We start from the raw sequence: 115,343 nt of genomic DNA, 5'->3' as shown, positions 1-115,343 counted from the left end.
CTGGAATTTGAGTTCTATTTCTGCCATCGGGTTATTCCTCCGCGATGTTGGGTTTACAGATTAATATAGCCCAAAGATTAGCAAGGTTGTGATGTGCTTCTGCAACAAAAAAAGCACACTACAGAAGGTGTGCTTAAGCTATTTCTTGTGAAATTTATTTCAATATAATTATTTTAAAAATTTACGGCTCACCAGGAACTGTTCGGTCGCTTCAAGCAGTTTCTGGGCATAAACCTCCTGTTTGGCAGTCAACCATCCCAGAACAAACCAGTCACTCGCTTCCAGCTCAGTTTGCTGTATATAGACCGCCGAAGATGCCAAGGTTTGATATTCATCGGCTGCCAGTTGTGCATCATTCAGTGCTTTGCTGTATTTTTGCAAATTTTTGACATCATAGATTGTGGTTAAAATCGGAAAGCTGAATTTAAGCTCCTGAATCCGGGTGGCCAATTGATCTAGACTATCAAAATCCGTGATGTTCGTCTGGTTCATTTGTTCTTGTAGGGCTTTATATTGCTGTTGCAAGGTGGTTTGTGCCGCAGTTTTTAAGTCCGGTGAGGCATGCTCATTTTCACTTAAACTGAACATCAGCAATTCCAGATAATGATGCACATTCTGGGTGGACTTGACCAGATTGGCGAGTTTCTCCTGAGCATACAGAATATCTTTAGCCAGGTTTTCTGTGGTAGTGGGATTTTGCAGGAAGCCCGCCAGGCTATTTTGCATATGCTGTAAATGTTGCAGGTGCTCAAATTGCTGCTTAAAAGCCGCCAGCTGATGCGCCCATTTGTCGGAAAGCTGTGGATGCCAGTCTTTGAACAGCAGCAGGGTCAGATGCAGCTGATCCAGTGCCAGTTGTGCCTGATCAATATGTTCCTGCTCTGCAATCTGATCCGCGATTGCCGCAATATTTGGTAATAAATGCTGCATCTGCTGTGCAATCAGACTGCACATGGTTTTACTGGCACTGTCTTTTTTACTGATCTGGAATTCTTTGCTGAGAGTCGCAGGACTAACCCGCTGTGAAGCGGCCAATAAATTACCTATTTCGGCCTTGCTGCGGACATCGAGCCAGAGCTGGTATTTCTTGACCCATTCAAAACTAAAAGCCAGCAGATGCTGAATGGAACCATTCTTTAGCTCGAACTCGACTTCATGTACCTGTTGCTCGGCATGCTGTGTGCGAATCTGTCCAATATCCAGACTAACTTCAACCTGCGTGTCTTCATATTCAATCACCCTTAAAGTACGGGAAATGTCAGTTTCGAACTGGAGTTGTAGCTGGTCAAACTGATTGCCGAGCGCATTGCTGAGAATTGCCCAAGCTTCGGGATATTCATTGTAAATATCTAGATTCAATTCTGGAGGTGTAGCGAGTTCTCCTAAGTTATGATTATGTTCAAAACGCTCGATATGGCTTTTGCCGGCCGCTTTCAGCGTTTGCACCCAACATGTGCCTTCCAGACGTTGACGCAGTGCTACTCCGTGCCGGGCAAGTTGGCGGTCGGCAGTATCATAATATTTCGCTTGAAGCTGGATCTGTTGAGACTTTTTCGGATCAAGTGCCTTAAGCAGCGCAGTACGTCGTGCCGCAGGAATCTGGAACTTGAGTTCAACTTCAACCATGAGAATCATCCTATCTGTTCAGTATAAGCAAGCACTGAATCTTCACTTGAATAAGGTTATGAAAAGGCGGACAGCAGACGTACTTATAGTTTTGATGTGCGCGTAGCAGATTGTAACCAAAATCAAAATACATGTAAGACTTGACCTGAATATAAAAATTTTGAACAGAAGTTTTAAGATTCATTTTTATTGGTTCGTATGGGCCTCAAATGATAGTGATCAGGGTGTCCCGAGGACATTCGAAAAGCAGAGAAGTACAGATTTAAAAAACTGTTATTTGGCTAAAATATACGCTAAGGTAAAACAAAAACGTCAGGATGATGAGCAATGAATGTACAAGTACAACCAGAAAAAAATAATGTGGTCGCGGTTCAGCCACAGATGCCGATTAAAAATTATCATGAATTTTATCGCTTCTATTTGACCGAGCATCGACATATTGTCAGCCGCCGTCTGCATGTAGCAGGCAGTAGCATTGGACTATACTGTTTTGCCAAAGCCATTCGCCAAGGCAAGCCTAGATATTTTGCCTATGGGCTGCTGTCTGGTTATGCCTGTGCCTGGGTTGGTCATTTTATTTTTGAGCGCAATAAACCGGCCAGTTTTAAACAACCGCTATATAGTTTTATCTCGGACTGGAGGATGTTTGCAGATGTTCTACGTGGCAATATCAGTCTGCTTGACCAAAAACACGATAAGATTTCCAGTTGAGCGAAAAATACGTTCATCGGAATGTGTGCGTTTAAAGCATGAAATTTCGATAAAAGACTTGCAAGTCTAGATTTATTATTCTAATAATTGTGTTATTGCTGATCCAGCTTTTTGATCAAACGTTATATTTTAATGAATACATCAGTTTTCCAAGCCTGGAGCGACCTTCTCCAGGCTTTTTTTATATTTCTTTAATAATAATTAAATTTCAAATATTTAATTCAAATTTTGACTAAGTGGTTGTAGACGAAAACGTGCGGATTTGAACCGAAAGTAAAAGAACCCATCTGGCTTTGAAACATCTCTTCTTTATAAAAGAATACTTAAAAATCCAAGAGAGCGAATGTGAGCAACACAAATAATTATTTTTTATTTCTAAGCTTATTTAAGTTACTTTCTGCCGATCGGGCTACCTCTCAAGATATAGGGACATTTGAAATTTAACGGATCAAGTGTTCTAAATACCTGCAAATTTGTAGCTGTTCAGGCTCGAAAATAGCAGGACTGCGGAAATCAAACCCAGTTATGCCTATAATAGAGCCATCCTAGCAAGTGGCGAGCAAGATGCGCGGTTTATATTTAATTACCAATGATGATCCCTTAGAGCTTTTGTTGGCAAAGTTAGAAGGTGCCATGGCCAATGGTGGTGTTGCGGTCTTGCAATATCGTCGTAAAAAAGTGGCGAAAGAAGATCAAATTTACGAAATCGAGTATATGAAAGCCATGTGTGCTGAATATGGTGTACCTTTCGTGATTAATGATGATCTTGAAATGGCGGTTAAATACGGCGTGGGTGTGCATTTGGGCCAGGATGATGGTTCTATTGTCGATGCTGTAGCACGTTTGCCTAAAGGCGTGTTGATTGGCCGTAGTTGTAATAACTCACTTGAGCTGGCTGAACAGGCCATTGCTGATGGTGCAAATTATGTGGCATTCGGCGCAATCTATGCTACTGACAGTAAGCCAGAAGCCGGTAATATTGGTCTGGAAACCTTAAAACTGGCCAAAGAGAAATTAAATGTACCTTTATGTGCCATCGGCGGTTTAACGGTTGAAAATTCTAAAGAAGTCATTGAGTCAGGTGCGGATTATTGCGCGGTGATTAGTGATATATTGGGACTACCTATGAATGCCATTCCTGAACGTTTAGATGAATGGTCTGCGCTTTTTCAAGCTACAGCATAAAATTTTTTGATTGATTTAATTTTGAGTCGAGTGCCTTCATGAGCTTATCTCCAAAGCAAGAACAACTGTTCAAACAAGCCAATAAACACATCCCGGGTGGCGTCAATTCACCTGTACGTGCATTTAATGGAGTCGGTGGTACACCGGTCTTTATCGAAAAAGCCCAAGGTGCATATCTCTATGATGTAGATGGTAAGCGTTATGTGGACTATGTAGGTTCATGGGGGCCGATGATTTTGGGCCATGCGCATCCGGCGATTATTAAAGCGGTTCAGGATGCTGCAGTAGACGGTTTGAGTTTTGGTGCGCCCACAGTTCATGAAACCACACTGGCAGACATTATCTGCGAGATCATGCCATCGATTGAGCTGGTTCGTATGACCAACTCAGGTACAGAAGCGACCATGACCGCGATCCGTCTGGCACGTGGCTATACTGGCCGTGACAAGATTGTAAAATTTGAAGGCTGTTATCACGGTCACTCCGATTCATTATTGGTAAAAGCCGGTTCAGGCTTGTTGACCAGTGGAGAAGGGGAAGCGACGTCTGCAGGTGTTCCAGCGGATTTTGCCAAACACACCTTAACCCTTCCATATAATGACATCGCCACTTTAAAAGAATGCTTTGCCAAGTTTGGCTCTGAAATTGCCGGCGTGATTGTTGAGCCTGTGGCGGGCAACATGAACCTGGTGAAACCGATTGACGGTTTCCTGCAAGCGATTCGGGATGTCTGTGATGAGCATGGTTCAGTGTTTATTATTGATGAAGTGATGACAGGTTTTCGTGTTGGGCTGGGTGGCGCACAGGCTCATTATGGCGTGACTCCGGATTTAACCACACTGGGTAAAATTATTGGTGCAGGTCTGCCAGTGGGCGCTTTCGGTGGCAAGCGTGAAGTGATGGAATGTATTGCACCACTGGGTAAAGTATACCAAGCAGGTACGTTGTCGGGTAATCCGCTGGCGATGCGTGCCGGGATTGAGATGTTTAAACATCTGCGTGAACCAGGTTTCTACGAGAAACTGTCTGCTCAACTTGAGAAGCTGCTGGTTGGTTTGCAAGCTGCTGCGGATGAGGCAGGCATTCCATTCAAGACACAACAGGTTGGTGGCATGTTTGGTCTGTACTTTACCGACCAGGAAGACATCACCAGCTTTGATTCGATGTTGAAATGTGATGTCGATGCTTTCCGTAAATTCTTCCATGGTATGCTCGATCGTGGTGTAAACCTTGCGCCATCTGCTTTTGAAGCCGGCTTTATGTCAGCAGCACATTCTGATGAAGATATCGCTTACACCATTCAAGCTGCCAAAGAAACTTTTACTGAGATGAAAGGATAATTCGACCTCTCCCTGACCCTCTTCTTAAAGGAGAGGGAATATAAGCCCGAGTGATCGGGCTTATTTCATTCTTTGGATTAGACATCATAAGATTTGAAATTGATAAATTAAAGGATTAGATAGATCCATGAAAACCAAACATTATTTGACTTTAAGTGATGCGGAATTTTTATTAGATGCAGCGCACCAATATGCGATGCAGAATAGCTTTAATGTCAGCATTACTGTAGTGGATGAAACCGGTAATTTGCTGGTGATGAAGCGCATGGATGGCGCAGCACCAATGACTGCAAATCTGGCGATTGAAAAAGCCAGATGCTCTGCCATGAGTCGCTGTCCATCCAAGCTATTTGAAGATATTATCAAAGGCGGACAGATGGGTTTTCTGACCATGGAGACTTTCTCGGGGATGCTAGAAGGCGGTGAGCCAATTCTGTACCAAGGGCAGTTGGTGGGTGCGATGGGCGTGTCAGGTGTAAAGTCGTTTCAGGATGCAGAAATTGCGCAGGTAGCGATTGAGAGGTTTTTGGCGAAGTTTGCCTAATTTTTAATAAACCTTTACCAGTTAAACGAAATAAATTAATTTTGATTGGTATATAGATAAGAATGGAATGCAAAAAATTATTAAAAAACCTAAGTCGGTAGGCTTGGGCTTTTTAATATAAATTAAGAGATTGATTTGAATCGGATAAAATATAGAGTTTTGTATTTCTTGTATGATGTTTTTTAGAAAATTTTAAAATAGATTATTAAATAATCATTTAATTCCAGTCAGGATAAAAGTATTCAAATAAAGAACCTTTTATTATTTTACCAATCCTTAGTCACTTCTTCCGGATAACCTCGTTTAAAATGATGTCTCCATGGATAAGCTGTCGATCCATCTTCTAGTTTTATACGTGATGTTGAACCCAGATTCTTCGCTGGACTGCCAACATAAATTGAATCTTTTTCAGTGATACCTTTTACACAACTGTGAGCACCTATTAAGCAACCTTCAGATATTATGGCGCCTGGTAAAATAACACTCATCGTGCATATAGAGACAAAGTCTTCAACAGTTACTCCCATCTGTATCTCACTTGGTGGGTAGGGATCATTTGTTAAAACCACGTAGGGGAAGATCCAGACAAAATTTCCAATTTTACTATGTTGTCCAATATGCACATTGCTATGAAAACGGACATAATCACCGATTTCACAATGTCCCTGTAAATCACACAAAGTTCCTATTTGCAGGTTCTTACCAGCTAAAACTTTTTCTCTGACAGTTACTCTGTGACCTGTTATGAGTCCATCACCAAATTCAGACCCTTCATAAAATATACTATGGGATCTAATGTGTGAATTTTTACCTAAGACTAATTTTTGACCTTCTGATAAGTGATTATTCACTCCTAACTCACAAAAGGCACCGATAAAAGAATCATCACCAATTTCAACATTGTCATAAATTATAGTATTGGCACCTATCGTAATGTTCTTACCCAAAATAGCTTTCTCTGAAATAATGGCTGTTGGATGTATTGAATTATTCATAATTAATAAAATCTCAACTAATAAGCAGCACATATGAAAAAACTAAATTTGCGAATTGAGTAATTAACAAAAATGATCGCTATAATTCTTATATTTCATACCCAATATTTTCTAGTTTTTGACTTCCTTTAACATAGTAGGTATTTAAGGGTAAATAATCATCTACTTTTACATATCTACAAAACTCTATTTTCATTTAATAGAAAAAAATTTTATGCGAAATTAATTTAAAAAAAGGGAATACTAATAACCATGAGATTATTACCACACAGTCTATGCTTTCTGCCTGTGTGCTTGCCAAAAATGCCATCAAAACCAGCCGGTTATTCGAGTAAGCGACTTATCGGCTTAAGCAGTATGCGGGTTAGGGTAGATTGTTTAACTTAAATAACTCACCTGTAATAAAAATCAGGAGAGTGCACTTCAGAATTTCTAGAAACTATTTTGGCTTTAACTTTATTGTTGGTAAATTTAAACCGTAATACAATGAAAATAAACGGATTAAAGTGCAGGTAATTATAGCAATCCAAATACTATAAGCAGATGAAATAACACCACTTGAACCTAAAACTTCAATTGCAGCACCTATCATTGCAGCACTTGCATAGATTTCTTTCGTAAATATAATCGGTGTACGTCTGCATAAAATATCCCGCAGGCATCCTCCACCCACCGCACTTATGCAGCCCATGATAATCGAAAGTTGTACGCTACCGGTATGAGCATAAGTCTTATTTGCCCCAGAGGCTGCAAAAAATCCCAATCCCAAGGCATCAAATAATAAAGACGCTTTATCTAAAGAATAAACTATATTTTGAAATAAGATACTGAGTAGGAATGCCAGAAATATTGCAATAAAATATTCTTCATTAATGAGACCTGAGGGAGGGGTGGCAGAAAGGCATAAATCTCGAAGAACGCCACCACCAATTGCAGTAATAGCAGTTAAAGAGAATATCCCAAAAATATCATATTTTTTTTGTATACCTAGCATTGCTCCACTTAAGGCAAAAACAAAAGTTCCAGCTAAATCAATATAGTGAAGTAAAATATCCATAGGCTTTAAGATTTACTATATGTCGGTAATTGACGGTTTTTTTATGTGGCTAGCGTTTTTAGAATATTTTTGATCTTATAGTGTTAATCAGAAATTTATTAATTTATATAATTTAGGCTAGCATACAGCAATGTTGTACGAAGCTAAATAGAAGTTCTCTCATGCTATACCCAATGCCCAAAAAAATCCAACTTGCGCCATCTCAAGCCAAATGGCAGCTATCATCGACACAATCGGTGCTGGTACTGGTGGGACTACAAAATATAAGGATGATGTCAGGCATAGAGAGTAGCGATCTTATGGCCAACCTGATCCAGACCAGCAATAAAGCCAAAGCACTGGACATTCCTGTTGTTGATTTCTATGGCGATGATCTGATACAGGGCATGCAGCAACTCGGCGCATATGCCTCAACTCATTCGCAGCTGATTTTTGCCGGGCAAGTGACACCGATGCTGAAACAGATATTACCGCATCTGCAAAGCGTGACTGAGCAAATATGTATTATCGATGATGCCATTTTGATGTCCAGTCAGGAGCAGCATATCCAGTGGATCGAGAATATCTCGGCACAAGGCTTGCATCATATGAACAGCTATAGCCTGACGCGATTATGGAACTTGAGTGCGCCGTCAGAATATGTATTGTCCAGCAAAGGCATCATGCTAGCAGTGGCTGAACAGTTGGATATGGATGCATTGGATATTGATCCCTATGTCGACCTCAGACAGTATGGGCTGGATTCGGTTGCAGTGGTCAGTCTGGTTGGTGTATGGCGTGCCAATGGTGCAAATATCCGTTATGAAGATGTAATGCAGTATCCATCTTTGCATGCGTTGGTAGGCTTCATTCTACAATCCTCCGCTTGATGGACTGTGATTGAGCATTTTTATGCGCTAAATCGGAAATTTCATCACCATTTACACAAATGCGCATTGTAATTATTGGCTAAGCTTTCTATCATTGCCGCCTTGTTTTTCGCGATCAGCCTGGGATTGAACTTTGAGTAATTTTCTAACCGAACATCTGATATATCGTGATGACGATTTCATGGTCATCCACAAACCTGCAGGTTTACTCACAGTTCCCGGTAAAACAGAAGATTTACAAGATTGCCTGATCAATCGTCTGATCAAACTAGAACCTAAAACTTTACTGATCCATCGGCTAGACCGCGACACTTCCGGCATTTTAATCTTCGGTCTGAGCAAGTGGGGACAAAAAACCATTTCCCGCCAGTTTCAGGAACGCCAGACCGATAAAACCTATCAGGCAGTCGTGGCAGGTACATTAGCAGGCGAAGGAACTGTTGAGGTGCCCGTGGTGTATGATCCAAGCCGTCCGCCTTTACATATCGCAGATCCCGCACATCATAAACCGGCCATCACACATTGGCAGGCAGTTGAACATTTTGAAATTCAGGGGCAACCCGTGACCCGGGTGAAACTGACGCCAGTTACCGGTCGTTCGCATCAGTTACGTGTGCATATGCAATATCTCGGACATCCGATTATTGGCGATACTTTATATGCATCACCTGAACATCAACAGCTTAGCTCACGTCTATGTTTACATGCTGAACGTTTGAGTTTTTATCATCCTCAAACAGAGCAGCTGGTCGAATTTTATTGTCCGGCGCCATTCTAGGAAATACTTATTTATTCGACGTGAATTATGCTCACTTTTTAGTGAGCTTTATGTCAAAATACATTGCTTGAAGGTGTGGAATTTTGCTCCAATGACGTTCCGTGATTGAGCCTAATATTCATAATCTTGTACTTAAGATAAAGGTGGAAAAATTGCAGCAATTTGCTATTGGTCAACGTTGGTTATCAGATACTGAAACAGAACTCGGTTTAGGCGTTCTTATTGATGTTGATGAGCGGTCGGTCAGCATTTTATTCCCAAAAAGCGATGAAACCCGCGTCTATGCACGCAGCAATGCCCCCTTATCTCGTATCATATTTAATGTGAATGATGAATTACAGGATCAGGAAGGTGTTACCTGGACTGTTGAATCAGTAGAAGACCGTAACGGCGTGGTGCGTTATCAGGTAGTACGCACTCTTGAAGATGGCACAGAAGAACGTAAGGCACTGAATGAAACCCGTCTTGGTGCGACTATCCAGCTGTCTAGGCCTTTAGATCGTTTATTGGCCAGTCAGATTGATTATAAAGAATGGTATGACCTGCGTATTGAAGCGCTGCTGATGCAGGCCAATATGCAAAGCAGTCCACTGCGTGGTTTGGTCGGTTCGCGTGTCGGCCTGATTCCGCACCAACTCTATATTGCCCATGAAGTCGGTCAGCGTTTTGCACCCCGTGTATTGCTGGCCGATGAAGTCGGCTTGGGTAAAACCATTGAGGCAGGTCTGATTATCCACCAGCAGCTTAAAACAGGCCGGTCTGAACGTATCCTGATCTTGGTGCCAGATTCACTGCAGTACCAGTGGATGATTGAGATGCGCCGTCGTTTCAATCTTGAATTCTCGCTGTTTGATTTGACCCGTACTGCTTCGATCAAAGAACATGATCCTGATCTGAATCCATTCCTGACCGAACAAAAGATTATTGCTTCTGTCGATTTGATGGTTGACCATGAAGATCTTCGTGAGCAGGCACTTGAAGCCGGTTTTGATTTGCTGGTAGTTGATGAAGCGCATCATTTGATGTGGAGTGAAGAAGAGGGTGGCAACGACCGTTATGATCTGGTTGAAGAGCTGGCTGAACATACGCCGGGTGTATTGTTATTGACAGCGACACCTGAACAGCTTGGTGTGGAAAGTCACTTTGCGCGCCTGCGTTTGCTCGATCCGCAACGTTTTAACTCGCTGGATCGTTTCCTAGATGAAGAAGCGCAATATCAGCATACGGCTAAAATTGCAGAAGTGTTAATGTCAGACATGCCGCTAGAAGCTGAGCATTTCGCTGCGATTGAGACCTTATTAGGACATCCGATTGAGGATCTTCCCGAGCAGCGTTTCCGTGCGATTCATGAGCTTTTAGACCGTCATGGAACAGGCCGTATTCTGTTCCGTAATACGCGTGAAGCAATTCAAGGCTTCCCGGGACGTGACTGTCAGCCCGCACCATTGCCGGCACCAGAACACTGGTCAAAAGACGGAAAACTACGTGAGCAAATGTGGCCTGAAGAAGCCCAGCTGGATGGCTCGTGGATGGAAACTGATCCACGCGTGATGTGGTTGATGGAAAAGCTGCGTACAGACCTGAAACACAAGAAAGTATTACTGATTGCCCGAAGCGGTCCAGTGGTTGAAGCGCTGGAAAATGTGTTGCGTTTACATGCAGGTATTCGTACTGCGATGTTCCATGAAGGCATGAGTCTGCTGGAACGTGACCAAGCGGCGGCTTATTTCGCTGAAGATTCGTATGGCGCACAGATTCTCCTGTGTTCGGAAATTGGTTCAGAAGGGCGTAACTTCCAGTTTGCTTCTGATCTGATTCTGTTTGACTTGCCCGCGAATCCGGATGTGCTGGAACAGCGTATTGGTCGTCTGGACCGTATTGGCCAGGAAAACCGTATCCAGATTCATGTGCCTTATCTGGTGGGTACCGCGCAAGAGCGTATGTTCCGCTGGTATAATGAAGCCTTGAATATTTTCAGCAATATTTCACCAACTGCGCAAACTCTGCAAGAAAACTTTATTGTTGCCTTGAAAGACTGTCTGCTTGCTGACAAAGGTCAGGAATTTGAAGACCTGCTGGAAGAAGTCAGCGTGCAACGTGAGGCTTTGGAAGCGGAATTGCAGCAAGGCCGTGACCGTTTACTGGAGTACAATTCATGCCGTCCGGTGGTGGCACAGGAAATTGTCAACGCGCTTGAAGATTATGATGATAATACCACTTTGCCAATGTTCATGAAGCGCTTCATGGCATCGACCAATATCGACTTTGATGAACAAAGCAATGGGACCGTGATCATCAAGCCAACCGATCAGATGCAGGTTCAAGGTTTGACTCTGGACGAGGAGGGCATGACAGCCACCTTCTATCGTGATCAGGCACAAATCCGTGAAGATGCGCAATATCTGACACTGGAACATCCATTCACTGAAAGCGTGATGGAAATGATCAATACTCAGGGCTTTGGTAGTACCAATGTTGCAGTGCTAAAATCTGCGGCGTTGCCACAAGGTTCGGTATTGCTAGAAGTCTGGTTCAAGGTCGATGTGGTTGCACCGAAAGCATTGAACTTGCCATCTAGCCTGCCGCAACAGTTAATCCGTGTCTTACTCAGTGAAAAAGGTCAGGATCTCTCCCAGAAGATTGCACCAGAAATCCTGAAGCCTTATCTACATCATTTGGATGGCAATAGCTGCCGTCAGGTGGTGAAAGCACGTCGTGATGTGATTGAAGCACGTTATCAGCAGGCACTTGAACTGGCACGCAGTGCTTTGCCGGGCTTCAAGCAGCAAGCCAAAGAAGTGTATGGCAATAAATGGCAATATGAAATTGATCGCCTGACCTATCTGAAACAGTTCAACCCAAGTATCCGTGAAGATGAAATTGCACGTTTACAGAAATTGCAGAAAGAAGGTTTAAGCTTACTGGATGGTCTATCTGTAACGCCTGAAGCCATTCAGGTGATGGTTGTGGTTAAGCCTTAAGCTTTAAATCATTAAAAAATGCAGCTTTCGGGCTGCTTTTTTTATGGGCAAAATCCAGTTTTATTATTCTTTGTCGGAGAATGCTGGCCTGTTATTTTTCTCCTGTTTAAAATTGGCCCACTAAATAAGAACTAAAAAGCATGTCAAAAGCACTGATTACACTGGGCACAAAGACCAGTCATGGCGGCATGGTGACTGAATGTGAACCCTCTTTTTTGATTCATGGTGTTGCCGTACATTTAAATGGCATGAAGCATTATTGTCCCAAATGTCTAACTACCGTTAGCGCGATCGCTAGTGAATTGTCTGTTACTGTTCAAGGACGAGCCGTTGTCATTGCAGGAGATAAGGCCAGTTGCGGGGCGATTTTTCTACCCATGCAGCATTTGACTGTATCGCAGAAATAAGTCTGTTATTTTTCTAGAGATAGCGAGAAGTGACTTTGAGGTCATGCGTTGAGCATTTTTGTACTGCCAAATTAATACGCAGCGCATTAAGCTTGGCCTACGATTTCAGGATGAATACGCACTGCGTTTAAAAAATAATGAAGCAAGCCCTACATTTTACTCATGCCAATGGTATCCCTGCGGCAACTTACAAGAAGTTTCTGGATTATTTTCAGCAAGACTATGAAGTCAAAGCGATTCCATTTATCGGCATGAATCCGCAATATCCGATTACGCGAGACTGGCGTTATCTGGTCGATGAAGTCATTGCAGATATCGAGCAGCAGTTTTCTCAGCAACAGGTGATTGGTCTAGGGCATTCCTTTGGTGGTCTGGTAACCCTGATGGCAGCGTATCGACGTCCAGAACTGTTTTCCAAACTGGTCATCATGGATCCACCGTTTGTGATTGGAAAAAACAGCGCCATATTTGAACTGATTAAAAAGCTGAATCTGAAAAGTATCGATCGTTATACACCCGCAGGAATTACACTAAAACGCAAGGATCATTGGCCATCGAAACAGGTCGCGATTGAAGCTTTGCGATCTAACCGTCTGTTTAAAAATTTCGATGAGCAGTGTTTTGCTGATTATATCGAGAGCGGTATTCAGCCAGAATCTGAACGCGGTGGGGTGACGTTAACCATTCCCAAACAGGTAGAAGCTGAAATTTTCCGGACTGTACCCGCATGGTGGTGGAGAACGCCACGCCGAGCGCCTGAAGTGCCGATGCATCTGATTACTGCCGAGCAGAGCCAGTTTTATCAGCAGGGTTTGCCACAAGGGATGCACAAGATTTACCAGATTGATTATTCAGTGGTCGAAGGTGGACATATGTTCCCGCTTGAGCATCCAGAAGCTACTGCAAAGGTAGTCAAAGCCCAACTTGCACTTTTATGATCGGCACAAAAAAAGAGACATTGATTACGTCTCTTTTATATCCTTTTACGCCATGAAGAATTAACGTAACTGAGAGTCTTCCAGATAGCGTGCACCTTCAAGAATCATCCGAATCATGATCATAGTCTGTTCGGCAATTTCTTTGCGGTCTTCAGCGGGTATATCAATCACATTGGCACCCATGTTGAACACCAGCTGTGTAATCGCTTTGGCGGCAATGTCAGCATGTAGCAGCTTTTTATTATTCAGACGTTCCAGACGGATCAGGTCATCTTGCAGTTCTTGCTGGAAATAATTCAATTGACGCTCTACCGCCTGTTTATAAGACTTGGAGCCGGTATAACCTTCACGCAATAACAGGCTTAGATTGCCTTCATCGGCATCGAGCTGGGCAATAAAAATTTCTACAGAACTACGGATGATGCTGTTCTGGCGGGAAGCTTGCAGCCGTGCCTCATTCAAAATCTGACGCAATACAATCCCCGCACGATCTATCAGCTCAATGGCCAGTTCATCAATATCTTTAAAATGACGATAGAAACTGTTTGGGGCAATACCGGCTTCACGTGCTACTTCACGTAAACTTAAAGAAGCGATGCTTTTTTGTGGTCCAATCAGATTCAAGGCAGCCTGAAACAGCTCTTCCTTGGTAATGGTAGCCTTGCGACCGACACTCCGTACGATAATCGGCTCATCAATGCTTTTCGATTGTAGTAAAGATGCATCACTGCTTATTTTCATTGAAGGCTCGTTCATCGATAGGTTCATGCATGACATTTTATTATAACCGAGCTAGTCAAGCTTGTGAAATGATTAGAAACAATACGATTGTATATACAAATATATATACATGTGTATAATAATTAAAAACCCAAGGTGATGTCACAAACAATGCATGTACTGCAAAAACTTAAAATGCCATTGAATGCACTGTCTGATAGTGTAATCGATCAGCATGCAATTAATTTCTGGATTCAGAAACTCAATCCTGTGTGGTCGTTGAATCAGCCATTAGGCAAGATCGTGCATATAGAAAATGCAGCACAGGATATGCTGAGTCTGAAAATTCAGGTGAATCGCTTATTTAAGTTTGGTGAAGCAGGGCAGCATCATCCGGTCTATGTGGTGGTAAACGGCATCCGTTATGAACGTAGCTATAGTTTGACCCGTGTAGATGCGCAACATGTTTTATTGACCGTGAAAAAAGTCAATGCCGGTAAAGTCAGTACCTGGTTGGCAGAACAGGCACAAGTGGGTGATGTGATCGAATTTGGTCAGCCTTATGGTGACATGACCTTGCCTGCGCAGACCAGTCCATTGATCTTACTTGCTGCAGGGAGTGGTATTACTCCAATGCTCAGTATGCTGGAAAGCTTGAGCAAAAAAGGTGAACTATCTGCACCGGTCACTCTCTGGTACTGGGTTAAAAAAGATCAAGATGCCGCATTTAAAGTACGGTTTGAAGAACTTGCTCAGAAACATGCAAATTTCTCATTTCATGTGTATGCCACTCAAGAACAGCCAGCTGCTGCGCGTCTGGATGAAACCTATCTGACCGATCTGCAAAATCTGGAAAATAGCATTGTATATTGCTGTGGTCCTTCAGGTTTTGTATCTAAAGCAGAACAGCTTTTTACTCAGGCAAAACAGTTTAAAGGTGAAGCCTTCAGCATGAGTTTGGCGGATCTATCGGATACCGGCTTTATTAATATTACCCTGACCCAGTCGAAAAAAACGGTCAGCATTCCAAAAGGCCAGTCCATTCTGGTGAGCCTGGAACAGCAAAATATTAAACCGACCCATGGTTGTCGTATGGGCATTTGTAATAAATGTGCCTGCAATAAAGTAGAGGGTTCGACCAAGAATCTGGTCAACGGTTCGCAAAATACCGAGCCCGGCAACCTGCTCAAAATTTGTATTAACTCAGCGCAGACTGACCTTGTCATCGACTTATAAGCGAGTTTTATCCTATGAATATGCCAGTAAAATTACAGTATTTTAAAAATCCTAAAAACCGTGAATTAACCCAGTTTGAACTTGATGAACTTGCACGTGAACTCGATGCGATTAAGCAAGAAGTGCTAGATGACCTGGGTGAAAAAGACGCCAAATATATTCGCCGTGTCTATTCAACTATTCGTTATTCGTCGATTGCCGGTCGCGCCTTGTTATTTGCAGGCTGGTTCCCGCCAGCATGGCTATTGGGTACAGGTCTCTTGGGCTTTGCCAAAATTATGGAAAATATGGAACTGGGTCATAATGTCATGCATGGTCAGTATGACTGGATGAATGATCCTAAACTCAATGGTCAGACCTATGAATGGGATATCGTAGGGACTTCAGACAACTGGCGTCAAACCCATAACTTTAAGCATCATACCTATACCAATATTAAGGGTATGGATGATGATATCGGTTATGGCCTATTACGCCTGTTCCCCGAACAGCGCTGGAAACCGGGCTATTTATTGCAACCGATTTATGCAGTGCCATTCTGTTTATTGTTCCAGTGGGGCGTTGCAATTCAGAATCTTGAATTGGGTAAATACTTCAAAGGCCGTAAAAGCAAAGAGCAGACCAAAGAAGAATGGCGTCCAATGCAGAATAAAATCGGTAAGCAGTTGTTTAAAGATTATGTATTCTTCCCACTCATCGCGGGTCCTGCGGCTTTACCGGTTTTAACCGGCAATATGGTGGCCAATGGTCTGCGTAATATCTGGACCTTTAGTATTATTTTCTGTGGCCACTTTACCAAAGATGTAGAAGTATTCCCGAAATCAGTACTGCAAAATGAAAGTCGTGGTCATTGGTATATGCGCCAGATTCGTGGTTCATCCAACCTGACCGGTTCTGAGGCTTTCCATATTTTAACCGGCCATTTAAGTCATCAGATTGAACATCATCTGTATCCTGATGTGCCTGCACGTCGCTATCGCCAAATGGCACCGAAAGTTCAGGCTGTTTGTGAAAAATATGGTTTGAACTATAACAATGCCAGCTTGGTAAAACAGTACGGCAGTGTGATCAAACGTATTGTGAAATATGCATTTCCGTTTAAGAAATAATTTTTCTTAAAGCTAAAAAACCACTTCAAATGAAGTGGTTTTTTATTTAGGAGGTGAATACTTCAGGAAGTCAAAGTCCTAATTGCAAAGCTATTTAAGATGATTTCAAGGCATAAAGTAAAAAGTTAATATGCCATTTATAGCGTTGTCTAAAGGCGTTTAGTTGGTTAACCCTATAGAATGGAAAGACTAATATGGCATCGAATGAGCTGAAATATTAATTTTTGGAAGCTGTTGATCTTGACCCTCAAAATAGCTTTGCTGCGCCAGACTGAGCATTTCTATATCTTCCTTGCTATTCCCATAAGCATAAATTTCAGCATAATTATCCAGATTATATTTTTCTAGAATTCTAATTTTCTTTTGTGTATTACTACAGTCAGGAGTTTGATAAAACCCTGTCAATTTCCCGGCTTTGATTTCAACTTCGCTACAGATTAAATCGATATTTAAATAACTGCACACCGGTTTAAGATACAAATCTAATGAGGCGGATACCAGCACGACTTCATGTCCTAATTGTTGATGCTGTTTAAGTTGCTTTAATAATTTCGGATTTAACTTGAATATTAGTTGTTGCGCATAATCCTGAGCTAATTGCAGAATTTCCCCTGCATCACTGTTTTTAAACATGCTGGCATACAATTTGGGTCGCATGCGATGTGCCGGATAGAAATTTAAATAATAGGCCTGAATCCATGGCAAAATTTGCATGCCGCGTTTCACAATATGCCGTTTTCTTAAGGCATGGAAAATGAACCCGGTAAAGCTATCATGCAGATACAGGGTTCCATCAAAATCAAATAAGGCTAGAGTTTTAGATTCTTGATTTTGCGCATGCATGTTTGATATCGACCATCGACGCGGGTAGCAAACCAGTTAGTATTATAATCACGACTTAATTTTGGTCCGGAAATGACCACTTCCGGCATAATGGCATAGATTGGATCTTTACCCGTCTTTTCCTGATAGAGCTTGCTAACGCCACGATAAGTCATGGTAGCTTCAAAATCTTTCTCTTTTTCCTTTTTTAAATCGGCACGGATTTGACGTTCAGTAATAATAAAATTATTTTTGGCAAAAACACTGATCAGCTCGCGCTCGGACTGGCTCTTTTGTGAGCGGATTGCTCCATCTTTAGTATATAGCAATAAATCGCCATCCAGATCGAGTTCGGCTTCAGTTAAATCATTTAACATGCTCTGAAAAGCTGCATTTCGACTGGAATACATACCGGAATTATAGTCCGCAAAACGGTAAATCGGCTTGTCATAATCTGCCGGATACATCATCAGGCGATGAATCCCATAATACAATCCCCCATATTGACTATAGAGATCGGTACGCAGTTCTGCAATATTGCCACCTTGACGTTTATGCTCTTTGGCATAGCTGATATGCACTTGCATTGAACCCAAGGTGGTAATCGGATTCATTTTCTCAGCAATATTCTGCCCGACCAGTTTGGCAGCACCAGTGAGTGCGCTGACATGATAATGCTTCGACATATAGTCAAATATTTCACGATATAGCTCATCCAGTTCCCGTTCAGTTTTGACCCGGCGCATCTGACTCAGGAAATTGTCTTCAGGGCTTGGATGATTTTTAAGAACTTCCTGAAAATATCCAGCAACTGTTCCACCAATTGCCTCACCAAGTTTGTCTTTGAATTTTTCATCAAGACGGCCTTGAACTTCTTTAACCGCTTTTTCACCCAAACCCGGAACAGTAGGATCTGCAACAAAGTTAGATTCCTGATCAACTACTGCCACAATGGTGCAGACATTTTCCTTGGTCTGAGGAATGCCAAGCTGTTCAGTAATATCGTAAATATCTTGTGCCCAAGATTCACGTTGATTGACACGGCTTGGAATAGCTTTACGAATATGTTCAACTTCAAGTGTTGGTTCATCATCTTTTGACCACCATGAACCGTTGCCACAGCCAGCAAGACTTAAAGAAAGTGCGAGCACAGACAATGACTTAAGAGAAAAACAAGAGGTAAAAGTTTTATTCATGGTGCGGTAAATTAACTGAAAAGATGAGTGAATAAGACAGATGCAGTATACTATGCTCACCAAAAAAGTGATGAATTTATATGTATATTGGTCCCTATCAACTGTCAAACAATTTAATTGTCGCTCCCATGGCAGGTGGGATAGATTAATCATAAATACATTATAAAAATTATTATTTATCAGTATTTTATTAAATAACCGCATGGTGCAAGGTGCAAAATAGGTGCAACCATGCGGCAATTAATCAATAATTTAGCAATCAATGGTTCATTGCTACCCAGTCTTTCTTAGACTCTTTTTGTATTGCTTCAAGCCAGAATGCTACATCACTTAGATGAACATAAAAAGGTGAGTTACGTCCATCGGACTTGAATGCAGGAAATGGAAGAGTGCATTTATTTGCGCGCTTATTTGCCTGTTCAATTGTAAGATGAGGCAAGTAATCAGGCAAGAGCTCTTCAAGTTTGATTACAGGTTTACGGTACTTCATGAGTAACATAAAACTGATATCAACTGGATCATCAATTTTCATAGCTGCTCCCATTATGAAATCTCCTTCAAACTTTGTTTTACCGATTCAGGTAACCCAAAAAAATCATTTAGAGTTTTATCAAATTCACCGCTTTCAATGAATTGATCCATCAGGTTTACTTGCTTATCGATATTGCTATCTTCACAAGGCTCACATGGTTTTTGAATATCAATCATTGTTTTCTCCTTGAGCCTTCAAGTATTCAAATTTTGCATCTGCCCAGTTCTTTGCATCATATGGGCTTAAACCTTTTTTCTTGCACCAGTCAGCGCACCAGAGCCACTGCACATCATCAAATGGGGTTGGCTCAACTATTTGATCAGTACTATCCATCACGCCACCTTCACATCTAAATAATCAGGGTTATCCAGGTGTTCTTCATATTCATCGAATAGCACCTGACATGCCGCATTACCTGTTAAATCTTTCTTTAAGAGCACGTAACTCAGTGTCTTGCGTGTGCCTTTGCCGCTAAATGTCGAGCTGCCATCCGCAAGTTCATTTTTGGTATAACCCAATTTCTCTAGCCACAGCTTGAAACCAACTTCATGCTTCTTTTTAATTCTGAAGATCATCTGTACCCCCAGGTGTTCGCAAAATTTCGAAGGCAATCATCAATACCGAATAGGTTGATATTGCGGTAAGTTCTAACCCGACCCTTGTACTGCACAAGCAGCACGCGGGTCATAGAAGAGTAGGAATAACTCATGAAGCCTCCCCAGTTTCAGCAGCTTGAATCAAGGCATCTTTGCGCTGTGCATACAGGCTAAGTAGTTCCTGATGATCAGATGGAAGTAATTTAGCAGCAGGTATCGCTGGTGCTAGTCGTTCTAAAGTTTCAACGGAATCCATGTCATAGATACGGTTGATCAGAACTTGCTTCTTCTTTTTGTAGAACAGATCGATAGAGGCACTACCATGCTCAGCACTTTCTACTGATGCTTGTTTGCGTGCGGCATTTTCAATTTGATCAATCAAACTTGGTTGCACGACTTCAATAAATTCATCTGCGATTGGTTCAGGTTCAACCTTAGGCGTGTATTGCTCAGGATCCAGCTCAAGCAATTTATCTTCGGTAAGCTTGCATAAGTGCTGTTGATCTTTTTGATCTAAGTGTCCATTGGCCAGAAATACGTGACGGAATGAAAGAACGTCATCCTCCTTAGTAAACTGATCAATTTGTGCAGTGAACTTTTTAACAAGCTTTACCCGGTCGGTTTCAACTGAATCCGCTTCAATTTCTGTAACTGGAGTTTCAGTATTAATAGTGGCTTCTTGCTCTATGGCCTCAATAGGCTGAATCACCTCTGGCTCAGGCTGTTTTTCAATATCTGGTACAGCATCACCTGGGCCAGCTGGTATGCCAGGCTGCTCAGTATCTTCCTTGGCTTTTCGACTACGACGTTTCTTTTCAGGCTTTTCCTCACCGCCAAGTCGTACAACCAGGCAATCACCACTTAATTCACGGCCTAAAACCTTAGATATTGCTTGTAATTGAAGCTTTGCATTTTCAGCATCATATTGTACAAATCCATTATTGATGGATTCTATGAGTGCTGTACAGGTCATCTTGCCGAACTCAACAACATAGATAGATGAACCATATGTGTTGATGACATAGATATCTTGACCTTCACGAATATCATCAAGAGTTAAAGGCTTGGTAAACGTAATACCAGCCAGCTCCATGGTTTCAACCTTGATGCAGAACTCATAGCCTGACATAGCGAAAATCGTGGCAGGGAACTGAGACAGGTCATCAAAATCCATTAACTCACCAGCAGCGCGGCACATGATATTTCGGCCAGCCATCATTGCCTCAAAAGCTTCTTTGCTATTTAAAATTTTCATGCTGTCATTGCTCCCTTCGCTACTTGTTCTATTTCATTTTTTACGGCTTCAAATTTAAAAGCTTCTATTTGGTTGAGAGCATCAAGCCCTAAATGTTCACACACTGTTTTTGTATCAAGGCCACAGGTATCGATAAAGTCCTGTAGATCTGCAAGCTGCTCATCAGAGATGCCGTTGAACTCTGGTGGATCTACCCAGGCATTACGTTGTTTATCGAACGTGCACTTCATTTCTAGAGCACGACGAACCAGTTCAGAACGCATATTCTTGTAATACATGTGAGTGTCTTCAAGAGACTGAGTGAGTTGATTTAGATCACTCGCATATTGGGCCTCACCACAGCTTTGTACCCAGTTTTCTAGATCTTCTTGAGCCTTGATTGCGGCCAATTGATCTGGTGTCAGGGTATTAATATGGTCCTTCGCCTGTTTGATAAGGTCTGCCAGAAACGTAGGATTGGTCTTTAGATCCGGCACCCATACTTCGCCAGTGTCACCACCTAGACCACCTGCATTTTTAGCGTGATGGGTAGGGCAAGGCTTAAAGCTAATTACTCGAGCATTCTTACCTTCACCAGTAGTGACTGTGGTCAAATAGCCCATGATGTCAGCAATGCGATATAGCTCATTACGGTTTTTACCACCCAGATCAGGGCGATAAATTACCTGGTCACCGCTTTGATCTTCAGAAGCATGGGCAATAAACACCACATCTTTTCCTGAAGCGATCAGCGTATTCACGTACTGCTTAAAGATGTTGTTGGCCAAGCCCTGGGCTTTAAGCTTTAACGATCCATCTTTTTGTTTGTTGGTCGCATTCAGCATTAAATGTGTTTTGATGCTTTCAAGCATTGCACCGACGGTATCAATCACAATGGTGTTATATGGTTCAAGATCAGCCATTGTGAGGTTTGCAACGTCAGACCACTGGTGAGCCTGAACTACAGCACCGCGACGAAGTTCACCAGTACGGTGGGAACCTTTGTCAAAGTCGAATGAAATAGCTTTATCACCAGTAAAGCCGATAGATGTTTTACCTAAGCCAGGATCGGCATACAGGTAAACAATAATTGCCTGGACTAGCAGCGCTTGATTCGCTGGAATAATATTAATCGCCATCTCAACGTGCTCCTGCAGTACGGTTATTACGTTTAAAGTTTTTATAGTCTTCAGATGCAAAGAAGCCCGTACTTTCTAAAGCTTGATGACGCTTGTTCTTTCGCATAGCAACACGCGCATTTTCCAGTCCATCTAAAATCCATTTCGGAGTAAGGGATTTATCCATCTTCCTCAATGAGCCGTCCGGCTGAATGGAATAGATAGTTGTGTTGCAGAAATAGTCAGCAATAGTTCCTGAGCTTTTGACACGTAGGGCAAAATAGCTCGCCCGGGTTTTACCCACTCGATAGATTTCAAGTCCTTCAAAGGTCTTGATGTATTCAGAGAAATAACGATGAGTTGAGCCAAATTCTATCGGCATTGGAATGACAGGTAGTTCATCTGCTTTGAATTGCAGGAAGCCGGTATAAAGGTCCACAAAATTAATTTGAGTTCGATCATTTAAAGGAGACCAGTCATCAGAGCCACATTCACACCAGTAGACCGATTGGCCATTCAGGAGTGCTTCAAAGATTTGATCAGCAGAATTTAAGATCATGACTGCACCTCCACCAAACGATGCTTCATGATGTAACCAGCGATCATTGAATTGATTTCGCGATGATCCTGGTGATCAGTGAAGTCTTTATATGGATTACCATTGGCATCAAATACATTGATTTCACCGAGCTCCATTACTTCGACTGCAGTGAACTCTGAACCAGGTACGCCGTAGCTATCTGGATAAGCCTGAACTTCAAATGAAGAGATATTTAAACGAAATCCATCCAGATTAAGAATTGCTTCACCACGACTTTGGTCATGCATTTTTAGTGAAACAATGCCGTATTCAGACTGCATGTTTTGCGCTGGAGCAGGTTGTCGAACATTTAAATCCGTATGAAAAGCGACCGCTAAAGCGCTTACAGTTAAGGCAGCGGTAAACAGAGTTACCTTGAAGCTATTGTGTGGAGTTAATTTTGTGTTCATAATTACTTTACTCACGAGGTTAGGTTGTGGGTCACGCCTCAGGTAGTTACCGCTACGTTGGGGCTTTTTGTTGTTTCGATGAATAGATTATTCATTAGTGAATAGTTATAGTCAATAGTGAATAATTAAAAAGTGAATAATATTTTCTTATTTTATTTTTATTTCATGTTTTAATAGACAAAAGAAAACCCACACAAGGTGGGTTATTTGGAGTTTATTGAGATGACTAGAGAAGAATTTCGAGCGAATCTATATCAAACATATGTATCCTCTAGTGTGTGTGACCCAGTCCTAATACAAGAATATATCCGCATTGCTGAATCCTTTGTCTTTGACGGCAAGCAACACACGGCTATTCAACAAGCTGAATTAATTGAAAAATTAAAAGTTTAAATTTGATCGTTGGGTGATACCACCTTCAAGCACTCTTCATAAACCTCTTTCCAGTACGCGATATCACCTGCTTGGTTATTCTGTTTATAGTAAGCAGGGTTTTTAAGGTCGATACGTGTTTGTATAATTTTATTAGCCATCTCAATAGCTAAGCGTTTTTCTTCAATTGAAGGCATATTTTTCTCCGATATTTATGGTTTAAGATCAATGTTGGCACAAAGTCTTAAGCTCATAATATCAGGGAAAATTTGAATATATTAAAAAGAAAACCCACCGCTGGGTGGGTTGTCCTGCAACAATAATCTTATTTTTTGTATTCAGTAATACTGATGGGTTTGTCTTTCATAAACTCTACAATACCTTCACCAGCTTTGAAGTGAATTGAAACGCCGTCATCATTGGCCAAACGCATACCACTTCCTGAAATAGCTCGTTTAAGGTGATAAACCTTGCCAGAATTATCTGTCATTTCTGCGGTTTCAAAATTATCTGAAGATTTCAATTCGACTGTAAGATCCATTGGACCAGTAAAATTAATTACCTGAGTTTCAGTTGCAGTATTGCTCACAACTTTTTCTTGCACTACTTCGTTTTTTTGATTTGAAGTACAGCCAGTAATCGCTAATCCTAACAATGCTGCGCCTAACAGATATTTCATTGAGACTTACCTTTCTATTTATGAATCATAGGTATCATTATACTAATTGTTATAATGTAACATTTAAAGACAAGGTTACACTTACCTTACATAAAGAAAAACCCGCGGATAGCGGGTTAGTGATGCTTTACTTTGTTATTACAGACCCGGTCATGAGAGGTCTTAAGTCCAATATAAAGATTTAATATTTCAGAAGTAAGAAAGCTTTAGCACTGAATAGCATCTTTCTCTTTGTAGTGATCCAAAACCAAATCCATATCAGCCAAAAGCACAGCTTCAGAGTATTCACCGGGTGATAGCTTCAACAAGTTAGGCATATAGTTTTTTTCATACTCGCGCGGGTAGTCTCTGCATAAGATCTTTACCCGCACATCTTGAGTGGTGAACTCTGAATCTAACTTTTCCAGATATTTGCTAAGAATATTGTCTGAGTTCTCAAAAGCTGTTGTAGTTGTGATTGGATCTATATCTTCAGCTGGTTGTTTTTGGCAGCCGGTAAAAGCTAAAGACAAGAGTAAGGCGGTAAGTGTGATGTATCTCATAGTTATAGGTTTATTGTTATTGGAGTTTGAATTATAAGCAAGTTCAGGGAAAAGAAAACCCACCGCTGGGGGGTGGGCAATGTGTTTTAAACTATAATCTTTAAGTGTTGACTGGCTTATTTTTAATTAAACACATTTCCATCAGTATCGGAAAGTAAAAAAGAGGCCATTTGGTATTCTGAACTCAGTAAAAGTGAGTTATCAATTGTAATCTCCTCAAAATCATCTTTAATAGCCTCAGTGAAAGAGTTTTGAACAGCAGCTAAAATAAGTTGGCAATCATCAGGACACTCTTTGATAAGCAACTTCAGCATTATTTCATAATTTAAATCATCTAAGTCTTGTTGTCTGAGTGAGTCGACTACAAATGGCGGCGTTGAAAGTTCAGCATGCGTATTGATAGCTTTCAATATAGTTAGTCGTTTTGCGAGCATAACCTTGATTTGATTTGCACCACCACTATGGAATTCAAGAATATCATTTAAATTATTCTTAGGAAGCATTTTTACTTCTAATTTTTTACATATCTTATTAAAATATATTACTAATTTATCCTCTATTTTTTCTAAATTGTTTTTTTGGATATTTTTGTTTGTTTTGTTTAATGATGTAATCTGTTTTTTGTTATTTTTAATATCTGATTCAAAATTTAAAATTCGGTTCTCAATAGTAGGCGTGAGTGTTTTATTCAATATTTTTTGGTTTAATATCTCTGATATAGGATTTTTCTCTATAGAAGTCTGAAAAGTATTATATGTGTTTTCAATTTCATAAGAAATTTTAATTAATTTATTTAATATATTTTGCTTTTCATTCTTTAAATTCTTAAGCTGTTCTTTTAGTTTGTCCGAATCACTAATAATAGAAAATCGATTAACTAAGTTGTTAAGATGCTCTACGCCACAAGTAGGACAATAGATGGTGGTGTCCTTTAGATTTTCAACAGAGAAAATGTAATCATTCTCAAGTTCACCAATTGCAACCATTATTATATTAATTTCGTTATCTATTGATGCAGATTTTGAAGAGTAAGAAATATACTTACTTCTCATTTCGCGTAGACTATTCTCAGCCCGTATATACTCTGAAGAAGAACTCTGAATTTCAGCGAATGGGTCTTTAACATCTAATTCGAATTTTTCAATATAATCAATTACATGTCTGCTGTTTTTTATATCATCACTTATTGATAAGTTCTTTAGTTCATATGAATTAATTTCTGATTTATTTTCATAGTAATCTGCATTCTGTAGGCTACATAGATACTTTGTAAGCTCGCGCTTATTATTTTTATTAAATTGACCTAATGACTTAAATGACTGCCAAATTTCGTTCCAGCCATACATTTGTTCAATATAGGTTGCTGAAAAGTAGAAGGCTGGAGGAACTCTAGATAACTTTTTAGCATTTGTACCTTTTAAAAGAATATTGAAATTTAAAATTTTATTTAATTGTTCTAAATAATCACCAGTTATTACTTCATACTTATTCCAAATATTATTTGTATAGTTAAATAAATAAATTGAATCCTTATCTCTTTTTACTTTATAGTTAGTATCATTAACTGAAAACTCGATTAAAGTAGAAATTTCTAGTTTAACCCAATCCTCTTCAAACATTACATCACAGCCCAATCCCCAGAAAAGGCAGTTCAACAAAGTAGACTTACCGATAGTATTCTTTTTAGAAGTGATTAGTGTTCTTGGATATATTTTTAAAACTCGTCCTGATTTTTCCAAATGAGATACTATTGTTATTCTCTGAAATTGAAAAGAATTGTTTGTGTCTTTCATTTCTAAGATTCCTAATTAAAATTTTAAAATTTGATTCAAGATTTTTTTGTGAGTTTTTCATAGATTTCTCTTAATACCTCATAAGTGGATACGACTTTCATTTGGTTAAACCCCTTTAAAGATAAATTTGAATTAATAAGTAAGTCGAAATGATCAATTTTTTCTAAATACTTCGATGAATCATAAATATTATCAGGTAGAACAATTTTTTTCCTTAAATTTTGAATTTGGTTGAAGAGATCTGCAGATCTATTGGTGATTAGATGAAGATAATATTCATTAATTAAGTTTATTTTTATTGGAGTAAAAATATCATCATCATACTTATTGAGAAATTTTTCGATGAATTTTTTCAAGTCAGTCTCTATACTAAGATTAATATTTTTCGCTAAAATACAAGTAACCTCATCACTTCTTAATCCACGTTTTTGTACGCAATCATCCCAATTATCATAGGGTAATAAAAAATCATGTTTAATTCTTAAATCATCCCACAGAGCTGTATATATACTAGTAATTTTTGAGCTAACAGAACCATATTTCTTTTCAATAAATTCAGAAATTTTTCCCTTAGTTGTACTTTCTGAATTTTCGAATGGTAAATTTGCTTTCTCAAAACAAAGTATATCTTTATAGCCTATATCAATCTCATTTAACTCTATTTTAAGGTGATCAAATATTTTTGTAATTTCATCTTCTTTGAGATCTTTTAAAAATTTTGCAGCACCCATTACATTAATCTTTTCATCAAAGTTAATATTACTAGTTGATAGCAGGCATAATTTTTTTACATGTTTTTTAAAACTTTTATTCTCAACACCTAAAATCATTTTACCTAAAACAGAATTAGATTTTGATGAAGCATCATATTTACAGATATTTTCTAAAGTGAAGTTGGTTTGAGTGGTTTTAATTTGATAAAATTCAAACTCAATATTATCTGTTATTTGACATGAATTTGCCGATATTACATCCTCATGATATTCCATAAAGATAACAAATTCTTGATTTTTAATAACTTTGTCTAAGATGTATGTAATTGCCCAGTTTGTTTGGTAGTTGAATCTCAACTGAGTATCTAGGCCAATATTTTCTCTTTCTTTTTCATTAAGCGTATTATCTGGTTTCACATTCAAAAATCCTGTTTACATCCCAATATAATCCAACCACTAATCCAAGCCGCATATAGCGGCTTTTTTATTTACCCAGCCAACAAAAATTGATTTAGGGTTTATAGCGCAGAATACTTTTCTAAAAACTCATCTATCCACCCCTGAACCACTTCAAGATTAGTTATGTCAGTCAGCTTTAGATTCGTCTCTTCTGCTTCGTTAAAGCCCTCAATAATAGCTTCAAAGATATTTGCCTCACTAATGACCTCACGTGCTATTTCAGCAGCGTCATAGCTTTGCTTGGCCTTCTTAAGCGAAGCTATTTGCTTATCAACCCCTTCACCAATTTTACCTAATGCCAATTTAAATTCTTGACGATTAATTGTTAGCGCAGTTTTGGATTTATTAAGTGTTGCGATCATTGTGGTTTCCTTCTTTTTTTGGGGCTACTATATTCAACATCTTGATAAAACCTAAGCCGCATATAGCGGCTTTTATTTTTAAGGTTTAACTAAAGCAGATTCCAGGCGACCAATAAAATCAATTTCATTAAGCTGCTCATTAGTAATAAATTCATCTGGATAGCGAATCTTGTCAGGATTATCACTTGCAAGCCTTACTGTTGTGCCGCCTGCATAGCTTATAAAAATCCTTTTCATTCTTAGCTCGTAGTTATGCTTAAAAACATACACTGACCCACTTTTAAGCATGCTGGGATCTTTATCAGCCACATCAATAAAAAGAGGGCTGTCCGGCGCTACAGTTGGCCACATGCTGTATTCATCGGAATAAATCACACATAGATTCTCCGGCTTGGCTTGAATACCCAGAATTTTTAGCAGCGATGGGTCAATATTTAAATATTCACTTGGGTCTTCTAAAAAATTTTCTATCCCGCTTCCACAAGAAGCTTTTACATCCCTGTACACCGGTATTCTCACATTAAATTTTTTTTCTTCAGTACTTCTAAATTCGATTGGAGAAATATAAATATCTCCTTTTTTTTCAGAAGCCTCAACCTGAACTTCTGGCTTCTGCTCTATTAGCTCCAAATTAGCATCTGTAAGTACAGCAACAGATATACCTGCCCAAGTAGAAATAGCATCAAGAACCTCTCTTCTGGGTTCTTTTGTAAGACCGCTCGCAACTCTAAATAAAGTAGCCTGCGGAATCTGGATCTCTTTGGAGAGCCTGTTTGGATTAGTTTTGTGTTTCTCAAACAGGTACTCAATATTCTTTTTTAAGAATGGGTACATCTGAAAGTCCTCGTAATATATTTACATTTTATTCAAAAAAGAATAATTAAACCGAAATAATTCACTTATGCATTGACAACTATTCATAAGTGAATAAGAATAAAATTAAAGTGAATTAGAGGTAGAGAAGTATGAACCTTAAAGAAAAGATCTTATTTCTACGCAGTCAAGGTCTTAGTCAGTCTGAAATTAGCAACCGTACAGGTATAGCTCAAAGCTCTGTATCAAAAATCGAAAATGACGAGCAGCTTGATGTGTCTTACAGCAAGGGTGCCGCTCTGGATCGTTTAGTAAGTGAAAGAACTCAACAAAACCAAATACTGGCATCTGCTTAAACCCATTATTACCAGATAAGCATTTGAAATAAATGTGAATAAACAAAGGGATTCACACATGGAATTCAGTAAAGAAGCACAAAGCGCAATGTACAAGATGGTTCACCAAACACCAGGTATTGATCCAAAGCAGATTGCCGATGTTTTGGGCGACTCACATAAAACCGTTTTGAACTATGCAAATCCAAATATGGACTACCTGCCAAGCCTGAAGAAGTTCGAAATGATGCTTTCTTTTACTGGCAATCCAGTAGTTCTGCGTGCATGGGCACATCAATTAGGATTGGCTCTAATTCCTACTGGTTGTGACGGTAGTAAACACCATGAGCTATCAGTAATTGAAGCAATGATGCAGGGAAATATCTGTAATGGACAGGCAAACCAGAAGGTATATGAGGCCTATGAAGATGGCGTAATCACACCGCAAGAATATGAAGAAATTCACAACATTTTTCAGCGGATTATCGAGTTCGCTACAGCAGCAGATCAAGCAGCGCTTAAACAAATGAAGCGTTATACCGCTAATCCACATAAAGAAAAAGCCTGAGGTCAGAACTCAGGCTTATTCAATTCATTAATTATCGGAACCAATGAACATGAAATCAAATCTAGCACATGAACCACCAATACCTCAAGGGCAAGTAGTTCATTTTCCAAAAAATGAGCGCAAAGCTATGTCGAATAAAGAAGAGCGCTACACCAAGATGCCAAATGGTTTAATTGACGGTCAGATCATGGCCCAATTAAACGATAAGGCGTTTAAGTGTTTAATGTTTGTCATGCGTCAAACCATTGGATTTGACCGCGTATCTCACCCAATCGCCATCACTCAATTTCAAAAATATTGCGGTATCAAAAAACGCGATACGGTTATGTCATGTATTCGTGATCTGGAAGAACTCGGCTTAATCAAAGTTGAGAGAACAACAGGCTGTCTAAGCGAATATCAATTTACTCCTGACCAGTACCGCGAAAAGGGACTAGTACCAAATGAAGGTAGTACCCTTAAAGATGACGGGACTAGTACCACCAAACGGGACGGGACTAGTACCGCGAAAGGTGACGGGACTAGTACCGTTGAACGGGACCCTATTAAAGAAACACTTAAAGAAACATTTAAAGAAAACTTTAAAGAGAAAAACACGCAAGAAAATTCAGTTGATCAGGTTCTAAAACTTTGGACGCCAGATTTGCATTCTCTGAATTCTTGGTTACAGCGATCAGGTGAAACCCCGATGACCCAAGAATTGGTAAATCAGATTTTAATTGAAGTGAATGCCCACTACGAACCACGTTTGAACGCAGGCTTGATTACAGATACCCAGATGTATTCAAACTTCGTGAAGTGGATCAAACGCAAGTTCACTCAAAAAACGTATCAATCCTCTGAAAAACCAAATTCTAATCTTGACGTGAATACACCTTGGACAAACCAAGCGCCGCAATATCACGAACCAGTAGATTCACACGTTGAAATCCCGGAGGACTTCGTATGAACGCAATGTCACCGTTTTCATTTGGCCTGAAGCAAGTCCAAGAGTTTTGTAATAAACACCAGACCGCCATGGTACAAGCTGGTCCATATCACAAATGCCCACAATGCGCCGTTGAGTTCCATGAAGAACAACTTGCACAAGCACAGGCTGAAATTGATCGTATCGTACGTGAAAAACACTTTGCTGGGGCAATGCTTCCAGAGCGTCATGCAACATCAGGTTTTAAAAACTACGATGTTAAACATGCCGGACACCAGAACGCATTGAATCAGGTTGTTTCTTTTGCCAAGAACATGATCAATGGCCACAAAAGCAACTTTGTGATGGTAGGGCCTACAGGCACCGGTAAAACCCATCTGAGTTGCGCTACGGCTCGGACATTGCTCAACAAGGGCAAGTATGCGCGTTACATCACCAGTGAGGATATGGCGCAGCGAATCATGAATGCATGGGAGCAGCCGGACGCTACAGAGAAGTCTGTGATTTATGACTTCACCCAGTATGACCTGTTGATCCTGGATGAATATGGATTGCATGACCGCGATAAACGCCGTGAGCTGGTGCATAAGGTTTTGTATGCACGTTATGACCGTATGAAGCCGACCATGCTGATTTCCAACCTAACGCTGGCTGAGTTGCAAAAGGATCTGGGTGATCGTCTTTGGTCTCGTTTCCAACAGGGCGGCCTAACCCTGGTGGAATGCAACTGGGCCGATCAGCGTGTAGGGGGTGAGATGTGAATCAACCAATTTTAGATGTGTGCTGTGGATCCCGAATGATGCACTTTGATCGCCAGAATCCAAATGTTGTTTATGGTGATATTCGAACCGAAAGCCATACGCTTTGTGATGGTCGAGCTTTGGAGATCTCACCTGATATTGAAATAGATTTTCGTGATATGCCATTTGATGATGGTCAATTTAATTTAGTTGTGTTTGATCCACCTCACTTGGTTCGAGCAGGTAAGCAGAGTTGGCTTGCTCTTAAATATGGGAAGTTGAACAAAGACTGGCGTGAAGATATTCGGAAAGGATTTGAGGAGTGCTTTCGCGTGTTGGCCACCGGTGGAGTTTTAATTTTTAAGTGGAATGAAACTCAAATTAAAGTTAGTGAGATTTTAGAGTTGACCGATCAAAAACCAGTATTTGGTCATATCAGTGGTAAGCGTGCAAATACTCATTGGATTACTTTTATGAAGTGGGGGACAGCATGAACACACCCACCATCCAGCGGTTTGAAGAAATCAAAGACATCCTGGTGTACGTGGCTTTTTCAAAACATGAGGTCACATCAGCAGAGCTGGAAGAACATGTATGTGACAAAACCCGAGCAGCCTTAAATCAGAAATTGCGAGGACTAGTCCAGGCGGGTTACTTGGCATTTAGATGTAATCATTGCACAAGACTGTATGTTGCCACTGAAAAGACTAAACAGCTATTTGGAGTGCGTGATATGGGTGAGGTATGACCAGCTACTCAATCGCTGAATACAAGAAGATGGTTAAGGCCACTAAAACGAAAGGGCGCTCCAAGCGTCCTAAGGTGAAAGGCGAAAAAGTACCGAATGAGTTTGAGGCGAAACTGGCCCGAGAACTAAAGACTTTAAAAATTGAGTTTGAGCAGGAATTTGAGTTTCACCCAAAGCGGAAATGGAGAGCAGATTTCCACCTGGTAGGAAAAAAGATTTTAGTTGAGGTGGAAGGTGGGATCTGGAGTGGAGGAAGGCATACCAGAGGCAAGGGGTATATCGGGGACATGGAAAAATATAACGCCGCAACAATGATGGGTTTTCAAGTATTAAGGTTTAGTACAGATCAAGTGAAGTCAGGTCACGCGATCCAGCAGATAGTGAAAATGGTAGGGGATTTGGGATGAATGCAGCAGTTGAAAAATTTGAACAGTTTGAATGGTTGATTCGGGGTACTACAGCAAAGTCACCTAACTTTGAACCTGTGGTGCATGGAACTAATGAAAAGCCTTTGACGTATCAGGACAAGTTGGGTGCTATTGCTTCAATGGATACCAAGCTGGCAAAGGCGATTGCCTCAGTCATCGTATTTGGCCCAGCAGCGAAAGCTGACTTTGATCATGTGCAGGAACATTTGGCAAATATCATGATTTTAAATGCGGTTCAGGATAAACGTCGTGAGCCGGAGGGAATCAAGATTAAAGATTTAGCCAAACGTGTTGCTTTTATGGTAATTCAGTTCGCCTTAGAGCCGACCTTCGAAGATAACTTTACTGCCAAAGGGCGGTTGCATCTTGCAGCTGGTGTTAGAGAGTCTGAGATGAGCCTAGATTGCTACCGAATGACATGGAAGCAATATGAAAATCTCATGACCCTGGCAATTGAATCTGCCATTAATGAGGCATCCAAGGCCATCAAAACGTATAAGAAAAATACTTATAAAGAATTTGAGGCATAGGGATTTCATTATTCTGAAAACCAAGGTATAGTTTCACTATACTGGTCGTATTACGGTTCAACCGAGACCAAGTATAAAGATGTCCGACATTGACTGCTAGAAAAGACTGGTAAGGCTCGCCATATGGTGGGCTTTTTTATTGGCTAATATTTATGTGAAATGTAATATTTTGCCAGTGGTTAAAAAACGAACCCATGTAGAATGACCACCTAGATTCTATGCTGTAGAGTCTTTCCTATTCAGCCTCCTTTCCCCAAAAGGAGGCATTTTTTTGTCCGGAGAAAAGTATGCTCCAATTTATATTCTGCTTATTCGGCCTACACGGTGTGACTGAGATTGATTACACGGTTGATGATGAAGAAATCAAGGTGTGTCGGGATTGTTTAAAGGAAGTTGAATAACAATTACTCAAGCAAAGGGCTGTTTCATAAAGCTGTAATATTTAAGCAATATAGTTGCTCTGCAAAAGAAGAAAGACGTTGTGACGCAAGTCAAGCCCGTTTAATTGGAGAGAGTTAAACGGGTTTTTTATTGAAATATATTGCTATTTTTCTTTTGTCGAATGTATTACGACTCAAACCCCGTCATTAATTTGTCGGGGTTTTCTTTTCTTATTGGTGGTGGATATGCGAATGGGTCGAATGAGTTTGGGAATGGCTTTGGCATCCATGGGGATGATGGTGGTTGGTGATGGGATGCATCGAGCTACCGATAGTTTGGGTGCATTATCGCGGGCTATGCGTTTGACTCAGCCAGCAAAACACAAATCAAAGCCTAACCGTGTAAGTCAGGCAAAGCGACGCAAGTATAAGCGTCAAGGTCGTGGATAGTGTGGCAATTCTTACTTGGTTTTATCGTGGCTTGGGTTATTTGCAGTTGGTATACACATATCTACGTGGCAAATGAGTGTGAGCGATTGGGTGGCTTCTTTGTTGGTGAAAAAACTTATAAATGCACTGAAGTAAAGAAGCTCGATGAAGAAGAACAAGACTGGTGATATTTATGACAGACAAAGTACAAGCGAAACAAGACTTAGAATATTGCAGTATCGAGCTGTCTAAGTATCAGAATCTCAGTCGATCCGGCCTGACTCGAAATGAGCTGCTGGCAATTGATGGCATTATGATTAAGTTGAAAGAGCGTATTAAGAATTTGCGTGTGGCATTGTATGTGTGATGCGGTATAAGGAAGCGTTTTAATTAGGTTAAAACACGCCAAGCTCTCGTAATGCAAATTACGATTAATGAAATACATAGGTATAAGACAAACTCACTGGTTACGGAAGTGGTCTGGTCTAGTCTGTAGTAACAAATAATGAAGACTAGGAATATGATGCTAATAAGATAGAGCATTATGGTTTCTTGATATTTTAATATTGGATCATGATAAGTACTGATGTCAGCAAATGCAAAAATCTACCCAAGCGTGGCTTTTAATGGGGGAAATATGGAACTTGATGCATATAAAACCCTAACCAATAAGCTTCCACTTAAGAAGAAGCTTCGCACCAGACCACTACCCAAAGCTGGCGAAAAATACCTAGAAGCATTCGATCGATTGAAAGAGATCCTGGATCGGATGGAAATTAAGTATGAAGAGTATTTTCATTTCAAAAGTACTAAGCACTGGTGTTTCGATTTGCACCTGGTTGGCTATCTCGCATTAATTGAAATTGCTGGTGGGCCTTGGTCTGGTGGTCGAAAAGGTAAATTAGCCACAAAAGCCTGGAGCATAGATCGCTATGACCATGCTGAAGAAATGGGTTATCGATATCACCGCTTTGAAGTTAATGACATCAATATGGGCCGTGCAACGGCATGGCTGAGAAATTTAAAGGCATCTTATGGAACAGTTCAGACCATTCCCACCGACGGATCTGATTGATCAGGCTGAGCAAGAGGAAGCCATTCGCTTGGCACCAGCACCAGAGCTTAAAGAGTGGGTCGTGAATAACTGGCTTACTCTCGGTGGTGAACTACATAACCCCGATCATGATCATATTGCTGAACTACTCCATGACAATGAAGAGTTCCTTGCATTCGCATGGGCATCATCTGCCGCCGTAGCGAAAAAGCGTATGGTACTGGGTCAATGTGAAAAGGTCATGTTTAACCAGGGTGGCTGGAAGAAAGCACGCCAGGAACAGCAGATGCGGGATTGGTTCGGCTTTGTGCCTCAATACTTGATTACTGTGGATGCCACATTCTGTGAACAGGCTTCGGATCGTGAGTTCTGCCGCTTGATTGAACATGAGTTGTATCACATTGGTGTAGAGCGTGATGAAGATGGCGAGATCATTTATAGCGATATGACCGGACTGCCTAAGCATTACCTGGCTGGCCATGATGTTGAAGTGTTCTTTGGTGAGACTAAACGGTGGGGTGCAGACGAATCTGTAAAACGGCTTTTGGAAATTGCCAAGAATGCGCCGTTTGTATCTGAAACGAATATTGCAGCATGTTGTGGGAACTGTGTTATCGGCTAATTTTTTTGCCCACTTTCCTTGACGTACCTTGACGGATGGAGAGAGATGGCATCACTAAATAAAAAGCAAAAATACTTTATTGTACGGTCACTTGCAGTATTTAATACCCCTCAAGAAACTGTAATGCTCGTCAAGGAAGAATTTGACTTAGAGGTCTCCAGACAGCAAGTTGAAACCTATGACCCAACTAAGCGAGCTGGTAAAGATTTAAGTACTGAATTGAAATCTGAATTTGAAGTTGCTCGTAAAGAATTTTTAGATACCCCTCAGAACATTCCAATAGCGAATTTGTCTGTTCGTTTACAGCGTTTAGAAAATCAATATCAAAAGCATGGCAAGAATCGAGTAGCTGCATTAAGTATCTTGAAGCAGGCTGCCGAAGATATGGGTGGTAAATATACCAATCGTCAAGAGATTACTGGTAAGGACGGCGAAGCATTACAGACCACCGTCGTTCATGCTACTCAGGAACAAGTTGAAGCTGCAGTAAAGAAGGCCCAAGAGGAATATTAAATGGATCTGCAAACACAGGTTGAAAAGAAGCTGTGTGAAGATGAGCATTTATATTTCACCCGGCGATTCTTTAAGCCCCGTATGGGTTTTAAATTTACGGTGAACTGGCACCATGTTTACATCTCATGGATTATTGATCAGGTCATTGCTGGTGAGATTGCCAACGTGGTTATCAATGTCCCACCAGGGGCTGGTAAAACCGAACTGACCACCAACTTGATTCCACGTGGTCTGGCTTTAAATGCGCGTTCTCGATTCCTATATTTATCCTTCTCACAGTCACTAGTTGAAGGTGTATCAGATACGGCACGTGACATCGTGAAGTCGAAAGACTATCGCCAGATGTGGGATCTAACCGTATCGAACAGTACCGACTCCAAAAAAGAATGGAAGATTACGGTTGAGGACTATGACGTTGGCCATGTCTATGTGGCTTCCATGGGTGGGCAGGTCACAGGACGGCGAGCAGGTACACTGGCGGATGATGGCTTTACTGGCTGTATCATCATTGATGACCCGTTAAAGCCCGAAGATGCTTTCAGTAAGATCAAGCGGGATGCCGCGAATCGTAAGTTACTGAACACGGTAAACTCGCGTAAAGCTAAGTCTGATACACCGATCATCATGATCATGCAGCGCCTTCATACTGAGGATCCAACCAATTTTGTCATGACAGGCAATTTACCTGGTGAATGGACTCAAATATCCATCCCGGCACTGATTGATGATAAGTACATTGCGACCTTGCCAGAGCATATTCAGAAGTTGGTACCGCAAGATGTTGAGCTTGATGAACAGGGTCGTCAAAGTTACTGGCCAAAGAAAGAATCACTTCAATCCCTATTACAACTTGAAAAAGGCGGTAAGGATAAAGAGGGTGCAACCGTATCCCGCTATACATTCTCAAGTCAGTACATGCAGCAGCCTAAGAAATTAGGCGGTGACTTGATCAAGTCTGAATGGTTTGGATTCTATAAAGAGCATCCAGAGCTTCAGTGGCGCGCTGTCCTTGTAGATACGGCGCAGAAAACCAAAGAGCACAATGATTACTCAGTATTCCTGCTTGTAGGCATGGGTATAGACGGCAAGTTGTACTTACTCGATCTCTTACGCGGCAAATGGGAAGCGCCAGAATTAAATCGTCAAGCTAAAGCATTTTTAGATAAGCACAAGGAATACACCTGGCACACCAAGCCTATTCGCTACATGAAAGTAGAGGATAAAGCGTCAGGTACCCAGTTGATCCAGACATTAGGAACTTACTCCGGTGTCGCCGTCATACCAGTACAGCGTAATACAGACAAGCTATCCCGTTTTATGGATGTGCAGGTTCATCTTGAAGCGAACTATAAGGACAAGCCTGAAGATCGTTTTGTTATGGTACCTAAGGATGCTCACTGGGTTGGTGAATTCTTTGAAGAGTGTGAGGCATTCAATGCTGCATTTACCCACGATCATGACGACCAAGTGGATACGCTCATTGATGCGATTGAAGACGCAGTAATTGCGATTAATTACAGCCCTCCGGCTGCATAAGGTTGAGTTATGTCTAAGAAAAGAAAGAAGCCTGAGAATGCAAAACCTGAAGCTGGTGCACTATATTCTCATGAGGCCGAACAGGCCTTAATCAGTTATCTAACTAAAATGCCAGACGGCGATGAAGTACTTCGAAAAGCTGGTGTCACACGTCCACGATTGAAAGTTATGATGTATGACGATGAGATTTATCAGGCCGTAGAAAAACGCCAGGATAAACTTGAGAGTGCGCCGTGGCGAATAGAGCCGATAGACCGCCCAGAGTCAAAAATCATCATGGAGCATTTGCGCGAATGGTGGTCTGAGATTCTGCTGGGTACCCAGAATGCCCGCTGGTATGGGTATTCAGTTTTAGAAGCGATTTACAGTAAGCCTGAAGAGCCATGTATGCATATCGAAGGTAATACCATTACGCCGTTTATAGGCTTTAAGTGGATTGGTGAAAAGCCAATGCAATGGTATGAGCCTAAGAATGATGGTCGCCTTATTTTATTGGAAAACTACAATACGGCTAGGAAAGATCAAGAAGTTGATCAGCGGTTTAAGCATTTCCTAACGCGCTGTAAACCTACTTTTGAAAATCCTTATGGTGAAGCGCTCCTAAGCCGTTTGTATTGGGTCTGGTTCTTCAAAACTTCAGGGTTTAAATTCTGGGCCAAGTTTGTTGAAAAGTTTGGTTTGCCAATGCTGGTTGGTAAAACAGCAGGTAAAACGACTGATATGCGTGATGCATTGCTTAGAGCTCATGCTAGTTCAGTGATTGCGTTAAGTGGTACAGATTCGGTTGAAATTCAAACTGCCAATACTAATGGCAATGCATCCCAGACATTTGAAGTCTTTGATAAGAATTTGGAGCGCCGTATTCAAAAAGTCATCCTTGGCCAGACTCTCACATCTGGTACTGATGGCTCTGGATCTCGTGCCTTGGGTGATGTGCATCTTGAGGTTCAAAACTCAAAGTATAAAGCCGATGTCCGGATGATCATGCCAACGATCCAGGCAATTATTAATGCGCTATGCGATATCAATGGTTGGGAACGTCACCGGGTCATCATTGGTGAAGAGAAGTCACTGGAAGAACCTAAAGCAGATCGTGATGTGAAGTTGAAAAATGCTGGTGCAGTCTTAACGCCGCAATACTTTAAGCGAGAGTACGGATTAGAAGAGGGTGATGTAATTGAGCAGGTTCAAACAGGTTTTAATCAGTTCACCGCTTTACCACGTCAGGCATTTAGCTTTAAAGCATCAGTAAACAAGCTTTCACCAGAGCAGCAGGAAGTTGAAGAACTGACTGATAGTCAGGGTGAATTGCAGTTACTGAAACCTGATCAGGTCAAGGAGTTAGTATTCAAATCTGATAGTCCTGAAAGTCTGGCTTATAACCTGATGCAATTAATACCTAGCGCAACACAAACTCAGTTTACGGCCAATCTAGATCAGGCCTTGTATGCAGCGGATGTACTGGGGTATGTGACCGCTCAAAATGGGAAGTAAGTTATGCAACCAGTTATCTTCCTTGAGGCACTTCAATACGCTCACAGCAAAAAGATCGTGTTACCTGATGAGTTCTATTCAATGGATCTAAAGACCCGGCAGATGGCAACCACAGTTAGCTTTTTGTCGAGTCTTGAGCAGATTGAGACTGTCGTCAAGGCAGTGAATAAATCCATTGACGACGGCGGTACTTTTAAAGACTTTCAGAAGCTCATTGAAGAATCTGAAATCATTCTGCCAAAGCACTACCTAGACAATGTATTTCGTACCAATATCCAAAATGCTTACGGTCATGGCCGATGGCAACAACAGCAACGGAATAAGGCCAAACGACAATATCTGATGTATTCAGCTATCAATGATAGTCGGGTGCGTCCCAGTCATTTGGCTCTGAATCGGATCGTATTGCCAATTGATCACCCATTCTGGCTAACACATTACCCTCCCACAGGTTTCCGCTGTCGCTGCACCGTGATTGCCTTAACCGAGAAGCAGGCATTGAAATACGGTATTACACCAGATGATAAGTTGCCTGAGGTAGCTGAAGCCTTAGATTGGAGTTCTCATCCATTGCAGTTCGGCGAGCTTGAATCACTGGTGGATAAAAAGATCAGTGCTTCAAGTCTGGATAAAGAATATCTCCTCGAGCAGAAGGAAGTCATCAAGGCAGAATGGAAGGCGAGTAAAAAACTGACCAGTTTGTTTGCTCCGATGGATGATAAGACTCGGGACCTATTTGATACGGTGGCCAATACGGTAATTCCACTTGATCCAAGTATTCGGCCAAGTGCGATTCGCACCTTCTTGGATTATGTGCAAGGAAATGATGCAGCACTGACTGGCTATTTAAACTCTGCTACAAGCTCTCTGGCTGATGATGTACTCAAGCGCTGGCTGAGTGCAGACATGGCATCAATTCAAGCTGTGGCAAGCAATACGGCTTCAACCGTAGTGGGTGCTGCAACGCTTCAGCAGGTAGCCGCTTATCAGGTAGGGCAGACAGTCCAGTTGAATGCGCCGTTGCTGCTGGCTGATACGGCTTCAGATATAGTAATCAAGATTGAAAATGCCAAAGGTATTGGTATTGATCTTGAGATGCTAAATGCTGGTGACGGCGTTCTCATACCGATGAGGTTATCTTTTGAAGTGGTTTCGATTGAAGCGGTTGAGGGGCAGATGGTTTACACGTTGATGGCATTAGTAAATTAATCTTCAAGGTATTCATCTGTAAGAAGAGTTTAAGTATTGTGGTGATATAATGATCAAAACCTAAGTGGAGATGCTCATGAATGATGCAATGCTTAAGCATGAAGAAAATGCTTTTAAACGCAGTTTAAATAAGCTTATAGATCAACAATGTCATGAGTTCGAAGCGCGTACGGGGCATCGAATTGATGGTATTTCATTAGAGTATCAAGCCAAGCCTAAAAATCCCTCTTTAACTCTTGGAATTGAAAATAAAGGTCTTTTCCAGTGTGATGTTGATATCGAAAAAAATTAACTAAGTAGAAATAGATGAATAGCACCCATATGGGTGCTTTTTTTATGGAGCATGAAAAATGCCAGATCCAAATGAAGAACGGCTGAAGTATTTATTTAATGCCTCAGCAATTGAAGTGCCAAAAGCTGAAGAAGGGCAGAAGCGGAAATTTAAAGGCACTGCCTATGCCGGTGGTCGTGTAGATGGTCACTGGTACTGGGGGCGCTCCGGCGTGGTCTTTGATCTTGATGGGATCGAGATTGATAAGCCGACAGCCTTACTTGAAGAACACTTTGGTTCAAGTCGAATTGGTGTTGTTCAAACAGTAGATACCAACGGAAAGATTGATGTATCTGGTGATTTTCTCACGAATGCCAAGGCACAGGAAATTGTTCAGGATTCTGATGATGGTTTCCCATTCCAGATGTCGATGATGATTGATCCCGGATCTATTGAAGAAGTCTCACAAGGCAAGACAGTCACTGTGAATGGTCAGTCGTTTGAAGGCCCAATCACCATCTTCCGTCAAAACCGTATTCGTGAATTTACGATCTGCTCAACAGGTGCTGATCGGAATACATCAATTAAAGCCTTCTCAGGCAAAGCCAATCCAAACCCAACCAAAGAGGACACAGACGTGACCGAATTAGAAAAAGCACAACAGGCCAAAGAGCAGGCAGAGCGTGAACGTGATGAAGCACTCGCTGAGCTAAATAAGTTTAAAGCACAAAAGCGTACTGATGAAATTGCTGGTTTAGAAGCTGAACTGAAAACACAGTTTAGTGCTGAAGATAAAACGGCTTATACCAATATGGATGATTCAGTTTTTACCTTTACGGCTAAGCAGCTTCGTCAATTCTCGGCAGGCAATACACAACCACCAGCTGGACAGCAACAACAAACACCAGGTGTTAATCCAGCATTTGCTCACTTGTTTAACCATCAAGCAACTGGTGGTCAGGGTGGTCAGTCAAATAACAATGACACTCACAAATTCACTTCTGGTGCACAAGCATTTGCAGAACAAAAGGGGAAATAATTCATGACTATTCATTATGTACCACCTATTTCAGTCACTTCAAAACGGCTGATCCTGGACAATGAAAAGTTACGTCGTGCCAATGCCAAGGTGCCAACCGCCACAGCATTTAAATACGGTGATCTATTAACACTGTCAGATACCAATGTGTTGTCTCATGCTACTGATGAAAAAACATGGGATGTGATCTGTGGCCAGGATGTCACAGCAGCTGAAGCTACGATTAAGGCCGCTGACGGAATTGAAATCCCGGTGTATTACGGCGGGGTGTTCAGTATCGAAGCTGTCTCACTTAATGGAACTTTGCTCACCACTGCTCAATACGATGCAGCGCGTGCACAGGCAACTAAAAACAAAATCGAACTTTCTAAGGTGTAATTAACATGCCACAGTCTTTTAATCTTGAGGGCACTCCGCTCGAACTGCTTGATGTAGGTGAACTCGCACTGATTCACTCGAATTACCGTCCGATGGATACCTGGCTTTTAGACAAGCTTTTCCCAAATCGCCCGTTATTTACCCGTGATGATGTGCCACTGGCTGAAGTATCTGCCGAACATGATCTGGCACCACTGGTATCACCGCAACAGCCTGGTAAGCCATTTGATACCACCCAATCTGGTGAAGTACGTCATGTGAAACCGGCTTACTACAAGCCAAAGAATCAGGTCACTCCGGCCGAAACTTTTGAAATCGCATTGCTGAAACGTTTACGTACCGCAGGCATCATCTCTACTGGCAACCAGCGACTGTCTGAACAAGAGCAAATGATCATTGCTCAAATCTCAGTGATGAAGCGCAACCACGATGCAATTGATAACTCAGTCCTGATGATGGCAATTGATTTACTGAAGAATGGTAAATACGCGCTTCACTCAGATGATTATGAATACAACCTGGTGGATTACCGTCGTGATGCTTCATTGACATTTACGCCGTTGACCAAGTGGAATGAAGCGGGTGCCAAGCCGGTAACGGATATCCGCACCATGCTTGAACGTCAATTGGCTGCTGATGGTGGTGAAGCTAAGCTGTCTGTTATGTCTGGCTTAGTTTGGGCGGCTCTCTGGAACAATGAAGAGTTTAAGAGAGAATTCATCACGCCGTATGCCGGTATTTCTGTTCCAGTGAATCCAAGTTTTGGGGTCAAAGAGTCAGCGACCTTCAAAGGTACTTTTGATGGAATCGAATTCTGGGTATATGACGCAACCTACCGTAACAAAGGTCAAGTGAAGCGCTTTATTCCTAAGGATTACTTCTCATTGATCTCTGATACTAATGGCTCAGTTGCTCACTGTAAGATCAAAAACATGTTGGCCAACGGCGTTGCTCAGCAATACTTTGACCGCCAGTGGTACTGTGAGGATCCAAGCGGCATCATGCTGATGACCGAATCTGCTCCACTAGTTGTGCCGTCTAACAAGAACGGTGTCGTTGGTGGTACTGGCTTTATCACTCTATAAGGAGCAAGACATGCCAAAGTACACAGCAAAACAGTCCATCGGGCATTTTATGCCAGGTGATGAAATCAAAGGGCTTGAAGCTAAACAACTTCAGGCCCTTTTAGCATCTGGGGCTATTGAAGAATATCAAGAGCCGGAAGAACCCAAAGCAGATGGTACCGCCGCACGTTTGGCTGAACTTGAAAAGGCTAATACTGAGCTGACAATCACAAATAAAACCTTAGGAGACGACAAGGCTAAGGCTGATCAGGAAATTGCTGAGCTAAAAGCCAAGGTGGCTGAACTGGAAAAGGCCAAGCCTGCTACAAAACCTAAAGCAGACCCAAAGCCTGCTGACGAAAACAAGTAGGTGATCTATGTACGCGACTAAAGCTGATTTAGTCGCTCGATTTGGTGAAAACGTACTTAACCTTGCGCTCATGTTTCCTGCTGATGTTTCAGATCCATTAGAAATTTCTTTGCAGGATGCTTGTGAGGAGGTGGACGGATATCTAGCAGTACGTTACCCATTGCCCTTGCCAAATGTGCCTAATAATTTGAAGCGACTAGTGTGTGATATAGCACGTTATAAACTCCATTTTGAAGCAGCGCCTGAGGCAGTTGAACTACGCTACAAGATGGCGATAGATTTCTTAAAGGGTGTACGGGATGGCAAAAACTCACTGGCAATTTTAGATACCAGTAACCAAATCAGCGACGACCAACCCAAAGGCAGACCATCAACAGCACCCATCGGTACAAGTTACACCGGTGGTGTATTTGGTGATGCCACTTTAGACATGATGCCCAGTATGAAGTGAGGTGTTTATGGCTTTTGCAATAACCATTCAAGCCGATAGCTCACCTATTGAAGCAGTGCTTAACCAATTAGGTAACTTTGATTCGCTAAAGAACCAGTTGTTTGATGAGATTGGTGCTGGGCTTGTGAATAGTATTCAGCATCGGTTTTTAACCGGTACTGGTGTGGATGGTAACCCATGGAAGGTTTCATGGAGAGCCAAGCTGCAAGGACGTAATGGTGTGGGCGTTGGTGAAACATTGCGTGATACTGGCCGCCTCATGAATTCCTACACACACAATGTTCTTTCAAGCGGTGTGGAGGTGGGTACAGATGTGGCGTACGCACCTCATCTGCATTATGGCGCAACAATCCTACCTAAGAATGGCCAATACATTACTTTTGCAGTGGGTGGTCAATATCGGAAAGTTAAGCAGTCGATTTTACCGCCTCGGACTCAACTCGGTCTTGATGCAGAAGATGAAGCCATGGTTTTAGACATTGTCGGGAGTTTTATAGATGAGCACCTTCTTCGCGGTGCGTGATGAGATTGCAGAGAAGCTGAAAGAGATTCCAGAATTTCTAAAAATCTACACGCCGTTGAATTCAGTCAGCGTGACAGAGATGTCACAGGTCACTCCGTCAGCACATGTCAATTTTGTCCGTATAGACAAGAAAGCTAGTGCAGGTCGTGGAAGCATCAACCAGATCGGCCAGCAATGGGCGGTCACGGTGGCATGTCGCAATGCTCAATCTCAGATGACCGATGGTCGGGCGGTAAGTGATGAAGCGGGGCTTTTGACTGAAAGAGTTATTCAGCTTCTGTCAGGCTGGCAACCTTTGGCATCACGTACAGCACTGGATTTTATTTCGGTACGAGATGGGTATAGTCCAGGCTTTGCATATATCACGATTATCTTTGAATCACAGAAATTCATTTAGGAGCCAGTCATGGCAAAACAATACAAAGCATTACAGCCTGTCGGTCGCTTTCAAAAAGGCGATGTAGTCGGCGGGCTTGATGATGCACAAATTAAAAAATTAGTGGCAGATGGCGTGATTCAGGAAGTACCTGAACCTAAAGCTGCTCCAGCCAAGAAAACCACAGGGGATGAAAAGTAATGGCTAAGAACAACTATATTTCTCTACATGGTAAGTTCTACCTGGCAGAGCTGGTCAATGGTGTTGCTGGTGCAATGCGCCACATTGGGAACGTGCCCGAGTTTGAGTTGGAGATCGGTGCTGATGTCATTGAGCATCAGGAATCAATGTCTGGTAAGCGAACTACCGATTTCACCATGATTACTACCACATCAGTAAACTTCACCGGGCAGTTAGAAGAGGTTACTCCTGAGAACCTTGAATATATCTTGTCAGGTATGAATCATACCGTGGCAACTAAAACCGAAACGGATGTGTCTTTAGGCGCTGTAGTAGCTGGTCAAGAGATTAAACTCGATGGCTATAACTTAAAAACTGTTTCATTTAAGGACTCAACTAGTGGTACAGCTAAAACAGTTGAGCCGGAAAACTATACCCTTGATGCCAAGTTTGGCACGGTAATTTTCCATGATGTGGCTGACTTAACCATGCCAATTCTGGCAAGTTATGAAACTGGTGCTGTAACTCGTACTACTCTGGCATCAGACTTTGAAAAAGAGTATCAGCTCTTCTTTAAGGGAATTAATACTGCAAACGGCGATCATGTTGCGGTAACACTGTGGCGAACCAAGAAGTCACCTGAGACCAACTTCCCGTTGATCCATGAAGAACTGGGTCAATATGAAATCTCAGGTCAGGCGTTATCAGATATGACGAAAGAATCAGATCCAGCATTGGGTCTCTATGGTCATGTAGTGACAATTCCAGCTGCTGTCTAACCCCACACAGGCACAAAAGAACTCTACGGCGCATTAGCGTCTTTTTTGTGCCTGTTTTAAAGCTTTTGTCTTTGATCAGGGTAACCAGTTTATTGATAAGGCTTATAAGAAGATGAGTAAGAAATCGGTGTAAGTCGGTTTCTTCTGTTGATAAATAGCAGATTGATGGTGCTTCGCGACAACAATTAACGCACTTGTTGGGAAAAGAGGTAGCCATTTCTCTTTGCATGTGGTAACAGAAATTCATTGACCCATTATGAGCAATCACCTAATATGCCCACATGGGCCTTTTATCAAAAGATAAGAAGGCTTTTTAAAACTACAAATTTTAACAAGCGATGTATTTGGGAAAAGTGGTGGGTTATGAGCAACGTCGAAGTAGTCAATCCTTCAGACGACTCTGGTTATTCATGGGCTAGGGCGTTTAGAGATATAGGTATCCAAGCCATTAACACTGGACAATTTCCATTTTTTTGCATGTTTATTATAGCTATTCTATTTTTGTTTCGCTTGCCGCCTGAAACTCTAAGTACTATTTCCTTAGAAGTTGTTAACAACTTTAGGACTTATGTTCTTTCTGGTTATAGTCTATTTGGTATTACCTTGATATGCGTTAGTTTGTATGTGAAGGTTTTAAAGAAACGACATAAAGAGCAATTGGTAAAACAGAATGCTTTGATTGAAAAATTAAAAGAAGATTTAAAAATCTCCACCACCTCTACTGGAGGCGTATTATGAGTATTTTATTAGTTGTTATGCTACTTCTGGCGATATTTCATTATTTTTATCAAACAGTGGTAGTTAAGACTAACAATGATTTATATGACGCAGATTTGGATATCCTTAATCATGAGCTAGAGATTTTTGAAATTAAAAATGCAAAATCTTTAAATGCTTCTGAAAAAGAATTTCTTGCAAACACAAAAGCATTCGTTGGTCATTGTCCGGAAATTGGTAAAGAAGTTACAGTCGTTGAAATGATAATGGATATGGCTGACTATAAGACATCTAAGGACTATGAAGGTAGTGCTCAGAGAATGCGGGCTTTGCAGATTCAAAATGACAAGATTTGGAAAATTAATGTTGAAGCATCAAGAGCCATGTTGAAAAATATGACCTTAAATGCTGGGATATTCTTGTTTGTATTATCTCCGCTATTAGTTCTGATTTTATTTTATTCTTTTATTTCAGGACGCAAGCTCTCTCTTGAGCAAAGTGTTGAGCGAATTTCATCTAAGCACTGCTAAATAAGAAAAATCAAAAAACCACCCTCTGAGGTGGTTTTTTAATGCTTGAAAAATATACTGATTGAGATATAAATGAAGCTCATATTTTAAATTAATGAGGCAAGGATGAGCTTTAACGTAGGTGAAGTTGTTCAACTAAAATCGGGTGGGCCGCTTATGACTGTATCAGAAACGAATGATGCAGGAGTAGTAGAGTGCACTTGGTTTAATTCTGAAAATAATATTCAGAAACAAGCTTTTAACCAAGAGATGCTTAAAATATATAGGAAGCAAACACCAAGAGTTTTACCTAGCGGAATAAGACTCTAACAGAAGCACCCTAGGGTGCTTTTTTAATGCCTAAAATTTATCTCAGGACCCCGTAATGAATAAACCAGTAGCAATATTTACCTTATGCGTGATTGCTGTAATGGTCTTATCTGTATTTACTTTTTTCGCTTTTAAGAAAATGAATTGTGATGGTGAGACAAAGTTTTTTATTTATAGCGGTACCCAATACAAGTGTTCAAATTATGAAAAGTAATGAGACCCCATCATGAATGATTTTTTCCTAGCAACAAATCGCAGTATCAAAGTTAATGATATTGAAGTATGTCAAATCCAAATGAAAGACTTCGACACCTGGGCAATGCATGCTGAAGTATTGAAGAACTTCATCAAAGACCAGAATCATTCAGATGAGATTTTAAATACTTTATTCAAGGCTCATGGCGTTCAAGTCATTTCGACTATGGCATGCGTCACTGATCTGGACCATGAATCACTGGTAGAACTTGCCGCTGATGAGCAAAGATTCAAGGATTTGCTTAAAGCGGTGCTTCTGATCAATCAGGCTTACTTCAAATACGAAAAACCGAAGCGTGGCATCAAAAATAAAGATGAATCCACCTGGTTTGATTCATTCCAGTTTCTGGTATCAATGGGCCATCAGCATAGCGAAATCATGGAAATGACTTACGGTGCATTCCAAAGCTACGTTAAGGCTGCAAACAAACTCTATAAGCAGGGAATCTTCAATAACGCCGTAGCTGCACGTGTGGCTCAGTCTGACAAAAAAGGCTTTGAATCATTTAAAAAAGAAATGGTCTCTGATTGATCAAGTAGCACCCTAAAGTTATGATGTGGAAATAATAATTTATGGATATGAATATGAAACGTTCTTATATTTTATTGGGGGTATTCGCATTACTGCTTTTTATTGCTTTGCCTTTTTTAGCAAGTGATGATTCCGATTCTCAAGCCGAGCCAGTCCAAGCCTCAGTAAAAACTGTAGCCAGCAGCCAATCTGAGCAGTCAAAAAGAATTCAAGTACAAACAGATTCACGTATTGCATTAAAGAACTTTCTAAAAGACTCTAATAGCGCTGAAATAAGAAACCATAATGGTAACTGTGGTGAAGTTAATAGTAAAAATAGTTTTGGTGGATACACAGGCTTTAAGCGCTTTATTGCAAGCCCAACAATAGTTGCCGTTGAAGGTGAGAATATGAATCCAGAAGAATTCCAGAAAGCTTGGAATCAGGTCTGCTAATCTACAGATCATCGTGATTAAGAAGGCATCATAAGGTGCTTTTTAATTTCTAATTTATACCCGCTTCGGCGGGTTTTTTATTGCCTGAATTTTAGAGGTCAGCATGTCTGGTAAAAATTTAACATTCAAATTAATCATGGATGCCGACACTAAAGGTTTCGTTGGCAACATCAAGCAATCAGAAGATGCAGCTAAGTCAGTATTTAATGCAATAAAACAAGAATCAGAACGGTTAAAACAGGCGACTACTGATGCTTCTAAAGAGATGGGAAATATTATCCCAAAAGGTACCAGTGAATTAGCGGACAAGCTCTCTCAATCTCTAAATGCTGCTACAGGCATTATCAAAGATGCTGGTGATAACGCAAAATCCACAGCGGGGAACTTTACAGATTTTGGTAATAAGGCCGAAAAAGCCTTAGGTCAGCTTAAGAGTGATCTGGCTCAGGCTAAGCAAAATCTTGAATCATTTTCAAAAACCAAAGCTTCACCTGCAGATATTGAAAAAGCACAAGTCCAGGTTGATCAACTTGAAAAAGAAGTTCAGCAAGCAGATCAGGCTTTTAGTGGATTTCAGGCAGAAGTAAGTAAAGCCAACAACAGCTTAAGAGAAACAGATACAGCGGCTCAGTCAGCGAAAAAAGGAATAGATGGAGCAAAATTTGCGGTAAATGCTCTTGTTGGTGCTATGGCTGCAATTGGTGTTGGCTTGGGTATTCGTGAATTAGCAGAGGCCGCGGATTCCTATACCAACCTTTCAGCTCGAATCAACATCGCAACCAGTGATGGTGGTAACTTCCAGCAAGCAATGGCTGGTGTGCACCAAGTGGCATTAATAACCAACTCAAGCCTTGATGCTACTGCAGGTCTATTCACAAAAGTGAATGATGTTGGTAAGCAAATGGGCATGACCCAACAGCAAAGCCTGAATCTAGTCAAAACCATTAATATGGCCATTCAGACCGGTGGTGGATCAGCGGCTGCATCAGAAGCCGCAATTGTCCAGTTGACACAAGCATTGCAATCAGGCGTTTTGCGTGGTGATGAGTTCAACTCCATCATGGAGCAGGCTCCGGGTATCTCAAAAGCACTTGCCCAGTCACTTGGCGTGACCACCGGTGAGCTGCGTGCAATGGCAGGAGAGGGTCAGCTATCAGCCGAGAAAGTCATCCAGGCGTTACAGAAACAATCAGCATCGATTGAAGCTGATTACAACAAGTTTCCCACAACAATTGGTAACGCTCTACAGCGTATAGCTACATCGTGGCAAATCGTCATTGGTGAAATGGATCAGGCTAATGGTTCGAGTGCTGCCGTTGCTGACGCCTTGGTTACGGTGGCTGATAATCTTGGGATTATAAAGGTATTTTTAGATGATGTTGGTTTGGGGCTTGCTTCGCTAATTGGAGGTTTGCAAGGCGGGATAGACACCAACACCATTGATGCTTTTAAGAATGCCATATCTGCTGCTTATGATGCGGTTAAAGAGTTAGCATCCCAAGTATACGAGTTTGGCTCAAGCGTTCTTGATGTTCTTGATACATCAATAACGAGCACTCTATCGGTTTTTTCCTCGTTTACAGGAGGAGTTTCGTCTGCAGGTGAGCAAGTTAGCTTCTTGGAGAGAATTTTCCAAGGGTTGGGAATTACGCTTGGTTTTGTAAGCGATGGTCTTACAGCAATTGGTATTATCCTTAAAGTGGCGACAGGCAACTTCTTTATGCTTGCCTCTGCTGCAAATAGTGTTATGGCTGCACTTACCTGGGGCGATGTAAGCAAGCAGTTCGCCGCAAATGCTGATCTGATGAAGGATAAAGCTAAAGAGTATTATGCTGAGGCTGATCGTGAAGCTCAAAATTTTCAATCCAAAGGTGTTCAGCGCTTAAATGAGGCAGCTCAAACTCAAGGACAAAAAACTGCGGAACGATTAGCTCTATCTAAGCAGGAGTTGGAGCGATTACTTTCTGATCAGCAATCAGAAGTTGATGGGAAAAAAGCCACGGAGTCCGAAAAGATAAATGCTGTTCAAGCCTATGCCGAGGCTGCTATCAAGGCCAATGGCGGTGTCATGGACGGCGTAATGCAGGCCGATCTCTTGACTAAGGGCTATATCGTCACCATCGATGAGGCTGGCAAGGTTAGTGTTCAGGCTGGCCAGAGTGCAGAACAGGCGGCTGAAAGCGCTGCTAAAAAGGAAGAAGCTCTCAAGCTGGCCAAGGAGAATGTTAAAAAGGCCGATGAGGAATATCTGGCTTATCAGAAGCAGGCCGCCGTTGAACGTGCGCTTCTAGAACAACAGATTGAGCAAGCCAAGAAGACTGGCGATCTAAATGCCTTAGCCTCCGCCCAAGCATCCATTAATGCCATTAATACCAAAGAAGCAGAGCTGGCCAATAATCGTAATTTACGGATAGCTGAACTCAATAAAGCTAATGCTGGATCTGGCCAAGTGGCGGAAACAGCTTATTCAAGAGCATCTGCCGCTGCCAAGCTGTTTGGCATGGATCTGGATGTTTCGCTAAATAAAGTTTCTAAGTCTTTTTCTAGTTCTGGAAACGAACTGGATGGACTTAAGACTAAGTTGGGTGAGGCAGGGTATACCGGTAAACAGGCTGGTGATGTTCTTTACCAAGCATGGGAAGAGTGGCTTAGTAAGGCGAAAAGTCAAGCTGAGATTGATGCGGCAAATGCCAAGATGCGTGAGTTTGAAGCGCAGGGTGTGTTCTCAACCAAGCAGGTTGAATTGGGTATTGTTGCAATAAAGAGAGCCACCTCTGAACTACCTGATGTCTTGGATGAAACAGGAAGGGCTTTCGAGCGGCTTGGCATTAAAACCAAAGAGCAACTTCGATTGTCAGCTCAAATGGCATTGGCTGATTTTGAAACAGTACGCCAGAGTGGCCAGGCTACTCAAGCGGATCTTCAAAAGGCTTATGAAAAGACAATTCAGCTGGCGTATGCCTCGGGTGATGCTCAAAGTATTGCTGCAGCAAATGCCAAAGCTGCCTCACTAGGCTTATCGATCCAGGTAAGTGAAACCGGCCAAGTTTCAGTGAAAGCCAATAATGCTGTGGAAGAAAGCTTACACCGTGTTCGTAATGCCACGGGTAATGCGGGTGATGGCTTCGATGATCTCGGCCGTAGGGGTGTTAGAGCAGGTAACGATACTACTGAAGCATGGGAAGAAGCTCGCAAAGCAACGGAAGCAGCTATGGCTTCTCAGGGCAAGATGAAGGCATCCAAAACCGGAACAACCGCTAAACACGGGCTTTCTGTTGAAGAAATTGAACAGAGGCTTAAGGATATTGGTTATGAAGGTGATACCAAGCAAAAAGCCAAAGAGCTCTTTCAAGATGCCGAACCAGTGGCGGGTGGTTATTACAAATCAGCTTCCAATGAGTGGGTGAAGAGAAAGTATGGGACCACTGCCTATGACAACCAGAAGGCTCTTGGTAATGCCATGTATGTTATGGAGCAGATTGAACGGCTGGAGCAGTATGTTGGCAAGAATGGTAGATCAATCGGATCTAGTAGCCTAAATGACTACGCGCCGTCTATTCCTTCCGTACCATCAACTAAAGACTACGGTAAGGGGGGTGATAGTGTGAATTACAACATTCAATTCGGAGGTCAAACTCTATCCCTTACAGGTGATGCAAGCCAAAAGGATGTGATGACCAATCTGGTAAATCAATTAAAAGGTATAGCGAAATCGACATGAAACTAATTCGCTTAGCAACATCCGAAACCGTCCCATTAGAGGACGGTTTTTTATGGCCTGATGAATTCTCATGGAAGGCCATTGAGCAGAATCAGGCCTATACCATGGATGGCACTTTGATCATTCAGGAAGGCAAAAAGAAGTCTGGACGACCAATTACTTTACAACCAGCAGATCCGCAAATGGGCTGGATCAAGCTACGTGAACTACGGACTGTTTTGGAATGGTCCAAGCTTCAAGGTGAGAATTTCAGACTGCAGTTTGAACAACCACACGACAACCGACAATTCACCGTCAAATTTAATCACCAGGATGGGGCCTTAGAGGCCGCACCGGTAAAAGGAATTCCAGCGGTATCACTGGATGATTATTTTAATGTGACCTTACGCTTTACGGAGTTAGACGACGATGGCGATTGAAACCAAGGATTTAGTAATTTACAAGTCTGAACGCTTGACTGATAACTCGGATGGCGGTGGTAAATATTCTGGTGTAGTGGTGCAGGATGGCATCAGCAACAACCTGTTCAATGACGTGTCGGAAATGGATCGAACCATGGGTGATGTATCCATGCGCAAGGTCTTTCCGGCAGTCACAACCGAAGACACTGACCTATTGATGGGCGCCACAGTATTTGTATCTGAACTGCCCGCAGATCCAAACGTGTCAGCACTGCTATTCAGCACCAAAAACTGGACAGATGAACGTCAGTCTGCACAGAACCGGGTGGAAAACTATTTAGCCAAAGGCGGGCAGATTGCCGGCACACCACTCGATACCCATTGGCAGGGCATGTCATCACTCCAGGTGGCCATGTTTCCGCAAGAAACTGAATCATCCGTTGGGGATGCGGTTGTCCTGATCAGTGATGAAGGCAAGGTCTTAGAGCGTGAGCAGTATGTGCGAATCACTAAAGTTGAAACACGCACTGCGATCATGGTGGTCAACAATAAGGATGTTGAGTACAAGGTTGCCACTTACTCTCTAAATGATGCTCTGGAAGTTGATTTTGTCGGTTTATCGGCACGCCAGTGGTACAACGGTGAGAAATCTAAAACTATTATCCGCGACACCATTGTTGCTGATACCGGTCTGTATTACTCATCTACAGCACTGGCTTCTGATGCCAATGTTGGTGAATTTACCGTAAATGCCAAAAGCATCTTTGCTCAACTGATTCCATCTGCTCAGACTGAAACCCCGATCATTGATGTAAACGCTGCAGGTGAAAGTGTAGTTCTGGTGGCGGGTAATGAAGGCACCATTACTGTTAATTATCCAAATATGGTGATTGGTGTGAGTCAGAATCTCTATATCGGCTCTGCAGTGATTCCATCCAGTATGGCTTTCACATTACAAGGCCAGCAGATCACTGACCAAGGTGGATTGCTTAAGAACAACCAGGGAACACAAGTCGGCACGATTGATTACCAGCGTGGTTTAATCCAATGGACCGCGGCAGCACCGGCTGGAACCTCAAGTTTGAATATTACGTTCAAGCCAGCTGCTGCACCGAATCAGTATTATCAGAGCCATGCGATTCCAGTGACTCAGAATAACCAGAGCACCAACTGGACTGGAGTTTTAATTCCGATTCCAGCACCAGGCGCTTTGTCAATCTCGTATATGTCACAAGGCAAGTTCTATGAACTCAAAGATGATGGCTCGGGGCAGTTAAAGGCTGCCAGTCCATCTTTTGGTTCGGGCATGATCAATTATGAAACTGGATCTTGGTTACTTACTACAGGCGCCTTGCCAGATGTAGACACCCCGATTTTGCTGAACTGGGGTACACCGATTGTCACCTTCGTACGATCCAATCTAAGTGTGGAAAAAGCTGCATTTGAGTTTGATTTGGGTCGACCGGGTGTATTGCCGGGTATCACCATCAACTGGACGCTTGAGGGTGAGGCGAAAACGGCAACTTCAAATGCGCAGGGCAAGTTTACTGGTGATGCTACAGGTGAAATCAATTATGCCACGGGTACCGGCAAGATCATCCCAAACAAGCTGCCACAAAAAGGTACGGTCTTTTCGGTGATCTACAACTATGGATCTTCACTTGAACAGACCAAAATGGATGTTACTCCTGTAAATCAAAAGCTGACCTTTACCATTGGTACAGGGCCAGCGATTCAGCCGAATAGTGTTGAGTTAAAAATTCCACTTCAAAGTAGTGAGGGGATTATAGGATCTGTAACCCTGACAGATGTACCGGTGAATGCAACTATGGGCAATCTAGTGAATAGCCGTGGTCAAGTGCAAGGCACCATTACCTATGCCACTGGCGCAGTTGAAGTCACACCAAAGAGTACAGCAAGCAGATTTGTGCAAACCTTTACACCTATGGCTATCTATGCGGCTGCCTAGCGAGGAAATATGTCTTTTTATTCTCCACAAACGTCAGATATTCAAGGCGAACAGGTTGAGCTGAAGGCCTTTAATGCTGTTGATGTGCAAGTTAAATATCGTGACACATCTGGCTCAAACTCGGCAACTCATACCGTGACGGCAAACAAACTCAAGCTGGATTTATCCTCCGGTTTTGATGAGCAGATTCTGACAGGTTCAGCTCGTTTCAAAGTGGGTGCTGATACCCTTCTGGATCGTACTGGCTTGCTGTATCGCAATGTGAATCCAGCGAATAACAGCGGGATTCAGTCTGGTGTCATTCAATATGGCACCGGTATTGTTGAAATCGACTCATGGACACCGAATACAGACAATACCATTACCCTGGAATCCTTAACTACCACCACCGACCTGTTACCAGTCAACAAGATCAGTTTCAGAACCCCAATCATGCCGATCCGACCACAATCCTTAACTGTGGTGGTGGGAACACTTGAATATGGCCAGCTCACACTGACCGCTGATGAAAATGGGGTGATTGAGACCAGCCGGGCGCATGGGCAGGTCAATTGGGAAAATGGGTTTGTCACGATTTACTTTTACACCAAAACCAAGATTACTGAAGCCAACCGGGCTGAGATTGAAGCGAATGACTGGTATGACCCATTACTTGAATATGATGAGTTAGATGGCCGATATATCAATGTTCCGGTCTGGGTCGATGCTTCATCCGTACGCTATAACGCTGTGGCTTATACCTATATTCCTCTGGATTCTGAAATCCTTGGATTATCTGCTACACGTTTGCCGATTGATGGCCGGGTGCCGATATTCCGTGTTGGTGGCATTGGTATTGTCAGCTCAAGTAAAGTTCAGGAATTACCAAGTGCAATTGCGGGCACTACATATGATTTGAATGATCAGCGTATTTCATGGGTAGAACTTGAAGATGCTAACGGAACGAAAGTCGCTTTCGATTTGTACACAGTTGATTATGATTATGGCCGTGTGACATTGGGTGGTGACTTCGCACTGGGTAATCTGGTCGCACCGCTGACAGTTAAATATCGCTATCAGGATATGGGCCTGATTCGTGATGTACAGATCAATGGCCAGCTGACCTTCACCAAGCCTTTAACCCATAACTATGATGTAGTAGATACCATTGTTGGGTCTGCTTTGGTTATTGGTGATATGCAGGCCCGTTATACCCGCAAGTTTGTGCAAGGTTCGTGGAGTAATGTATGGGTTGATGAGCCAACGGGTAGCGGTATTTTAGCAAATTACAACGACTCGCTGTATCCGCTTCAGGTCACCAATAAAGGTGCGATTCAGGAACGCTGGGCATTAATCTTTACCGATGCACAATCATTTCGTTGTATTGGTGAATACTCTGGCCAGATTGGTACCGGTACCACCAATGCAGACTATGCACCAATCAACCCGGTCACTGGTGTGCCTTACTTTATCATCAAGAAAGAAGGCTGGGGAGCAGGCTGGGCCAATGGCAACGTCTTACGCTTTAATACTATTGCTGCTAACTTTCCGGTCTGGGTGATTCGAACTGTGAAGCAGTCTGAGCCTGCAGTTATTTCAGACCAGTTCCAGATCATGCTGCGTGGTGACATTGACCGCGTATTGTAAACATTAATTCAAATATAGCCGCTATTTGCGGTCTTTTTTATGGATATTCGATCATGGCAACAGACGTAGATGTTCAATACTTTAGCCACTCAAATGGCTTAACCCTTGGTAATAACTGGGGTGACTTGATTCGCCTGCTTGATAAAGCCTTGGTGACTGGCATTGATTTTACTCAGATCACAGCTGCATCGATTGATGCTCAAGGTGATGTGCATATCACATTATATGCAGCACATAATGCAATGCTGTTTCAGGTGGTTGAGCTATCAGGTTTTGCACCAGTTTCATTAAATCAGAAATACCGCATTAAAGGTGTGCCAAATACCACGCAACTCATTTTAAAGCCTGCGTTAGATATTGCTGAGCGATCAATTACTGTAATTGGCATGGGGAAGCTTGCCCCTCTTGGTTATGACATTATTTTTCGCGATGTTGGTGATGTGAAGCGTGTTTATCGTGCCAAAAATCCAACCGCACAACATCCGTTTATTCGTGTTGATGAATCACTTGCAAGTGATACAGGATCATACACAGCAACCTATGCTAAATATGCCATGGTTGGCTTACTTGAACACATGGAGCATATTGATGATTACGAGAATTTAAATGTAGCGCAGTTACCTGTCTCAGTATCAAATCCAAAGTTTAATTGGGATATTTATAATGGTTCTGGTAGTAGTGTAGTTCGCGGTTGGTCAAGGTGGTACTGGCGAAGATCTGCGTCTTGGGGGGGAAGTGGTGCAGACAACTTATCCCCGCCTACTGGCAATGCTCAATTCGCTTTAATTGGTGATTTTAATGCTTTCTATTTTTTGCCATCCCTAACACCATCAACTCCACGTGATTTAGTCTTGTATGGTGCAGGCGTATTTGAAAGTGCAACTGATGGGTCGACTATCCCGCCATGGTTTCTAATGAGCACACTCAGATATAATAAAACAGCAGGCGAAAGCCAAACGCTGTGGAGTTTAGATGGTGGGCTGCCTTTGCTGCACAGTAAAAATGTTGCTTCTTTTATCGTACCAAAACTTGAAGAGAACAACCCGCTTCCCAGCACCGCAACAGGTTATCCAATTATGCCGGATTATCAGTCGGGGAGCTCGGTATTAGGATTAACCCCACAAACAGATGTGAATCTAACCATCCCTTTTCATGATTCCCCATCAAGATTAAGGGGGGTATTGCCGCACGTTTTATATAATGCTGGTGTCTCACTTGAGGATATAACAACCCCAACAGTTAGAGTAACAGGCAGTAGTGTTTATATGATTGCACCAGCGTATCACCCGAGTCATAGGAAATCAGGGTTTTCCTTCTATTTAGGGGAAGTTTAATGTATGTAAAATATAAACCCAGCAAGCACACGATCTATTTAACAACCCTTAATACACCGAATGTAATATCGAGTATTAAAGGTTCAGTAAGAAGATTGGGTGAGCAATATACAAGTGCGGTTGTGATTTTATATAACAAATCCAGTCTACAACCGATTGCAATAAGAAAACCTGACCAAAGTGGCAACTATCAGTTCCTTGGTTTAGATATAAACCTAAAAACATTCATTGTTGCTTTTGACAAAAAACAGCAATTCAACGCAGTAATTCAAGACAACGTGGTGCCAAAATGAGTAAAACATCAATCAAAGCTCGGCTTGCCATGATTCAAGCCTTTGCAAATTTTATGGATAACGGTAGTCAAAGTGCTACCGTTATTTTTTATGAGGGTCTACAGCCTGCCAGTCCTTCGGTTGCCGCAGACCAAAACAATGCATTGGTAACACTAACTTTCCCTGAACCGTGTATCAAAGAAACTACGGCCACTTATGTAGAGCTTCATCCAACGGATACCGCAACGGTGATCAAAACTGGGACCGCCACTTGGGCGCGGATCTACAACGGCGCAGGCGAAGTAGCTGCAGATTTAACCATGGGAGCTGACATCACCCTGGCGAATACCAATCTGGTCGTTGGTGGTACTTTATCTATCCAATCGATAAAACTCAGACCTTAATTTTAAAAGGGTGCTCATGTGGATTTTAAAAATAAGCTCGGCACCGTTGATGCTCACAACTTAAACCTGAACTTTAAGCCTGATAATACCAACAGTCACAACATAATTCTTAATTTTGAGCATCTGGCTGATGGCTCAACTAATCTCAATTTTGGCGATGATGTTTCAGCTGTAATCGATACAGAACTTAATGCCGAGTTTTCATTTGAAGTCAAAGCAATCTATGCGGATAGTGGTGCAAATACTGCAGTCCTAGACACGGTGCTCGACACTGAATTTAGCTTTGATGTAGTTGCTAAGTTTAGTGAAAACATTGATGTTATTGGCCAGATCGATACAGTTTTAGACACCAGTTTTGGTTTTGAAATTGAAGCAGTATTTAGTGAAAACCTATGCATCATTGATACGGTTTTGGATGCTGAGTTTCGATTCGACGTTAAAGCGTTATTTGATATCAATCATCTGGCGGGTGTGTCTTTAGGTTTAGGTTTGCGGTACAAAAAAGCTATTACTGCTTTAAGTAGCATAGAAATACCATGGGCAAAGCCAATATTAAGAGTCTCGAATGAGGCTCTTTTTTATGATCAAGGCTTGGTAGTTTCGAATCAGGTAAATATTCAGTATGAGCAGGCAGGGTCATTGACCCGGGCGATTAGATCCTTTCATGAGCAAGCCACTGGTTTGAGTTCTGATGCGTATGTAATCTGGGAAGAGGGTGATAAGCGCTTTATTCATCAGCGCTATGTGCATGAAGAAACAATCAAGCTGCGGCATAACCGGGAAACGGTCTGGCAGGAAATGATCCGCAGGCGTAAGACTTTTACTTATTCACATGAATTGGCCCAAGTCTTTGAGCACCGCTTTTCATTCGAGTGGGATAAAAGCCTAGAGATTATCACCAGGTCAGATTTGCCCTGGGATAAAGCCAAAGCGATTCATTATCGCAAGCATCCGGTTGTGCCTTGGCCAAAGCCTGAACCTCAGCCATATCAGGGTAGTACAGATTTAAACTTTATCTGTCTCTGTCATGACGTTGATTCACACAATGTTATTTTAAATTTTGGTGCAGATGACTGTATTCCAGCACTGCCGAACAGAAACTGGTGGTATATCGTGAATACATTAACAGCCGAGCGATTGGATACCGGCGAAAAGATCCAGGTGATGGATGGTACCTACAGTGCCAGCCGATCACAGTGGTGCTGGACCTATTCTGTGACAGTTGCTCATACTGAAAAGGAAAAACTGCAGCCGATTGATGACCAGCCGGTGATTCTTAAGGTCATGATCAATGGATATGAGCACCATATTTTATTGGAAGATCCAGAAGAAACCCGGCGTTTTGCCAGTGTTTTATATACTTATCCTGGTCGAAGTGTGACTGCATTAAATTCTGATAAATATGGGCCTTTACGTTCGTTTATTCAGGATAACGAGAGAACATCAGTGCAACTGGTTCAGGCTGAACTGGATCGAGCGAACAGCGGTACCAACCTGGACTGGAAGCTGATTGATGAATTGGGCTGGATTGTTCCAATTGAAAGCCTGAGTTATGCAGAACTAGCACCAATTGATGCAATAAAGCAGGTCGTTGATGCAGGCGGCGGCTTTATCTATAGCCAGAAAGCGGGCAATACACTGACTATCTTGCCACGGTACCAGAAAGGCTATTGGGATTCGATGACCGTTGATGATTACGACATTCTGTTATCTGAAAGCCTGGTGATGCAGCAAAACATCAAACAGAATGATGAATATATTGCAGACTTTAATGCCATCACTGTAGTGAATAGTCGAAGTGGCGAAAGCCTAAAAGTACAGCAGCGTGGTACTTCGGGTGATGTGCCGCTTGAGTCAGTTACAGGCCCACTGTTTAACCTGGTATCTGGTGCTAGCTATGGCAAGAATGAATTAGTCAAAGCCAATATTCAGGAGTTGCACACTTTCTCGGATATTCCAGTCAGTCAAGAAATTGGCGAGATGCTACCAGGTAAATCGATTGCATTTAATGGCCAATGGTGGGGCGTGATTGATGGGGTGAGTGGAAGTTTTTCCCATGAAAAGGTCAATGAAACCATTACAGTGGAGCGTATCAGCCGTGACTAATCCTTTATTTGAACTGCGCAAGCTGCTTAATCCCACACATGCTGAATATATTGGCACCATTACATCGGTGAATCATCCTGAGTATCGGGTGCAGATCGACGGCGGATCTGGTCCAGTGCTTTGTACATCCGGCACAGCTTATAACTTGGGTGTCAGAGTGTTTATCTCAAACCAGGTGATTTTAAGGCCAGCACCAACTGGTCAGCATTCAGAAATAGAAGTTTAAACTTAACCAAACAACAGCACCTTTTTAGGTGCTTTTTTATTGCCAAAAATTAGGAGGGCGTATGCCTGACAGTGAAACATACGGGGTGCGCGTTGAGAAAAAGCTAGATCAGCTGCGCTTAGAAATGGGCGAGCTGAATAACAACGTTATTCGTTTAACTGAACGAAATGAATATTACCAATCACAGGCAGTAGCAAACCGACGGGATATTGATCTGCTTCAAGCAGATATGAATCAGGCCAAGGGAGGGCTTACCTTTGCAAAAGCCATGGGGGGATCTGCTATTGGACTGCTTATAGCATTCGGTTCCTGGGTGTTTCAGAGCAATACCGGACTTGCCAAAGAGAATGCAGGATTAAATCAAAAACTGGCCATCATTGAATCAAAACAGATTCGAATGGATACAGACCTGGCTGCAATGCGAAATCAAATCGATCAACAGAAAAAATAAATCATCAAAGAGAGGAAACCATGAAATTAATTAATGAAAGTGTATGGAAGTTTGACTCAGTAAAATATGGCGCCTATATGGCGCTTTTTTTATCCTGTATACATTTGGTTCTTCAGGAAGTGTATAACGCCAATGTGCTGCCTGAGCCATATCAAACGATTGTATCTTTAGGTTTGATGTTTTTGGCTGTACTTATTGGCCGTAAAAAGGCCCAGCCAAATCTCCAGCAGCCTTTAGGCTTTGCCACAATAACAGCAGGGCATAGCAATACTGATCCAGGTGCCGTGAATGGTAAAGTGAAAGAAGCAGATCTGGTGGTTAATTTCCGCAATGCAGTGACTCATTATTTGCGTGAGGCAGGGCTACAAGTCAAAACTGATGGCACTGGCACCAAGAACGACCCATTGTCTGCTGCAGTCAAATTAATTCAAGGCTCAAGTGTTGCAGTTGAGTTCCACATGAATGCTGCAGCATCGAAGCAGGCCAATGGTGTTGAAACGATTGCTTTGCCGAAAGACAAGAAGCTCGCACAGGATTTGTCGAAAGCTGTAGCAGATGCGCTGGGTAGCCGGTTACGTGGTGATAATGGCTGGATTGATCAATCTAAGTCAGCACGTGGCCGCTTGGCATACGTGAATGCTGGTGGTTTGATTGTGGAGCTTGGTTTTATCTCCAATGAGGATGAGTTGGCCCGATTTAATGCGCGCTACTGGTTGGCTGCTAAGGCTGCGGCCAAAATATTGATCGATTATGAAAACTGCAATTAAAATCTTAACGCTGTGCATCCTCCTATAAGGTTGCACAGCTATTTATTGACCATAGATTTTTTAGTTAAGGAACTAATTTTCAATTATATCTTTCAGGGGGTTACCAAACTTTTTTAAATACTCAACGCCCAATTGTCGCGAGCCCTGATCATTAATATGATTGTCATCTTTCCAGCGATATAAAGGCACATTATTTAGCATGATTTTACATGCCTGCTGGTCACAAATAATCTTATTGGGATCAATGACTTTCAATCGTGGATATTTGATTTTAGCTTCAGCCACAACCTGATTAAACTGTTTTAAATGCGTTTCATAACTCGCTTTCGAAACCGTACAGGGAGCATGTCGATTTAGAATCTCATTACGGATATTACAGTCGGAAGGAATGTCATCCCAATCCAGACGCGGCACATCATTCAATAAAATCACCTGATCGCTGGACTGATGAGCAATTTCTAAGGCTTTTAGCAAGCCTCCTTTAAAGATATCTTTTTCACTCTGATGGACACCATCTTTAAGTTTGAACTCATCACCAAAATACGATGCATAAGAGCCAGCCATAATAATCATTGGATAGTGCGTATTTTTAAGATGAGCTGTAATGGCATCATTACGTTCCTGAAATTTGGAAAGTTCCTTCCACTGCTTCAGCTCAAATACAAATCTCTTGATTCCAGGTAGATAAAATGTTGAACTTTGGGTAATGTCATAACCTCGCAGATTAGCATCTTTCGCCCACTCATCTAGCATTGCAGTATAGGCATTGGCATGAGAATCACCAATCAATAAGAAATCAACTTCCTCTTTAGACTGCCCCAATACACAATCCTTTGGGTCAGGTAAGACTTTGGAGTCTCCAGTATCCATACATTTTTTGCGGATTAAATGTGCATAAGAATGCAATGCCTCCTGTTTGGCCTGAACCGACGGTGGGAACCGATCTGGAAAGCCGTCATTGCTCTTAACAGTCAAGGCAACGCTAATAAAAACGCTTGCAGGAATCAAGAAACCTAAAATAATCACCTTGTAATTTTTTGCCATCACAAATCGTTTTAGGGGTTTTTCTACCAATGCATAAGTTAAATATGCCAACAACATAGACAGCAGAACAATGATGATCTGATATTCCAGATTTAATGGCAGCATATAAATGCCGAATAAAACGATAATTGGCCAATGCCACAAATACAGCGGATAAGAAATTTTTCCAACCCAGGTGCTAAGCCGATTACTCAATAATAGATTGCTAGAAGGTACAGATTGTCCCAAATAAATCACGATGGCTGTCGCCAAACATGGAATCAGTGCCATAAGACCAGGAAATGGCGTGTGCTTGTCAAAATAAATCGCTGCTATAAATAGAACAATAACCCCAACCCAGACAAGCCCTTGCAGTAGTTTTTTAGATAGTTTTGGTTGTGGTAAACAAGTAATCAATGCACCCAGTAGCAACTCAAATGCACGTACTGGCATGCTGTAATAAGCTTTAGCAGGATTTTGAATCAGTTTTAGCTGAGCATATGCCAGGAGAACAACGATAGATATACTGATCATCAACCAAAGATATTTACGTGATGACTTGGCAAAAAACATCCACAATACTAAAGGCCAGAAAATATAAAACTGTTCCTCTACACCCAATGACCATAAATGTAGCAGCGGCACATTTTCTACGTTAGGGCTAAAGTAATCCCCAACTTCTTTACGCATATAAATATTCGCAAGAAGTAAAGTGGCATACATGACACTCTCAAAGTACTCAGTCAGTTCACCGGGTAGCATCACCTGCCAGGCAACGACACTAGCAACTGAGAGTACAGTAAAATAAGCAGGTGCCAAACGAACCACACGTTTTTTATAAAATCGTGCAATTGAGAATTGTTGGGATTGGATTTCGCGTGTCAAAATTATGGTGATGAGATAGCCTGAAATGACAAAGAAGATGTCTACCCCAATATAACCGCCAGAAAATAGTGACCAGCCCAAATGATTGAAAATGACTAGTAATACCGCAATAGCACGAAGGCCATCGATATCTGGTCTGTAGGCAATACTCATAAAAATAGTGGAAAAGTGAAATAATGTATTTTATTCTTTAAACACTTAAGATTGTATAATTTATATTTTTTAAATTAGATATATTTCATAAATTTAAAAGCGGATCTTTTTTGATTTTTTAAAGAGATATTAAAGCCTTTATATCTCTTCCTAAAAATATTTCCCTTTTGAATCGTATGTACCATATAAAAATAAATCCATTTTTTCTTATTCTATTTCCTTTAAAAATAAGCTAAATCTTTATTTTATAGTTAACATCCCCTCCCAACTAAAGTAATTCTGGGTCAACTTTTGGCGTGACATTGCCCAAGCACGACCATGCATTTTGCATGGACCAATGGCAAGTTTCTTATCACCAAACTTAGTTTTTACTTTTTCCAAAGCCTCTTGCAGCCTTTCATTTTTTTCTATTTGCATACTATCAGAGAGCAAGTCATATATGTATGTCGACTTAGGCTCAATTGCGGTCAAAATTACTCCACATTTCTTAAACTCCATTCCTTCCTGAAACAGTTCATTTATTCGCTTCATTACCGCTCGATTTATTATGGCTGCACAATCAGTGGGTTCGGCAAATCCGATAGTGATCGACTTGTTATAGAAAGGTCTATGCTTGTCAAAAGGATTGGACTGGGCAAAGGCAATTACGCAGCCACATAGAGATTTGTCTTCTCTTAAGCGTTTAACAGCATTCTGCAGGTAATCACTCATTGCTTCAGACAATGACTGGATATCTGTTACCCGTGCACCAAAGGATCGGGAAGAAATGATCTGTTTTTTAGTTGCGGGTGAGGACTCAACCTCAATACAGGAAATGCCTTGCAGTTCCATGACAGTCCTCTGCACGACCACTGAAAATAGTTTTCCCATTTGATGGGAATTAGACCTGGCTAGATCGCTAACAGTATTAACACCTAAGCTCTTTAGTTTTTTACTATGCTGACGACCCACTCCCCAGACTTCGGAGACATCAATCAGACTAGAAAAATAATCACGATGTTTAGGATCCATAGAAACCAGATCACAAACCCCATTGAAGCGTTTAGCCTTCTTGGCCATATGATTAGCTAGCTTGGCTTCAGTCTTGCTTCGTCCAATACCGACACAAACCGGTAATCCGATCCACTGCAAGATCCGCTGTCGCATGTCTTGGGCATATGCTTCAAGATCATAATTCTGGGCATAGGCCGTAAGCTTTAGAAAACATTCATCAATTGAATAGATTTCCTGTTCACCTGGCGCCACGTAATCAGCCAGAATCGAATGGAAACGGTGAGACATTTCTGCATATAAAGCATAGTTACTAGAAAGAACCTGAACATTGTATTTTTCGACAATTTCCCGGATCTGGAATAGGGGAACCCCCATCTTGATACCAATATCTTTTGCTTCTTGAGAGCGCGCAACTGCACAACCGTCATTGTTGGAAAGAACAATGACCGGCACATCCTTAAGTTTAGGGTTGAACAGGCGCTCACAGCTTACATAGCAATTATTTACATCAATGAGCGCATATATTTCATGGTTATAGCTCATCTAAATTTCTTGATTACATTTGTGACTACACCCCAGATTTCAAACTGCTGGCCTTCTTGGGGATGAATATCTGGATACCCCTCATTCTCAGCTTTCAACCAACAACCTTTGGTATCAATAATCAGTCGCTTAACAGTAAACTCATTATCTACGCAGGCAATCACAATATCTCTATGCTGCGCCTCAATGCTGCGATCCACGATAAGAGCATCATTGATATCAATTCCAGCATTCAGCATCGAAAGGGAATTTGCTCGTACAATGAAAGTCGCATTGGCGTTATTGATCAGGAAGTCATTCAGATCGAGTTTCTTATCGACATAATCTTGAGCCGGTGAGGGGAAGCCAGCCTGAACGCGTTCAGTGGCCAATGGTATTTCTATTTTAGTGACTGGATCGAACTGACGGATATCAGTGATTTCATTTTCTTTTTTAAGGGATTTTAAGTATTCTTTGATATCAAGAATTTTAGATTCAGGTACTCGAATAACTTTAGTCTCTTCAGACTTTTTTCGACCTGCCCTGGCTCGAAAGCCCCCATGAGTATTATTCATAACTTACTGCTCCTTGATTTCTGTAACATTAATCAAGAGTGTAAGGATTCAATAAAAATCAAACAATTAAAATAAGTCTTTTAAAATCAATAATGCGACATAGAGTGACGTCAAAATATAAGATTTCAGATAAATGGTTACAACCCAAATTGACTTTTTAATTTGGACATTAATCGATTTATAACTTGATAATTTTCTTTAGTAAACCAAGTACTAAGAAGTAAATTAGGAGGGGAATACCTATGAGAATCAGAATAGAGATTATGTAAGATAACCAGATCGGTACCCCAAATCCAAACCCAAAGGTGAAAGCAAGACCTTCTAAGGCCTCAACTGGATTAATTGTAGATAATCTAAATCCTTCACCGCTTCCTGAAAAAAAATAGCTAAAAAATAAGAAAGAGAAGAGTGCAATGACACAGCTAATTACTTTATATATTTTCATTTCAATATCCTTTAATTACCACCCAACTACCATATCAGCCCAATCCTGCATCATTAATTGTGCCCTTACTTCTCAATATGTTTATCATCAATTAAATACTGCCCAAAACTATCCATCCAGCCTTGAATAGATTCATCCCATAAATATGTACGCGTCTTTAATTTCTTCACGATTGTAAGGTCTTTAACTGAAAAATGCGTACTTCCTTCCGGTAACTCATCCCAGTCTACTTTCCCATTTTCAATAAACCAATCCTCCCAGGCTAATTGGATATCATGAGCTACAAAATGCTTATTTTCATTATTCCAAGCGAACGGATTATTGCTATTCAGCTTATTCACATGCAGGCGTTTAAAGTATTTATTGTTCTGGTGGATCTCAATAAATACATCTAAATGTTTTTTGATGAAATCAAATTCGACATTAATTTCGCCATCATCTTCAAAAGCATCGTTTTTATCAACCAATGCCATATAGCGCTGTTTCTTACTCCATTCTTTGTAATAACTATTATAGTTGTCCTCAGCAACACGGATCGCTTCTTCAAACTCTAACCGGGTACCACGTTTTTTTAGGTTCACATATCGCTTTAATGTATTCCAGGACTCATGCAGGGTAATGGTCTGCAACTGAGGAATAGTAAATCCATCTTCAGCATATCGTGTGGCAGCCTCATGGCGTAAATCATGGAATCTTAAGTCAGTGATACCACATGCATTACATGCCCGGGTAAAATAAGTCGACACGGTTGCTGAATTAACCGGTATTAAAATGTTTTTGTCATAACCTAAGGCAACCATACGCTCACGTACATCAGGCTTCATGAATTCATCAATCATGTTAATGGCCCTTGGTTCCATGTGAGCATATTTATGATTGCCTAATGATCCATTTGGGTTTTTTGCATCACGGACCAGCCATTGATTATTCAAGTCATCATAATCATCCAGACGTAATGAGCACAATTCATCTTCTCGGCGTGCGGTATACACGGCAAACCACATGATCAAGTGCATAGGTATGGAATTCTTGACGCGCTTCCAGCTTTTATAAAAATAGTTGGTCAGAATTTGAAGCTCTTCAGCGGTTGGCAACCGATCACGCTGTTTAGAACGTGTCACGATCCGAGACTTTTGAAGACCGATCATGGCTTTTTCAAATTCGACCAAGACAGTCTCTAAAGGTTCACCCCATACAAATTCAGCATGAACAATGACAGCTTTAATATGACTTAGGTCCTTAAGAACCGTTGCAGGTGCAACACCATCAGTGCCTTTAACTGGATCACCTTTACGACGCATAATGGCGTAATCAGAAAAGTCTTGTCGCGTTAAAGAATAGATATTCTTTTCAGAAATATCTAAACTAGCGATATGCTGTAGTGCTCCTGTTTTTGTCCTGGCAAAACTGTCCGCTTCATCCAAGTACTGAAATATAAAGTCTCTGAGAGTTTTGTGCTTAAGTTGCACCTCAGGGTTCAACATTTTTTCAGGGTGCAACTCAATTTCTGCTTCCGTGCGTTTGATCCATTCCTCAGCCAATGATTTTTTGCTGAAGGTCTTGGATTGCTTGAATTCAGGGTAGCCTTGACGTTGTACGCGGACTTGAGCTCTATACCGAGTTGTACCGTCTTTTGTTTGTCGCTTAGTGACCGTGCCCATGAATTTGCACCATTAAAATATTGTGGTGCAAACAGGGTGCAACTATAGGGCATTAAAAGTCAATACAGAGCGACTAAACGAAGTTAAATGAGGTTAAAGATTTTGAGTAAAAACAGTGTAATTGAAGAATTGTTTGGAAGATCAATAGATAACAAAATTTGGGTCGCTCCCATGGCAGGTGTAACCGACCGCCCGTTTAGAAGCTTGTGCAAATATTTTGGCGCAGGTCATGCGGTCAGTGAAATGATGACGTCCGACAAAACTTTGCGAATGAGTAAAAAAAGCTTATATCGGGCCAATTTTGATGGAGAACTGGCACCGATTTCGGCGCAGATTGCCGGTTCAGACCCGCATGATCTGGCTGAAGCGGCACGTTATCAGGTGGCCAATGGCGCACAAATTGTTGATATTAATATGGGCTGTCCAGCCAAAAAGGTCTGTAACCGACTTGCCGGTTCAGCTTTGTTGCAGGATGAAGATTTGGTTGCGCGTATTTTAGATGCAGTTGTTGCTGCAGTTGACGTGCCGGTAACCTTAAAAACTCGTCTTGGTTATTTGAATGGTCAGGAAAATATTATGCGGGTCGCGAAACGCGCGGAAGAAGCGGGAATTGCTGCATTGGCTTTGCATGGACGTACCCGTGAAGACATGTATTTAAATACCGCGCGTTACTCACTCATTAAAGATGTAAAGGAAATATTGAATATTCCTGTGATTGCTAACGGTGATATCGACAGTCCTGAAAAAGCCCAATATGTGCTGGATTATACCGGTGCAGATGCAATTATGATTGGACGTGCAGCACAAGGCCGGCCCTGGATTTTTCGTGAAATTGCACATTATCTAAAAACTGGTCAACATCTGCATGCACCAAGTATTGCAGAAGTCAAAGAAGTTTTATTGGGACATCTGACAGAATTATACGAGTTCTATGGCGAATATTCCGGCTGCCGAATTTCCCGTAAACATATTGCCTGGTACACCAAAGGACTGCGATCTAGTAACGAGTTTCGTCAAAGCATGTATCAGGTAGAAAATACCGCTGACCAGTATCGTGTGGTAGAAGATTATTTTAATACCCTGCTAGAACATGGCCTTACAATGAATGATGTACAGGTTGAAGCGGTGAATTTACTGCAGACCCAATAAAGTCAGGACAACTGACAGATTTAGGTAATATTTTTTGTGTTAAATACCAACCTTTTTTATCTTGAGCAGACAAATTTTAGCACTCTGTTTACACTTGAGTGCATCTAATACATACCAGTACATTTTGTTCACTTAAACTGGACAGGATTTGGACATTGCTTACTCAGGCTTCCTCTAAGATAGATTCATCCATATATAACCCAGATGTGAACTTTCTGGCTTGTAGTCATGATTGAGGGAGATCTATATGACAAATACCAATCGTCCAGTTACAGAATTTAGTCATAAAACGTCAACGGAATTGCCACAAGAACGTAGTGAAGGTCTGAATGTCAATCCTGCTGACACTAATGCACGCCCGGATTTGAATACCCCCGTAAAAGATAATCCTCATGTTCCTGACATGAATGAAGGTAAGGATAATCTGGCTGCGACCAGCGCTGGTACTTTAGGTGGTGCGGCTGTGGGAGCAGTTGCAGGTCTGGTAGGTGGTCCTCCAGGTGCAGTGGTAGGTGGTATTATCGGTGGAATTGTAGGCGGAATTGCAGGTAATGATATTGCTACGCCAGATCATCAAAAACAGACCGATAACTATCAGCATCCTGAAAATCACCCAGAAGCCGATAACTATCGACATCCGGATCATCTGATTGCAGAAGATAAATACTGGAGAGATGAGTATCAAAACCGCCCGTATTTCAGTGAAATGCGGACCACTTATATCGATCTGGATTATGATCGCGACTATCGCGATGCCTACCGAGTCGGTTATGAAAACCGCTCAATGTATGATCGTGATACAGATTTTGATCGTGCCGAACCTGAACTGCGTACCAAGTGGGAAAAACTGAAAGGTGAATCACGCCTAAATTGGGAAGAAGCGAAATTCGCGGTTAAAGATGCCTGGCATCGTGTTACACGCTAGTAATCTGGCTGAATTAAAAAACCTCTCTATATAGAGAGGTTTTTTTATGATTTCAATGATTAAGGGTGCGACATTTCCAGTACGAGCTGGTTAATCAGATCGGAGGCTTCCATTTCACGAATCTGTGCTACATTTGAACCCGCCCAGAATGCACCATAACCTTTATCTCCATGTTTGGCAGCAGCAGCATTTAGCTGTTTAGCAAGATCATAAGTATATGGATAGGCTGGCACGTCCAAACGGTCTGGGGTATCGACTTCCATATGCCAGTGATTGATGATGCCGCGTGCAGGACGACCGGAAATGCTGGCACTGACTTGAGTGAGTGGCTTGGAAAGTAGAGCTTTACGATAGTCCTCATTGGCATTGGAAGATTTGCATTGTACAAATGCAGTTCCGAGTTGTACTGCCTCTGCACCGAAATCCAGCATCAGTCTGGCCTGTTGACCATCCATAATTCCGCCTGCCGCTACAACGGGCAAGGACGAATGCTGTCTAATCAGCTTGACCAGATTCGAGGTTTTAACTGAGGCATCAAATTTGGTTGAGAAAACTCCCCGGTGTCCGCCAGCCTCAATACCCTGTGCGACAATAATATCGATTCCCGCTGCTTCAATAGCTTTGGCTTCGGCAAAGTTGGTGGCAGATACCATAGTCAGAATTCCGGCCTTTTTGAGGGCTTGAATCTGATGTGGATGCGGAATACCAAAATGAAAGCTGACCGCTCGCGGTTTGGTTTCCAGTATCAGATTCAGGAAGTCATCATTGTCTTTAAAACTCGGATAAATGCATTCCAAATGATCCGGTGCCTGAGCGCCATATTCGGCAAATTTATCTTTAAATTGTGCAATCCATGCCTGTGCTACAGCTTCATCTACAGACACACTGTCATGACAGAAAAAATTGACCTGAAAAGGGCAATCAGTCAGTTCCTGGGTCTTTAAAATCTGTTGTCGGGCAGCCTCGATACTGCTGGCTCCCAGACCCAGTGAACCCAAGCCGCCCTGATTGGACACTTCGGCAGCAAGCTCAGGTGTAGAGACACCTGCCATCGGTGCCAAGAAAATAGGATGTTTAATTCCAAGATTTTCTAATAAAGACATAGATTTGCTCCTTGTTATGCTTTTACTTTGCCTTTGAGCACCAAATTAAGCAAATCATATTGGTTATTTTATTTTGAAATACTGCAGCATGGGTTACGTGCCATTTACATTTGTTACGACACACTATGTCGCAATTGGGACGGGTTGTTTATAGGTCTGGAAAGTAAGACTTTATAATAGCTTTTTGGTCAAATATCCTCTGAGCCCATGTCTGATCGTATCCGTGAAAAACTGCGAATTTTAGCCGATGCTGCCAAGTATGATGTGTCGTGCTCATCCAGCGGTAGCAACCGTAAAAATAAAGACAAGGGTGTGGGCAATACAGGGAATGGCATCTGTCATAGCTATACCGAAGATGGCCGCTGTGTTTCCTTGCTGAAAATTCTGTTCTCTAATGTCTGTATTTTTGACTGTTCCTATTGTGTTTCGCGCCGTTCCAATGACGTTCAGCGTGCAGCATTTACCGTGCAGGAAGTCGTCGATCTGACCATGAACTTTTATCGGCGTAACTATATTGAGGGGCTGTTTCTCAGTTCGGGGATTTTTAAATCAGCCGATCACACCATGGAGCGGATGCTGCAAGTCGTCAAAAAACTTAGACTCGAAGAAAACTTTAATGGCTATATCCATCTGAAAACTATTCCGGGTGCATCACAGGAGATCATTACCGAAGCCGGGCTGTATGTCGACCGTATGAGTATTAATCTGGAAATGCCAACGGAAGCGGGACTGCAAAAATTTGCGCCTGAGAAAACCCATGCCGAAGTACAAAAAGACTTGGGCATTGTGCGTGACCGGTTGATCCAGCTCAAAGATGAACGCAAGCTGATCAAGTCCGTTCCAAAATTTGTACCTGCCGGACAAACTACACAAATGGTGGTGGGCGCACATAGTGAAACCGATCAGGACATTATTTTGATGGCTGACCGGCATTACAAGGAATTTAAGCTGAAGCGAGTGTATTTCTCTGGTTATATCCCGATTAATCCTGAAGAGAAAGCCTTACCTGCTATCGGCTCAGCACCGCCATTATTAAGAGAAAACCGCCTGTATCAATCCGATTGGCTGATGCGTTTTTACGGCTTTGCTGCTGATGAAATTGTCGATGATCAGTATCCGAATCTGGAACTGGAGATTGATCCCAAACTCAGTTGGGCCTTGCGTCATCCTGAAGCCTTTCCGGTCGATATTAACCGTGCCGACTATAAAATGATTCTGCGTGTACCCGGCATAGGCGTGCGTTCTGCCCAGAAAATTGTACAGGCCCGCCGTTTTGGACAGATCCATATTGACCAGCTAAAACGCATGGGCGTGGCTTATAACCGGGCGCAGCATTTTATCCGCTGTGCGGATACACCGAAATTCAGGAAAGATCAGCACGCCCATCAGATCCGCCAGCAAATTTTGATGTCAGGGCAATCCAAGTATCAGCAGCAACTTTCACCTCAATTAGGATTGGGTTTTTAGTGGCAAGTTACTGTTTTGATGGCAGCATGACTGGTCTGCTCAGTTGTGTATTTCGTGCTTTCGAGTTTAAAGAATTTAATGTGATAGTGACGGCCAATCCTCAAGCACAAACAGGTTTATTTGATGAATTTATCCATGTGGCCTCTAATGATCAACATGGGCAGCGGGTGTGGCAGGGATTAAAGCAGAAAGTATCTTCCAGCAGTTTGCGTGCTTTTTACTATACCTTTCTGTCAGAGCAGGAAGCAGCGTTTCAGAGTCTTTTTGATTTTGCAGTTTATGTCTTTCAAAACCAGCGTCCAGTCGATAAAGATTATGGTCATGCTGCGGTAATCGGCATGTCGCAATGGGCCAAGCAAGTGGGTCGGGAAAAGCATCGCATGGAGGCTTTTGTACGCTTTAAAAAAGCCAAAGATGGCTTGTTTCTGAGTCTGGTCAGACCGGACTTTAATGTCTTGCCGATTATTTCCCGACATTTTCAGGAGCGTTATCAGGATCAAAGCTGGCTGATTTATGATGAGCAGCGTAATTACGGTATTTATTATGATTTAAGGCAGATGCATCAGGTCGAGATGAACGCGGAAATAATCGATCCGCAAATCCGGATTGGTCATAGTCAGTCATTCAGTATTGAACTGGATGATCAAGAACTGCTATATGATCAGCTCTGGAAAGATTATTTCAATAGTGTGAATATTCAGGCGCGCAAGAACATGAAATTGCATATTCAATATGTGCCAAAGCGCTACTGGCGTTATATGAATGAGAAATTACTTTAAACCGTATATCAGGCCGCTTTCAGGCATAATAAGCATTGGTATATTTAAATTGAGTGTATAAACATGAAGGTATGGCTAACGTCATTAGCGCTGCTCACTGGATTAACTGCATGTTCGGAACAACCACAAAAACCGGTCGTAGATCCAGTCAAATATCAGGTTCAGACTGCACAGGAACTGCAGCAACGTTTTGATGCCCTCAATGTCCAGTTAGCCCAGGACTTTCAGAAATTTAAGAAAGTCGAAAGTATTGCTTTCGCACACCAGTTTCCTTTAGATGTCAATAATCTGCAAAGCTTGAACCAGCATCTCGTTAGCAGTACCGCATTAAAACCCAGTAAAATCGCCTATTGCGATATGATGAATAGTTATTTTGCCGATATGTACCGCTTGGGACATTACAATCTAGAACTGGTTAATGACATCCGGTTGCCCAATGCCAAGAATGAAAATTTAAAAGCCAATTTCTCTGACGCCGATCATTTTTATACCTTTATTCTGGACCGTTATACGACTTATCGTCAGGTTCAGCAGACCATGGGTTATGGCTGTAATTTAAAAGCTGCGCTGTAAATCCTAAAGAAAGAAAAAAGCCCATCAATTTTGATGGGCTTTTTTGATTTTAAGCATTAGCAACCGGTCAGTTTTTCAGGCTGCGGTTTTTCATCCGGGAAGAAAATCGGACGAAGTTTTACCCCAAGGCCATTACCGATAAAGGCAAATACCAGCCACAACCAACCATGCAAACTACCTGACGCAATTCCACTGAAATATGCACCGATATTACAACCATAAGCTAAGCGTGCGCCGTAGCCCAGCATTATGCCCCCTAAAACAGCAGCAATCAGTGAACGTTTTGGAATATTGAAATTCGGCGCAAATTTACCTGCCAAACTCGCCGCCAACAAAGCACCCAGCATGATACCGAAGTTCATCATGGAAGTAATGTCATACCAGAGTGAGTTGGCCAGCGCTTTTGCATTACCAGCCTGTTGCCAATAATCCCAAGATGCAACGTCTATACCTACAAGACTTGCACCTTTGGCACCCCACACAGCCAGTGCAGAGGTCACGCCCCAAGGACGACCTGCCAATGCCAGAGTCGCAAAGTTGAGTAAGGTCAGGATAATACCACCCCAAATCAGAGGCCATGGACCACGGATAAAGCGCTTCCAGCCTTGGTGTTTACTACTAGACTCAATTTCGAGACTACCGTGACGTTTCTTTTCGAAATAAACTGTTGCTGCAGCAATAATGGCAAAAATGATAAAGCTCAACAGTAATCCAGGAATCACCCCTAAACTTTCTACTAGAGAAATCGGTTCAAGATGCGGAAGGGCAAACCACCAGTCAAGATGCGAGGTCGCAATCACTGACCCGATACAGAAAAACAAGAGCGTCACCAGCATACGTGCGCTACCACCACCTACGGTATACAGGGTACCGGATGCACAGCCGCCACCAAGTTGCATGCCGATACCGAAAATAAAGGCACCAATCATGACTGACATGGAAACGGGGTTAACATTGCCTTTAACTGGGTTACCAAATAACTCACCTGCACCTAAGGCGGGGAAGAACAGCAAGACGGCCAGAGCGAGCATAATCATCTGCGCGCGTAAACCACGACCGCGACGTTCCTTGATAAACACACGCCAGCTTGAGGTAAAACCAAAAGATGCATGGTACAGGGTCATGCCTAGTGCACCACCAATCAAGAATAACAGGGCTTGATTTAAGCCAACGATTTGATAGGCACCAACCGTGCCGATCATAAGAAAAATAAAAGCTACCCAAACCGAAATATTCGAGCGTTGGGAAGCAGCAACAATGACTGACATGGGAGTGAAAATCTTAAAAATAATAAATAAAGGCTGGTATTCTACTGAATTTCAGCTTTAATGCAGCCTGTTTTAGGGCATTAATCATTATTAAGTCATTCTAATTGTTGATAAGGTCTATCAGCTTATCTGATCTTATTGGGCGGTTTAGATACAATGCAGATTTTATCTGGTAATAAAACCACTTTAAATTTATAGATATTAATAACCAGAACTATCAGGGATAAAAAAGCCTGCAATTTGCAGGCTTTTCAATATCAGACTGAATCCTAAAATTAGTTCTCAGCTTTTTCACGTACATCTTGAGCGCCTTCTTCAACTGCTGCAGCGGTAGAGGCAGTTGCTTTTCGAGCTGCTTCAGCAGTGGCATCCGCGGCACGGGAAGCTGCAGCAGCTGCATCATCAGCAGCTTTAGCAGTCTCTTCTGCTGCTTTATCTAGGGCCTGTTCACTTTTAACTTCAGCTTCACGTGTATCATTTTTGATATCATGACCAGCTTGATCTGCTGCATTTTCTAGATGTTCGCCTGTAGTAGCACCTGTTTCGGGTGCCTTTTCTTTATTACAGCCTACCAGGGCAACAGTTGTAACTAAACCTAAAGCAATAAGTAGTTTTTTCATCGGGTAATATCCTTTTGTTGTTGTAGAGCTGGATTTTAATCTATCAACTATTTATTTGAATTTATGCTAGAAAATAGATCAAAAATTGTTTATCAAATGTAACTTTTATAGATTTGAGAGAGGTCAGGAGCTACCTGAGGTTTTTTTAATAAGTAAGTTGAATTTTCATTGAATCGATATTAAAGCATAAAAAAAGCCCGCATAAAGCGGGCTTTTCTCAGGAATAAATTACAGGCCGGCAGAGGCTTTAAGCGCTTCCACTTTGTCTGTTTTTTCCCAGGTAAAGGCTGTATCCGAACCTTCACGACCAAAGTGACCATAAGCAGCAGTTTGCTTGTACATAGGCTGGATCAGGTCAAGCATACGGGTAATACCATATGGGCGTAGGTCGAAGTGTTCACGCACCAATGCAATAATCAATTCTTCAGATACTTTTGCAGTATTGAAAGTATTGATTGAAATTGAAGTTGGCTCGGCAACACCGATCGCATAAGACACCTGAATTTCACACTTGTCAGCCAGACCAGCAGCCACGATGTTTTTCGCAACATAACGACCTGCATAAGCAGCAGAGCGGTCAACTTTAGAAGGGTCTTTACCGGAGAAAGCACCACCACCATGACGCGCCATACCGCCGTAGGTGTCTACGATAATTTTACGGCCAGTCAAACCACAGTCACCCACAGGACCACCGATCACGAACATACCGGTCGGGTTAATATGGAATTTGGTGTCGGCATGGAACATGTCAGCAGGAATGATTTTTTTCACGATTTCTTCAATCACAGCTTCTTTCAGGTTCGCTTGAGTGATTTCAGGATCATGTTGAGTCGAAAGGACTACGGCATCTAAACGTACTGGCACACCATTTTCATAAGCAAAAGTTACCTGACTTTTGGCATCCGGGCGCAACCATGGCAACGTACCATCACGACGTAATTCAGCCTGTTTTTCCATAAGACGATGTGCATATGAAATCGGGGCAGGCATCAGTACATCAGTTTCACGGCTTGCATAACCGAACATCAGTCCTTGGTCACCGGCACCCTGATCTTCAGGTTTTTGGCGGTCGACACCCTGAGCAATTTCAGGTGACTGTTTGCCAATCATGTTGATTACAGCACAGGTTGAGCCATCAAAACCCAGATCAGAATGGTGATAACCAATTCCGTTCACGGTATGACGTACAATTGCCTCAAAATCAACATTTGCCGTAGTGGTGATTTCACCGGCAAGTACAACCGCACCTGTTTTTACAAGCGTTTCACAAGCAACCCGTGCATATGGGTCTTCTTTTAAGATTGCATCCAAAATAGCGTCACTGATTTGGTCAGCCATTTTATCTGGATGGCCTTCGCTTACAGATTCCGAAGTAAATACAGCGTACTCGCGCATAGTCCTATCACAGTTAATTTTAAAGACCCGATATGTTACATCGAGTTGCGCTCTAGGACTAGCTTAACGCAACAAAATTGGACGAAATTGTTTCAAAATATTGTGTTTTTAATTGATTAATAGAATTAAAAAAATTGATATGCCTATTAAATCAGCAGTATTCGTGAGAGAACATACATTAATAATATTTAACACCCCAAACTGACAAAAAATTAAATTATTAGATTTCAAATTGAATTTAAAAAAATAAACGTGCAAAGAATATAAAGCTAAAAATTCAAACCTTGTTTTAAGCAAGTGATCATTACATCAATAAAGCAAAGCAAGCTGGTATGCCGTGCGACTAGCTGTCTTGTGGGTGTCCGGGTATATCTTCATATTAGCCTCAGTCTTCAATATTTGTCACTTAGGAATAGCTACATCTTTTTGTATGGACTGTTGGAGCAAGACTATACGGAGATCAGAGATGATGTATCAAAAGGCATTTACCCTGATTGAGGGGCTGATTGTAACGATAATTGTTGCGATTTTAGCCACGATGGCTTTTATGAGCTATCAAGGCTATATCGTACGTTCTCAATTGGCTGATGTGTTTCAGCAGGCTGGGGTATATCGAAGCCATTTTATTGCCTCGGATCAACAGTGTGATGCCGGACGGCAGATTGGTGGTGGTAGCCAATATATCGAAAAAGTGATCATTAACGCTGCCTGCCGGATTGAATTTAAGATGCGGCAACAAGGTGTAGATGCCGCGATTCGCGGGAAATCAATTGCCTTTGATGTTTATAGTGGGAAATGTTATTCAACCAATATTCAGCAGCGCTATTTGCCGAACGATTGTCAGGGTCAATAATCAAAGTCCATCCATATTAAAAATTTAGCCTAAGCTAATTAGATTTTTATATGGATTTATAAATATTTTATAATTAAAAATAAGAAAAATTACATTATATAAGGCTCAATCGAATCTATTAATTTTCTTTAGAGAGACTGATTTAAAAAGTATGAAATAGAGGCAAAACTAACATAAATTCAATCCTGTTTGCCAGCTTAAAATTTAACGTCAGAAAATGAAGTCAATGTCGAGATGCAGGAAAATTCAACCTGTAAATCAGTCAAGCCAATCAAAGTTGAAGAAGAAATGTGGAATAATTGTACGATAAGGCAAGAGACACTCAATAAACTGATAAATATTGTTGGTTAGTCTTTACCCCTCGCTGTTTTTTTAAGACAATAGGCAGCAGTTTTGAAAGTCTTTTCATCATTTCCTATTTCTGAATATTTTGGACTCTGATTTATGACAACCCCGCTTAATGAACGTCGTATTGCAAACGCAATTCGTGTATTGGCAATGGATGCTGTGCAAAAAGCAAACTCAGGACATCCAGGTGCTCCAATGGGGATGGCAGATATCGCTGATGTGGTTTGGCGTGAATTCATGAACCATAACCCGACCAACCCGAATTGGGCAAACCGTGACCGTTTTGTATTATCAAATGGCCATGGCTCTATGCTTCAATATGCGCTTCTTCATTTAACGGGCTACGATCTTTCAATTGAAGATCTAAAAGCATTCCGTCAACTTCATTCTAAAACACCTGGTCACCCGGAATTGGGTTATGCGCCAGGGATTGAAACGACAACTGGTCCTTTAGGTCAAGGTATCGCGAATGCCGTGGGTTTTGCACTGGCTGAAAAAACTTTAGCTGCACAATTTAACAAAGATGACATTCAGGTTGTAGATCACTTCACTTACTGCTTCCTGGGCGATGGCTGTTTAATGGAAGGTGTTTCTCACGAAGCATGTTCTTTGGCGGGTACATTGGGTCTAGGCAAGCTGATTGCTTACTACGATGACAATGGCATCTCGATTGATGGCGAAGTGGAAGGCTGGTTCTCTGACGATACAGAACAACGCTTCCTAGCATACGGCTGGCAAGTCATTAGAGTTGATGGTCACGATGCTGATGCTTTACGTGCTGCAACTTTAGCAGCAAAAGCTGAAACTGCCCGACCAACGATCATTATCTGTAAAACAGTAATTGGTCTGGGTTCACCAAATAAACAAGGTAAAGAAGACAGTCACGGTGCACCACTCGGTCATGACGAAATCGTCCTGACTCGTGAAGCTTTGGGCTGGACTGATGAAGCATTTGTGATTCCTGAAGATGTGTATGCAGCTTGGGATGCGAAAGCTAAAGGTGCAGAAGCAGAAGCAGCCTGGAACGAAACATTTGCTGCCTATGCTGCAAAATATCCAGCAGAAGCTGCTGAGCTTAAACGTCGTTTATCGGGTGAATTGCCGGCTGACTTCGCGGCAAAAGCGGATGCCTACATTGCAGAAGTGAATGCCAAAGCTGAAACAATTGCGACGCGTAAAGCTAGCCAAAATGCATTGCAAGCACTTGTTCCATTATTGCCAGAAGTTCTAGGTGGTTCTGCTGATCTTGCAGGTTCTAACCTGACCCTTTGGAAAGGTGCGCAAGGCGTGCAGGATAATCCTGCGGGTAACTATGTACACTACGGTGTACGTGAATTCGGTATGACTGCAATTGCCAACGGCGTGGCGCTACATGGCGGTTTTATCCCTTATGTCGCTACATTCCTGATGTTTATGGAGTATGCACGTAATGCAGTACGTATGTCTGCATTAATGAAACAGCGCGTGATTCATGTTTATACGCATGACTCAATTGGTCTGGGTGAAGATGGTCCAACGCATCAACCTGTTGAGCAGATCGCATCGCTTCGTACTACGCCAAACCTGAATACATGGCGTCCATGTGACACGGTTGAAGCAGCAATTTCCTGGAAATCTGCACTCATGCGTGCTGATGGTCCGACAGCATTAATCTTCTCTCGTCAGAACTTGCCATTCCAGACCCGTACTCAAGCACAAATCGAGAACGTGGCAAAAGGTGGTTATGTACTGGCTGAAGAAAAAGGCGAATTAAAAGCAATTATTATTGCAACTGGTTCAGAAGTATCTCTGGCAATGGACGCTTATGCACAGCTTGAAGGCGTGCGTGTGGTATCTATGCCATGTGCCGAAGAATTCATGAAGCAAGATGCAGCTTATCGTGAAGCGGTTCTTCCATCAAACATTCGTGCACGTGTTGCGGTTGAAGCTGCACATGTAGATTACTGGTGGAAATTTGTGGGTCTTGATGGTCGCGTCATCGGTATGACCACTTATGGCGAATCTGCACCTGCAAAAGATCTGTTCCAGTTCTTCGGTATTACTACTGAAGCAGTGGTAGCAGCTGTAAAAGAGATTACTGCATAATCAACTGATTAGGTGGTTTTTTTAAAAGGCGCTCCAGTTTTGGGGCGTCTTTTGTTTTTTTGCTTTTTAGCGTTGTTTTCATGTGGCAACCGTTAGAAAGTCCTCCCGTAGTCGAAATGAAAGAGTGAGATGAACATGAGCTTGTATGAACAAATTAACGATGAAATTACTTTAATGGATGCAGGCGAACTCAAGTGGATCGGACAGGAATTACCTCTTGATGCGATGGTTGCAGTTGATTTAATGCTGCAAGAATTAGCCGAAGAAAAGGTCATTAAAGTGCGTCGTAAAAATCATGAAAAGACGACTGGCCTAAAACAGGTTGATCGTATTCTGGTTGAAAAACTTTAAACATAAAGCGTGAAAAGTCCCTGATTGGGGCTTTTTTTTATACCGGATGATTTTCATCTGATGGGTTGCTTATGAACACGAGATGAGATAAAGCTAGGTTTAGGCCGCTATAATAATTCAGCGACCACTATCGAAACGACTTAAATGAAAGAAATAAGCCAAAGAAGCAGTTAAACATGAATATACAGCCCCAGATCCAGATCAAAGCTCTAGAGCAAATATCACAGCCGGAATGGCTATTTTTATGGCAAGACTATCAACGCTTTTATCAGGCGCAAATTTCGGATGAGGTGAGTGAAAATACCTGGGATAAATTAACCAATTATGAATTAGATTCAATGTACGGTTTTGCTGCAATGATGGATGGAAAGGTTGTGGGAATTGTGCATGTCATTGAGCATAACAGTAGCTGGACAGTAAGACCATATGCCTATTTGCAGGATTTATTTGTCCATCCAGATTATCGTGGCCGGGGCGTGGCGCGCAAGTTGCTTGAGCATATCTATCAGGTAGCGCAGCAGCGTAATTGCGACCGGGTGTACTGGCTAACTCAGGAATCAAACCATCAGGCACAAGCGTTATATAACAAAGTCGCCAAGAAAACCGGATTCATCCAATACCGTATGGATTGACCATCAAAAGTTAAAAAAATAACTTACAAATTTATCGTTTCATAGCTGCAACAAAACGTTTTATCTTTAGGGCTGCAAACGTTTCCAGTTTCTATACACTTGATGACATCCAAAACGAGAGATAAAAACATGAATTTCAAAACATTAGCATTAGGCTTGGCGGTTGCGTCCGTGGCAACTGTTTCTATGGCTAAACCAGTGGCTTATACCATTGATCCAACCCATACAGCCACCGTATTTAGCTGGGATCATTTTGGTTTTTCTACACCATCAGGTAACTTCTCAAATATTCAGGGTACCATTAATGTTGATGAGCAAAAACCTGCGAACTCTTCTGTGAATGTGACAATTCCACTGTCGAGTATCAATACCAACGTGAAAGCTTTGGATGAGCATTTAGTGGCGGCAGACTGGTTTGATGCAGCGAAATACCCAAACATCACTTTTAAAAGTACCAAAGTTGAAACTCAGGACAAAAAGAAATTTAAAATTACTGGTGATTTGACCATTAAAGGCGTTACTAAGCCGGTTGTATTGGATGCCGTCTTGAACAAGAAAGGCCCACATCCAATGACCAAAGCAGAAACAGTCGGTTTTAATGCCACTACATCATTCAACCGTTCTGCATTTGGTATCGCAAACTATGTACCTAATGTAGGTGATAAAATTACCGTACAGATTACCACTGAAGCAAGTGTGCCAACAGCCAAAGCGAAATAAGCACGACTTGATTAAAAAAGCACCTATATTCAGGTGCTTTTTTAATTGAATCAACAAGTTTAATTCCGGTTAAAAATAAGTAAACAGCCAAAACTGATAAAAATTCCACCGGTGATCCCATCAATCCATTTGGCAAATTTTTGATAATAGGTATTCATCTTGCGCATTGAAAAAATAACAGCAACAACTGCAAACCAGAGCAGGCTTTCTACAAATACCAAGAGTAACAAGGAAGATTGCTCTGATAAGCTTGCATTGGGACTGATGGCCAAAGAAAAGACACTGCTAAAGTAAATCAGGGCTTTAGGGTTGGCCATATTTGTCAAAAAGCCCTGAAGCAATAATTTAAAATATGATGCGTGTGCTACTGGAACAGACTCATGTTTTGGTTCAATTAAGGGTAGTGGTTTTTTTAAACTCGACTTTAACATCAGGTAGCCTAAATAAAGTAGATATATGCTACCCAAGATCATTAACACCTGCTGCAACCAGGCCACTTTCTGAAACAGGAAATGTAAACCACTGAGCGCACAGATTGACCAGAGCAGAATACTCAACGAAATCCCGAGAGCTGCAAAGAGCGCATGTTTTCTGGACTGCCGTATCGCACTTTGTGTCACAAAGAAAAAGTCTGGTCCCGGGCTGATCAGGGCGAAAAAATGAATAACAGCGATACCGAATAATGCGCTCATAAAATTTTTAATATCAAGAATTGGAGTCAAGTTTAAAATGCGCCGAATCAAGATGCCATATTTAATTGAGCCAGATATTGTTCCAAGACAGTTTTTGAAGTCATTTCCAGCAAAGGTGCAAATTGAAGATTGGCTGCGCGAAGTGTAGGTATAGCAATATTAGCCTGTCGTAATTCACCAGTATGGCCAATCAGCCATTTTTCCAGACTGTCACTGGCTATTTCAGGATGAAACTGCAGGGCCAGAATATGATTACCCACACGGAAAGCCTGATGCGGATAAAGATTAGAGCTGGCCAATAATTCAGCCTGTGCAGGTAAATCAAAAGTATCACCGTGCCAATGCAGGACTTGAATATCTTCCAGAGCTTGCAGCGGATTATTTTCAACAGAAGCAAGGGTGAGTTTAGACCAGCCGATTTCTTTGGCATGCCCGGAATAGACTTTGCTACCCAACGCAGCAGCAATTAATTGAGCCCCTAAACAGATACCTAAAGTCGGTAGATTTTTCTCTAAACGAACTTTAAGTAAGTTTATTTCTTCTTGCAGGAACGGGTAGTCTTGAGTTTCATAGACTGCAATCGGGCCTCCAAGAATGACCACTAAGCCAGGATGCTCAAAAGCTTTGTTAAGATCATCAATGCCGGCTTCAAAATAGCGGACGCGTAAGCCGAGCTGATAAAAAACATCTTCCCAAGCGCCTAAGTCTTCAAAAGCCAGATGTTGAATGGCATATACAGTATCGGGGAGGTGGGCTAAGTTCAGCATAGTTTTTTGATATCAAGAGAATGATTTAATTTAACGTGAATCAAAAGCAAAATAAAAGGCTTTATCTACCGATCCTGTGCAAAATAGAAAATAATGGGTATCGTTGCACTATCAGCAAGTAAGTAAAAATTTTCGTGTGATCGCTACATCAAGCATTTCATTTTTTCTTTTATGTAAGAAAGAGAGTAGAGTAAGGCTGCCGTACTGAATAAAAACAATAAGGTCATCAGGAACAAGGATATGCAAAATATACGTTTATATGTCGATCAAAATAGAATCAGCCCTTATGCTATGTCGGTCTATGTTGCCTTAAAAGAAAAGGGTTTAGATTTTCAGGAAATCGTGATTGATTTAGATCAGCAGCAACAGAAATCTGCGGCTTATCAAGCCATTTGTCCAAGTGCTAAAGTTCCGTGTTTAACGCTAGATCATTTTAGTCTGTTTGAATCATGGGCAATCACTGAATACTTGGAGGATGTCTTTCCAGCAACTAATTATCCAACTTTATATCCTAAGGAAATTCAAGCCAGAGCCAAATGTCGCGCCCTACAAGCCTTGGTCAAAACCGATTTTATGCAAATCCGTCAGCAGATGCCTTCTGATTCGGTATTTCATCCAGCAAAAATATCTACACCTCTTACAGCTCCGATAACTGAAGAAATTCAGCGCTTGGTGAATGTGGCAGAACATATGCTGAAGGACATATGGTTGACTGAACACTGGTCAATTGCAGACTTCGATTTGGCCTTTATGTTGCATCGTTTGTTGAGCCATCAGGTGAATCTTCCTGTGAAAATAATAGGATATGTCGAGCGTAATTTTAAGCGTGCTTCGGTACAGGCTTGGCTGGCAGAACATGAAAAAGCCAAAACTTTAATTTAATGCCGACTGATAAAACAGTTCATAAAAAACCTACTTAAATAGATAAAATTCAAGCGTAATATGAATCAGAACAAGACTTGAATGATGCTGAGGATGCATGTCCTCGTTGAATAAGAAGGAAGGAGTAGCCGGTGGGGAATTCACATCATCATGAGCATAGTCATGTCAACGTGACTGCAGACAATGCCAGAAAATTATCGATAGCGCTGGGATTAACCACGACTTTTTTAATTGTGGAAGTAATTGCCGGTTTTCTGACCCAAAGTCTGGCTTTGCTCTCTGATGCTGCACATATGTTTACCGATGCTGCCGCACTGGCTATTGCACTGGTGGCTATCAAGATCGGACAAAAACCGGCAGACAATAAACGGACTTTTGGTTATCAACGTTTTGAAATTCTGGCTGCCCTGTTTAACGCCTTGATGTTGTTTGTGGTTGCGATTTATATCTTGTTTGAAGCTTATCAGCGTTTGAGTCATCCACCAGAAATCCAGAGCCTTGGCATGATGATTGTTGCTGTTTTGGGGCTGATCATTAACCTGATTTCCATGAAAATTCTGGTGTCCAGCAGTCAGGAAAGTCTCAATGTCAAAGGTGCATATCTGGAAGTGCTGAGTGATGCACTGGGATCTGTAGGCGTGATTATTGGAGCGTTAGTGATTTATTTCACCGGCTGGATGTGGATTGATACACTCATTGCAGTATTAATCGGATTTTGGGTATTGCCAAGAACCTGGGTTTTGCTGAAACAGAGCATCAATATTCTGCTTGAAGGTGTGCCGGAGGAAATTGATATTGAAAAATTACGTCACGATCTTTTGGCGCTTGACGGGGTCGAGGATATTCATCAGCTCAAGGTCTGGGCGATTACTTCCAAAAAAGTCATGCTTACTGTGCATCTGGTTGCGCCGAATGTGGATTATCAGAAACTGCGTCATCAGGCCTTTGAGATGCTCCACCATGAGCATCATATTACCGAGATGACCTTGCAGATCGAAGCGGAAGATTGTCCACCGGAACATCGGGGACAATCCTCACATCAGCATTCACATGCCGAAAGCCATCAGCATTGAAATTGAATAGTCTTAACAGTAGAAATATTTTTTATTTTTTTAAAAGTGAGCGAATCACATCCAGATAACTTGGCGGAGCATCGACATACTGACGCTCCCTTAACATCTGGTGCATTCTTGCCAGCTTTTGATGCGGAACAGAGGCCATCAAATGATGTTCAATATGATAGTTCACATGAATCGGGGCAACCAAAGCACGTGCCAACCAACCTGCACGAGTAGTTCGGGTATTGCTCAGGGCAGAATGACTGGTTTCTAATCCGGCATGTTCAGCCATGGCGCGGATGCGGATGAACAAAGGAAATGGAGTGATATAGGCGAGAGGCCATAATAAATACAGTTTAGGATGGCCGCTGGCCCACAGTGCAGAAAAAATTGCTGCATTTGAGATGAGCATACCGGAACTATTCTTAAACAGATTCTTTGCTAACTCTAAATTGCTGCGATCACCACGCAGAATTGGCTTGGGGTCATTGGAAACACTCCATTCCAGTAATTCAAGATCCATCAATACCCGACCTGCAAGGAACTTAAGTCCAGATTGCCCATTCAGATCACGAAAGAATTTCCTGAATAGTGAGCTTTGAGTAATGGGGAAATTTTTTACCAACCCCAAGTCAGGATCATCTGGCTGCGAGGTTTTAGCATGATGTTTCAGATGATAAGGACGATACTTGCTGACATCATTCCAGATCGGGCGTGCACAGAGCCAGTCGGTCAAATGAGTGTTCAACCATTTGGTTTTGAACAGGCTATGATGTGAGGCATCATGCATCAAAATAGCCATCGCAAGCTGGCGTCCCGCAAGAATGGCCAATGCCAGCGCGCACATCAGGACTTTCCCCCACGTAGGTAAATATTCCCAGCTATAGGCGACCGTGCCAAAGGTCATGACAATTACGGTCCATGTCGAACCTACTGCCCAGGCACCGTGCAAGTCTGAGGTCGTGGTGAGTTCTTTAATTTCGTCACGACTAAAAAGTTCTGTGACACTGACCTTGCTGTTCATTCTTCTGCCTATATTTAGTTCTTATTGCTATATTCAATATATTTGGATGAAATATTACAGTCAATTTATTTTTGTGTATAAAAAAGAAATAATTTAGAGCCCTTGGTCTTTAAAATAGTGTTGCCATAAAAGTTGTCCCTGTTTTTCTATTTTGCGGACTGCGAGCTCAAATTGTTGTCGAGCCTCGGTGTCTATCCATTCTGCAGGAAGCAAAGGGTCAGCACGCAAACTAAATAGAGCAGACTTACCTAGATAAAAGGCACTTTTTGCAGCCTCTGCTAAAGTCAGATTTTGGTAATTTTCAAACCAGGCATTGATATCATGCTGTACTACATGATAGGTCTGATGTAGCGCTTCGATATCCCATAAATCACGAACTTCGGTTTCACTTTCCAGCTGACTGACTTGGAAAAAACGCGCGTCAGAATCTAATCCAAACCGGATTACAGCTGTTTTTAATGTGCTTAGACTCAGTGTTAAATTATCTGGACGAATAAAAACATTTTGTTCCAATTCCTGAAAACCATAATAACGCAGCGCTTTTTCCCTTCTAGATAATGCCGTACGGTCTACACGCCCTAAAGCACCCATATAGACCAGTACATATTTTCCATTCCATATGGCCGCAGTTTGTATATAGGGTTGTTTGTTTAAGCTGATAAATGAAGTATCGAACTTTTTTTCTAGCAACTGATACACACCGCGCTCTACAGATTGAATGACATTTTCCTGATTTAATCGGGCCACAGCGACGCGTATGCCATTTTCAGATATGCCTAATAATTCAGCAGCCGTTAATATCCGCCTAATAGAGAGAGCTGAGTCTTTCGAAGCGTAGAGAAGGTCTAAAACAAGATGACGTGCATTCAGTTTATAAGTCATGAAACGATATCGTAATTAAAAGAATTGAAAGTTTTGAAGTTTATTTACAATAGCACTTTGTGGTGAATTACCCAAAAAATGTCGGGGTGAAAGTAGCTAAGACGTGATTTTTAGAGATACTTTTTATCAATCAAAATTTTTAGAATTTAATAAAAAAACCCTTATCTTTCGATAAGGGTTTTTCGTATTCTGGAGCGGGAAAGGAGACTCGAACTCCCGACCCCAACCTTGGCAAGGTTATGCTCTACCAACTGAGCTATTCCCGCAATGAGGTGAATTATAGAGAATTCCACAGCAGTGTCAACTCTCTATAAATCTGTTTGATTAATTAATCAGCACGTCGCCAGACAGTACCTTGACGGGTATCCTCAAGAACAACACCTTGATCAAGTAAAGATTGACGAATCTCATCCGCACGGGCGAATTCTTTGGCTTTCTTGGCATCCTGACGCTGTTGAATCAAATCTTCAATTTGTTCAGGTGATAGTCCCAATGCTTCCTGACCAATGTCAGATTTGAGGAACTCATCTACATCTTGCTGTACCAGACCGAGAATATTGGTCAGGTGACGTAAAGTTGCATAATAAATCGCTGCTTGTTCCGCATTTTCTTCTTTTACAGCACGATTCAGTTCTTTATTGATTTCGAACAATACCGCAATCGCTTCAGGCGTATTGAAATCATCACGCATAGCGGCATTAAAACGTTCAACAAAAGCCTCATCCAGAGTTTCAACCAGATGATCACCATAAACCGCTTGATAGGTTTTAAACGAGTGATAGAAACGAGATAAGGTATTTTTTGCTTCTTTTAAGGCAACATCCGAGTAATTCACCGGGCTACGATAATGGGAAGAAACAATGAAATAACGTACCACTTCCGGATGGAATTTTTCAATCACGTCGCGAATGGTGAAGAAATTGCCTAAAGACTTCGACATTTTCTCGCCATCGACATTAATAAATCCGGCATGCATCCAGTAATTGACATACTGTTCGCCAGTAGAAGCTTCAGATTGTGCAATTTCATTTTCATGGTGCGGGAAGGTCAGATCAGCACCGCCGCCATGAATATCGAAATGATTACCCAGGCAGCAGGTCGACATTGCTGAACATTCGATGTGCCAGCCCGGACGGCCATTACCCCAAGGGGAAGCCCATGACGGTTCATTTTCCTTGGCATGTTTCCACAGTACAAAGTCAAATGGATGTTTCTTTTCGACTTCAACATCGACACGTTCAGACGCACCCGCTTGCATATCTTCCAGTTTACGGCCAGAAAGACGACCATATTTGGCAAACTTCTCGACCTCAAAGTAGACATCACCATTATTGGATGGATAAGCCGTACCATTGTCGACCAGGTTGCTGATCATATCCTGCATCTGCTTGATGTAATCTGTTGCTTTAGGTGCTACATCAGGTGCAAGGCAACCCAGTTTGGCAAAATCTTCATTCATCGCATCAATAAAGCGACTGGTCAAATCCGAGATACTTTCACCATTTTCATTGGCACGTTTAATAATCTTGTCATCAATGTCGGTGATGTTGCGCACATATTTGACCTTCCAGCCTTGGCTGCGCAAGAAACGGATAATGTAGTCAAATGCAACCACTGTACGTGCGTGTCCTATATGACAATAATCATAGACCGTCATTCCACAGACATACAGGTCAATCTGACCTTCAACACGAGGTACGAATTCTACTTTTTTGCGTTGCTCTGAGTTATATAGAACAAATGGTTGCATAGCTGTTCAAAGGACTTCAAATAAAAGGATGATTCATCTTAACCTAAGCATAATTATTCATAAAGATAAAAGCGTAAAAAGCCTCAGTTATTTAGCCTAGTTAGGTAGTAACAATGATTGAGAAAGAAAAGATTTCTGGACTGAAATGACAATAATGAATTGGTCTTTTCAGGGGCAGTGTTTGCGAGGGGAATTAAGGAGTATTGGAATGAGGATGTTCTTTTATGAATATAATTCATTAAGACAAGCGTGAGGATATTCTGATAAAAAATAAAAACAAGCACAGTCTACAGTTTCAAAAATGGAGCAAATGTAGAGGTGGATATACCTGGCTTCGCAAGTCAAATACAATCGAAATATATTAAAAATACGTCGAATCTTATACATTTAGAAATCTTGCAATTGCATAGCTATGCTAAAATTGCGAAAATTATGCCCATCAAACCAGAGTTTTTCTCTGTCCTTAGCGTAGGTAAACAGGCTTTGAATCCACAAAAAACAGCGAATCAGCTAGATTTCCAAAAAGTCGCACTTGAAACACTGCGCATCGAAGAAAATGCGTTACAGATTTTAGCAACACAGATTGATGACCGTTTTAGCCGCGCATGTGAGATTATTCTGCAGTGTACCGGCCGTCTGGTGATTACCGGAATGGGCAAGTCGGGTCATATTGGCCGTAAAATGGCGGCGACCTTTGCTTCGACCGGAACGCCATCGTTCTTTATGCATCCTGGTGAAGCAGGTCATGGTGACTTAGGGATGCTGGTGTCAGGTGACGTGCTGATTGCAATTTCAAACTCGGGCAAGAGTGATGAGATCATGATGCTGATGCCCCTGATCAAGCATCTGCAAATTCCCCTGATTACCATCAGTGGTGATGACCAAGGTCCCATGCCACAAAATGCTGATGTAGCTTTGACGCTCGGTAATATCCAGGAAGCGTGTCCACTCGGTCTGGCGCCAACTTCAAGTACTACCGCCACACTGGCTTTGGGTGATGCTCTGGCAGTAGCTTTGCTGGATGCTCGCGGCTTTACTTCAGATGATTTTGCACGTTCACATCCTGCGGGTGCGTTGGGTAAGCGCCTGTTGTTGCATGTAAAACATCTGATGCGTACTGGAGCCGATTTGCCGAAAGTCTCGCCAGATACGCCGATGAACCAGGTTTTATACGAGATTTCAAATAAACGTCTAGGTTTGACCACAATTGTCGATCAAAATGACCTCCTGCTCGGTATTTTTACAGACGGGGACTTACGCCGCTTAATCGATAAACAGCAAGGCTTTGATGTCAATCTGGCAGTGCAAGACGTAATGATCAAGAATCCGTTGACTATTTCTCAGGAAGAACGTGCAGTGATCGCGCTGGAGCGTATGAATGAGCATAAAATTAATCAATTTGTAGTTGTTGATGATGCCAATAAAGTCATTGGCGTGATCAGTATGCATGACCTGATTCAGGCTGGGGTAAATTAATAGATGGCATCTTATGTATTGTTAGAGCAGGCACGTCATATCGCAGCACTGGTGCTTGATGTCGATGGTATTTTAAGTGACGGTTTTGTTACTCTGACTAATTCGGGTGACGAGATTAAATCTTTTGATATTCGTGATGGTCTGGGCATGAAACTGGTTCAGCAGGCGGGAATCAAGGTGATTATTATCACCGGTCGTCAAAGTCGTATTGTTGAAAAACGTATGTCGGATCTGGGTGTTGATCTGGTCTATCAGGGCCGTGAAGATAAAGGCACAGCTCTTCGTGAAGCATGTGCACAGCTTAACATTGATCCTGAAGATTGCCTGTATATGGGTGATGACTGGCCTGATCTGTCTGCTTTTGCCATTGCCGGCATGAAAGTGACAGTGCCTAATGGTCATGTCGAAGTTCGCCGTCGTGCCGATCTGGTTACTCAAGCCTACGGTGGTCGTGGGGCGGTTCGTGAAATCTGTGACATGCTGTTAATGTCCAAAGGCATGTACCAAGAGTTACTTGAAAAATATATTCGTGCACCTTATTAATAAGTCCTATCTTTTGGATTAAGTACACCGCTTATGGATACTAAAGTTTTATACATTACGGCTGTGATTATTGCCGCAATAAGTGGTGGTTATTACTATTACAGCGGCAAGGGTAACAAGCTGCAGGCAGATTCTGCGCGCAGCATGACTTACTCCGCTCAAAATATTAACTTAACCCAGACAGATGAATCAGGCCAGGTGTCGGTTCGTGCCCAAGTGGATCGACTTGAGCAGAATCTGCAGCTAGAAACTTCAAAGCTGGAAAATCTGCGAGCATCGACTTATGACAATGGTAAAATCGATGCCACTTTCTTTGCCAAAATGGCGCAGGGTTATGATGACAATACAAAAGTTGTACTCTCTCAAGAAGTGCTCGCCACCAAAATCATGCAAAATGGGGAAATGCAGTTCCGTACTGAAGAACTGACCGCTTTTCCGAAAACACGCGAAATTGAAACAGACAAGACAGTGATTGTGGAATCTCCACAGGCTGAATTTGTCAGCCAGGGTCTTAAAGCCAATCTTAATGATGGTCAATACGAATTCTTTAATATTCGAGGAAAGTATGAACCAAACTCCTAAAGCCAAAATGATGCACACTTTCCTGAAGCGTATAACGCTGGCGACTGTGGTTGGACTCGGTTCAATCACTGCTTTTGCGCTGCCATCTGACCGTAACCAGCCAATTACCTTGCTGGCTGACCGCGCGACTTTTAATGAGCGGACTGGTGTAACGACTTATTCTGGTAATGTCATTATTGAACAGGGCACCATGAAGCTGCAAGCCAATTCGATTGTGGCCAATCTGAACAGTAAACGCCAGATCAGCCTCATTACGGCGACAGGCAGTCCGGCACAGTTTCAGCAAAAAGTTGATCCGGACAAAGGTCTGGCGAAAGGTCAGGCACAAAAAATTGTCTATAATGCCGAAACAGGCATTATTACCTTGTCCGGGAATGCTTTCCTGCAACAGGATGGTGCCAGTATTCGCGGTACAACTTTAAAGTACAGCATGAACAAAGGCGATATCGAAGCCACAGGAACTCCAAACAAAACCGGTTCTTCGTCAGGCCGTGTACAAATCGTGATTCCACCGTCTACTTCAAAATCCTTCCCGGGAGCGCGTGATTAATGGAACAATCGCAGCAGGTTCAGACCTTAACCATTAAGCATCTGGCGAAAAATTATAATAAGCGCTGGGTAGTCAAAGATGTATCGTTCAGTATGCAAAGTGGCCAGATTGTGGGACTGCTGGGCCCAAACGGGGCCGGTAAAACCACCAGTTTTTATATGGTTGTTGGTCTGGTACGGATGGATAAGGGCGAAATTTATCTGGATGATCTGGATCTTTCCGACCTGGCCATGCATGAGCGGGCACGTAAAGGGATTGGCTATTTGCCGCAGGAAGCTTCAATCTTCCGGAAGCTGACGATTTCAGAAAATATCATGGCGATTCTGGAAACCCGTAAAGAGCTGACCAAGGCCCAACGTCAGCAACGTCTGGCAGAGCTACTGGCGGACTTTAAAATTACCCATATTAAAGATTCCTTGGGAATGAGTGTGTCCGGCGGTGAGCGACGTCGTGCTGAAATTGCACGTGCCTTGGCTGCTGATCCTAAATTTATGCTACTCGATGAGCCTTTTGCCGGTGTCGATCCGATTTCGGTTGGAGATATTAAGGATATTATTACCAACTTGAAAGATCGGGGTATTGGCGTGCTGATTACCGATCACAATGTCCGTGAAACACTGGCGATTTGTGAACATGCTTATATTGTCAGTGAAGGTGCAGTGATTGCTGAAGGTACACCGGAAGAAATTCTGGCGAATGAGACCGTGAGAAAAGTTTATCTGGGTGATGATTTCACTGTTTAAATGTCTCTTACTTTATAAAAAACCTGCATCAGATTTCAATTGTCAGATGCAGGTTTTTTAATTAGCGGCAAAGAACCATTGCATTCAATGTCCTTGCCGAAGAAGAAAAATGAGTAAAAAACAGGCAAGAATGCAAGTTTCCCGGATCTGATGATTTTTAAAGCCTTTCAAAACAATCGAGTAAAATCAAGACTCTCCTTGGAGAGGCTTTTTATTTGTCTGTACAAAGCGGGTATACTGCAACAGTAAGAGTTTAAAGCCTGAAGTTATGCCATTTACCATTGCCAGCCTAGTCAGTTTTGAGGAAGATATCAAAAAAAGCCGCTTTCAGGCCTTTGCTACCCCTGTTGAAAATGAGCAGGAGGTGAAAGATTTTCTGGAGGCTTATCGTGATCCAAGCACCACACATCAATGCTGGGCCTGGAAAATTGGTCATCAGGTACGCTTTAATGATGACGGTGAACCTTCAGGTACTGCAGGACGTCCGATACTGGCGACTATTGAGGGTAATGAACTGACCAATGTGCTGGTACTGGTCAATCGCTGGTATGGCGGAATCAAGCTGGGAACAGGAGGCTTGGTGCGAGCCTATGGGGGTTGCGCTGGACAATGCTTGCTATTAGCAGAAAAAATTGAACTGATTGAAAAGAAAAAGGTGCAATTTTCCTGTCAATTTAATGAGTGGGCCATATTCCAGTATGAATTGAATCAGCAGCAAATCGATTATCAGGAAGAATATACAGCCGAAGGTGTGCAGGTCAGCGCCTTATTTCAATTACATCAAATTCAACCCTTTGCCCTGAAAGTTCAGGATGTGACGCGTGGCCGGGAACAATTAAAAATTATTGAAGAAGCGACAGATGACTGACGTAGATCCATTACTGAAATATCGTGAGCAGCATAAACATCGTCTGAACTATATGCCTTGGCTGTACTGGTCCTTAAAGCCAAAAAATCGCGGTTGGGCAGAAGCATGGCAAAAGGAATATCAGGCTTATCTGATGGAGATGGAAACCATCGAGATTGGTGAAAACTGTTTTATTTCACCCCTGGCACATATCTTTGCCGAGCCGGGGCGCAAAATCATCATCGGTGATAATACCTTTATTGCCGCAGATTGCACCTTGCATGGCCCACTGGACATTGGAAATGAAGTGGCGATTAATCATCACTGTATTCTGGATGGCGGGCGGGTAGGGATTAAACTGCATGATCAGGTACGTATCGCTGCTTATTGTCATCTTTATGCCTTTGATCACGGGATGGATCCCGAGCAGCCAATTTATCAGCAACCGGTGCGCTCACAAGGCATCGAGATCGGCCGGGATGTGTGGCTAGGTGCACACGTGGGTATCAAGGACGGAATTAAAATCGCAGATCAGGCTATGGTGGGGATGAACAGTATGGTGACCAAGGATGTTGAGGCGCGTGCAATTGTCGCCGGAAATCCGGCTAGATTTATTCGTTATCGTGAATAAGTTTTTTGAAGTCAACGGGTTGAAATAAAGATAGAAATGAGTAGAAAAATGGGTTTAGCGATCTATATTTATTCACATAAAAGTTAACATATTTCAATTCAAGCCTTACAGATTTTGCTGCACATTTTTGAATGCTTATGCTAAGTTAAAAATAACTAAGAAATTTTTATCATAACTAGAGAGGCTAAACATGAAACGTGTCATCGCCTGCATTGACTCATCCCCATGTATAAACGCGCTGGCAGATGCAGCTGCATGGATTGCCAAACAGACTGGTCGTGAACTGGTCTTGTTACAGGTTCTGGATTATTACCCTGCCAGTTATCATTTAGGGGAAATCAGTGGAGTGATCGGCTTTGAAAGTAATGCCATGTTATTGAAAGAGCTGGCTGAACTTGAACAAAAACAAAGTGAAATCGCGCTGGATTATAGCAATAATCTGCTGCAGCACATTTCTGAGCGGATTCTGGCAGAACATGGTATTCGTACCACACACATTCAGGAAAAGGGCGATTTTCTGGAACAAAGCTTCCAGATTCTGCGGCCTGATGATATTGCGGTGATAGGCTTGCTTGGCGAACGTTCAGCTGAAAAAAATAAACCAATTGGTACCAATGTCGAAAACTTTATTCGTGGCGCTAACTGTACCGTCATGACAGTCGGAGAACAGTTTAAGCCACCGACACGCTTTATTTTTGCCTATGAATATTCACCCACTTGCATCAAGATGATGAAACGGATTGCGGAAAGCGATTTGCTACGCTTATTGCAATGTCATCTGTTATATGTTGGTGATCATGCTGAAATTCTGAATGAACCTTTGCAATATTTAACCCAGGCTGGCTTAGAGGTGGTACCACAATATCGTTATGGGGATGTTGCAGAAAATATTTTGTCCTATCAGCAGGAACAGGGGATTCAACTGATTGTTCTTGGCGCATTCAGTCACAGTAAAATCCACCAGTTCTTCTTAGGAAGTATTGCAACCACGATTTTCCGTAATTCCAAAGTTCCATTACTGGTTGCCAAGTGAGAATTGCAAAAGGATTGCCAGGTACATAGTCTAATCGTAAATTGTTACAGCTTGATTTAAAAATGACCAGAGTTATCCTCATATATTGTGGATAACTCTGTGGTTAATTTTTATAAGTATATATTATTTATAGGAAATATCGTGTTGGGTGATTTTTGCTCTTCTGCTTTTATTTAACAATTGCGAGTGCGAAACCATCATGTCCTTTGCTACCAACCGTCTGTAAAGCAGTGCAGGACAAGATACGTGGATGATTTTGCAGGGCTTTAAACATATCGCGAATGCCTTCAATACTTGGCTTTTTATTGTCCGGATTAATGATCTCCCCAGCACGAATCACATTGTCCAGAAAAATAAGCGTACCTGAATGCGACAGGTTTAAACTGAGTTCCAGATATTCCGGATAACTCTGTTTATCTGCGTCAATGAAGATAAAATCAAAAGCTTCAGTGTCTTCAGGCAGGGCTTTAAGCACGTCTGCTGCACGGCCACATTTAAGTTCAACGGTCTGTTTGAGCTGGGCACGGTCAATATTTTCCTGACCCATTGCCGCATGGGTGTCACGCCCTTCAATGGTCAGGATATAACCGTCATCCGGCAAGGCACGCGCCAGCCACATGGTGCTATATGCTGCAAATGTTCCAAGCTCAAGAACGCGTTTACACTGGTTCATCTGGATCAGCATCTGCAACAACATGCCTTGATTCGGTGCTACAGCCAGATGATCAGGAAAACCGTGCGCGGCAGTATTTTCCAGGGTTTGATTCAGAATAGGGTCTTCAGGAATTAAATGTGAATCAATATAGTGATCAATGTCTGTCCACATTTGTTGCATAGTCTTGGCACCTTGATTGTGATGCCTGCATTTTAAACTTTTCGCGGCAGAGCGCAATTTATTGTTCTGTAGGTGATGATTTTTTAAACTACACAAAACTCACGAGGGGTTTTGTGTAGCAGGTGTCATGACTTAGTAATTACACATTGAGGAATTCCGCCCCAAACTCGGCCCCCAGGTACGGTAACCTTGGGTATCGATATGGATCTGACCTGAAGCATACATGCCGAGTCCCATATTCAGACTTTGGCCATGCTGAGCCCAGAACTGACACAATTTGAACTTGGTATTTTCAATATAGGCATAGTCTTCTGCCTGCGGATATTCTGGTCCAATCCGGAAATCAATGGCAGAGTTATATAGATGACGTGAAGAATTGGCACCACCGGCACACTGGTTCAAAGGCAGATCGCGATAGACTGAAGTCACTTCAAAATCAGTCAACACATTGGCTGCAATCAGATATTTAAACACTTTTAAAGTCGGTATCTGATTGGCCCATAATTCCCGACTTGGGATCATGTATTGGGAACGGCCACACTTGGCCCAGTCACGTGCAGTACGCATCAACTCAAAACTTGGAATAATATTACCAACGCCATGACGTTCAAGAAAGACTTCATACTCACGTACGCGCGCCAGGTTATCCAGAGATGAAACCCACTGGGTATAAACATAAGGAATAGTTTTAGGGTAGGCTTTACGGTCAAACTGCACACGTTCTTGGGGAATATAAATCCGTTTTCCCGCGGGCTGTGCAGGGTGTTTTGTGGCAGTAGTACAGCCCACAAAAACAAGAGGGATTATACAAAGACTCAATAATCCCTTTGCAAAATTCATCATTTATACAATCAGATATTTATAAATAGCGCTATTTTAGACTAAATGTAAGGAGAAATTTGGAGAATATTGCAATGAAATGTGTGCAAAGCGTATAAAAAAGATCAGCATATGCTGATCTCTTAAATTTAAAATAATTACTTTTCAAGATATTGCAATTTATCTGGTTTGCCATTCCATTCTTCACGGTCGGCTGGTTGCTCACCAATTTGTGTAATGTTTGGCCACTTTTGCGACAGTTCAGCATTTAGTTCAATAAAGACTTCCTGACCTTCAGGTAATTCATCTTCAGAGAAAATTGCATTTGCCGGACATTCAGGTTCGCATAACGCACAGTCGATACACTCGTCCGGGTTAATTACGAGGAAGTTAGGACCTTCATAGAAACAGTCTACAGGGCAAACTTCTACACAGTCTTGATATTTACATTTAATACAATTTTCAGTGACAACGAAGGTCATGGCGACAGCTACCTAAACAATATGGTTCTAATTACGAATACTGTATTTTAGGCAAAAACAGGGGGAACTAACAATTCCTTTTATTGATATTTGTTATATATAGGGCTGTTAAATTTGAAAAAAGGGAGAATACCGATGAATTGTGTCTCTCATCGGTATTCTTAGCACATTCACCCCATGCCAGATGAGGTCTAGGGTCAAGAATTAACTTGGCTGTTTGAGCAGATCTTTGAGTGCATATAACTGCTGCAAAGCTTCACGCGGACTCAAGCTATCCACATCAATATCTTCAAGCAAGTCCAGTGCAGGCGACTCTTTCTCAATTTCGATGATACGTTCTACAGGCTCAATGATGTCGGGCATCGCAAACAGGTCATGCTGTGGACTCCGAGGTTTGACCTGATGCTGCTTTTCCAGAATCTTCAAGCGGTTTTGTGCTTCTTTAATCACCGTAGCCGGAATACCTGCCAGTTTAGCGACCTGCAAGCCATGACTCTGGCTGGCTGGTCCAGCCTGTACCTTATGCAGCAGAATCAGGTTACCATTCAGCTCTTTGGCGGTGACATGGTAGTTATCAATTCCTGATTCCTTATCCAGTTCGGTCAGTTCGAAATAATGCGTTGCGAACAAACATAGACATTGAATGCGTTTGGTCAAATCCAGCACACAGGCCCAGGCCAGTGACAAACCATCATAGGTACTGGTTCCACGACCGACCTCATCCATCAGTACCAGAGACTGACTGGTAGCATGATGCAGGATTTGCGAAGTTTCGGTCATTTCCACCATAAAGGTGGATTTGCCTGTCGATAAATCATCGGCAGAACCAATCCGGGTGAAGACACGGTCAACCGGACCTAAGGTTGCAGCTTGCGCTGGAGCATAGGCACCACAATAAGCCAGTAGCACGATTAATGCAGTCTGGCGCATAAATGTGGATTTACCCCCCATATTGGGACCGGTAATAATGGCCATCCGATGGGCAAAATCCAGTCGGGTATCGTTTGGGGTAAAGGCTGTTTTACTCAGGGACTCTACCACCGGATGTCGTCCGGCAGTAATACTTATACCAACTTCAGGACTGAATTTTGGACGCGACCAGTTGCGTAAACGCGCCTGATGGGCAAAATTCGCAATCAGATCAATCTGGGCAATGGCGCTGCTCATCATCTGTAGATTGCCAATATCCTCTCGCAACTCATCCAGTAGCATTTCAAACAGCATTTTTTCACGAGCCAAAGCACGTGATTCACTGGATAAGACTTTATCTTCAAAGGCTTTCAGTTCAGGTGTGATATACCGTTCTGCATTTTTCAGGGTTTGCCGACGGATATAATGCTCGGGTGCCTGTGCAGCCTGCGCGCGGGTTAACTCAATATAATAGCCACTAACGCGGTTATAGCCGATTTTCAGGGTAGGAATGCCGCTCTGTTCACGTTCCTTGATTTCCAGATCAATCAGGAACTGACTTGTATGATCGCGAATCTGTCGCAATTCATCCAGTTCACTGTCAAAACCTTCTGCAATGACATTACCATCACGAAGCAGGACGGGTGGATTTTCGACAATGGCTGACATCAGGCGTTGATGCAGACTATGGAAGTCGCCGAGTTCTTCATTGAGCTGTACTAAAAGCTTGGACTGCTGCTGACTGACAATCGGCTGCAGGGCATGGCGTAAAAATGGAATTTGCGCACAGGCCTGACGCAGTTGCACCAGATCACGTGGACGGGCACTGCCAAGTGCAATACGGCTCAGCACACGTTCAATATCGCTAATCTCTTTAAGGACCAAACGTACAGGCACTTCATGGAAACCTTGAAGTAAGGCCTGGATAGCATCCAGGCGCTCATCCAGCAGGGCAGTATCGCGTAAAGGTTGCATCAGGGTGCGACTAAGCAGGCGTCCACCCATAGCAGTCTGGCAATCATTGATGAGCTGAAATAAGGACGTTCCATGCTCAAATAAAGGCTCAATCAGCTCCAGATTGCGGCGCGTCACCGGATCTAAGGCAATAAAGTCTGAACTTTGTTCCAGCTGAATCGTGCGGATATGCGGTAACGCAGTTTTCTGGGTTTCTTTGGCATAATGTATTAAAGCTGCAGCGGCTGCTTTGGCCAAAGGTAAATGATCAATGCCAAAACCTGAAAGCGTGCTGACGGCAAACTGGTCACATAAGGTTTTTTGCGCATTGTTCAGGTTAAAATCGACATCGGGACGTTTGGTGACCGAGATATCCAGTTGCTGTTTGAGTTGTTCGGTCAATGTCGGATCAGCGATATTTTCATCCAGCAGAATTTCGCTTGGCATCAAACGCGCCAGTTCAATCATAAGCTGGTTAAGATCATAATCCTGCTGCTGGACTTTAAATAAGCCGGCGCTGAGATCGAGAAGTGCAATACCAATCTGATTCTGCTGAATACATAAAGCCACCAGATTCGAGCTCTGATGTGCACCGAGCATGGCATCATCGGTCAGGGTGCCGGGTGTAATAATTCGCACCACACCACGCTCAACCGGTCCTTTGCCAGTAACCTCGCCGATCTGCTCGCAGATCACCACGGTTTCACCTTTTTTGACCAGACGTGCCAGATAACCTTCGGCTGCATGATAAGGAACGCCCGCCATAGGAATCGGCTGACCATTGGCTTTACCGCGATGGGTCAGGGTGATGCCTAAAATCTTGGCTGCCTTGTGTGCATCTTCAAAGAACAGTTCATAAAAATCACCCATACGATAGAACATCAATGAGTGCGGATGCTGCATTTTTACTGACATGTATTGCTGCATCATGGGCGTTAAGGTAGAAAGATCAGCCATAATTTCTGAACTGGTCATTAAAAATAAATCCTTTCAACAAGAGATAAATGCAAATACTGTGCAATAGGCTATGCAGGAAAATTTAAAGCAGATTTTCAGTCAGACCCGTCTCATATGGTGGAGTGCAAGAGACCGAAAATGTGAAATGAATCTGCTGATTCAATTCAGCTTCAAGTTATATTGTAGCAAGTCTATCAAATTTAATTTTTAGAAAGAAAGGAAATTCTAAGGGAATGTTGAAGTTAGGGTCCCTGATCTGTCGCGATGAGTTTTTATATATCCCATCTGTATTTTTTTTAAAAATTAACCACCGGATGCGAACATGCGGTGGTTAAGATAAATCAAGAGGATAATTTATTCTGGATCATAAAGACCGAGGTCTGAGAGATGTAATCTGAGAATCCGGCGCAATTCCAGCACGGCTTCAGGCGTTTCCTGAATCGAGTGGCCGCCCTTAATGACCTTGTTGGATACAGCACCATTTAGATAAGCACTCTCATATGAAACAATATCATCGCTCATGAGCTTGGTATCTTGCGTATCTACGGTATTGCCGATAATAGAATGAAATTTGATATTTTTAGAAGGCTGAATATCCTCAGTTAATGCAGTAAATTTTGAATTTTCACTGAGATCGCTCGGACCATTTTGAATCAGGTCATGCCCCAGTTCTTTAACAAACTCCTTTAACCCGATCTCACCTTGCAGGGTATCGGCAAAGGCACCCAAAAATGCACCCGGTATCCGGATAATTTTACGGGCCAGTTTGGTATGCCAGCGATCGGCATATTCCGTTCCACGATGTGGAGTTGCCAGGAAAATGGCCCGGTTAAAGTTCGGAATAGGCTGCATTTGCAGGCGTGCTTTAAATAACGGATTATCCTTAAACTGTGCAATGCGGGTATTTTGTACCAGCTTAAATGCATCTTGGGTAATATCGGCCTGACTGACCATTAAACGGGCAATCACACCTCCCATGCTGTGTCCGACCAGTACGGCATCTTTTTTGGCTGGAGTATTGTTCGCGACCTGGGCAAAGCCTTGCTGAACCAGTGCATTAATTTGAAAACGGCTTTCCAGAATCGGCATATTGGTTGAATAAAATACCTGCCAGACCTGGAAATTTTCCCTTAATACCGGATCACCCATAATATCATTGGTCAGACGAATCCAGGCTTCAGGACTACTGGCCAGGCCATGAATCAATACCAGCACTTTCTTGTTCGGATTATACGGTTCCAGCATGTACAGGTGTGGCATGCTCAGACTGTCTTCACGATTAATCAGGGTCAGATAGGCTAAACGCCCCAGATTGTTTTCGGCTAGCCATAAACCGTAGGGCGCTGAAAAGTTGGCAGCCAGCGCATATTCTTTCGAAGCCACCTTGATCTTTTCATGTTTATAAGGATCATGGAGTTTCAGGTAAAATTCCGAGGTAGATAAAATCTGTTCAGTCGAATTTGCTGATTTGGGTACCGCAGTGATAGTTGTGGCCAGATATCGCGCTGAATGAATATTGGGATTTATGCCATGGGGGTATTTGTGCTTGAGCGGATCGGCAATATATTTTTTATCCTGCTCAGACTGCTGTTCTTCTGGTAAAACCACTAAAAATTCTGAACCAAAACCATCACGACGGGTAATGGAACGCAAGCCTGAAAAGTTCATGTTATAGGTAGACATGAGCTGTTCAATAGTCTGGTTTTTCAGCTGCGGAAAATTTTCCAGATCAAGGGTGTAGACACTGTCGCCAACTTGAATTCTTTGGCCGGAACGTTTGGTTTCATAACGTTCAGCATAGCGCTGAATCAGATGGGCAATTGCCAGGTTATAAAAATCACGGATCTGGACCTGGCGGTTATCAAAAATACGGTCTTGAGGTGCGCGCTCAGTTTTGAACAGATAGGCATAGCTATAACGAATGCTTTTATCCAGCATGGTGAGCTGCTGATCCAGACATTTCTGGATATTCTGTTTTTGCAGCTGCTGTTTTTCCTGTGACCGGGTTTTGCTCAGAACACTGGTATTGCACTCGGCTGACTTGGCATTTTGCAAGGCATTCGCCAGATACAATTCACTTGCTGTAGAAAGTAATTGTTCATCTAAAATCTGAGGAATATCTTTAAGATCATTCACACATTCTTCAGGCTGTTCAACACAGACCTGTGCTTCACGTCCAGTCATGGACAATACATTCAGGCTGGCTTCGCTGAGTTTGTCACGGGTCAAGATACTGTCACGTTCATTGTTGAGTGTGACATTAACGGCCTGTTCCTTAACACTGACCACCTGACAGCCGCTGAGTACGCTGGTGATGAGTAAAGTGCAAAGTATTAATCTTTTATTAATTTTCTGAGGCATAAAAACTTTTCACTAAATCAGGCTATAAAGCGGAGTAATGTTTTGTATTTTACTAATTTTTTCTCATAAAAATAGACCGCCGTAGCAGTCTATTTGTAATCAGAAAACAGAAGTGTTGATTAAGGTGTAGCAGGGGCTGGTGTTGAACCAGGATTTGCCGGCGCTGCTGTGGAGGTCTGCATGACTTGCCATACATTCCAGCGGCCATTATTTTCAATTTCCTGAATCAAACGGTCCGCCACTTCAGCTTCTTGTGGATATTTGGTTTTATAGTTGCTTAAGGTCTGAATGGCATTTTTCTTATGCTCTAAGGCAATATAGTTATTGGTTGCAGAAAGATAGGCTTCCTGAACGCCTGCTTTCATGGCTTTATCCAGATATGGAATCGCTTCACGTTGACCGCCACCTTCAGACAGGCCAAATCCGAACCAGAAGTTGACTTCAGGATCATCTGGATTCACTCGCAGAATGCGTTGTGCGTAGGTCAGGGACTTGGTTGTATAAATTGAACCCAGATCCAGATTGCGTCCCATCACGCTGGCTTTAAAAGCACGCAACAAAACATCAAAAGAAGCATTTGGACGGGCAGCTAGAGTATCCAGCTGCTGGCTGACGTCACGCAGTTTGGCTTCAAAACCACGGCGTTCCTGACGATCACTGAAACGCGGTGGATAATGGCGTGCCTTGCCTTCGACCATTTGCAGGAAATCATCGATTTCAGTGATATCGATTTCATTGTCATTTGCCAGCGCAGCATAACGCATAGTCCGGGTATTGCTGTCCACCGTCGGAATAATCAGTTTATTGACATCTAGCGTCAACTGCTTGGATGGATCATTCGGGTCTGTCACCACCATCTTGGTTACAGGCTGGGCTGCAGCTTTTTGCAAATGCACTTCAAAGAGAGGCGGTTCATTATAATTAAAAGGATTTAACGCATAAAATGGAGGAGTAATAGCCGGTTCAACAAAAACAAATTCTTCCGATTGTTTTGATGCAGACTGTTTTTGGGGCATAGTTGAACACGCCGCAATGCTGAGTGTTAAGCAAGCAAGTGCCAAGGGCTTAAAGGTCATAATATTCGTCCATTCTGTTATTTTTTAAAAACAGCCAAGTACATAAATAGCATGACTGTCAGTCTATGAAAACTATAACGGTCATGCAAGTAAACCTGTGTTACAGAACTAAAGCTAGATTCAGGCTTTGGATTGGCTGGTCTGCGCTTCACATTCACGACGCGCTTCTTCCAGAATCTCCAACTCTTTTTTGCTCAAAGGCTGGTTATCTTGCTGTTGCTTTTTAAAGGTCGGATCTAACAAAGAAAGGCGATTGCACAAGTTGTTCATGCGCTTTTCATTTTGTTGAATACGATCCAGCAAAATTCGCATACCTTCCAGAATTGGGTCAGACTGGTCTTCAGTGGCTGCATAAGGCTGGAAACCAATACTTTCTGCATAGTCGCGGCGACGTGCTTCAGCATCATCTTTGGGTTTGTCTTTGATAATCAAACGTGCCGGGTTACCTACCGCGGTAGCATTTTCAGGTACGGCTTTGGTAACTACTGCATTAGAACCAACCTTGGCATTTTTACCCACAGTAAATGGTCCGAGAATCTTGGCACCGGCACCGACCACCACGCCATCTTCTAAAGTCGGATGACGTTTGCCTTTATTCCAGGTGGTTCCACCCAAAGTCACGCCATGATACAGGGTGACGTCGTTGCCAATCTCTGCAGTTTCTCCAATCACGACACCCATGCCGTGATCAATAAAGAAACGACGGCCAATTTTTGCACCCGGGTGGATTTCAATACCCGTAGCAAAACGGCTGAACGAAGACAATGCACGTGCAGTTCCTTTATAGTCTTTATTCCATAGCTCATGTGCCATGCGATGTATGATCAGTGCATGTATGCCTGGGTAAGTCGTTAAGACTTCTAAAGTATTGCGTGCTGCAGGATCGCGCGCAAAGACAGCTTGTATATCTTCTTTGAGCTGTTTCAGCATTAGATTTGATCCTCGTCCTGTGATGATGTTTTTGAAGATTTTTTCCAGGTGCCGTTGTTCAAGGCCTGAACACGGCTGAAAATACCACGAAGTAAATGATATTCCATACGATCTAATTGTATACGTCCAAAGAGACGACGCAAGCGTAAAGGCAATAATCTTGGATTTTTTGGGTCCATAAATTCAATTTCTGCCAGCATTTTTTCCAGATGTGGATAAAACTGCTCCATCTCTTTATGGGTTACCAGCGGTTCATCCCATTCCATTTCAATGCCATCAATGACCTGCATGGTAGCTTTGGGATCACGCGGATGTTCCACCTGATCCAGTGCAGCCATGCGCAGTTCATAGCAGATCACCTGTATTGCCTGCGCAACATTCAATACGCCGTAGTCGGTATTCACCGGAATAGTGAGATGATAATTGGCCATCGCCAGCTCTTCATTGGTCAAACCACGGTCTTCACGGCCAAACAGAATTGCTATTTCCTGGTGCTCTTGAACCACAGCTGAAAGTGCTTTTTCAGCAGCAGGACGAACATCCAGAAGTGGCCAGGGAATCGTACGGCTACGTGCGCTGGTACCGAAAACGATCTGGCAATCATTGATCGCTTCTTCGAGTGTGTCGACAATTTCAATCTGTTCAATCAGATCAGTCGCACCCGCAGCCAGCGCATCAATATCCGGATGTGGATAGGTTTTTGGAGCGACCAGTACCAGTTTGCATAGGCCCATGGTTTTCATGGCACGTAAGGCACTGCCGATATTGGCAGGCAGGGTAGTATTAACCATGACAATACGCACATGGGAGAGATGTGCTGAAACAGCAGCATTGTCAATTTGACTCATGAGGATTCCAATTTTAAGGTTTTTTAAAGATGAGGATTTATGAATATTGGGGGTGAGACTCAGCTTCATATTGTGCCAGAGCATCGTCCATACTCATGCCAGTTGGTGGCGCAGGAACATTTATCGGCTTGGCCTGTTCATAAGACACGGCTTTGGCAGCTTTGGACTTGACCTGATATTCAATGTGCAATGCTTCTTTACCAAAATAGTCACGCAATTTGGCTAAGAGTTCATCCAGTGGCGCGACCTTCCAGCTTAACCCCAGATGCAGTTCAGTGCTTGCATAGTCATAATCCAGATATAAAATCACGGGAATATGAGCGCTCATATCCACATTGGTATAAGGCATCAGAATGTGTTGCAGGTCGCGGCTAAGCGTTTTGCTGTAATGTGCCACCTGCAGGGTAATCTTGATACTATTGGCACGTTTCTGGCGGATTTCGTTCAGGCTAAAAGCTTTGGTCAGACGTCCCATCGGACGGTCAAAGCCTTCACGCTCATAGATTTCACCTTCGATTACCACGACTTTATCGAGCTGGATGACTTCTTTAAAGCGGTTAAAGCGTTCGTGATTGGCTGAAATCTCAATCCGTGCCGTACCATCATCCAGGGTCATCATCATGCGGTTCGGGAAGTTGGCAATATCCACGACTAGTCCTGCAAACACGGTGGTGACACCACGACGGGTAGGTGTCAGTTCATTGATCTGACACGGTACAAAAGCTTTCAGCTCATTACGATAGACATCAATCGGATGTCCAGTCAGATACAGACCAAGTGTATCTTTTTCACCTTTGAGGCGAACTTCATCTGCCCACGGCTTAACCGGTTTGGCAGGTTTACGCTGAACTTCCTCAACTTCACCAAACAGGTCCATGATACCGGTTTCACGGTTCTGGCGAGCCTGATCTGCAGCCTGCACTGCTTCAGGGAGCTGTGCCATCAGGTCGGCACGCTCGATGCCCAAACAGTCTAACGCACCGGCGCGAATCAAGGCTTCTAAAGTCCGTTTATTGATTTTTTTCAGGTCAATACGGTGACAGAAGTCAAACAGGTCTTTATATGGACCATCTTTTTGACGTGATTCAATCACTGACTGCATGGCCGCTTCACCGACGCCTTTAATCGCTCCTAGACCATAGACAATGGTTTTCTCATCGGGAGCATGGAACTGATAGATCGACATATTGACGGATGGTGGTAATACTTCCAGATTATTCTTGCGGCAGTCATCAATCAGGAACACGACGTTATCGGTATTCTGCATTTCCGAAGACATCACCGCTGCCAGGAACTCAGCGGGATAATGCGCTTTCAGCCATGCCGTCTGGTAAGCAACAAGTGCATAAGCTGCCGCATGCGATTTGTTAAAACCATAGCCGGCGAATTTTTCCATATAGTCGAAGATATGGTTAGCAGTAGCTTCATCAATATCTTTTTTCGCAGCACCTTCAATGAAGATCTTACGCTGCTTGACCATTTCCTCAGGCTTTTTCTTACCCATGGCACGACGCAGCAAGTCCGCGCCACCGAGGGTATAGCCGGCACAAAACTGTGCAGCCTGCATGACCTGTTCCTGATAGACCATAATCCCGTAAGTCGGCTCTAATACGCCTTCTAGCAGGGGATGCAGATATTCAAAATCACCGCCGTGCATACGGTGAATAAAGTCAGGAATCAGATCCATTGGACCCGGACGGTATAATGATACGAAAGCAATAATCTCTTCAAATTTACTTGGGCGTGCTTCTTTCAGCATCTTTTTCATGCCCACGGATTCAAACTGGAAGACCGCCGTAGTATTGGCTTCAGCAAAGACCAGATAAGCATCTTTGTCATCTAACGGGATATAAGCAATATCCAGCGGTTTATCGCTCTGGATGCGTTTATTGATATTTTTAACCGCGTCTTCAATTACGGTCAGATTACGCAGACCCAGGAAGTCGAACTTCACCAAACCGGCAGCTTCGACATCGTCCTTATCGAACTGGGCAACACGTGCAGTACCATCGGCATCACACATTACGGCTGAGTAGTCAGTCAGTTTGGTCGGTGCAATTACCACACCGCCGGCATGTTTACCGGTATTCCGGGTAATACCTTCAAGCTTCAGCGCCATTTCCCAGATTTCAGAAGCATCTTCATAATCCGGGTTGGATGGATTGGTGACCACATCTTTCAGTTGCGGTTCTGCTTCTAAGGATTCTTCCAGGCTTAAGCCTAAAGGCTTGGTCGGAATCATTTTGGAAATACGATCGGCCAGGCCGTAGGATTTACCCAGGACACGTGCAACGTCTCGAATCGCACCTTTCGCTGCCATGGTACCGAAGGTGGCAATCTGAGACACCGCATCGCGGCCATAAGTCCGTGCTACATAGTCAATCACGCGGTCACGACCGGCGATACAGAAATCGACGTCGAAGTCGGGCATCGAAACACGTTCCGGGTTTAAGAAACGTTCGAATAGCAAGTCATAACGGAGTGGATCAAGGTCAGTAATTTTTAAACTATAAGCTACAAGAGAACCGGCACCTGAACCACGGCCCGGACCCACTGGTACACCATTACCTTTGGACCATTGAATGAAGTCCATTACGATCAGGAAGTAACCCGGGAATCCCATGTCCAGAATAATCTTGATTTCAAAGGCCAGACGTTCATCATAAGGTTGACGGATTTCCGGCCAGTCCTCACCACGTTGTTCAGGTGGATACAGAAAGTCTAGGCGTTCTTCCAGACCGACTTCACACAAATGGGTGAAATAACTGCCAATGGTATGACCTTCCGGAATCGGATAGTCTGGCAGGTCATTAAAGCCCAGTCGTAGGGTAACATTACAACGTCTTGCAATATGGTAGGTATTTTCAATCGCGGTTGGAATATCCGAGAAAAGCTCTACCATTTCTGTTGAGCTTTTAAAATATTGTTCAGGGCTATAGGTTTTAGGACGGCGATTGTCACCCAGCACATAACCATCTGCAATACAGACACGTGCTTCGTGCGCTTCATAATCTTCGCGTGCAATAAAGTGCACATCATTATGTGCGACTACACCGATATTATATTTTTTGGCGAGTTTGACCGCTTCTTCAATGAAAAGGTCTTCATTAGGACGACTTGTACGGGTAAGCGCTAAATATACGCGATTACCAAATTTTTCTACCCATTCCTGGAGTAAAGGTTCAGCTTTATCGGGGTTTGAGGTAATCAGCATTTTGCCAACATCAGATTGCATACCCAGCAATACAATCATGTCATCGTGCTGCTTTAAGATCCAATCTTTCTGTACACAAGGAATATCAAGCTGCTGGCCGCTAATATAACCTTCAGAGACCAGTTCAGTCAGGTTGCGCCAGCCTTTGTTGGTCATGGAAAGCAGGGTGACACGATGTTCGGCATCATTCAGGCGGATTTCAGAACCCAGAATCGGTTTAATGCCTTTATCCAGGCATTTTTTATAGAATTTGACTGCGGCATGCAGATTAGACAAATCGGTTAGCGCGAGTGCTGGCATCTCGTCATTAGCAGCAGCTTTGACCAGGTCTGGTATCCGTACGATGGATTCTGTAATCGAAAATTCTGTATGAATACCAAGATGAACAAAGTGCATAAATAAGTCCCTGCAAAAACCACTCGATAGTTTAGCACGGGATTTATTATTTCAGTTTGAAATTGAGGGGAAATGGCTAACTTTTAGGTCGAGTTTGAATTTGAATTTTTTTAAGCTGATTATTTAGTTAGTTGGTAGTAGATATTTTCTTTTACTTTTGACCCATCAAAAGTAACAAAAACCCGTTGTGGATCTGATGGTACATCCCTGTACCACAGACCAACAGGTGACTTCTTGTCGCCGTCACGTGAGTCAAAGTATTTTTCTATTCTAAATATCGAAAATATTTTACATCCTAAAAAATAAAACCCTCAAAAAGAGGGCTTTATTTACTCAGAGAATTAACTTAACGAAGTCGGGATAACCAGTCACCCACACTCTGTACAATCTGCACCAAGATCAATAATACAATGACAGTCATGATCACCACTGAGGTATCAAAACGCTGATAACCATAGGAGATTGCCAAGTCGCCAATACCGCCAGCACCGACAGCACCCGCCATCGCCGTAGCTCCAATCAGGCTGATAGTGGCAGTGGTCAGGTTTAGAATTAGCGAGCTACGCGCTTCCGGTAGAATAAATCTAAAAATAATCTGCATCGGTGTTGCACCCATGGCTTGTGCAGATTCGATAATACCTTCGTTGACTTCAAGCAGAGAGTTTTCTACCAGACGGCCAATATAAGGGCCGACATAAATAGTGAGTGGCACAATTGCAGCCCATGTGCCAATAGACGTTCCAACCAGAAATTTTGTCAATGGAATGACTGCAATCAGCAAAATAATGAACGGCAGGGAGCGCAGTGCATTCACAATCGGATTTAGACCATGATAAATCACACGGTTTGGCAGAATTCCGTTGGGACGAGTAACTAATAGAGTAATCGCCTGAATAAAACCCCAGATACAGCCAAACAGCATCGCAAAAAACACCATATGGAAGGTTTCTTGCAGTGCGGTCACGAACTGGTCCATCGACAGCGAGCTTTTCCAGAAAGGTGAAGTAATCGTGGTCAGCCACTGTACAATTAACTCTCTCATTCCTGTACTCCTGCCTGATCTACCTGTACGCCGTGATCTCTGAGATATTGCAATGCAGCATTAATTTCTGTGGAATTACCGAGAAGCTGAATAAACATCTGACCAATTACAGTCCCATTAATTTCAGTCATATTGGCAAACAGGATATTCAAACTGATATCAAACTGTTTGATGACGCCTTGAATCACGGTTTCCTGAGCTGAGCTGCCCAAGAACTTTAAACAGTAAATACTGTGATGATTCTGATTTTCCAGATTATTCAGAATATTTACGGGCAGGTTTTGCTGGAGCACCGTCTGGATAAAGTTTTTCGTGGTTGGATGCTGCGGCTGACTGAAGATCTGCAGGGTAGAGCCTGTTTCAATCACGTCACCTTTTTCCATGACTGCGACATAATCACACACAGTTTCAATTACATCCATTTCATGGGTGACCATGACAATGGTAATGCCTTGTTCCTGATTAATGCGCTTGAGTAGTTGCAGTACGGATTTAGTCGTTTGCGGATCGAGTGCTGAGGTTGCTTCATCACATAATAGGATCTTTGGATGATTCGCTAAGGCGCGGGCAATCCCGACACGCTGCTTCTGACCGCCAGAGAGTTCGTCTGGAAAAGCATTGCGTTTATGTTTCAGGTCAATGAATTCCAGTAGTTCCTCAAGACGCTTTTCCCGTTCAGATTTTTTCCACCCGAGCAGCTTCATTGGCATTTCAATATTGGCAGCGACTGTTTTGGTCTGCATCAGATTAAAGTGCTGGAAAATCATGCCGATCTGGGTACGTTCCTGACGCAATGATTTGGCATCCAAAGCAGTAAAATCTGTGCCATTAATCATCACCCGGCCTGAAGTTGGTCGTTCCAGCAGGTTAATCAGGCGAATCAGGGTGCTTTTACCCGCACCACTATAGCCAATAATGCCAAAGATACTGCCAGTCGGAATCTGCAGGTTGACCCGGTTCAGGGCATGTAAGGTCTGGCCCTTCAGCTCATACTGTTTGGAGATGTCTTTAAATTCAATCATAGTGTCAAATACTGCATCACGTATAAAAAAACAGGCAAGTTATCCTTGCCTGTTTTGAGTATTGATTATTGTATTACTTTGCTTCGGTCAAATAAGTTACCGGTTTGTTTACCGCAACTTTTGTACCGCCAAAGTGTTCATCAACATAGGCTTTCACAGCAGGAGTATGATACAACTGGCCAACTTTTTGAAGTACAGGATCATTTTGACGATCGGCTGCAACGGCTAAAACGTTCACGTTCATTTTGGTGCTTTGATCAATGGCTTCATAGTAAATCGCATCTTTCAATACGTTCAGCCCACCTTCCATTGCCAGAGTATTACCCAGAACAATCGCATCGACTTCGTCTTTTACACGTACTGCTGTTGCCATTTGAATTGGCTTGATCACGATCTGTTTCGCATTTTCAGTAATATCAGCAGGCGTACCTTTAACCAGATCAAAGTTTGGTTTAAGTTTTACCAGACCTGCAGATTGCAATAGTAACAGTGCGCGTGATTCATTTGCGCCGTCATTCGGAATGGCAATTGTAGCGCCAGTTTTAAAGTCTTCTACTTTTTTCACTTTGCTTGAGTAAATCCCCATTGGCTCAAGATAAGTCGTAGAGAGTGGCGCGATCTTTTGTGTATTGGCATCGTTATAAGCCACCAGATAGGCATAAGACTGGAATGCGTTGACATCAATTTCTTTATTGGCAACAGCGCTGTTCATTGCAACATAGTCAGTGAAGTTTTTTACATCCAGCTTGATACCAGCTTGCTTGGTTTCAGGGAGGGTCGCGATATAACGCCATACATCAGCGTCTGAACCAGTCGATGCCATGGTCACGGTTTGCAGTTCACCTGAGTCTTTGTTTTGTGCTGCATCCGTTGCAGGGGCTTCTTGTTTTCCGCATGCAGTTAAAGTCAGTACAGATGCACTGAGTAAAACGCCAAGTAGCTTCTTCATAAAGATATCCTAATTCTCATGTTGCCTAAAGTATATGCATTTTAAGGTCATGTTAAAGTGGAGTTTTATTACCTCTTTATCAGACCAGATCAATATCGCATTTGACTCCGACAGGAAAAATACAAATGTACTGCAACAGTTCAGATTGGTTTGATCGGCTTAGAGTTCACCAAATGCCATATACTTTTGCTATTTAAAGAGAGTAAATAGATATTTTTAAAAGACATAATCGCAATTGGTGCTCTGAATGCGCGCAATCATAGCAATTATTGTTTATTCAATATAGTGAATAAAAAATGATTTTTTATCTAATTAAGTGAATAGTTGTTTTATAAAAACATTAGTAATTACAATATATTATTTTTACTTTAAATGAATTAAATATTCATTTTGATGAAAAGTTGATCTTTATAATATTTTTGCCGATATTAAGCATAAAAATGTATATAGATAAATATAAGAAAAATATCTGATTTTTTGGGAAATCAAGAAACTCTAACGGGATAAAATTTTCCTTCATGCTCAATAGGCGAGGCAGAATCTGATCTTGGTTTTCTCAGGTCATGATACTGCAAGTATATTTTAACAAAAGGGAATATGCAGATAATCCGAACGCTGTTTTTCATAGAGTACGTGTCTACACAAGATATGATCGGCAGGTACAAGTGGATGATCAAATTCTCCCACTTTTTCTAAGTCAATGTTTTGCATGACACGTTCTGATGGCGTGTTGATGCATGCAGTAAAAGAAATGACTTTTTCAACTCGTAGAGTTCTAAAGGCATATTTCAGTACCGCTTTGGCGCCTTCAGTCGCATAGCCTTGATGCCAATATTGCGGTAACAAGCGCCAGCCAATTTCAGGGGCATCGGCAATTTTCAATTCAGGTGGATGAACATTCAGACCAATAAATCCGATGAATTCGCCTGTTGCTTTGAGTTCTACCGCAAAAAGTCCCCAGCCACGTGTTTCTATGGTACTGCGAATACGTTCAAGAAAAGCTGTTGCCTCGGTAGCATCGAGTTTTTTAGGGAAGTAATGCATACCTCGTCATCTGCACACATTTGGATAAAGGGTGCAGTGTCGGACTCTTGCCATTGGCGGAGGATCAGGCGAGGGGTTTGGAGGTATATTTTCATACTATCCTAAGTCATTTTTGATGGCTTCTCTTTCTAATAAATAAAGCTCATTAATAAGTAAAAATTCACGTATCGATGTTTGGGGAGATTTTGATACCTCATTATGAGCATGTTCGTTTCTGAAAGCCTTATAAATATTAGGGAAGAGTCTTGCTGTTGCTTGAGATGCTTTTTTATCTTCACTCTTACAAATTAATGGAGAATTTTCAGAACAGAAAGCATATTCAAATAATGCTGATGAATGTTTATCACTATTAACACGCTTTTGAACTATATTTTCTAATCTGATAAAAGCATTAAAAATCGAGCGATTAGGATCATCATTGAATTTAAGAGCAAGATCTAAAATGCGTTCATCAATTAAATGAAAAGGTAGTTGAGTTGGGTAGTATCGATCATTTTTTATTTGGTATTCAGTAGTCTTATAAATTGCATAGATTGAATAGCCACCAAAATTCTAGACACACATAACCATCTTTTGATGGGCCTTTTCATAATCTAATGGAGAACGCTGACCATTGGAACCATGTCTGCGTTTTGAATTGTAGAACATCTCAATATATTCAAAGATATCCGATCTAGCTTCAATTCTTGATGCATAGATTTTCTTCTTAATTCGTTCCCGCTTTAATAGCTGGAAGAAGCTTTCTGCAACAGCATTGTCATGGCAATTCCCTCTACGACTCATACTACTTTCAAGATTATGATGCCTGAGAAATGTCTGCCATTCATGGCTGGTGTATTGGCTGCCTTGGTCAGAATGGATCAAGACTTTGTTCTTTGGATTTCTTCGCCACAAAGCCATCAATAATGCATCCAAAACCAGATCTGTAGTCATTCTCGATTTCATAGACCAGCCAACAACAAGACGTGAAAACAAGTCAATCACAACTGCAAGATATAACCATCCTTCATGAGTACGGATATAGGTGATGTCAGTCACCCACAACTGGTTGGGATGAGTTGGGTTAAACTGTCGGTCTAAAGTGTTTGCGGCAACGACAGCTGGAGTACCAGCATGAGCTCTAGGTTTACGATAGCCACGCTGTGATTTAAGACCATTCGCCTTCATGAGTCGATGTACTCGATTGATCCCACAACTTTCGCCAACATCTTTCAAATCACAGTGAATCTTGCGATAGCCATAGACTCCACCAGATTCCAGCCAAAACTGTTTAATCAATCCTGAAAGCTGTTGCCGCTTCCTCGCAGTTTTACTGGTGGGTTGCTTTAACCATGCGTAATAACCACTGTGATGAACATCTAACGTTGAACATAAACGACGAACAGGCCATATCTTCTGGTTGTCCCGAATAAAGGCGTACCTCATTTGGACTGGCTTGCGAAGTACACCGCGGCCTTTTTTAAGATGTCCCTTTCTTCCGTGACCCGTTGCAGCTCTTTTTTTAACTTTGCTAATTCTGCACTTGGATCATTAGATTCTGTTGTCTTGGGTTGCTGTGGATCATAACGTTTAATCCAGGCATACAGGCTATGGGTAGTGGTTCCTAAACGTGCAGCGACTTCGGCCACACTATGACCTTTCTCAGTAACTTGCTTTACTGCTTCAATTTTGAATTCTTCAGGGTATCGTTTACTGCTCATAAGTACCTCGTTAATTAGCCATTTTATTGGACTGCTCCCAGTATCTTAGACATGAGATAGCCTCATTTTGAAGCTGTCTCGAATGCTTCTGGGCTCATACCATC

124 protein-coding genes, 1 tRNA gene and 2 pseudogenes (1 of these 127 running past the window's edge) are annotated in these 115,343 nt (G+C 42.2%); 75 read left to right on the top strand and 52 right to left on the bottom strand.

Features of this window, described 5'->3' with window-relative positions; all coding sequences use genetic code 11:
• Both H9629_RS05610 and H9629_RS05605 read right to left on the bottom strand, forming a co-directional pair.
• Positions 1-27 carry the 5' end (the start) of a CYTH and CHAD domain-containing protein gene (locus H9629_RS05610; protein WP_191730679.1) on the bottom strand. Its footprint begins 1,428 nt before the window's first position, so 27 of the gene's 1,455 nt are visible here — the first part of the coding sequence; its start codon is at positions 25-27; its stop codon lies off the left edge, out of view.
• Between the two features lie 141 nt (positions 28-168).
• Positions 169-1,626 (bottom strand): CYTH domain-containing protein, encoded by a 1,458-nt coding sequence (locus H9629_RS05605; RefSeq protein ID WP_064095881.1) that lies wholly within the window; start codon positions 1,624-1,626, stop codon positions 169-171.
• 327 nt (positions 1,627-1,953) lie between these two features.
• Here H9629_RS05605 and H9629_RS05600 point away from each other — a divergent pair, with 327 nt between their 5' ends.
• From H9629_RS05600 to H9629_RS05585, 4 genes are all read left to right on the top strand, one after another.
• Positions 1,954-2,337, top strand: a complete 384-nt coding sequence (locus tag H9629_RS05600) for a DUF962 domain-containing protein (RefSeq protein WP_064095882.1) — start codon at positions 1,954-1,956, stop codon at positions 2,335-2,337.
• Between the two features lie 564 nt (positions 2,338-2,901).
• Positions 2,902-3,522: a thiamine phosphate synthase gene (thiE, locus tag H9629_RS05595; RefSeq protein ID WP_064095883.1), complete on the top strand. Its 621-nt coding sequence runs from the start codon at positions 2,902-2,904 to the stop codon at positions 3,520-3,522.
• A gap of 38 nt (positions 3,523-3,560) precedes the next feature.
• Positions 3,561-4,862 (top strand): glutamate-1-semialdehyde 2,1-aminomutase, encoded by a 1,302-nt coding sequence (hemL, locus tag H9629_RS05590; protein ID WP_191730678.1) that lies wholly within the window; start codon positions 3,561-3,563, stop codon positions 4,860-4,862.
• Positions 4,863-4,989: 127 nt separating this feature from the next.
• Positions 4,990-5,406 (top strand): GlcG/HbpS family heme-binding protein, encoded by a 417-nt coding sequence (locus H9629_RS05585; RefSeq protein ID WP_064095885.1) that lies wholly within the window; start codon positions 4,990-4,992, stop codon positions 5,404-5,406.
• Between the two features lie 266 nt (positions 5,407-5,672).
• On the opposite strand, the gene H9629_RS05580 is transcribed toward H9629_RS05585, so the two are convergent.
• On the bottom strand, positions 5,673-6,401 hold the full coding sequence (locus H9629_RS05580; RefSeq protein ID WP_191730677.1) for an N-acetyltransferase: 729 nt from the start codon (positions 6,399-6,401) through the stop codon (positions 5,673-5,675).
• 439 nt (positions 6,402-6,840) lie between these two features.
• Positions 6,841-7,458: a trimeric intracellular cation channel family protein gene (locus H9629_RS05575; protein ID WP_191730676.1), complete on the bottom strand. Its 618-nt coding sequence runs from the start codon at positions 7,456-7,458 to the stop codon at positions 6,841-6,843.
• Between the two features lie 161 nt (positions 7,459-7,619).
• On the opposite strand from H9629_RS05575, the gene H9629_RS05570 reads away from it, so the two are divergent.
• The 5 genes from H9629_RS05570 to H9629_RS05550 all read left to right on the top strand — a co-directional run bounded on the left by H9629_RS05570 (position 7,620) and on the right by H9629_RS05550 (position 13,431).
• Positions 7,620-8,327, top strand: coding sequence for a phosphopantetheine-binding protein (locus tag H9629_RS05570; RefSeq protein WP_191730675.1), 708 nt, complete (start codon positions 7,620-7,622; stop codon positions 8,325-8,327).
• 133 nt (positions 8,328-8,460) lie between these two features.
• Complete coding sequence (locus H9629_RS05565; RefSeq protein ID WP_225215733.1) at positions 8,461-9,105, top strand: RluA family pseudouridine synthase; 645 nt, start codon at positions 8,461-8,463, stop codon at positions 9,103-9,105.
• Between the two features lie 143 nt (positions 9,106-9,248).
• The gene (gene rapA / locus H9629_RS05560) at positions 9,249-12,086 is read left to right on the top strand and encodes an RNA polymerase-associated protein RapA (protein WP_064102160.1); all 2,838 of its coding nucleotides are present in this window, start codon (positions 9,249-9,251) and stop codon (positions 12,084-12,086) included.
• A 140-nt stretch (positions 12,087-12,226) separates the two neighbouring features.
• A complete protein-coding gene (locus H9629_RS05555) occupies positions 12,227-12,493 on the top strand; it encodes a PAAR domain-containing protein (RefSeq protein WP_064101962.1) in 267 nt (88 codons plus the stop codon).
• Positions 12,494-12,630: 137 nt separating this feature from the next.
• The gene (locus tag H9629_RS05550; RefSeq protein ID WP_144723919.1) at positions 12,631-13,431 is read left to right on the top strand and encodes an alpha/beta fold hydrolase; all 801 of its coding nucleotides are present in this window, start codon (positions 12,631-12,633) and stop codon (positions 13,429-13,431) included.
• Positions 13,432-13,491: 60 nt separating this feature from the next.
• On the opposite strand, the gene fabR is transcribed toward H9629_RS05550, so the two are convergent.
• Entirely contained in the window at positions 13,492-14,172 is a 681-nt protein-coding gene (gene fabR, locus H9629_RS05545) for an HTH-type transcriptional repressor FabR (protein WP_064101964.1), read from the bottom strand.
• A gap of 150 nt (positions 14,173-14,322) precedes the next feature.
• Here fabR and H9629_RS05540 point away from each other — a divergent pair, with 150 nt between their 5' ends.
• Both H9629_RS05540 and H9629_RS05535 read left to right on the top strand, forming a co-directional pair.
• Positions 14,323-15,387 (top strand): flavin reductase family protein, encoded by a 1,065-nt coding sequence (locus H9629_RS05540; protein ID WP_191730708.1) that lies wholly within the window; start codon positions 14,323-14,325, stop codon positions 15,385-15,387.
• A 14-nt stretch (positions 15,388-15,401) separates the two neighbouring features.
• Entirely contained in the window at positions 15,402-16,496 is a 1,095-nt protein-coding gene (locus tag H9629_RS05535; protein WP_004279989.1) for a fatty acid desaturase family protein, read from the top strand.
• A gap of 189 nt (positions 16,497-16,685) precedes the next feature.
• Here H9629_RS05535 and H9629_RS05530 read toward each other — a convergent pair whose 3' ends face one another.
• Both H9629_RS05530 and H9629_RS05525 read right to left on the bottom strand, forming a co-directional pair.
• Positions 16,686-17,339 carry an HAD-IB family hydrolase gene (locus H9629_RS05530; RefSeq protein ID WP_144723921.1) on the bottom strand — a complete coding sequence of 218 codons (654 nt, stop codon included), beginning with the start codon at positions 17,337-17,339 and terminating at the stop codon, positions 16,686-16,688.
• The gene (locus H9629_RS05525) at positions 17,306-18,514 is read right to left on the bottom strand and encodes a DUF1615 family protein (RefSeq protein WP_191730674.1); all 1,209 of its coding nucleotides are present in this window, start codon (positions 18,512-18,514) and stop codon (positions 17,306-17,308) included. The genes H9629_RS05530 and H9629_RS05525 overlap by 34 nt, the downstream gene beginning before the upstream one ends.
• An 80-nt stretch (positions 18,515-18,594) precedes the next feature.
• On the opposite strand from H9629_RS05525, the pseudogene H9629_RS15595 reads away from it, so the two are divergent.
• Positions 18,595-18,660 (top strand): annotated as a pseudogene (locus tag H9629_RS15595) (hypothetical protein); the annotation flags it as partial.
• Between the two features lie 113 nt (positions 18,661-18,773).
• Here H9629_RS15595 and H9629_RS05520 read toward each other — a convergent pair.
• The 8 genes from H9629_RS05520 to H9629_RS05485 form a co-directional block, all read right to left on the bottom strand.
• Complete coding sequence (locus H9629_RS05520; RefSeq protein ID WP_074382946.1) at positions 18,774-19,058, bottom strand: pyocin activator PrtN family protein; 285 nt, start codon at positions 19,056-19,058, stop codon at positions 18,774-18,776.
• On the bottom strand, positions 19,058-19,222 hold the full coding sequence (locus H9629_RS05515) for a hypothetical protein (protein WP_005104465.1): 165 nt from the start codon (positions 19,220-19,222) through the stop codon (positions 19,058-19,060). Before H9629_RS05515 ends, H9629_RS05520 begins: the two co-directional genes overlap by 1 nt.
• Positions 19,215-19,379 carry a hypothetical protein gene (locus H9629_RS05510; protein WP_168386814.1) on the bottom strand — a complete coding sequence of 55 codons (165 nt, stop codon included), beginning with the start codon at positions 19,377-19,379 and terminating at the stop codon, positions 19,215-19,217. The genes H9629_RS05515 and H9629_RS05510 overlap by 8 nt, the downstream gene beginning before the upstream one ends.
• Positions 19,379-19,621: a hypothetical protein gene (locus H9629_RS05505; RefSeq protein WP_086044593.1), complete on the bottom strand. Its 243-nt coding sequence runs from the start codon at positions 19,619-19,621 to the stop codon at positions 19,379-19,381. The genes H9629_RS05510 and H9629_RS05505 overlap by 1 nt, the downstream gene beginning before the upstream one ends.
• A 130-nt stretch (positions 19,622-19,751) precedes the next feature.
• On the bottom strand, positions 19,752-20,897 hold the full coding sequence (locus tag H9629_RS05500; protein ID WP_191730673.1) for a hypothetical protein: 1,146 nt from the start codon (positions 20,895-20,897) through the stop codon (positions 19,752-19,754).
• Positions 20,894-22,015, bottom strand: coding sequence for an ATP-binding protein (locus H9629_RS05495; RefSeq protein ID WP_191730672.1), 1,122 nt, complete (start codon positions 22,013-22,015; stop codon positions 20,894-20,896). The genes H9629_RS05500 and H9629_RS05495 overlap by 4 nt, the downstream gene beginning before the upstream one ends.
• A 1-nt stretch (position 22,016) precedes the next feature.
• A complete protein-coding gene (locus H9629_RS05490; protein WP_191730671.1) occupies positions 22,017-22,553 on the bottom strand; it encodes a hypothetical protein in 537 nt (178 codons plus the stop codon).
• Positions 22,550-22,984, bottom strand: a complete 435-nt coding sequence (locus tag H9629_RS05485; protein ID WP_191730670.1) for a hypothetical protein — start codon at positions 22,982-22,984, stop codon at positions 22,550-22,552. The genes H9629_RS05490 and H9629_RS05485 overlap by 4 nt, the downstream gene beginning before the upstream one ends.
• Before the next feature lie 222 nt (positions 22,985-23,206).
• On the opposite strand from H9629_RS05485, the gene H9629_RS05480 reads away from it, so the two are divergent.
• Positions 23,207-23,377, top strand: coding sequence for a hypothetical protein (locus H9629_RS05480; RefSeq protein ID WP_171509104.1), 171 nt, complete (start codon positions 23,207-23,209; stop codon positions 23,375-23,377).
• Here H9629_RS05480 and H9629_RS05475 read toward each other — a convergent pair.
• The 7 genes from H9629_RS05475 to H9629_RS05445 all read right to left on the bottom strand — a co-directional run bounded on the left by H9629_RS05475 (position 23,374) and on the right by H9629_RS05445 (position 28,738).
• Positions 23,374-23,553, bottom strand: coding sequence for a hypothetical protein (locus H9629_RS05475; RefSeq protein WP_159137905.1), 180 nt, complete (start codon positions 23,551-23,553; stop codon positions 23,374-23,376). The genes H9629_RS05480 and H9629_RS05475 overlap by 4 nt on opposite strands.
• Before the next feature lie 128 nt (positions 23,554-23,681).
• On the bottom strand, positions 23,682-24,035 hold the full coding sequence (locus H9629_RS05470; protein ID WP_159137904.1) for a hypothetical protein: 354 nt from the start codon (positions 24,033-24,035) through the stop codon (positions 23,682-23,684).
• Positions 24,036-24,241: 206 nt separating this feature from the next.
• The gene (locus H9629_RS05465; protein WP_100357191.1) at positions 24,242-24,577 is read right to left on the bottom strand and encodes a hypothetical protein; all 336 of its coding nucleotides are present in this window, start codon (positions 24,575-24,577) and stop codon (positions 24,242-24,244) included.
• A gap of 122 nt (positions 24,578-24,699) precedes the next feature.
• Positions 24,700-26,370, bottom strand: a complete 1,671-nt coding sequence (locus H9629_RS05460; RefSeq protein ID WP_100357062.1) for a hypothetical protein — start codon at positions 26,368-26,370, stop codon at positions 24,700-24,702.
• 35 nt (positions 26,371-26,405) lie between these two features.
• On the bottom strand, positions 26,406-27,500 hold the full coding sequence (locus tag H9629_RS05455; RefSeq protein WP_100357063.1) for a dsDNA nuclease domain-containing protein: 1,095 nt from the start codon (positions 27,498-27,500) through the stop codon (positions 26,406-26,408).
• A 101-nt stretch (positions 27,501-27,601) separates the two neighbouring features.
• The gene (locus tag H9629_RS05450; RefSeq protein WP_191730669.1) at positions 27,602-27,904 is read right to left on the bottom strand and encodes a hypothetical protein; all 303 of its coding nucleotides are present in this window, start codon (positions 27,902-27,904) and stop codon (positions 27,602-27,604) included.
• A 78-nt stretch (positions 27,905-27,982) separates the two neighbouring features.
• Complete coding sequence (locus H9629_RS05445) at positions 27,983-28,738, bottom strand: S24 family peptidase (protein ID WP_191730668.1); 756 nt, start codon at positions 28,736-28,738, stop codon at positions 27,983-27,985.
• A 131-nt stretch (positions 28,739-28,869) separates the two neighbouring features.
• Here H9629_RS05445 and H9629_RS05440 point away from each other — a divergent pair, with 131 nt between their 5' ends.
• From H9629_RS05440 to H9629_RS05235, 42 genes are all read left to right on the top strand, one after another.
• Complete coding sequence (locus tag H9629_RS05440; protein WP_151725779.1) at positions 28,870-29,073, top strand: helix-turn-helix domain-containing protein; 204 nt, start codon at positions 28,870-28,872, stop codon at positions 29,071-29,073.
• A 58-nt stretch (positions 29,074-29,131) separates the two neighbouring features.
• The gene (locus tag H9629_RS05435) at positions 29,132-29,620 is read left to right on the top strand and encodes a phage regulatory CII family protein (protein WP_191730667.1); all 489 of its coding nucleotides are present in this window, start codon (positions 29,132-29,134) and stop codon (positions 29,618-29,620) included.
• A gap of 49 nt (positions 29,621-29,669) precedes the next feature.
• Entirely contained in the window at positions 29,670-30,569 is a 900-nt protein-coding gene (locus H9629_RS05430; protein WP_191730666.1) for a replication protein, read from the top strand.
• The gene (locus H9629_RS05425; protein ID WP_191730665.1) at positions 30,566-31,309 is read left to right on the top strand and encodes an ATP-binding protein; all 744 of its coding nucleotides are present in this window, start codon (positions 30,566-30,568) and stop codon (positions 31,307-31,309) included. The genes H9629_RS05430 and H9629_RS05425 overlap by 4 nt, the downstream gene beginning before the upstream one ends.
• On the top strand, positions 31,306-31,782 hold the full coding sequence (locus H9629_RS05420; RefSeq protein ID WP_086044607.1) for a class I SAM-dependent methyltransferase: 477 nt from the start codon (positions 31,306-31,308) through the stop codon (positions 31,780-31,782). Before H9629_RS05425 ends, H9629_RS05420 begins: the two co-directional genes overlap by 4 nt.
• On the top strand, positions 31,779-32,036 hold the full coding sequence (locus H9629_RS05415; RefSeq protein WP_086044608.1) for a hypothetical protein: 258 nt from the start codon (positions 31,779-31,781) through the stop codon (positions 32,034-32,036). Before H9629_RS05420 ends, H9629_RS05415 begins: the two co-directional genes overlap by 4 nt.
• Positions 32,033-32,443, top strand: coding sequence for a DUF559 domain-containing protein (locus H9629_RS05410; protein ID WP_191730664.1), 411 nt, complete (start codon positions 32,033-32,035; stop codon positions 32,441-32,443). Before H9629_RS05415 ends, H9629_RS05410 begins: the two co-directional genes overlap by 4 nt.
• Positions 32,440-32,994: a hypothetical protein gene (locus H9629_RS05405; RefSeq protein WP_191730663.1), complete on the top strand. Its 555-nt coding sequence runs from the start codon at positions 32,440-32,442 to the stop codon at positions 32,992-32,994. Before H9629_RS05410 ends, H9629_RS05405 begins: the two co-directional genes overlap by 4 nt.
• A gap of 632 nt (positions 32,995-33,626) precedes the next feature.
• Complete coding sequence (locus H9629_RS05400) at positions 33,627-33,824, top strand: hypothetical protein (protein ID WP_191730713.1); 198 nt, start codon at positions 33,627-33,629, stop codon at positions 33,822-33,824.
• A 172-nt stretch (positions 33,825-33,996) separates the two neighbouring features.
• Positions 33,997-34,170: a hypothetical protein gene (locus H9629_RS05395; RefSeq protein WP_191730662.1), complete on the top strand. Its 174-nt coding sequence runs from the start codon at positions 33,997-33,999 to the stop codon at positions 34,168-34,170.
• 270 nt (positions 34,171-34,440) lie between these two features.
• Entirely contained in the window at positions 34,441-34,878 is a 438-nt protein-coding gene (locus H9629_RS05390) for a hypothetical protein (RefSeq protein ID WP_191730707.1), read from the top strand.
• Positions 34,838-35,479 (top strand): putative metallopeptidase, encoded by a 642-nt coding sequence (locus H9629_RS05385; protein WP_191730661.1) that lies wholly within the window; start codon positions 34,838-34,840, stop codon positions 35,477-35,479. The genes H9629_RS05390 and H9629_RS05385 overlap by 41 nt, the downstream gene beginning before the upstream one ends.
• Before the next feature lie 45 nt (positions 35,480-35,524).
• Complete coding sequence (locus H9629_RS05380; RefSeq protein WP_064095915.1) at positions 35,525-35,992, top strand: DUF2280 domain-containing protein; 468 nt, start codon at positions 35,525-35,527, stop codon at positions 35,990-35,992.
• Positions 35,993-37,528: a phage terminase large subunit gene (gene terL / locus H9629_RS05375; RefSeq protein WP_191730660.1), complete on the top strand. Its 1,536-nt coding sequence runs from the start codon at positions 35,993-35,995 to the stop codon at positions 37,526-37,528.
• Between the two features lie 9 nt (positions 37,529-37,537).
• Positions 37,538-39,022: a phage portal protein family protein gene (locus H9629_RS05370; RefSeq protein ID WP_191730659.1), complete on the top strand. Its 1,485-nt coding sequence runs from the start codon at positions 37,538-37,540 to the stop codon at positions 39,020-39,022.
• A 3-nt stretch (positions 39,023-39,025) separates the two neighbouring features.
• Positions 39,026-40,231: a phage head morphogenesis protein gene (locus H9629_RS05365; protein WP_191730658.1), complete on the top strand. Its 1,206-nt coding sequence runs from the start codon at positions 39,026-39,028 to the stop codon at positions 40,229-40,231.
• Positions 40,232-40,307: 76 nt separating this feature from the next.
• Positions 40,308-40,523 (top strand): hypothetical protein, encoded by a 216-nt coding sequence (locus H9629_RS05360; protein ID WP_191730657.1) that lies wholly within the window; start codon positions 40,308-40,310, stop codon positions 40,521-40,523.
• 58 nt (positions 40,524-40,581) lie between these two features.
• Positions 40,582-41,541, top strand: a complete 960-nt coding sequence (locus H9629_RS05355) for a hypothetical protein (protein WP_191730656.1) — start codon at positions 40,582-40,584, stop codon at positions 41,539-41,541.
• Between the two features lie 3 nt (positions 41,542-41,544).
• The gene (locus H9629_RS05350; RefSeq protein ID WP_191730655.1) at positions 41,545-41,919 is read left to right on the top strand and encodes a hypothetical protein; all 375 of its coding nucleotides are present in this window, start codon (positions 41,545-41,547) and stop codon (positions 41,917-41,919) included.
• Positions 41,920-41,924: 5 nt separating this feature from the next.
• Positions 41,925-43,004 carry a major capsid protein gene (locus tag H9629_RS05345; protein WP_191730654.1) on the top strand — a complete coding sequence of 360 codons (1,080 nt, stop codon included), beginning with the start codon at positions 41,925-41,927 and terminating at the stop codon, positions 43,002-43,004.
• 10 nt (positions 43,005-43,014) lie between these two features.
• Positions 43,015-43,353, top strand: coding sequence for a hypothetical protein (locus tag H9629_RS05340; protein WP_191730653.1), 339 nt, complete (start codon positions 43,015-43,017; stop codon positions 43,351-43,353).
• A 7-nt stretch (positions 43,354-43,360) separates the two neighbouring features.
• Positions 43,361-43,804: a gp436 family protein gene (locus H9629_RS05335; RefSeq protein ID WP_191730652.1), complete on the top strand. Its 444-nt coding sequence runs from the start codon at positions 43,361-43,363 to the stop codon at positions 43,802-43,804.
• 7 nt (positions 43,805-43,811) lie between these two features.
• Complete coding sequence (locus tag H9629_RS05330; RefSeq protein ID WP_191730651.1) at positions 43,812-44,327, top strand: phage virion morphogenesis protein; 516 nt, start codon at positions 43,812-43,814, stop codon at positions 44,325-44,327.
• Positions 44,302-44,724 (top strand): phage tail terminator protein, encoded by a 423-nt coding sequence (locus tag H9629_RS05325; protein WP_191730650.1) that lies wholly within the window; start codon positions 44,302-44,304, stop codon positions 44,722-44,724. Before H9629_RS05330 ends, H9629_RS05325 begins: the two co-directional genes overlap by 26 nt.
• 9 nt (positions 44,725-44,733) lie before the next feature.
• Positions 44,734-44,904: a hypothetical protein gene (locus tag H9629_RS05320; protein ID WP_191730649.1), complete on the top strand. Its 171-nt coding sequence runs from the start codon at positions 44,734-44,736 to the stop codon at positions 44,902-44,904.
• Positions 44,904-45,662 (top strand): phage tail tube protein, encoded by a 759-nt coding sequence (locus H9629_RS05315; RefSeq protein WP_191730648.1) that lies wholly within the window; start codon positions 44,904-44,906, stop codon positions 45,660-45,662. Before H9629_RS05320 ends, H9629_RS05315 begins: the two co-directional genes overlap by 1 nt.
• A 363-nt stretch (positions 45,663-46,025) precedes the next feature.
• On the top strand, positions 46,026-46,400 hold the full coding sequence (locus tag H9629_RS05310; protein ID WP_191730647.1) for a hypothetical protein: 375 nt from the start codon (positions 46,026-46,028) through the stop codon (positions 46,398-46,400).
• Complete coding sequence (locus H9629_RS05305) at positions 46,397-46,909, top strand: hypothetical protein (protein ID WP_191730646.1); 513 nt, start codon at positions 46,397-46,399, stop codon at positions 46,907-46,909. The genes H9629_RS05310 and H9629_RS05305 overlap by 4 nt, the downstream gene beginning before the upstream one ends.
• Positions 46,910-47,014: 105 nt before the next feature.
• A complete protein-coding gene (locus tag H9629_RS05300) occupies positions 47,015-47,218 on the top strand; it encodes a YodC family protein (RefSeq protein WP_191730645.1) in 204 nt (67 codons plus the stop codon).
• A 226-nt stretch (positions 47,219-47,444) separates the two neighbouring features.
• Entirely contained in the window at positions 47,445-48,005 is a 561-nt protein-coding gene (locus H9629_RS05295) for a hypothetical protein (protein ID WP_191730644.1), read from the top strand.
• Between the two features lie 53 nt (positions 48,006-48,058).
• Positions 48,059-48,439, top strand: a complete 381-nt coding sequence (locus H9629_RS05290; RefSeq protein WP_225215731.1) for a hypothetical protein — start codon at positions 48,059-48,061, stop codon at positions 48,437-48,439.
• A gap of 103 nt (positions 48,440-48,542) precedes the next feature.
• Entirely contained in the window at positions 48,543-52,160 is a 3,618-nt protein-coding gene (locus tag H9629_RS05285; RefSeq protein WP_191730643.1) for a tape measure protein, read from the top strand.
• Complete coding sequence (locus H9629_RS05280; protein WP_191730642.1) at positions 52,157-52,579, top strand: hypothetical protein; 423 nt, start codon at positions 52,157-52,159, stop codon at positions 52,577-52,579. Before H9629_RS05285 ends, H9629_RS05280 begins: the two co-directional genes overlap by 4 nt.
• On the top strand, positions 52,569-54,530 hold the full coding sequence (locus tag H9629_RS05275) for a hypothetical protein (RefSeq protein ID WP_191730641.1): 1,962 nt from the start codon (positions 52,569-52,571) through the stop codon (positions 54,528-54,530). The genes H9629_RS05280 and H9629_RS05275 overlap by 11 nt, the downstream gene beginning before the upstream one ends.
• 9 nt (positions 54,531-54,539) lie before the next feature.
• Positions 54,540-56,156, top strand: a complete 1,617-nt coding sequence (locus H9629_RS05270) for a hypothetical protein (RefSeq protein WP_191730640.1) — start codon at positions 54,540-54,542, stop codon at positions 56,154-56,156.
• A gap of 53 nt (positions 56,157-56,209) precedes the next feature.
• Entirely contained in the window at positions 56,210-57,490 is a 1,281-nt protein-coding gene (locus H9629_RS05265; protein ID WP_191730639.1) for a hypothetical protein, read from the top strand.
• Positions 57,490-57,783: a hypothetical protein gene (locus tag H9629_RS05260; protein WP_191730638.1), complete on the top strand. Its 294-nt coding sequence runs from the start codon at positions 57,490-57,492 to the stop codon at positions 57,781-57,783. Before H9629_RS05265 ends, H9629_RS05260 begins: the two co-directional genes overlap by 1 nt.
• Positions 57,780-58,166: a hypothetical protein gene (locus H9629_RS05255; RefSeq protein WP_191730637.1), complete on the top strand. Its 387-nt coding sequence runs from the start codon at positions 57,780-57,782 to the stop codon at positions 58,164-58,166. Before H9629_RS05260 ends, H9629_RS05255 begins: the two co-directional genes overlap by 4 nt.
• Before the next feature lie 18 nt (positions 58,167-58,184).
• Positions 58,185-60,272, top strand: coding sequence for a hypothetical protein (locus tag H9629_RS05250; RefSeq protein WP_191730636.1), 2,088 nt, complete (start codon positions 58,185-58,187; stop codon positions 60,270-60,272).
• Positions 60,265-60,498 (top strand): hypothetical protein, encoded by a 234-nt coding sequence (locus H9629_RS05245; RefSeq protein WP_191730635.1) that lies wholly within the window; start codon positions 60,265-60,267, stop codon positions 60,496-60,498. Before H9629_RS05250 ends, H9629_RS05245 begins: the two co-directional genes overlap by 8 nt.
• 61 nt (positions 60,499-60,559) lie before the next feature.
• Entirely contained in the window at positions 60,560-60,949 is a 390-nt protein-coding gene (locus tag H9629_RS05240; protein ID WP_064102006.1) for a hypothetical protein, read from the top strand.
• Positions 60,950-60,969: 20 nt separating this feature from the next.
• The gene (locus H9629_RS05235; protein WP_191730634.1) at positions 60,970-61,716 is read left to right on the top strand and encodes an N-acetylmuramoyl-L-alanine amidase; all 747 of its coding nucleotides are present in this window, start codon (positions 60,970-60,972) and stop codon (positions 61,714-61,716) included.
• A 72-nt stretch (positions 61,717-61,788) separates the two neighbouring features.
• Here H9629_RS05235 and H9629_RS05230 read toward each other — a convergent pair whose 3' ends face one another.
• From H9629_RS05230 to H9629_RS05210, 5 genes are all read right to left on the bottom strand, one after another.
• Positions 61,789-63,777: an acyltransferase family protein gene (locus tag H9629_RS05230; RefSeq protein WP_064095942.1), complete on the bottom strand. Its 1,989-nt coding sequence runs from the start codon at positions 63,775-63,777 to the stop codon at positions 61,789-61,791.
• A 240-nt stretch (positions 63,778-64,017) separates the two neighbouring features.
• Positions 64,018-65,313 (bottom strand): Y-family DNA polymerase, encoded by a 1,296-nt coding sequence (locus H9629_RS05225; RefSeq protein ID WP_191730633.1) that lies wholly within the window; start codon positions 65,311-65,313, stop codon positions 64,018-64,020.
• Complete coding sequence (locus H9629_RS05220; RefSeq protein ID WP_191730632.1) at positions 65,310-65,867, bottom strand: LexA family protein; 558 nt, start codon at positions 65,865-65,867, stop codon at positions 65,310-65,312. Before H9629_RS05220 ends, H9629_RS05225 begins: the two co-directional genes overlap by 4 nt.
• Positions 65,868-66,045: 178 nt before the next feature.
• Positions 66,046-66,312 carry a hypothetical protein gene (locus H9629_RS05215; RefSeq protein ID WP_064095945.1) on the bottom strand — a complete coding sequence of 89 codons (267 nt, stop codon included), beginning with the start codon at positions 66,310-66,312 and terminating at the stop codon, positions 66,046-66,048.
• A 65-nt stretch (positions 66,313-66,377) separates the two neighbouring features.
• Positions 66,378-67,973 (bottom strand): tyrosine-type recombinase/integrase, encoded by a 1,596-nt coding sequence (locus H9629_RS05210; protein WP_191730631.1) that lies wholly within the window; start codon positions 67,971-67,973, stop codon positions 66,378-66,380.
• A gap of 102 nt (positions 67,974-68,075) precedes the next feature.
• Between H9629_RS05210 and dusB the strand changes: the two genes are divergently transcribed.
• Together dusB and H9629_RS05200 are read left to right on the top strand one after the other, a co-directional pair.
• Positions 68,076-69,122, top strand: a complete 1,047-nt coding sequence (dusB, locus tag H9629_RS05205; protein WP_191730630.1) for a tRNA dihydrouridine synthase DusB — start codon at positions 68,076-68,078, stop codon at positions 69,120-69,122.
• Between the two features lie 247 nt (positions 69,123-69,369).
• Positions 69,370-70,047, top strand: a complete 678-nt coding sequence (locus H9629_RS05200) for a hypothetical protein (protein WP_064095948.1) — start codon at positions 69,370-69,372, stop codon at positions 70,045-70,047.
• A 59-nt stretch (positions 70,048-70,106) separates the two neighbouring features.
• On the opposite strand, the gene H9629_RS05195 is transcribed toward H9629_RS05200, so the two are convergent.
• On the bottom strand, positions 70,107-71,150 hold the full coding sequence (locus H9629_RS05195; protein ID WP_064095949.1) for an NAD(P)H-dependent flavin oxidoreductase: 1,044 nt from the start codon (positions 71,148-71,150) through the stop codon (positions 70,107-70,109).
• A 207-nt stretch (positions 71,151-71,357) separates the two neighbouring features.
• Here H9629_RS05195 and H9629_RS05190 point away from each other — a divergent pair, with 207 nt between their 5' ends.
• From H9629_RS05190 to H9629_RS05180, 3 genes are all read left to right on the top strand, one after another.
• The gene (locus H9629_RS05190; protein WP_191730629.1) at positions 71,358-72,617 is read left to right on the top strand and encodes a putative DNA modification/repair radical SAM protein; all 1,260 of its coding nucleotides are present in this window, start codon (positions 71,358-71,360) and stop codon (positions 72,615-72,617) included.
• Entirely contained in the window at positions 72,617-73,396 is a 780-nt protein-coding gene (locus tag H9629_RS05185) for a TIGR03915 family putative DNA repair protein (protein WP_191730628.1), read from the top strand. The genes H9629_RS05190 and H9629_RS05185 overlap by 1 nt, the downstream gene beginning before the upstream one ends.
• Positions 73,397-73,459: 63 nt before the next feature.
• The gene (locus H9629_RS05180) at positions 73,460-73,969 is read left to right on the top strand and encodes a hypothetical protein (protein WP_064095952.1); all 510 of its coding nucleotides are present in this window, start codon (positions 73,460-73,462) and stop codon (positions 73,967-73,969) included.
• A 56-nt stretch (positions 73,970-74,025) separates the two neighbouring features.
• Here the strand turns inward: H9629_RS05180 and H9629_RS05175 are convergent, their stop codons facing one another.
• From H9629_RS05175 to metK, 3 genes are all read right to left on the bottom strand, one after another.
• A complete protein-coding gene (locus H9629_RS05175; protein WP_064102009.1) occupies positions 74,026-75,237 on the bottom strand; it encodes a YeeE/YedE family protein in 1,212 nt (403 codons plus the stop codon).
• 275 nt (positions 75,238-75,512) lie between these two features.
• Positions 75,513-75,857, bottom strand: coding sequence for a hypothetical protein (locus H9629_RS05170; RefSeq protein WP_064095954.1), 345 nt, complete (start codon positions 75,855-75,857; stop codon positions 75,513-75,515).
• Positions 75,858-76,085: 228 nt separating this feature from the next.
• Positions 76,086-77,252 (bottom strand): methionine adenosyltransferase, encoded by a 1,167-nt coding sequence (gene metK, locus H9629_RS05165; protein ID WP_005246700.1) that lies wholly within the window; start codon positions 77,250-77,252, stop codon positions 76,086-76,088.
• A 469-nt stretch (positions 77,253-77,721) separates the two neighbouring features.
• On the opposite strand from metK, the gene H9629_RS05160 reads away from it, so the two are divergent.
• The 5 genes from H9629_RS05160 to H9629_RS05140 all read left to right on the top strand — a co-directional run bounded on the left by H9629_RS05160 (position 77,722) and on the right by H9629_RS05140 (position 82,241).
• Positions 77,722-78,105, top strand: a complete 384-nt coding sequence (locus H9629_RS05160; RefSeq protein WP_064095955.1) for a prepilin-type N-terminal cleavage/methylation domain-containing protein — start codon at positions 77,722-77,724, stop codon at positions 78,103-78,105.
• A 444-nt stretch (positions 78,106-78,549) separates the two neighbouring features.
• Entirely contained in the window at positions 78,550-80,538 is a 1,989-nt protein-coding gene (tkt, locus tag H9629_RS05155) for a transketolase (RefSeq protein WP_064102010.1), read from the top strand.
• Positions 80,539-80,673: 135 nt separating this feature from the next.
• Positions 80,674-80,889 carry a hypothetical protein gene (locus tag H9629_RS05150; protein WP_064095957.1) on the top strand — a complete coding sequence of 72 codons (216 nt, stop codon included), beginning with the start codon at positions 80,674-80,676 and terminating at the stop codon, positions 80,887-80,889.
• Positions 80,890-81,065: 176 nt separating this feature from the next.
• Positions 81,066-81,521 (top strand): GNAT family N-acetyltransferase, encoded by a 456-nt coding sequence (locus tag H9629_RS05145; RefSeq protein ID WP_191730627.1) that lies wholly within the window; start codon positions 81,066-81,068, stop codon positions 81,519-81,521.
• A gap of 129 nt (positions 81,522-81,650) precedes the next feature.
• Positions 81,651-82,241: a YceI family protein gene (locus tag H9629_RS05140; protein WP_064095959.1), complete on the top strand. Its 591-nt coding sequence runs from the start codon at positions 81,651-81,653 to the stop codon at positions 82,239-82,241.
• A 59-nt stretch (positions 82,242-82,300) separates the two neighbouring features.
• Here the strand turns inward: H9629_RS05140 and H9629_RS05135 are convergent, their stop codons facing one another.
• Both H9629_RS05135 and H9629_RS05130 read right to left on the bottom strand, forming a co-directional pair.
• Positions 82,301-82,933, bottom strand: a complete 633-nt coding sequence (locus H9629_RS05135; protein WP_191730626.1) for a LysE family transporter — start codon at positions 82,931-82,933, stop codon at positions 82,301-82,303.
• 47 nt (positions 82,934-82,980) lie between these two features.
• Complete coding sequence (locus H9629_RS05130) at positions 82,981-83,700, bottom strand: glutamine amidotransferase (protein ID WP_191730625.1); 720 nt, start codon at positions 83,698-83,700, stop codon at positions 82,981-82,983.
• 240 nt (positions 83,701-83,940) lie between these two features.
• Between H9629_RS05130 and yfcF the strand changes: the two genes are divergently transcribed.
• Together yfcF and H9629_RS05120 are read left to right on the top strand one after the other, a co-directional pair.
• Complete coding sequence (gene yfcF, locus H9629_RS05125; RefSeq protein WP_191730624.1) at positions 83,941-84,582, top strand: glutathione transferase; 642 nt, start codon at positions 83,941-83,943, stop codon at positions 84,580-84,582.
• 131 nt (positions 84,583-84,713) lie between these two features.
• Positions 84,714-85,655: a cation diffusion facilitator family transporter gene (locus tag H9629_RS05120; protein ID WP_064095962.1), complete on the top strand. Its 942-nt coding sequence runs from the start codon at positions 84,714-84,716 to the stop codon at positions 85,653-85,655.
• Between the two features lie 31 nt (positions 85,656-85,686).
• Here the strand turns inward: H9629_RS05120 and H9629_RS05115 are convergent, their stop codons facing one another.
• The 4 genes from H9629_RS05115 to cysS all read right to left on the bottom strand — a co-directional run bounded on the left by H9629_RS05115 (position 85,687) and on the right by cysS (position 89,296).
• On the bottom strand, positions 85,687-86,664 hold the full coding sequence (locus H9629_RS05115) for a fatty acid desaturase family protein (RefSeq protein ID WP_191730623.1): 978 nt from the start codon (positions 86,662-86,664) through the stop codon (positions 85,687-85,689).
• Positions 86,665-86,757: 93 nt separating this feature from the next.
• The gene (locus H9629_RS05110) at positions 86,758-87,546 is read right to left on the bottom strand and encodes a hypothetical protein (RefSeq protein ID WP_191730622.1); all 789 of its coding nucleotides are present in this window, start codon (positions 87,544-87,546) and stop codon (positions 86,758-86,760) included.
• Between the two features lie 190 nt (positions 87,547-87,736).
• A tRNA-Gly gene (locus H9629_RS05105) sits at positions 87,737-87,812 on the bottom strand.
• Between the two features lie 62 nt (positions 87,813-87,874).
• Positions 87,875-89,296, bottom strand: coding sequence for a cysteine--tRNA ligase (gene cysS, locus H9629_RS05100; RefSeq protein WP_191730621.1), 1,422 nt, complete (start codon positions 89,294-89,296; stop codon positions 87,875-87,877).
• 432 nt (positions 89,297-89,728) lie between these two features.
• Here cysS and H9629_RS05095 point away from each other — a divergent pair, with 432 nt between their 5' ends.
• The 8 genes from H9629_RS05095 (at position 89,729) to H9629_RS05060 (ending at position 95,701) form a co-directional block, all read left to right on the top strand.
• On the top strand, positions 89,729-90,772 hold the full coding sequence (locus H9629_RS05095; protein ID WP_225215729.1) for a KpsF/GutQ family sugar-phosphate isomerase: 1,044 nt from the start codon (positions 89,729-89,731) through the stop codon (positions 90,770-90,772).
• 3 nt (positions 90,773-90,775) lie between these two features.
• Positions 90,776-91,315, top strand: coding sequence for a KdsC family phosphatase (locus H9629_RS05090; RefSeq protein ID WP_064095966.1), 540 nt, complete (start codon positions 90,776-90,778; stop codon positions 91,313-91,315).
• A gap of 33 nt (positions 91,316-91,348) precedes the next feature.
• Positions 91,349-91,897: an LPS export ABC transporter periplasmic protein LptC gene (gene lptC, locus H9629_RS05085; RefSeq protein WP_064095967.1), complete on the top strand. Its 549-nt coding sequence runs from the start codon at positions 91,349-91,351 to the stop codon at positions 91,895-91,897.
• Positions 91,881-92,447, top strand: a complete 567-nt coding sequence (lptA, locus tag H9629_RS05080; RefSeq protein WP_064095968.1) for a lipopolysaccharide transport periplasmic protein LptA — start codon at positions 91,881-91,883, stop codon at positions 92,445-92,447. The genes lptC and lptA overlap by 17 nt, the downstream gene beginning before the upstream one ends.
• Positions 92,447-93,190, top strand: a complete 744-nt coding sequence (gene lptB / locus H9629_RS05075; RefSeq protein WP_064095969.1) for an LPS export ABC transporter ATP-binding protein — start codon at positions 92,447-92,449, stop codon at positions 93,188-93,190. The genes lptA and lptB overlap by 1 nt, the downstream gene beginning before the upstream one ends.
• A 268-nt stretch (positions 93,191-93,458) precedes the next feature.
• The gene (locus H9629_RS05070) at positions 93,459-94,058 is read left to right on the top strand and encodes an IMPACT family protein (RefSeq protein WP_064102019.1); all 600 of its coding nucleotides are present in this window, start codon (positions 93,459-93,461) and stop codon (positions 94,056-94,058) included.
• Positions 94,051-94,668, top strand: a complete 618-nt coding sequence (locus H9629_RS05065; protein WP_191730620.1) for an acyltransferase — start codon at positions 94,051-94,053, stop codon at positions 94,666-94,668. The genes H9629_RS05070 and H9629_RS05065 overlap by 8 nt, the downstream gene beginning before the upstream one ends.
• A gap of 190 nt (positions 94,669-94,858) precedes the next feature.
• Positions 94,859-95,701, top strand: a complete 843-nt coding sequence (locus tag H9629_RS05060) for a universal stress protein (RefSeq protein ID WP_191730619.1) — start codon at positions 94,859-94,861, stop codon at positions 95,699-95,701.
• 169 nt (positions 95,702-95,870) lie between these two features.
• Here the strand turns inward: H9629_RS05060 and H9629_RS05055 are convergent, their stop codons facing one another.
• The 15 genes and pseudogenes from H9629_RS05055 to H9629_RS04985 form a co-directional block, all read right to left on the bottom strand.
• Positions 95,871-96,536 carry an O-methyltransferase gene (locus H9629_RS05055; RefSeq protein ID WP_064095973.1) on the bottom strand — a complete coding sequence of 222 codons (666 nt, stop codon included), beginning with the start codon at positions 96,534-96,536 and terminating at the stop codon, positions 95,871-95,873.
• A 132-nt stretch (positions 96,537-96,668) separates the two neighbouring features.
• Complete coding sequence (locus H9629_RS05050; RefSeq protein WP_064095974.1) at positions 96,669-97,379, bottom strand: D-Ala-D-Ala carboxypeptidase family metallohydrolase; 711 nt, start codon at positions 97,377-97,379, stop codon at positions 96,669-96,671.
• Positions 97,380-97,513: 134 nt separating this feature from the next.
• Positions 97,514-97,837, bottom strand: a complete 324-nt coding sequence (fdxA, locus tag H9629_RS05045; protein ID WP_000144889.1) for a ferredoxin FdxA — start codon at positions 97,835-97,837, stop codon at positions 97,514-97,516.
• A 204-nt stretch (positions 97,838-98,041) separates the two neighbouring features.
• Positions 98,042-100,675 carry a DNA mismatch repair protein MutS gene (gene mutS / locus H9629_RS05040; RefSeq protein WP_191730618.1) on the bottom strand — a complete coding sequence of 878 codons (2,634 nt, stop codon included), beginning with the start codon at positions 100,673-100,675 and terminating at the stop codon, positions 98,042-98,044.
• 336 nt (positions 100,676-101,011) lie between these two features.
• Positions 101,012-103,018 (bottom strand): esterase/lipase family protein, encoded by a 2,007-nt coding sequence (locus H9629_RS05035; RefSeq protein WP_191730617.1) that lies wholly within the window; start codon positions 103,016-103,018, stop codon positions 101,012-101,014.
• A gap of 119 nt (positions 103,019-103,137) precedes the next feature.
• Positions 103,138-104,094: an ABUW_2363 family tetratricopeptide repeat lipoprotein gene (locus H9629_RS05030; RefSeq protein ID WP_064102024.1), complete on the bottom strand. Its 957-nt coding sequence runs from the start codon at positions 104,092-104,094 to the stop codon at positions 103,138-103,140.
• Positions 104,095-104,214: 120 nt separating this feature from the next.
• Positions 104,215-105,048, bottom strand: a complete 834-nt coding sequence (gene cysE, locus H9629_RS05025; RefSeq protein WP_318245698.1) for a serine O-acetyltransferase — start codon at positions 105,046-105,048, stop codon at positions 104,215-104,217.
• Positions 105,024-105,872 carry an RNA methyltransferase gene (locus H9629_RS05020; protein WP_144723939.1) on the bottom strand — a complete coding sequence of 283 codons (849 nt, stop codon included), beginning with the start codon at positions 105,870-105,872 and terminating at the stop codon, positions 105,024-105,026. Before H9629_RS05020 ends, cysE begins: the two co-directional genes overlap by 25 nt.
• 37 nt (positions 105,873-105,909) lie before the next feature.
• Complete coding sequence (gene dnaE / locus H9629_RS05015) at positions 105,910-109,482, bottom strand: DNA polymerase III subunit alpha (RefSeq protein WP_191730615.1); 3,573 nt, start codon at positions 109,480-109,482, stop codon at positions 105,910-105,912.
• Positions 109,483-109,828: 346 nt separating this feature from the next.
• Entirely contained in the window at positions 109,829-110,524 is a 696-nt protein-coding gene (locus H9629_RS05010) for a methionine ABC transporter permease (protein WP_064095981.1), read from the bottom strand.
• Positions 110,521-111,546 (bottom strand): methionine ABC transporter ATP-binding protein, encoded by a 1,026-nt coding sequence (locus H9629_RS05005; RefSeq protein WP_064095982.1) that lies wholly within the window; start codon positions 111,544-111,546, stop codon positions 110,521-110,523. The genes H9629_RS05010 and H9629_RS05005 overlap by 4 nt, the downstream gene beginning before the upstream one ends.
• 73 nt (positions 111,547-111,619) lie before the next feature.
• A complete protein-coding gene (locus tag H9629_RS05000; RefSeq protein ID WP_191730614.1) occupies positions 111,620-112,495 on the bottom strand; it encodes a MetQ/NlpA family ABC transporter substrate-binding protein in 876 nt (291 codons plus the stop codon).
• A gap of 582 nt (positions 112,496-113,077) precedes the next feature.
• Positions 113,078-113,634: pseudogene (locus H9629_RS04995) on the bottom strand (GNAT family N-acetyltransferase).
• Between the two features lies 1 nt (position 113,635).
• Positions 113,636-113,938 (bottom strand): TIGR02391 family protein, encoded by a 303-nt coding sequence (locus tag H9629_RS15590; protein WP_404793680.1) that lies wholly within the window; start codon positions 113,936-113,938, stop codon positions 113,636-113,638.
• 153 nt (positions 113,939-114,091) lie between these two features.
• Positions 114,092-115,239 (bottom strand): IS3 family transposase gene (locus H9629_RS04985; RefSeq protein WP_191730612.1). Its coding sequence is split into 2 segments (ribosomal slippage): positions 114,092-114,993 and positions 114,993-115,239, totalling 1,149 coding nucleotides; the frame shifts between segments, so codons are not numbered across the junction.
• Positions 115,240-115,343 lie beyond the last annotated feature (104 nt).

Source organism: Acinetobacter pecorum (assembly GCF_014837015.1).
Taxonomy (GTDB): domain Bacteria; phylum Pseudomonadota; class Gammaproteobacteria; order Pseudomonadales; family Moraxellaceae; genus Acinetobacter; species Acinetobacter pecorum.
Note: the sequence above shows the minus strand (reverse complement) of the source record. Positions and strands in the feature narration are given on the sequence as shown.

Bases quoted from the DNA above. Each gene is read 5' to 3' on its own strand.
- H9629_RS05605 (WP_064095881.1), bottom strand. From the start codon at position 1,626: ATGGTTGAAGTTGAACTCAAGTTCCAGATTCCTGCGGCACGACGTACT.
- H9629_RS05600 (WP_064095882.1), top strand. From the start codon at position 1,954: ATGAATGTACAAGTACAACCAGAAAAAAATAATGTGGTCGCGGTTCAG.
- thiE (WP_064095883.1), top strand. From the start codon at position 2,902: ATGCGCGGTTTATATTTAATTACCAATGATGATCCCTTAGAGCTTTTG.
- hemL (WP_191730678.1), top strand. From the start codon at position 3,561: ATGAGCTTATCTCCAAAGCAAGAACAACTGTTCAAACAAGCCAATAAA.
- H9629_RS05585 (WP_064095885.1), top strand. From the start codon at position 4,990: ATGAAAACCAAACATTATTTGACTTTAAGTGATGCGGAATTTTTATTA.
- H9629_RS05580 (WP_191730677.1), bottom strand. From the start codon at position 6,401: ATGAATAATTCAATACATCCAACAGCCATTATTTCAGAGAAAGCTATT.
- H9629_RS05575 (WP_191730676.1), bottom strand. From the start codon at position 7,458: ATGGATATTTTACTTCACTATATTGATTTAGCTGGAACTTTTGTTTTT.
- H9629_RS05570 (WP_191730675.1), top strand. From the start codon at position 7,620: ATGCTATACCCAATGCCCAAAAAAATCCAACTTGCGCCATCTCAAGCC.
- H9629_RS05555 (WP_064101962.1), top strand. From the start codon at position 12,227: ATGTCAAAAGCACTGATTACACTGGGCACAAAGACCAGTCATGGCGGC.
- H9629_RS05550 (WP_144723919.1), top strand. From the start codon at position 12,631: ATGAAGCAAGCCCTACATTTTACTCATGCCAATGGTATCCCTGCGGCA.
- fabR (WP_064101964.1), bottom strand. From the start codon at position 14,172: ATGAAAATAAGCAGTGATGCATCTTTACTACAATCGAAAAGCATTGAT.
- H9629_RS05540 (WP_191730708.1), top strand. From the start codon at position 14,323: ATGCATGTACTGCAAAAACTTAAAATGCCATTGAATGCACTGTCTGAT.
- H9629_RS05535 (WP_004279989.1), top strand. From the start codon at position 15,402: ATGAATATGCCAGTAAAATTACAGTATTTTAAAAATCCTAAAAACCGT.
- H9629_RS05530 (WP_144723921.1), bottom strand. From the start codon at position 17,339: ATGCATGCGCAAAATCAAGAATCTAAAACTCTAGCCTTATTTGATTTT.
- H9629_RS05525 (WP_191730674.1), bottom strand. From the start codon at position 18,514: ATGAATAAAACTTTTACCTCTTGTTTTTCTCTTAAGTCATTGTCTGTG.
- H9629_RS05520 (WP_074382946.1), bottom strand. From the start codon at position 19,058: ATGGGAGCAGCTATGAAAATTGATGATCCAGTTGATATCAGTTTTATG.
- H9629_RS05515 (WP_005104465.1), bottom strand. From the start codon at position 19,222: ATGATTGATATTCAAAAACCATGTGAGCCTTGTGAAGATAGCAATATC.
- H9629_RS05510 (WP_168386814.1), bottom strand. From the start codon at position 19,379: ATGGATAGTACTGATCAAATAGTTGAGCCAACCCCATTTGATGATGTG.
- H9629_RS05505 (WP_086044593.1), bottom strand. From the start codon at position 19,621: ATGATCTTCAGAATTAAAAAGAAGCATGAAGTTGGTTTCAAGCTGTGG.
- H9629_RS05500 (WP_191730673.1), bottom strand. From the start codon at position 20,897: ATGAAAATTTTAAATAGCAAAGAAGCTTTTGAGGCAATGATGGCTGGC.
- H9629_RS05495 (WP_191730672.1), bottom strand. From the start codon at position 22,015: ATGGCGATTAATATTATTCCAGCGAATCAAGCGCTGCTAGTCCAGGCA.
- H9629_RS05490 (WP_191730671.1), bottom strand. From the start codon at position 22,553: ATGATCTTAAATTCTGCTGATCAAATCTTTGAAGCACTCCTGAATGGC.
- H9629_RS05485 (WP_191730670.1), bottom strand. From the start codon at position 22,984: ATGAACACAAAATTAACTCCACACAATAGCTTCAAGGTAACTCTGTTT.
- H9629_RS05480 (WP_171509104.1), top strand. From the start codon at position 23,207: ATGACTAGAGAAGAATTTCGAGCGAATCTATATCAAACATATGTATCC.
- H9629_RS05475 (WP_159137905.1), bottom strand. From the start codon at position 23,553: ATGCCTTCAATTGAAGAAAAACGCTTAGCTATTGAGATGGCTAATAAA.
- H9629_RS05470 (WP_159137904.1), bottom strand. From the start codon at position 24,035: ATGAAATATCTGTTAGGCGCAGCATTGTTAGGATTAGCGATTACTGGC.
- H9629_RS05465 (WP_100357191.1), bottom strand. From the start codon at position 24,577: ATGAGATACATCACACTTACCGCCTTACTCTTGTCTTTAGCTTTTACC.
- H9629_RS05460 (WP_100357062.1), bottom strand. From the start codon at position 26,370: ATGAAAGACACAAACAATTCTTTTCAATTTCAGAGAATAACAATAGTA.
- H9629_RS05450 (WP_191730669.1), bottom strand. From the start codon at position 27,904: ATGATCGCAACACTTAATAAATCCAAAACTGCGCTAACAATTAATCGT.
- H9629_RS05445 (WP_191730668.1), bottom strand. From the start codon at position 28,738: ATGTACCCATTCTTAAAAAAGAATATTGAGTACCTGTTTGAGAAACAC.
- H9629_RS05440 (WP_151725779.1), top strand. From the start codon at position 28,870: ATGAACCTTAAAGAAAAGATCTTATTTCTACGCAGTCAAGGTCTTAGT.
- H9629_RS05435 (WP_191730667.1), top strand. From the start codon at position 29,132: ATGGAATTCAGTAAAGAAGCACAAAGCGCAATGTACAAGATGGTTCAC.
- H9629_RS05430 (WP_191730666.1), top strand. From the start codon at position 29,670: ATGAAATCAAATCTAGCACATGAACCACCAATACCTCAAGGGCAAGTA.
- H9629_RS05425 (WP_191730665.1), top strand. From the start codon at position 30,566: ATGAACGCAATGTCACCGTTTTCATTTGGCCTGAAGCAAGTCCAAGAG.
- H9629_RS05415 (WP_086044608.1), top strand. From the start codon at position 31,779: ATGAACACACCCACCATCCAGCGGTTTGAAGAAATCAAAGACATCCTG.
- H9629_RS05410 (WP_191730664.1), top strand. From the start codon at position 32,033: ATGACCAGCTACTCAATCGCTGAATACAAGAAGATGGTTAAGGCCACT.
- H9629_RS05405 (WP_191730663.1), top strand. From the start codon at position 32,440: ATGAATGCAGCAGTTGAAAAATTTGAACAGTTTGAATGGTTGATTCGG.
- H9629_RS05400 (WP_191730713.1), top strand. From the start codon at position 33,627: ATGGGTCGAATGAGTTTGGGAATGGCTTTGGCATCCATGGGGATGATG.
- H9629_RS05395 (WP_191730662.1), top strand. From the start codon at position 33,997: ATGACAGACAAAGTACAAGCGAAACAAGACTTAGAATATTGCAGTATC.
- H9629_RS05390 (WP_191730707.1), top strand. From the start codon at position 34,441: ATGGAACTTGATGCATATAAAACCCTAACCAATAAGCTTCCACTTAAG.
- H9629_RS05385 (WP_191730661.1), top strand. From the start codon at position 34,838: ATGGAACAGTTCAGACCATTCCCACCGACGGATCTGATTGATCAGGCT.
- H9629_RS05380 (WP_064095915.1), top strand. From the start codon at position 35,525: ATGGCATCACTAAATAAAAAGCAAAAATACTTTATTGTACGGTCACTT.
- terL (WP_191730660.1), top strand. From the start codon at position 35,993: ATGGATCTGCAAACACAGGTTGAAAAGAAGCTGTGTGAAGATGAGCAT.
- H9629_RS05370 (WP_191730659.1), top strand. From the start codon at position 37,538: ATGTCTAAGAAAAGAAAGAAGCCTGAGAATGCAAAACCTGAAGCTGGT.
- H9629_RS05365 (WP_191730658.1), top strand. From the start codon at position 39,026: ATGCAACCAGTTATCTTCCTTGAGGCACTTCAATACGCTCACAGCAAA.
- H9629_RS05360 (WP_191730657.1), top strand. From the start codon at position 40,308: ATGAATGATGCAATGCTTAAGCATGAAGAAAATGCTTTTAAACGCAGT.
- H9629_RS05355 (WP_191730656.1), top strand. From the start codon at position 40,582: ATGCCAGATCCAAATGAAGAACGGCTGAAGTATTTATTTAATGCCTCA.
- H9629_RS05350 (WP_191730655.1), top strand. From the start codon at position 41,545: ATGACTATTCATTATGTACCACCTATTTCAGTCACTTCAAAACGGCTG.
- H9629_RS05345 (WP_191730654.1), top strand. From the start codon at position 41,925: ATGCCACAGTCTTTTAATCTTGAGGGCACTCCGCTCGAACTGCTTGAT.
- H9629_RS05340 (WP_191730653.1), top strand. From the start codon at position 43,015: ATGCCAAAGTACACAGCAAAACAGTCCATCGGGCATTTTATGCCAGGT.
- H9629_RS05335 (WP_191730652.1), top strand. From the start codon at position 43,361: ATGTACGCGACTAAAGCTGATTTAGTCGCTCGATTTGGTGAAAACGTA.
- H9629_RS05330 (WP_191730651.1), top strand. From the start codon at position 43,812: ATGGCTTTTGCAATAACCATTCAAGCCGATAGCTCACCTATTGAAGCA.
- H9629_RS05325 (WP_191730650.1), top strand. From the start codon at position 44,302: ATGAGCACCTTCTTCGCGGTGCGTGATGAGATTGCAGAGAAGCTGAAA.
- H9629_RS05320 (WP_191730649.1), top strand. From the start codon at position 44,734: ATGGCAAAACAATACAAAGCATTACAGCCTGTCGGTCGCTTTCAAAAA.
- H9629_RS05315 (WP_191730648.1), top strand. From the start codon at position 44,904: ATGGCTAAGAACAACTATATTTCTCTACATGGTAAGTTCTACCTGGCA.
- H9629_RS05310 (WP_191730647.1), top strand. From the start codon at position 46,026: ATGAGCAACGTCGAAGTAGTCAATCCTTCAGACGACTCTGGTTATTCA.
- H9629_RS05305 (WP_191730646.1), top strand. From the start codon at position 46,397: ATGAGTATTTTATTAGTTGTTATGCTACTTCTGGCGATATTTCATTAT.
- H9629_RS05300 (WP_191730645.1), top strand. From the start codon at position 47,015: ATGAGCTTTAACGTAGGTGAAGTTGTTCAACTAAAATCGGGTGGGCCG.
- H9629_RS05295 (WP_191730644.1), top strand. From the start codon at position 47,445: ATGAATGATTTTTTCCTAGCAACAAATCGCAGTATCAAAGTTAATGAT.
- H9629_RS05290 (WP_225215731.1), top strand. From the start codon at position 48,059: ATGAAACGTTCTTATATTTTATTGGGGGTATTCGCATTACTGCTTTTT.
- H9629_RS05285 (WP_191730643.1), top strand. From the start codon at position 48,543: ATGTCTGGTAAAAATTTAACATTCAAATTAATCATGGATGCCGACACT.
- H9629_RS05280 (WP_191730642.1), top strand. From the start codon at position 52,157: ATGAAACTAATTCGCTTAGCAACATCCGAAACCGTCCCATTAGAGGAC.
- H9629_RS05275 (WP_191730641.1), top strand. From the start codon at position 52,569: ATGGCGATTGAAACCAAGGATTTAGTAATTTACAAGTCTGAACGCTTG.
- H9629_RS05270 (WP_191730640.1), top strand. From the start codon at position 54,540: ATGTCTTTTTATTCTCCACAAACGTCAGATATTCAAGGCGAACAGGTT.
- H9629_RS05265 (WP_191730639.1), top strand. From the start codon at position 56,210: ATGGCAACAGACGTAGATGTTCAATACTTTAGCCACTCAAATGGCTTA.
- H9629_RS05260 (WP_191730638.1), top strand. From the start codon at position 57,490: ATGTATGTAAAATATAAACCCAGCAAGCACACGATCTATTTAACAACC.
- H9629_RS05255 (WP_191730637.1), top strand. From the start codon at position 57,780: ATGAGTAAAACATCAATCAAAGCTCGGCTTGCCATGATTCAAGCCTTT.
- H9629_RS05240 (WP_064102006.1), top strand. From the start codon at position 60,560: ATGCCTGACAGTGAAACATACGGGGTGCGCGTTGAGAAAAAGCTAGAT.
- H9629_RS05235 (WP_191730634.1), top strand. From the start codon at position 60,970: ATGAAATTAATTAATGAAAGTGTATGGAAGTTTGACTCAGTAAAATAT.
- H9629_RS05230 (WP_064095942.1), bottom strand. From the start codon at position 63,777: ATGAGTATTGCCTACAGACCAGATATCGATGGCCTTCGTGCTATTGCG.
- H9629_RS05225 (WP_191730633.1), bottom strand. From the start codon at position 65,313: ATGAGCTATAACCATGAAATATATGCGCTCATTGATGTAAATAATTGC.
- H9629_RS05220 (WP_191730632.1), bottom strand. From the start codon at position 65,867: ATGAATAATACTCATGGGGGCTTTCGAGCCAGGGCAGGTCGAAAAAAG.
- H9629_RS05215 (WP_064095945.1), bottom strand. From the start codon at position 66,312: ATGAAAATATATAAAGTAATTAGCTGTGTCATTGCACTCTTCTCTTTC.
- H9629_RS05210 (WP_191730631.1), bottom strand. From the start codon at position 67,973: ATGGGCACGGTCACTAAGCGACAAACAAAAGACGGTACAACTCGGTAT.
- H9629_RS05200 (WP_064095948.1), top strand. From the start codon at position 69,370: ATGACAAATACCAATCGTCCAGTTACAGAATTTAGTCATAAAACGTCA.
- H9629_RS05195 (WP_064095949.1), bottom strand. From the start codon at position 71,150: ATGTCTTTATTAGAAAATCTTGGAATTAAACATCCTATTTTCTTGGCA.
- H9629_RS05190 (WP_191730629.1), top strand. From the start codon at position 71,358: ATGTCTGATCGTATCCGTGAAAAACTGCGAATTTTAGCCGATGCTGCC.
- H9629_RS05180 (WP_064095952.1), top strand. From the start codon at position 73,460: ATGAAGGTATGGCTAACGTCATTAGCGCTGCTCACTGGATTAACTGCA.
- H9629_RS05175 (WP_064102009.1), bottom strand. From the start codon at position 75,237: ATGTCAGTCATTGTTGCTGCTTCCCAACGCTCGAATATTTCGGTTTGG.
- H9629_RS05170 (WP_064095954.1), bottom strand. From the start codon at position 75,857: ATGAAAAAACTACTTATTGCTTTAGGTTTAGTTACAACTGTTGCCCTG.
- metK (WP_005246700.1), bottom strand. From the start codon at position 77,252: ATGCGCGAGTACGCTGTATTTACTTCGGAATCTGTAAGCGAAGGCCAT.
- H9629_RS05160 (WP_064095955.1), top strand. From the start codon at position 77,722: ATGTATCAAAAGGCATTTACCCTGATTGAGGGGCTGATTGTAACGATA.
- tkt (WP_064102010.1), top strand. From the start codon at position 78,550: ATGACAACCCCGCTTAATGAACGTCGTATTGCAAACGCAATTCGTGTA.
- H9629_RS05150 (WP_064095957.1), top strand. From the start codon at position 80,674: ATGAGCTTGTATGAACAAATTAACGATGAAATTACTTTAATGGATGCA.
- H9629_RS05145 (WP_191730627.1), top strand. From the start codon at position 81,066: ATGAATATACAGCCCCAGATCCAGATCAAAGCTCTAGAGCAAATATCA.
- H9629_RS05140 (WP_064095959.1), top strand. From the start codon at position 81,651: ATGAATTTCAAAACATTAGCATTAGGCTTGGCGGTTGCGTCCGTGGCA.
- H9629_RS05135 (WP_191730626.1), bottom strand. From the start codon at position 82,933: ATGAGCGCATTATTCGGTATCGCTGTTATTCATTTTTTCGCCCTGATC.
- H9629_RS05130 (WP_191730625.1), bottom strand. From the start codon at position 83,700: ATGCTGAACTTAGCCCACCTCCCCGATACTGTATATGCCATTCAACAT.
- yfcF (WP_191730624.1), top strand. From the start codon at position 83,941: ATGCAAAATATACGTTTATATGTCGATCAAAATAGAATCAGCCCTTAT.
- H9629_RS05115 (WP_191730623.1), bottom strand. From the start codon at position 86,664: ATGAACAGCAAGGTCAGTGTCACAGAACTTTTTAGTCGTGACGAAATT.
- H9629_RS05110 (WP_191730622.1), bottom strand. From the start codon at position 87,546: ATGACTTATAAACTGAATGCACGTCATCTTGTTTTAGACCTTCTCTAC.
- cysS (WP_191730621.1), bottom strand. From the start codon at position 89,296: ATGCAACCATTTGTTCTATATAACTCAGAGCAACGCAAAAAAGTAGAA.
- H9629_RS05095 (WP_225215729.1), top strand. From the start codon at position 89,729: ATGCCCATCAAACCAGAGTTTTTCTCTGTCCTTAGCGTAGGTAAACAG.
- H9629_RS05090 (WP_064095966.1), top strand. From the start codon at position 90,776: ATGGCATCTTATGTATTGTTAGAGCAGGCACGTCATATCGCAGCACTG.
- lptC (WP_064095967.1), top strand. From the start codon at position 91,349: ATGGATACTAAAGTTTTATACATTACGGCTGTGATTATTGCCGCAATA.
- lptA (WP_064095968.1), top strand. From the start codon at position 91,881: ATGAACCAAACTCCTAAAGCCAAAATGATGCACACTTTCCTGAAGCGT.
- lptB (WP_064095969.1), top strand. From the start codon at position 92,447: ATGGAACAATCGCAGCAGGTTCAGACCTTAACCATTAAGCATCTGGCG.
- H9629_RS05070 (WP_064102019.1), top strand. From the start codon at position 93,459: ATGCCATTTACCATTGCCAGCCTAGTCAGTTTTGAGGAAGATATCAAA.
- H9629_RS05065 (WP_191730620.1), top strand. From the start codon at position 94,051: ATGACTGACGTAGATCCATTACTGAAATATCGTGAGCAGCATAAACAT.
- H9629_RS05060 (WP_191730619.1), top strand. From the start codon at position 94,859: ATGAAACGTGTCATCGCCTGCATTGACTCATCCCCATGTATAAACGCG.
- H9629_RS05055 (WP_064095973.1), bottom strand. From the start codon at position 96,536: ATGCAACAAATGTGGACAGACATTGATCACTATATTGATTCACATTTA.
- H9629_RS05050 (WP_064095974.1), bottom strand. From the start codon at position 97,379: ATGATGAATTTTGCAAAGGGATTATTGAGTCTTTGTATAATCCCTCTT.
- fdxA (WP_000144889.1), bottom strand. From the start codon at position 97,837: ATGACCTTCGTTGTCACTGAAAATTGTATTAAATGTAAATATCAAGAC.
- mutS (WP_191730618.1), bottom strand. From the start codon at position 100,675: ATGACCAGTTCAGAAATTATGGCTGATCTTTCTACCTTAACGCCCATG.
- H9629_RS05035 (WP_191730617.1), bottom strand. From the start codon at position 103,018: ATGCCTCAGAAAATTAATAAAAGATTAATACTTTGCACTTTACTCATC.
- H9629_RS05030 (WP_064102024.1), bottom strand. From the start codon at position 104,094: ATGACCTTTAAGCCCTTGGCACTTGCTTGCTTAACACTCAGCATTGCG.
- H9629_RS05020 (WP_144723939.1), bottom strand. From the start codon at position 105,872: ATGAGTCAAATTGACAATGCTGCTGTTTCAGCACATCTCTCCCATGTG.
- dnaE (WP_191730615.1), bottom strand. From the start codon at position 109,482: ATGCACTTTGTTCATCTTGGTATTCATACAGAATTTTCGATTACAGAA.
- H9629_RS05010 (WP_064095981.1), bottom strand. From the start codon at position 110,524: ATGAGAGAGTTAATTGTACAGTGGCTGACCACGATTACTTCACCTTTC.
- H9629_RS05005 (WP_064095982.1), bottom strand. From the start codon at position 111,546: ATGATTGAATTTAAAGACATCTCCAAACAGTATGAGCTGAAGGGCCAG.
- H9629_RS05000 (WP_191730614.1), bottom strand. From the start codon at position 112,495: ATGAAGAAGCTACTTGGCGTTTTACTCAGTGCATCTGTACTGACTTTA.